87 protein-coding genes and 2 pseudogenes (1 of these 89 only partly in view) are annotated in these 87,985 nt (G+C 67.3%); 57 read left to right on the top strand and 32 right to left on the bottom strand.

Annotated features, from left to right (window positions below; translation table 11 throughout):
- From rplB to VFB33_09865, 29 genes and pseudogenes are all read left to right on the top strand, one after another.
- Positions 1-678 carry the 3' portion of a 50S ribosomal protein L2 gene (rplB, locus tag VFB33_09725; protein ID HZO81958.1) on the top strand. The gene continues 153 nt to the left of window position 1, outside the view, so only the last 678 of its 831 coding nucleotides appear in the window; its start codon lies beyond the left edge, outside the window; it ends in the stop codon at positions 676-678.
- A 12-nt stretch (positions 679-690) separates the two neighbouring features.
- Positions 691-966, top strand: a pseudogene (gene rpsS / locus VFB33_09730) (30S ribosomal protein S19).
- An 86-nt stretch (positions 967-1,052) separates the two neighbouring features.
- The gene (gene rplV, locus VFB33_09735) at positions 1,053-1,391 is read left to right on the top strand and encodes a 50S ribosomal protein L22 (protein ID HZO81959.1); all 339 of its coding nucleotides are present in this window, start codon (positions 1,053-1,055) and stop codon (positions 1,389-1,391) included.
- Between the two features lie 15 nt (positions 1,392-1,406).
- On the top strand, positions 1,407-2,087 hold the full coding sequence (gene rpsC, locus VFB33_09740) for a 30S ribosomal protein S3 (GenBank protein HZO81960.1): 681 nt from the start codon (positions 1,407-1,409) through the stop codon (positions 2,085-2,087).
- 27 nt (positions 2,088-2,114) lie between these two features.
- Positions 2,115-2,540, top strand: coding sequence for a 50S ribosomal protein L16 (rplP, locus tag VFB33_09745; protein HZO81961.1), 426 nt, complete (start codon positions 2,115-2,117; stop codon positions 2,538-2,540).
- A complete protein-coding gene (rpmC, locus tag VFB33_09750) occupies positions 2,530-2,760 on the top strand; it encodes a 50S ribosomal protein L29 (protein HZO81962.1) in 231 nt (76 codons plus the stop codon). Before rplP ends, rpmC begins: the two co-directional genes overlap by 11 nt.
- A complete protein-coding gene (gene rpsQ, locus VFB33_09755) occupies positions 2,744-2,998 on the top strand; it encodes a 30S ribosomal protein S17 (GenBank protein HZO81963.1) in 255 nt (84 codons plus the stop codon). Before rpmC ends, rpsQ begins: the two co-directional genes overlap by 17 nt.
- Before the next feature lie 17 nt (positions 2,999-3,015).
- Positions 3,016-3,384 (top strand): 50S ribosomal protein L14, encoded by a 369-nt coding sequence (gene rplN, locus VFB33_09760; protein HZO81964.1) that lies wholly within the window; start codon positions 3,016-3,018, stop codon positions 3,382-3,384.
- Entirely contained in the window at positions 3,384-3,728 is a 345-nt protein-coding gene (gene rplX, locus VFB33_09765; protein ID HZO81965.1) for a 50S ribosomal protein L24, read from the top strand. Before rplN ends, rplX begins: the two co-directional genes overlap by 1 nt.
- Before the next feature lie 92 nt (positions 3,729-3,820).
- Positions 3,821-4,435 (top strand): 50S ribosomal protein L5, encoded by a 615-nt coding sequence (gene rplE / locus VFB33_09770; protein HZO81966.1) that lies wholly within the window; start codon positions 3,821-3,823, stop codon positions 4,433-4,435.
- Positions 4,436-4,445: 10 nt separating this feature from the next.
- Entirely contained in the window at positions 4,446-4,631 is a 186-nt protein-coding gene (locus VFB33_09775; protein HZO81967.1) for a type Z 30S ribosomal protein S14, read from the top strand.
- Positions 4,632-4,646: 15 nt separating this feature from the next.
- Positions 4,647-5,045, top strand: a complete 399-nt coding sequence (rpsH, locus tag VFB33_09780) for a 30S ribosomal protein S8 (GenBank protein ID HZO81968.1) — start codon at positions 4,647-4,649, stop codon at positions 5,043-5,045.
- An 11-nt stretch (positions 5,046-5,056) separates the two neighbouring features.
- Positions 5,057-5,608, top strand: a complete 552-nt coding sequence (rplF, locus tag VFB33_09785; protein ID HZO81969.1) for a 50S ribosomal protein L6 — start codon at positions 5,057-5,059, stop codon at positions 5,606-5,608.
- 18 nt (positions 5,609-5,626) lie between these two features.
- On the top strand, positions 5,627-5,989 hold the full coding sequence (gene rplR, locus VFB33_09790; protein ID HZO81970.1) for a 50S ribosomal protein L18: 363 nt from the start codon (positions 5,627-5,629) through the stop codon (positions 5,987-5,989).
- A gap of 28 nt (positions 5,990-6,017) precedes the next feature.
- Positions 6,018-6,524, top strand: coding sequence for a 30S ribosomal protein S5 (gene rpsE / locus VFB33_09795; protein ID HZO81971.1), 507 nt, complete (start codon positions 6,018-6,020; stop codon positions 6,522-6,524).
- A gap of 16 nt (positions 6,525-6,540) precedes the next feature.
- Positions 6,541-6,723 (top strand): 50S ribosomal protein L30, encoded by a 183-nt coding sequence (rpmD, locus tag VFB33_09800; protein HZO81972.1) that lies wholly within the window; start codon positions 6,541-6,543, stop codon positions 6,721-6,723.
- Positions 6,724-6,728: 5 nt separating this feature from the next.
- Positions 6,729-7,202 (top strand): 50S ribosomal protein L15, encoded by a 474-nt coding sequence (gene rplO / locus VFB33_09805; GenBank protein HZO81973.1) that lies wholly within the window; start codon positions 6,729-6,731, stop codon positions 7,200-7,202.
- A complete protein-coding gene (gene secY, locus VFB33_09810; protein ID HZO81974.1) occupies positions 7,195-8,502 on the top strand; it encodes a preprotein translocase subunit SecY in 1,308 nt (435 codons plus the stop codon). The genes rplO and secY overlap by 8 nt, the downstream gene beginning before the upstream one ends.
- Before the next feature lie 5 nt (positions 8,503-8,507).
- A complete protein-coding gene (locus tag VFB33_09815) occupies positions 8,508-9,170 on the top strand; it encodes an adenylate kinase (GenBank protein ID HZO81975.1) in 663 nt (220 codons plus the stop codon).
- Between the two features lie 5 nt (positions 9,171-9,175).
- Positions 9,176-9,946, top strand: coding sequence for a type I methionyl aminopeptidase (gene map, locus VFB33_09820; protein ID HZO81976.1), 771 nt, complete (start codon positions 9,176-9,178; stop codon positions 9,944-9,946).
- A complete protein-coding gene (gene infA / locus VFB33_09825) occupies positions 9,939-10,157 on the top strand; it encodes a translation initiation factor IF-1 (GenBank protein ID HZO81977.1) in 219 nt (72 codons plus the stop codon). Before map ends, infA begins: the two co-directional genes overlap by 8 nt.
- 29 nt (positions 10,158-10,186) lie before the next feature.
- Positions 10,187-10,300, top strand: a complete 114-nt coding sequence (gene rpmJ, locus VFB33_09830; GenBank protein ID HZO81978.1) for a 50S ribosomal protein L36 — start codon at positions 10,187-10,189, stop codon at positions 10,298-10,300.
- 14 nt (positions 10,301-10,314) lie between these two features.
- The gene (rpsM, locus tag VFB33_09835; GenBank protein HZO81979.1) at positions 10,315-10,698 is read left to right on the top strand and encodes a 30S ribosomal protein S13; all 384 of its coding nucleotides are present in this window, start codon (positions 10,315-10,317) and stop codon (positions 10,696-10,698) included.
- Positions 10,699-10,745: 47 nt separating this feature from the next.
- Positions 10,746-11,234, top strand: coding sequence for a 30S ribosomal protein S11 (gene rpsK / locus VFB33_09840; GenBank protein ID HZO81980.1), 489 nt, complete (start codon positions 10,746-10,748; stop codon positions 11,232-11,234).
- A 15-nt stretch (positions 11,235-11,249) separates the two neighbouring features.
- Positions 11,250-11,876 (top strand): 30S ribosomal protein S4, encoded by a 627-nt coding sequence (gene rpsD / locus VFB33_09845; protein ID HZO81981.1) that lies wholly within the window; start codon positions 11,250-11,252, stop codon positions 11,874-11,876.
- 63 nt (positions 11,877-11,939) lie between these two features.
- The gene (locus VFB33_09850; protein ID HZO81982.1) at positions 11,940-12,968 is read left to right on the top strand and encodes a DNA-directed RNA polymerase subunit alpha; all 1,029 of its coding nucleotides are present in this window, start codon (positions 11,940-11,942) and stop codon (positions 12,966-12,968) included.
- A gap of 42 nt (positions 12,969-13,010) precedes the next feature.
- On the top strand, positions 13,011-13,451 hold the full coding sequence (gene rplQ, locus VFB33_09855) for a 50S ribosomal protein L17 (GenBank protein ID HZO81983.1): 441 nt from the start codon (positions 13,011-13,013) through the stop codon (positions 13,449-13,451).
- 161 nt (positions 13,452-13,612) lie between these two features.
- Positions 13,613-15,061: a metalloprotease TldD gene (tldD, locus tag VFB33_09860; GenBank protein HZO81984.1), complete on the top strand. Its 1,449-nt coding sequence runs from the start codon at positions 13,613-13,615 to the stop codon at positions 15,059-15,061.
- 39 nt (positions 15,062-15,100) lie between these two features.
- Positions 15,101-16,459, top strand: a complete 1,359-nt coding sequence (locus tag VFB33_09865) for a metallopeptidase TldD-related protein (protein HZO81985.1) — start codon at positions 15,101-15,103, stop codon at positions 16,457-16,459.
- A 15-nt stretch (positions 16,460-16,474) separates the two neighbouring features.
- Here VFB33_09865 and VFB33_09870 read toward each other — a convergent pair whose 3' ends face one another.
- The 4 genes from VFB33_09870 to VFB33_09885 all read right to left on the bottom strand — a co-directional run bounded on the left by VFB33_09870 (position 16,475) and on the right by VFB33_09885 (position 20,813).
- Positions 16,475-17,005 (bottom strand): carbon monoxide dehydrogenase subunit G, encoded by a 531-nt coding sequence (locus tag VFB33_09870; protein HZO81986.1) that lies wholly within the window; start codon positions 17,003-17,005, stop codon positions 16,475-16,477.
- Between the two features lie 39 nt (positions 17,006-17,044).
- On the bottom strand, positions 17,045-17,914 hold the full coding sequence (locus tag VFB33_09875; GenBank protein ID HZO81987.1) for a xanthine dehydrogenase family protein subunit M: 870 nt from the start codon (positions 17,912-17,914) through the stop codon (positions 17,045-17,047).
- Between the two features lie 4 nt (positions 17,915-17,918).
- The gene (locus VFB33_09880; GenBank protein ID HZO81988.1) at positions 17,919-20,252 is read right to left on the bottom strand and encodes a xanthine dehydrogenase family protein molybdopterin-binding subunit; all 2,334 of its coding nucleotides are present in this window, start codon (positions 20,250-20,252) and stop codon (positions 17,919-17,921) included.
- A gap of 84 nt (positions 20,253-20,336) precedes the next feature.
- Complete coding sequence (locus tag VFB33_09885) at positions 20,337-20,813, bottom strand: (2Fe-2S)-binding protein (protein HZO81989.1); 477 nt, start codon at positions 20,811-20,813, stop codon at positions 20,337-20,339.
- Between the two features lie 165 nt (positions 20,814-20,978).
- On the opposite strand from VFB33_09885, the gene clpB reads away from it, so the two are divergent.
- The gene (gene clpB / locus VFB33_09890; GenBank protein HZO81990.1) at positions 20,979-23,585 is read left to right on the top strand and encodes an ATP-dependent chaperone ClpB; all 2,607 of its coding nucleotides are present in this window, start codon (positions 20,979-20,981) and stop codon (positions 23,583-23,585) included.
- Positions 23,586-23,665: 80 nt separating this feature from the next.
- On the opposite strand, the gene VFB33_09895 is transcribed toward clpB, so the two are convergent.
- The 4 genes from VFB33_09895 to leuS form a co-directional block, all read right to left on the bottom strand.
- Positions 23,666-23,818 carry a hypothetical protein gene (locus tag VFB33_09895; protein HZO81991.1) on the bottom strand — a complete coding sequence of 51 codons (153 nt, stop codon included), beginning with the start codon at positions 23,816-23,818 and terminating at the stop codon, positions 23,666-23,668.
- Between the two features lie 80 nt (positions 23,819-23,898).
- Entirely contained in the window at positions 23,899-24,282 is a 384-nt protein-coding gene (locus VFB33_09900) for a hypothetical protein (GenBank protein HZO81992.1), read from the bottom strand.
- Between the two features lie 92 nt (positions 24,283-24,374).
- Positions 24,375-24,578: a hypothetical protein gene (locus VFB33_09905; protein HZO81993.1), complete on the bottom strand. Its 204-nt coding sequence runs from the start codon at positions 24,576-24,578 to the stop codon at positions 24,375-24,377.
- Positions 24,579-24,842: 264 nt separating this feature from the next.
- The gene (leuS, locus tag VFB33_09910) at positions 24,843-27,296 is read right to left on the bottom strand and encodes a leucine--tRNA ligase (GenBank protein ID HZO81994.1); all 2,454 of its coding nucleotides are present in this window, start codon (positions 27,294-27,296) and stop codon (positions 24,843-24,845) included.
- Positions 27,297-27,443: 147 nt separating this feature from the next.
- Between leuS and VFB33_09915 the strand changes: the two genes are divergently transcribed.
- The gene (locus VFB33_09915; protein ID HZO81995.1) at positions 27,444-27,830 is read left to right on the top strand and encodes a hypothetical protein; all 387 of its coding nucleotides are present in this window, start codon (positions 27,444-27,446) and stop codon (positions 27,828-27,830) included.
- A gap of 92 nt (positions 27,831-27,922) precedes the next feature.
- On the opposite strand, the gene VFB33_09920 is transcribed toward VFB33_09915, so the two are convergent.
- The 7 genes from VFB33_09920 to VFB33_09950 form a co-directional block, all read right to left on the bottom strand.
- A complete protein-coding gene (locus tag VFB33_09920; GenBank protein ID HZO81996.1) occupies positions 27,923-29,023 on the bottom strand; it encodes an aminopeptidase in 1,101 nt (366 codons plus the stop codon).
- 139 nt (positions 29,024-29,162) lie between these two features.
- The gene (locus VFB33_09925) at positions 29,163-30,998 is read right to left on the bottom strand and encodes an ABC transporter ATP-binding protein (protein HZO81997.1); all 1,836 of its coding nucleotides are present in this window, start codon (positions 30,996-30,998) and stop codon (positions 29,163-29,165) included.
- A gap of 5 nt (positions 30,999-31,003) precedes the next feature.
- Positions 31,004-32,836, bottom strand: coding sequence for an ABC transporter ATP-binding protein (locus VFB33_09930; protein ID HZO81998.1), 1,833 nt, complete (start codon positions 32,834-32,836; stop codon positions 31,004-31,006).
- Positions 32,837-32,897: 61 nt separating this feature from the next.
- Entirely contained in the window at positions 32,898-33,650 is a 753-nt protein-coding gene (locus VFB33_09935; GenBank protein HZO81999.1) for a class I SAM-dependent methyltransferase, read from the bottom strand.
- Between the two features lie 178 nt (positions 33,651-33,828).
- The gene (locus VFB33_09940; GenBank protein HZO82000.1) at positions 33,829-34,605 is read right to left on the bottom strand and encodes a glycosyltransferase family 2 protein; all 777 of its coding nucleotides are present in this window, start codon (positions 34,603-34,605) and stop codon (positions 33,829-33,831) included.
- Positions 34,598-35,386 carry a 3'-5' exonuclease gene (locus VFB33_09945; protein ID HZO82001.1) on the bottom strand — a complete coding sequence of 263 codons (789 nt, stop codon included), beginning with the start codon at positions 35,384-35,386 and terminating at the stop codon, positions 34,598-34,600. The genes VFB33_09940 and VFB33_09945 overlap by 8 nt, the downstream gene beginning before the upstream one ends.
- A gap of 84 nt (positions 35,387-35,470) precedes the next feature.
- Positions 35,471-36,520 (bottom strand): P-loop NTPase, encoded by a 1,050-nt coding sequence (locus VFB33_09950; protein ID HZO82002.1) that lies wholly within the window; start codon positions 36,518-36,520, stop codon positions 35,471-35,473.
- Positions 36,521-36,624: 104 nt separating this feature from the next.
- Between VFB33_09950 and VFB33_09955 the strand changes: the two genes are divergently transcribed.
- The 4 genes from VFB33_09955 to VFB33_09970 all read left to right on the top strand — a co-directional run bounded on the left by VFB33_09955 (position 36,625) and on the right by VFB33_09970 (position 43,641).
- Positions 36,625-38,568, top strand: a complete 1,944-nt coding sequence (locus VFB33_09955) for a DUF4838 domain-containing protein (protein HZO82003.1) — start codon at positions 36,625-36,627, stop codon at positions 38,566-38,568.
- Positions 38,569-38,613: 45 nt separating this feature from the next.
- Complete coding sequence (locus VFB33_09960; GenBank protein HZO82004.1) at positions 38,614-39,780, top strand: acyl-CoA dehydrogenase family protein; 1,167 nt, start codon at positions 38,614-38,616, stop codon at positions 39,778-39,780.
- 29 nt (positions 39,781-39,809) lie between these two features.
- Positions 39,810-40,997, top strand: a complete 1,188-nt coding sequence (locus VFB33_09965; protein ID HZO82005.1) for a CoA transferase — start codon at positions 39,810-39,812, stop codon at positions 40,995-40,997.
- Positions 40,998-41,229: 232 nt separating this feature from the next.
- Complete coding sequence (locus VFB33_09970; GenBank protein HZO82006.1) at positions 41,230-43,641, top strand: hypothetical protein; 2,412 nt, start codon at positions 41,230-41,232, stop codon at positions 43,639-43,641.
- 11 nt (positions 43,642-43,652) lie between these two features.
- Here VFB33_09970 and VFB33_09975 read toward each other — a convergent pair whose 3' ends face one another.
- Positions 43,653-43,916 carry a hypothetical protein gene (locus VFB33_09975; GenBank protein HZO82007.1) on the bottom strand — a complete coding sequence of 88 codons (264 nt, stop codon included), beginning with the start codon at positions 43,914-43,916 and terminating at the stop codon, positions 43,653-43,655.
- Positions 43,917-43,980: 64 nt separating this feature from the next.
- A complete protein-coding gene (locus VFB33_09980; GenBank protein ID HZO82008.1) occupies positions 43,981-44,757 on the bottom strand; it encodes a family 16 glycoside hydrolase in 777 nt (258 codons plus the stop codon).
- 238 nt (positions 44,758-44,995) lie between these two features.
- Between VFB33_09980 and VFB33_09985 the strand changes: the two genes are divergently transcribed.
- The 14 genes from VFB33_09985 (at position 44,996) to ftsZ (ending at position 60,944) form a co-directional block, all read left to right on the top strand.
- On the top strand, positions 44,996-45,448 hold the full coding sequence (locus VFB33_09985) for a division/cell wall cluster transcriptional repressor MraZ (GenBank protein HZO82009.1): 453 nt from the start codon (positions 44,996-44,998) through the stop codon (positions 45,446-45,448).
- 7 nt (positions 45,449-45,455) lie between these two features.
- The gene (gene rsmH / locus VFB33_09990) at positions 45,456-46,376 is read left to right on the top strand and encodes a 16S rRNA (cytosine(1402)-N(4))-methyltransferase RsmH (protein ID HZO82010.1); all 921 of its coding nucleotides are present in this window, start codon (positions 45,456-45,458) and stop codon (positions 46,374-46,376) included.
- The gene (locus VFB33_09995) at positions 46,373-46,663 is read left to right on the top strand and encodes a hypothetical protein (protein HZO82011.1); all 291 of its coding nucleotides are present in this window, start codon (positions 46,373-46,375) and stop codon (positions 46,661-46,663) included. Before rsmH ends, VFB33_09995 begins: the two co-directional genes overlap by 4 nt.
- The gene (locus VFB33_10000; GenBank protein HZO82012.1) at positions 46,660-48,786 is read left to right on the top strand and encodes a penicillin-binding protein; all 2,127 of its coding nucleotides are present in this window, start codon (positions 46,660-46,662) and stop codon (positions 48,784-48,786) included. Before VFB33_09995 ends, VFB33_10000 begins: the two co-directional genes overlap by 4 nt.
- On the top strand, positions 48,786-50,315 hold the full coding sequence (locus VFB33_10005; GenBank protein ID HZO82013.1) for a UDP-N-acetylmuramoyl-L-alanyl-D-glutamate--2,6-diaminopimelate ligase: 1,530 nt from the start codon (positions 48,786-48,788) through the stop codon (positions 50,313-50,315). The genes VFB33_10000 and VFB33_10005 overlap by 1 nt, the downstream gene beginning before the upstream one ends.
- 305 nt (positions 50,316-50,620) lie before the next feature.
- A complete protein-coding gene (gene mraY / locus VFB33_10010) occupies positions 50,621-51,700 on the top strand; it encodes a phospho-N-acetylmuramoyl-pentapeptide-transferase (GenBank protein ID HZO82014.1) in 1,080 nt (359 codons plus the stop codon).
- A gap of 34 nt (positions 51,701-51,734) precedes the next feature.
- Entirely contained in the window at positions 51,735-53,060 is a 1,326-nt protein-coding gene (gene murD, locus VFB33_10015; GenBank protein ID HZO82015.1) for a UDP-N-acetylmuramoyl-L-alanine--D-glutamate ligase, read from the top strand.
- Positions 53,014-54,162: a putative lipid II flippase FtsW gene (ftsW, locus tag VFB33_10020; GenBank protein HZO82016.1), complete on the top strand. Its 1,149-nt coding sequence runs from the start codon at positions 53,014-53,016 to the stop codon at positions 54,160-54,162. The genes murD and ftsW overlap by 47 nt, the downstream gene beginning before the upstream one ends.
- On the top strand, positions 54,159-55,244 hold the full coding sequence (gene murG, locus VFB33_10025; GenBank protein ID HZO82017.1) for an undecaprenyldiphospho-muramoylpentapeptide beta-N-acetylglucosaminyltransferase: 1,086 nt from the start codon (positions 54,159-54,161) through the stop codon (positions 55,242-55,244). Before ftsW ends, murG begins: the two co-directional genes overlap by 4 nt.
- Positions 55,241-56,665 (top strand): UDP-N-acetylmuramate--L-alanine ligase, encoded by a 1,425-nt coding sequence (murC, locus tag VFB33_10030; protein HZO82018.1) that lies wholly within the window; start codon positions 55,241-55,243, stop codon positions 56,663-56,665. The genes murG and murC overlap by 4 nt, the downstream gene beginning before the upstream one ends.
- Positions 56,652-57,554 (top strand): UDP-N-acetylmuramate dehydrogenase, encoded by a 903-nt coding sequence (gene murB / locus VFB33_10035; protein ID HZO82019.1) that lies wholly within the window; start codon positions 56,652-56,654, stop codon positions 57,552-57,554. Before murC ends, murB begins: the two co-directional genes overlap by 14 nt.
- 20 nt (positions 57,555-57,574) lie before the next feature.
- Complete coding sequence (locus VFB33_10040; protein HZO82020.1) at positions 57,575-58,363, top strand: hypothetical protein; 789 nt, start codon at positions 57,575-57,577, stop codon at positions 58,361-58,363.
- Complete coding sequence (gene ftsA, locus VFB33_10045) at positions 58,363-59,583, top strand: cell division protein FtsA (protein HZO82021.1); 1,221 nt, start codon at positions 58,363-58,365, stop codon at positions 59,581-59,583. Before VFB33_10040 ends, ftsA begins: the two co-directional genes overlap by 1 nt.
- Before the next feature lie 77 nt (positions 59,584-59,660).
- Positions 59,661-60,944: a cell division protein FtsZ gene (ftsZ, locus tag VFB33_10050; GenBank protein ID HZO82022.1), complete on the top strand. Its 1,284-nt coding sequence runs from the start codon at positions 59,661-59,663 to the stop codon at positions 60,942-60,944.
- A 262-nt stretch (positions 60,945-61,206) separates the two neighbouring features.
- Here the strand turns inward: ftsZ and VFB33_10055 are convergent, their stop codons facing one another.
- The gene (locus VFB33_10055; protein ID HZO82023.1) at positions 61,207-62,412 is read right to left on the bottom strand and encodes an MFS transporter; all 1,206 of its coding nucleotides are present in this window, start codon (positions 62,410-62,412) and stop codon (positions 61,207-61,209) included.
- Positions 62,413-62,496: 84 nt separating this feature from the next.
- Positions 62,497-63,648, bottom strand: coding sequence for a M20/M25/M40 family metallo-hydrolase (locus tag VFB33_10060; GenBank protein ID HZO82024.1), 1,152 nt, complete (start codon positions 63,646-63,648; stop codon positions 62,497-62,499).
- Between the two features lie 208 nt (positions 63,649-63,856).
- On the opposite strand from VFB33_10060, the gene VFB33_10065 reads away from it, so the two are divergent.
- Positions 63,857-64,096, top strand: a complete 240-nt coding sequence (locus VFB33_10065) for a helix-turn-helix domain-containing protein (protein HZO82025.1) — start codon at positions 63,857-63,859, stop codon at positions 64,094-64,096.
- A 161-nt stretch (positions 64,097-64,257) separates the two neighbouring features.
- On the opposite strand, the gene VFB33_10070 is transcribed toward VFB33_10065, so the two are convergent.
- From VFB33_10070 to VFB33_10105, 8 genes are all read right to left on the bottom strand, one after another.
- Positions 64,258-65,247 (bottom strand): GNA1162 family protein, encoded by a 990-nt coding sequence (locus tag VFB33_10070; GenBank protein HZO82026.1) that lies wholly within the window; start codon positions 65,245-65,247, stop codon positions 64,258-64,260.
- A gap of 252 nt (positions 65,248-65,499) precedes the next feature.
- On the bottom strand, positions 65,500-65,877 hold the full coding sequence (locus tag VFB33_10075) for a response regulator (protein ID HZO82027.1): 378 nt from the start codon (positions 65,875-65,877) through the stop codon (positions 65,500-65,502).
- Positions 65,878-65,915: 38 nt separating this feature from the next.
- Entirely contained in the window at positions 65,916-66,989 is a 1,074-nt protein-coding gene (locus tag VFB33_10080) for an ATP-binding protein (protein HZO82028.1), read from the bottom strand.
- Positions 66,990-67,120: 131 nt separating this feature from the next.
- A complete protein-coding gene (locus VFB33_10085) occupies positions 67,121-70,222 on the bottom strand; it encodes a CusA/CzcA family heavy metal efflux RND transporter (GenBank protein ID HZO82029.1) in 3,102 nt (1,033 codons plus the stop codon).
- An 18-nt stretch (positions 70,223-70,240) separates the two neighbouring features.
- A complete protein-coding gene (locus VFB33_10090) occupies positions 70,241-71,377 on the bottom strand; it encodes an efflux RND transporter periplasmic adaptor subunit (GenBank protein ID HZO82030.1) in 1,137 nt (378 codons plus the stop codon).
- Complete coding sequence (locus VFB33_10095) at positions 71,374-72,600, bottom strand: TolC family protein (GenBank protein HZO82031.1); 1,227 nt, start codon at positions 72,598-72,600, stop codon at positions 71,374-71,376. Before VFB33_10095 ends, VFB33_10090 begins: the two co-directional genes overlap by 4 nt.
- Before the next feature lie 410 nt (positions 72,601-73,010).
- Complete coding sequence (locus VFB33_10100) at positions 73,011-73,538, bottom strand: hypothetical protein (GenBank protein ID HZO82032.1); 528 nt, start codon at positions 73,536-73,538, stop codon at positions 73,011-73,013.
- A gap of 75 nt (positions 73,539-73,613) precedes the next feature.
- On the bottom strand, positions 73,614-74,063 hold the full coding sequence (locus tag VFB33_10105) for a pilus assembly protein TadG-related protein (protein ID HZO82033.1): 450 nt from the start codon (positions 74,061-74,063) through the stop codon (positions 73,614-73,616).
- A 261-nt stretch (positions 74,064-74,324) separates the two neighbouring features.
- On the opposite strand from VFB33_10105, the gene VFB33_10110 reads away from it, so the two are divergent.
- From VFB33_10110 to VFB33_10120, 3 genes are all read left to right on the top strand, one after another.
- Positions 74,325-75,839, top strand: coding sequence for an amidase (locus tag VFB33_10110; GenBank protein HZO82034.1), 1,515 nt, complete (start codon positions 74,325-74,327; stop codon positions 75,837-75,839).
- Between the two features lie 206 nt (positions 75,840-76,045).
- The gene (locus VFB33_10115) at positions 76,046-76,675 is read left to right on the top strand and encodes a TraR/DksA family transcriptional regulator (GenBank protein ID HZO82035.1); all 630 of its coding nucleotides are present in this window, start codon (positions 76,046-76,048) and stop codon (positions 76,673-76,675) included.
- 463 nt (positions 76,676-77,138) lie between these two features.
- Positions 77,139-78,818, top strand: coding sequence for a hypothetical protein (locus tag VFB33_10120; protein HZO82036.1), 1,680 nt, complete (start codon positions 77,139-77,141; stop codon positions 78,816-78,818).
- Between the two features lie 20 nt (positions 78,819-78,838).
- Here VFB33_10120 and VFB33_10125 read toward each other — a convergent pair whose 3' ends face one another.
- Positions 78,839-80,272 (bottom strand): carotenoid oxygenase family protein, encoded by a 1,434-nt coding sequence (locus tag VFB33_10125; protein HZO82037.1) that lies wholly within the window; start codon positions 80,270-80,272, stop codon positions 78,839-78,841.
- A 309-nt stretch (positions 80,273-80,581) separates the two neighbouring features.
- Here VFB33_10125 and VFB33_10130 point away from each other — a divergent pair, with 309 nt between their 5' ends.
- Together VFB33_10130 and VFB33_10135 are read left to right on the top strand one after the other, a co-directional pair.
- Positions 80,582-81,748, top strand: a complete 1,167-nt coding sequence (locus VFB33_10130; GenBank protein HZO82038.1) for a cobalamin-independent methionine synthase II family protein — start codon at positions 80,582-80,584, stop codon at positions 81,746-81,748.
- 179 nt (positions 81,749-81,927) lie between these two features.
- A complete protein-coding gene (locus VFB33_10135; GenBank protein ID HZO82039.1) occupies positions 81,928-82,566 on the top strand; it encodes a hypothetical protein in 639 nt (212 codons plus the stop codon).
- Positions 82,567-83,011: 445 nt separating this feature from the next.
- Here VFB33_10135 and VFB33_10140 read toward each other — a convergent pair whose 3' ends face one another.
- The 3 genes from VFB33_10140 to VFB33_10150 all read right to left on the bottom strand — a co-directional run bounded on the left by VFB33_10140 (position 83,012) and on the right by VFB33_10150 (position 85,229).
- A complete protein-coding gene (locus VFB33_10140) occupies positions 83,012-83,680 on the bottom strand; it encodes a trimeric intracellular cation channel family protein (protein ID HZO82040.1) in 669 nt (222 codons plus the stop codon).
- Between the two features lie 173 nt (positions 83,681-83,853).
- Complete coding sequence (locus VFB33_10145; GenBank protein HZO82041.1) at positions 83,854-84,171, bottom strand: hypothetical protein; 318 nt, start codon at positions 84,169-84,171, stop codon at positions 83,854-83,856.
- Positions 84,168-85,229: an amidohydrolase gene (locus VFB33_10150; protein HZO82042.1), complete on the bottom strand. Its 1,062-nt coding sequence runs from the start codon at positions 85,227-85,229 to the stop codon at positions 84,168-84,170. Before VFB33_10150 ends, VFB33_10145 begins: the two co-directional genes overlap by 4 nt.
- On the opposite strand from VFB33_10150, the pseudogene VFB33_10155 reads away from it, so the two are divergent.
- Positions 85,137-86,264 (top strand): annotated as a pseudogene (locus VFB33_10155) (IS3 family transposase). The gene VFB33_10150 and the pseudogene VFB33_10155 overlap by 93 nt on opposite strands.
- A gap of 111 nt (positions 86,265-86,375) precedes the next feature.
- On the opposite strand, the gene VFB33_10160 reads toward VFB33_10155, so the two are convergent.
- Entirely contained in the window at positions 86,376-87,080 is a 705-nt protein-coding gene (locus VFB33_10160; GenBank protein HZO82043.1) for a UPF0149 family protein, read from the bottom strand.
- Between the two features lie 499 nt (positions 87,081-87,579).
- Here VFB33_10160 and VFB33_10165 point away from each other — a divergent pair, with 499 nt between their 5' ends.
- Positions 87,580-87,789, top strand: coding sequence for a hypothetical protein (locus VFB33_10165; GenBank protein ID HZO82044.1), 210 nt, complete (start codon positions 87,580-87,582; stop codon positions 87,787-87,789).
- Positions 87,790-87,985 lie beyond the last annotated feature (196 nt).

Below are 87,985 nucleotides of genomic sequence, written 5' to 3' on the forward strand. Positions count from 1 at the left end.
CGCCATCGCGGCGGCGGGCATAAACGCCGCCTGCGCGTGATCGATTTTCGCCGCAACCACGACGGCGTGCCGGCCAAAGTCGCAGCGCTCGAGTACGACCCTAACCGCTCGGCCAATGTCGCGCTTCTGTACTACGCCGACGGCGCCAAGAGCTACATTCTGGCGCCCGAGGGGCTGCGCGTCGGCGATCGGGTGGAATCCGGACCGCAGGCCGACATCAAACCCGGCAACGCGCTTCCGTTGCGGGCGATCCCGCTCGGGACCGTGGTCCACGCGATCGAGCTCAAGCCTGGAGCGGGTGCGCAGCTCGCGCGCGGCGCGGGCGCGGCGGCGCAGTTGATGGCCAAGGAAGGGATGTACGCGCTGCTCAAACTGCCCTCGGGGGAACAGCGGATGGTGCAGGCGGAGTGCCGCGCGACGGTCGGGCAGGTGGGCAACCTTGAACACGAAAACATTTCGATCGGCAAGGCCGGCCGCAGCCGCCACCTGGGCAAGCGCTCGCATGTGCGCGGGATCGCGATGAATCCGGTGGACCATCCGCACGGCGGTGGCGAGGGCCGATCCAAGGGCAACCATCCGCAGTCGCCGTGGGGGATGCCGACCAAGGGTTACAAAACGCGCGGCAAGAAGGCCTCCGACCGCTACATCGTGAGCCGCAGGCCGCGCGGCAAGCGCTAGGCATAGCTGACAATGGCGAGATCGCTTAAAAAAGGACCGTTCATCGACGGCCATCTTGAAAGGAAGGTCCAGGCCGCGCTCGCCTCGGGCGACAAGCGGATCATCCGGACCTGGTCGCGCCGTTCGATGATTGTGCCCGACATGGTCGGTTTAACCTTTGCCGTGCACAACGGTCACAAGTTCATCCCGGTGTATTGCACCGAGAACATGGTCGGCCACAAGCTGGGCGAGTTCTCGCCGACTCGCACCTTCCACGGCCACGCCGGCGAGCGCAAGGGCGAGGTCAAGGGAGCGGCGGCGCCGGCGGCGCCCCCGACCGGAGCGCCCGCAGCGGCGGTGTCGAAGCCGGCCGCTAGCTGAGCGGAGCCAGGGCGATGGAAGCGGTGGCAAGGAACAGGTTCATCCGGATCTCGCCGCGCAAGCTGCGGCTGGTGTGCGATTTGATCGTGGGCAAGAAGATCGATCAGGCGCTGGCGGTCCTGGAGTTTACGCCCAAGCGCGGGGCCAAGTTGGTTTCCAAGACGCTGCTCTCGGCGGTAGCCAACGCGCGCGACCAGCAGAGCGTGGACGAGGACCGGCTCTATGTCAAACGCGCGACCGCCGACACTGGTTCGACTTGGAAGCGGTCGATTACCCGCGCGCACATGCACGCGACGCCGATTCACAAACGCACCAGCCATCTGACGGTGGTGGTGGACGAGCGCGCCTCGTAAGGAGCAGCCGACGCCATGGGACAGAAGACGCATCCGCGAGGGCTTCGGCTCGGCATCATCGAGGGTTGGGACTCCAAGTGGTTCGCCGCGCCGCACGGTTACGCGGGCCTGCTCCACGAGGACCTCAAGCTGCGCGATTTCATCAAGCGCCGGCTCTATCACGCCGGGATTTCGCGGATCGAGATCGAACGGATGGCCAACAAGGCCAAGATCAACATCCACACGGCGCGGCCCGGGATTGTGATCGGCAAGAAGGGCGCCGAGATCGACAAGCTCAAGGGCGATATCCAGAAGCTGATGAGCGGCAAGGAGGCCTTCATCAATATCCATGAGGTCCGCCGCCCCGACCTCGATCCCCAGTTGGTCGCCGAAAACATCGCGCTCCAGCTCGAGCGCCGGGTGGCGTTTCGCCGCGCGATGAAGGAAGCGGTGGTGCGGGCGATGCGAATGGGCGCGCAAGGGGTCAAGGTCCACGTGGCCGGACGCTTGGGTGGCGCCGAGATCGCGCGCGCGGAATGGTACCGCGAGGGGCGCGTGCCGCTGCAGACCCTGCGCGCCGACGTCGCCTTCGGTTTCGCTGAGGCGCGCACGACCTACGGGGTGATCGGGGTCAAGGTATGGATCTTCCGCGGCGAGGTGCTGACCCGGCGCGAAGAAGACGTGCGGCGGGCCGGGATGGGAGCTGCGCAGCAGTAGCGCGCCTAGCCGAAACGGAATTGCACAATGCTCGCGCCGAAGAAGGTTAAATATCGCAAGATTCAGAAGGGCCGGGTGCGCGGTGCCGAGTCGCGCGGGCTGGAGCTCGCCTTCGGCGACTTCGGGCTCAAGAGCGTCGAGACCGCGCGCGTCGATACCCGCGCGCTGGAGGCCGCCCGTATCGCGCTGACCCGCCACATCAAGCGCGGCGGACGCGTTTGGATCCGGGTCTTCCCCGACAAGCCCTTCACCAAGAAGCCGGCCGAGACCCGGATGGGCAAGGGTAAGGGTGGCCCCGAGGGATGGACCGCGGTGGTGCGCCCGGGGCGGATACTGTTCGAGATGGAAGGCGTCGACCGGGCGACCGCGCACGAGGCGATGCGGCTGGCGGCGCACAAGCTGCCGGTCAAGACCATCGTGGTCGAGCGGGAGGGCGAGAGCGTTGGAGCTTGACGAACTCAGGCAGATGAACGCGGGCGACCTGCGGGTCAAGGAACGCGAGGCGCGCGAGGAGATCTTTCGCTTGCGGCTCAAGCTGCGCACGAACCAGCTCGACAACCCGGCGAACTACCGGCGCGCGCGCAGGGAACTGGCGCGGATCATGACCCTGCTGCGGCAGAAGACCGCGGCGGGCGCCGCGCAGAGCAAGGCGCAAGATGCGGCAGCGAGTTAAGCAGCGCGAGGGCACGGTGGTCTCGGCCCAGGCGGCCAAGACCGTGGTGGTGCAGGTGGAACGCCTCGTCCAGCATCCGCTCTACGGCAAGCGGGTCCATCAGCGCCGCCGTTTCATGGCTCACGACGAGCGCGGCGAGTGTCGCGAGGGCGACAAGGTGCTGATCATCGAATCGCCGCCGCTGTCGCGACGCAAGCGCTGGCGAGTGAGCAAGGTGCTGGCGCGGGCGGCCGGCTAGGGGGAGCGCGGGCGTAAATGGTGCAGATGCGAACAGTGCTCGACGTGGCCGACAACTCGGGCGCGCGCAAGGTGATGTGCATCAAGGTGCTGGGCGGGTCGCGCCGGCGCTACGCCACCGTGGGCGACGTGATCGTGGTGGCAGTGCGCGAGGCGATCCCCAACGCCAAGGTCAAAAAGGGCGACGTCGCGCGCGCGGTGATCGTGCGCACGAGCAAGGAAATCAGCCGCCACGACGGCAGCTATATCCGCTTCGACGACAACTCGGCGGTGCTGGTCGACAACCAGCACGAGCCGATCGGCACCCGTATCTTCGGCCCGGTGGCGCGCGAGCTGCGCGCCAAGCGCTTCCTGAAGATCATCTCGCTTGCCCCGGAGGTGCTGTGATGGCCGCCGCGAGTAAAACCGCCAAGTACCCGGTCAAGAAGAACGACATGGTGATGGTGATAGCCGGGCGCGAGCGCGGCAAGACCGGCAAGGTGCTGCGCGTCCTGCCGGTCGAGGCGCGTGTGATCGTCGAACGGCTCAACGTGGTCAAGCGCCACTCCAAGCCGCGCGGCGCGGCGAGTCCGGGCGGAATCGTCGAGAAAGAGGCGCCGCTTCACATCTCCAACGTGATGGTGTTCTGCGAACGCTGCAATGCGCCGGTGCGCGTAGGCGTCAAGCGCGGCGCCGACGGCGCGCGCTCGCGTATCTGCCGGCGCTGCGGCGAGGCGCTGGGTAACGAGTGATGGCGGACGAAAGCGAAAAGCCCAAAAAGCAGCCCCGCTCCGAAGGCAAGCCCGAGCGCAAGGCCAAAAAGGGTGCCGGCGAGGCAGCCGCTGTGGCGGCGGAGGCCCGGCCGCGCGAGCCCGAGCCCAAGGTTCCGGCGCGTCTTAAGGTGCGCTACGAGCAGGAGCTGCGGCCGGCGTTGATGCGCGAGCTCAAGATCGACAATCCGATGCGCGCGCCGCGGCTGGAAAAGATCGTCATCAACATGGCGCTCGGCGAGGCGCGCGACAACGTCAAGATCCTCGACGCCGCGGTCGAGGAGCTCAAGACGATCACCGGCCAGAAGCCGGTCATCACGCGCGCGCGCAAGGCGATCTCCAACTTCAAGCTGCGCCAGGGGATGCCGATCGGAGTGATGGTCACGCTCAGGCGCGAGCGGATGTATGAGTTCTTCGACCGCCTGGTCAACGTCGCGCTGCCGCGCGTGCGCGACTTCCGCGGGATCAGCGACAAGGCCTTCGACGGGCGCGGCAACTATTCGCTCGGCCTGCGCGAGCATACGATTTTCCCCGAGCTCAATCTCGACAAGGTCGAGCGGATCAAGGGGCTGACGGTGACGATCAACACGACCGCGCGCAGCGACTTCGAGGGCTACACGCTGTTGCGCGCGCTGGGGATGCCGTTCCGCGGCGCGCTGGAGCGCGAAGGCGCCGCGCGCGCGGCCTAGGATAATCGAGATGGCGAAGACCTGTCTGCGGGTGAAGGCGCAGCGCAAGCCCAAATTCAAGACCCGCCAGCATAACCGCTGCCCCCTGTGCGGGCGCCCGCGCGCCTATTACCGGCGCTTCAAGATGTGCCGTCTGTGCCTGCGCAAGAATGCGCTGCGCGGCGCGTTGCCCGGCGTGGTCAAGGCCAGCTGGTAGAGGACCGGAGAGCGGATGTCGCAGACCGACCCCATCGCAGAGTTGCTTACCCGGATTCGCAACGCGATGCACGCGCGTTACGACCAGGTCGAGGTCCCGCACTCGCGCCTGCGCGAGGCGATTTGCCGCACGCTTGCCGCCGAGGGCTTCCTGGGCGGCATCGAGGTCGGCGGCGAGATTCCCAGGAAGAAGCTGATCATCGGGCTGCGCTACTCGGGCGCGCGCGAGCCGGTTATCCGCGGCATCGAGCGGGTCAGCCGGCCGAGCCTGCGCCGCTATGCCGGCGCGACCTCGATGCCGCGTGTCGCGCACGGGATGGGCGTACAGGTGCTGACCACGCCGCTGGGCGTGATGACCGACCGCGATGCGCGGCGCAGGAAGGTCGGCGGCGAGATCCTGCTGAGAGTCTGGTAGAGGAACGGTCGATGTCGCGCATAGGCAGATTGCCGGTCAACCTGGACAAGGGCGTCAAGGCCCAGCTGGCAGGCGACACGCTCGAGGTCGAGGGGCCCAAGGGCAAGCTGGCCTTGAAGGTGCCGCCGCGCTTCGCGGTGGAGATCAAGGATTCGCAGATCCAGGTCAAGCGGCCGGGCGACTCCCAGGACGAGCGCGCACGCCATGGGCTGGTGCGCAAGCTCATCGCCAACATGGCCGAGGGCGTGAGCAAGGGCTTCACCCGCGTGCTGGAGATAAACGGCGTCGGCTACCGAGCCGAGATTCGCGGCACCAATATCCATCTTAGCCTTGGCTACTCGCACCCGATCGTTTATCAGTTGCCGCCCGGTGTTACAGCCAAGGTCGACCGACAGGTGATCATCACCTTGGAGAGTGCCGATCGCCAGTTGCTCGGTTCGGTGGCGGCAGAGATCCGAGAGCTGCGGCCGCCGGAGCCGTACAAGGGCAAAGGAATCAAGTACGCAACCGAAACCATCCGCCGCAAGGCCGGCAAGGCGGCGGCCGGCGCGGCGGCGGGCTAAGGCGCCGAACGAGGCAAGATGTCTGCGGAGAGGTTTGAAAAGCGGATGGTGCGCCGGCGGCGCGTGCGCCGCCGGATAAGGGGCAGCGACGCGCTTCCACGCCTGTCGATTTACCGTTCGCTCAACCATATCTACGCGCAGGTGATCTCGGACGAGTCCGGGTCCACGCTGGCCGCGGTGTCCACGCTCAGCCCCGAGCTGCGCGAGGCGCTCAAGAGCCGGCGCAACCTGGAGGCGGCCAAGACGGTCGGCAGGACGATCGCCGAGCGATGCCTGAGCAAGGGAATCGCCCAGGTGGTGTTCGATCGCAACGGGTTTCTCTATCACGGCCGTCTGCGTGCGCTGGCCGATGCCGCGCGCGAGGCGGGCCTGAAGTTCTAGCGCCGAGGATTCGGCGGACGGGAGTATCGTGGCACAGCGCATCGAAACCCAGGGGCTCGACATCAAGGAGAAGGTCGTCCATATCAACCGCGTGGCCAAGGTGGTCAAGGGCGGCCGGCGCTTCAGTTTCAGCGCGCTCGTGGTGGCGGGCGATCAGAACGGCCTCGTCGGCTTTGGCCTCGGCAAAGCCAACGAGGTGCCCGAGGCGATTCGAAAGGGCGTCGAGCGCGCCAAGAAGAGTCTGATGCGGGTGCCGCTGCGCGAGGGCACGATCCCGCACGAGGTCGTCGGCCGCTTCGGCGCCGGCAAGGTGATCCTCAAGCCCGCGGCCGAAGGTACCGGCGTTATCGCGGCGGGCGGCGTGCGCGCGGTGGTCGAGCTGGCTGGAATCCGCAACATCCTGACCAAGCGGCTGGGCTCGTCGAATCCGCACAACCTGGTCAAGGCCACGCTCGAGGCGCTCAGGGAGCTGCGCAGTCCCGAGGAGATCGCCCGCGTGCGCCAGCATGAGCCGGTGCGCCCGGCGGCGGCGTAGGGAGAGGGCGTGCGCGATGGCGGAGACGATTAAAGTCAGGCTGGTGCGCAGCCCGATCGGAACCAAGGAGCGCGTGCGGCAGACGGTCAGAGGACTCGGGCTTGGCCGGGTCGGCAGCGAGCGCGAGCTCAAACGCACTCCCGAGGTCGAGGGGATGTTGCGTCGCGTTTCGCATCTCGTGGTTGAAGTGAAAAGCTGATGGCTCTGGATTTAAGCACATTGAGGCCGGCGCCGGGCTCCAAGCGGCGGCGCGTACGGGTCGGGCGCGGTATCGGCTCCGGCAGCGGCAAGACTGCGGGCCGCGGCCATAAGGGCAAGGGCTCGCGTTCGGGCGGCAACACGCCGCCGGGCTACGAAGGCGGGCAGATGCCGCTCAAGCGGCGAGTGCCCAAGCGCGGATTCCGGCGCTTACAGAAGACGCAGGCGCGACGCGAGGAGTTCGCCGTGGTCAATCTTAAGCGGCTGGCGGCGCTGGGCCTCGACACGATCGATCCGGCGGTGCTGGCCGAGCGCGGAGTGATCGGCGCGGGAGACAAACTGAAGGTGCTGGGCGACGGCGAGCTCGGCGCGCGGCTGACCGTGCGCGCGCATGCGTTTTCGGCGAGCGCCAGGGAGAAGATTGCGGCGGCGGGAGGAATCGCGGAATTAATCGAGGCCGCCCCGAAGCTTAATGCTTGAAGGGTTCTCAAACGCCTCGCGCATCCCGGAGTTGCGCCGCAGGCTGTGGTTCACAGCCTGGATGCTGGTTGTGTATCGCATCGGCGTGGCCGTGCCCACTCCCGGGATCGACGGCCAGGCATTGGCGGCTTTTTTTGATGCCGCCGCGAGCACGCTGTTCGGCTGGGTCAACCTGTTCTCGGGCGGCGCGCTCGAGCGCTTTTCGGTCTTCGCGCTCGGCATCATGCCCTACATCTCGGTCGCGATCATCCTCGACCTGCTCAAGGTCGCGTGGCCCTACCTCGACGAACTTTACAAGGAGGGCGAAGCGGGACGCCGCAAGATCAGCCAGTACACGCGCTACGGGACGGTGGCGTTGTCGATCGTGCAGGGCTTCATGATCGCCTACTCGCTCGAGCACATCCAGGCGCCCGGCGGCGGCTCGGTGGTCTATGCGCCGGGCTGGGGCTTCCGCATCATGACCGTGTTGACGGTCACCGCGGGCGCGATGTTCGTCATGTGGATCGGCGAGCAGATTACTGAGCGCGGCGTCGGCAACGGTATCTCGCTCGTGATCATGGCGGGTATTGTGGCGCGCCTGCCGAGCGCATTGTCGACCACTTTCCAGTTCGTGCGCGAGGGCGAAATGAGCCTGTTCGTGCTGATTCTGGTGCTCGCGATCGCGATAGCGGTGACCGCCCTCATCGTGTGGGTCGAGACCGGCCAGCGGCGGATTCCGGTCCAGTATGCGCGCCGGGTGGTCGGGCGGCGGGTCTATGGCGGGCAAAGCTCGCACCTGCCGCTGAAGGTCAACACGTCGGGGGTTATTCCGCCGATCTTCGCCTCTTCGATCCTGGTCTTCCCGGCAACGGTGGCGACCTTCATCCCGTCGGCGAAGAACTGGTCGTCGTACCTGACGCCGGGCGGATGGGTTTACAACGTGGTGTACGTCGCGCTCATCGTCTTCTTCTGCTACTTCTACACCGCGGTGACGTTCAACCCAGTCGACGTTGCCGACAATCTCAAGAAGTATGGCGGATTTATCCCGGGCATCCGTCCCGGACGCTTTACCGCCGAGTACATCGACCGGATTCTTTCGCGAATAACCTTGGGCGGCGCGATCTACGTCAGCGCGGTGTGTATCCTGCCGACCCTCCTGATCCAGCGCTTCAACGTGCCATTCTACTTCGGCGGCACCGCCTTGCTGATCGTGGTCGGTGTGGCGCTCGACACGGTCGCCCAGATGGAAACCCACCTGCTGACCCGCAACTACGAGGGCTTCATGCGGCGCGGACGCGTGAAGTCGCGCAGGGGAGGTTAGGCGCAGTGCGGCTTGTTCTTCTCGGCCCGCCCGGCGCGGGCAAGGGCACACAGGCTAGGATGCTCGAGAAGCGTCTCGGTGTGCCGCAGGTGGCCAGCGGCGACCTGCTGCGCGCGGCGGTTCGCAATCGCACCGCGCTTGGCCAGGAGGCCAAGCGCTACATGGACAAGGGCGCGCTGGTGCCCGACGAGCTGGTGTTCAAGCTGATTGGGGAGCGTCTGGGCCAGCCCGACGCGGCGGGGGGGGTTATCCTCGACGGCTTCCCGCGCACGGTGGCGCAGGCCGAGACGCTGGCCGCGATGCTCCAGGGCAAGGGTGGGCAGCGCCTGGACAAAGTAGTTGCTATAATGGTACCCGACGACGAGATCGTAAAGCGTATCTCGGGGCGGCGCACCTGCAAGAACTGCGGTGCGATGTACCACCTGATCTACGATCCGCCGCGCAACCAGAATCTGTGCAACGATTGCAACGGCGAGCTCTACCAGCGCGACGACGACGCCGAGGACACGGTGCGGATGCGGCTTGAGGTATATGCCGCGTCCACCCGCCCGCTGCTCGATCATTATGCGCGCTTGGGACTGCTCGCCCGAGTCGACGGGATCGGCAGCCCGGAGGAGATCCAGCGCCGGATCCTGAGCGCGCTCGACGGCGCCGCAGGCAAGAGTTAAAGCGAGTGATCCTGCTCAAGAGCCCCGAAGAAATTGCGCTCATCCGCAAGGCGAGCATGATCGTGGCCGAGATTCTCGAGGAACTGGCGGCGGCGGTTAAGCCCGGAGTTACGACCGAGGAACTGGATCGGATGGCCGGGGAACTGACCCGCCGCAAGGGCGCGCGGCCGGCGTTCAAGGGCTACAAGCCGCACGACGTGCCGTACCCCAAGACCCTGTGCGTCTCGGTCAATGACGAGATCGTGCACGGGATTCCGTCGCGCCGGCGGCTTAAGGAGGGCGATATCGTAGGTCTCGACTTCGGCGTCATTTACCAGGGCTACTACGGCGACGCTGCGCGCACGGTGCCGGTGGGCAGGATCACCGCGCGCGCTGAGGAGCTGCTGCGCACGACGCGCCAAGCGCTCTACGCGGGTATCGAGCAGGCCCGCGTCGGCAATCGCATCAGCGATATCGCGCGCGCCGTGCAGCGGACCGCCGAGAGCGCGGGCTTCTCGGTGGTGACCGACTTCGCCGGCCACGGTATCGGGCGCAGCCTGCACGAAGATCCGCAGGTGCCCAACTACGTGCGGCGCGGGATGCCCGACCCGCGCTTGCAGGAGGGGATGGCGCTGGCGATCGAACCGATGATCAACGAGGGGGTGGCGGAACTACGCATCCTCGATGACGGTTGGACGGCGGTGACGGCCGACGGCAAGCTCTCGGCCCACTTCGAGCACTCGATTGCGATTACCGCCCGCGGGCCGGAGATCCTGAGCGAAATGGCACATGTCTAAGGGAGACGCCATAGAAGTAACGGGTACCGTGCTTGAAGCGCTGCCCAATGCGATGTTCCGCGTCTCGCTGGAAAACGGGCATCGGGTGCTCGCGCATATTTCGGGCAAGATGCGGATGCACTACATCAAGATACTGCCCGGCGACCGGGTCACGGTGGAGCTCTCGCCGTACGATCTCAGCCGCGGGCGGATTACCTACCGGATGCGCTGAGGCGGCCGGGCGGTGAAGTCGGGTACACGATGAAGGTTCGAGCGTCGGTCAAGAAGATCTGCAAGAATTGCAAGGTTGTGCGCCGCCAGGGCGTGGTGCGTATCCTGTGCTCCAATCCGCGCCACAAGCAGCGCCAGGGTTAGGAGGATTTCGCCCGATGGCCCGTATTGCCGGAGTTGAACTGCCCCATCACAAGCGGATGGAAATCGCGCTGACCTACATTTACGGCATCGGCCGCTCGGCTGCGCAATCGATCCTCGCCGAGGCCAACGTCGACCCGGCGCGCAACAGCGACGACCTCAGCGCTGAGGAGCAGGTCCGCATCCGCAATGTCATCGACCAGAAGTACAAAGTCGAGGGCGACCTGCGGCGCGACCTTCAGCAGTCGATCAAGCGCCTGATGGACCTCGGGTGCTACCGCGGCATCCGTCATCGCCGCGGTTTGCCCGTGCGCGGCCAGCGTACTCATACCAACGCGCGCACACGCAAAGGGCCACGCAAGGTCGTGGCGGGCAAGAAGGCACCGCCGTCCAAGGGCTAACACCCAATCCAGCGGTCAACTTCAACTCGGAAGAGAGCTAAAGCCTGATGGCTGACGAGAACAAGGAAACCAGGCCTGCGCCAGGCAAGGAGCAGGCGGCCCAGGGCGGCGAACGCCCCGCGGCGGCGGTCGGCGCTCCCGCCGCAGCCGGTGCGGCGCCCGCACCGCGCCGCCGGCGCGCCAAGCGCGCCGTGACCGAGGGCGTCGCCCATGTCCACGCGACGTTCAACAACACGATCGTTACGATCACCGACCAGCAGGGACTGGTGCTCGCGTGGGCGAGCGCCGGTTCGGTTGGCTTCAAGGGCTCGCGCAAGGGCACGCCGTTCGCCGCCCAGATGGCGGCCGAGGCGGCGGCGCGCAAGGTGAGCGACGTCGGGATGCGCTCGGTGGTGGTTTACGTCAAGGGCCCGGGCGGCGGCCGCGAGTCGGCGGTGCGCGCGCTGCAGGCGGCGGGGCTCGCGGTGACCTCGATCAAGGACGTGACGCCGATCCCGCACAACGGATGCCGGCCGCCCAAGCGGCGCCGCGTTTAGGGGAGCAACGACAAGGTGGCAAGGTATCTCGGACCGGTATGCCGGCTGTGCCGGCGTGAAGGGCTCAAGCTCTTCCTCAAGGGCGAGCGCTGCTTCACCGACAAGTGCGCGATCGAGCGGCGCAACTACCCGCCCGGCGCCCACGGCCAGGCACGCACGCGCTTTTCCGAGTTTTCGATCCGGCTGCGTGAGAAGCAGAAGGTCAGGCGCATCTACGGCCTGATGGAGACTCAGTTCAAGCGCTACTTCGAGCTGGCCGAGCGAATGCCCGGGATCACGGGCGAAAACCTGCTCGTCCTGCTCGAGCGCCGGCTCGACAGCGTGGTTTACCGGCTCGGCTTCGCGAGCTCGCTCGCCCAGGCGCGCCAGCTCGTGCGCCACGGCCATATCGAGGTTGACGGCAGAGCGGTCACGATTCCGTCCTACCTGCTCGACGTGGGCGAGATCGTCAGCATCGCGCCCAAGAGCCGGAGCAAGAAAGTGATCGTCGAGGCGATCGAGATGTCGCAGCGGCGCGGGGTGCCGGGATGGATCGCGCTGGAGCGCGACCAGTTCCGCGGCTCGATGCGCGCGCTGCCGGCGCGTGCGGACCTGACCATGCCGGTCAGCGAGAAGCTGATCGTCGAGCATTACTCGCGCTAGCGCGCGCGGGACTGCATCAGCGGCGGAGAGGCGGAAAAAATCTTCGGAGAAGAGCGATCGGATATGCAGAATGATTGGCGCGATTTAATCAAGCCGAAGGCCGTCGAGTTCGACGAGAAGGAACTGACCGCGACCTACGGCAGGTTCTTCGCCGAACCGCTCGAGCGCGGCTACGGCATCACCGTCGGCAACGCCCTGCGCCGTATTTTGCTGTCCTCGCTGCCCGGCTTTGCGATCACGGCGGTGCGGATCAAGGGCGTGCTCCATGAGTTCTCCACGATCCCCGGGGTCAAGGAGGACGTGACGGACATCGTCCTCAACCTCAAGGAGGTGCGCCTACGCCTGCACGAGGGCGAGCATCTCACCGCCGCGCTCAAGGCGCGCGGCGAAACGGTCGTGCGCGCACGCGACATCACCGGCGGCCCCGCGCTCGAAGTGCTCACGCCCGAGCAGCATATCGCGACGCTGGAGAAAGGCGCCGAGCTCGACATGGAGCTGGTGATCCGCCGCGGGCGCGGCTACGCGCCGGCCGAGCGCAGCGCCGACGAGGAGGAGCCGATCGGCACCATCCGCCTCGACGCGGTGTATTCGCCGATCAAGAAGGTGAACTTCACGGTCACCAACGCGCGCGTCGGCCAGCGCACCGACTACGACCGCCTGGTGCTCGAAATCTGGACCGACGGCTCGATCTCCCCGCGCGACGCGCTGACCTACGCCGCGCGCGTGGCCCGCGACCAGATGACCATCTTCGCCGGCGTCGAGGAGGAAGCCGAGCTTCCCGCCGCGGCCGAGGGCGCCGAGGCGCGTCCGCTGCTCAACGAATACCTCTATCGTCCGGTCGAGGGGCTGCCGATCTCGGTACGCGCCTTCAACGGCCTCCAGAACGCCGACATCAAGTACATCGGCGAACTGGTCCAGCGCACCGAGCAGGACATGCTCAAGATCAAGAATTTCGGCCGCAAATCGCTCAATGAGATCAAAGAGGTCCTGACCGACATGGGGCTCTCGCTCGGGATGCGGCTGACAGAGCTGCCGCCGCGCAGCGAGCTCGACCGGATGTGGGCCGAGCAGGAGCGGCGCGAGTCGGCCTAGCGCGGCGCCCCAAACTTCGCACCTGTTCCGGAGCGTTAATCGATGCGTCACCTCAATTCGGGCCGCAAGCTCAACCGCACCTCGGCCCATCGCAAGGCCTTGATGCGCAACCTGGTCCTGAGCCTCATTCGCCACGAGCGCATCCGCACCACCGATGCCAAGGCCAAGGAGCTCAGGCGCTGGGCCGAGCGGATGGTCACGCTGGGCAAGCGCGCCGACCTCGCCGCGCGCCGGCGCGCCTACGCGTTTATCGGCTCGCACACGGCGGTCAAAAAGCTCTTCGACGAGATCGCGCCGCGCTTCAAGGAGCGCAACGGAGGCTATACCCGCATCGTCAAGTACGGTGTCCGCCGCGGTGACGCGGCCCCGCTGTCGATCATCGAGTTCACCGGCGCCTCTGAGAGCGCCGCGCCGCGCAAGAAGAAACGCAAGCCCGAGCCCAAGCAGCAGATGCGCGGCGAGCGCCGCGCCGCCGCCGGCTAATCATCGGTCGTCTTCGTTTCTTCTGACCCTCCGCCCGCGTCTAGTAGAGACAAAACGGTGCGGGTTCTTTGAGGCGCCCAGGCTCCAGCCTGTGGCCAATTGTGGTTCGGCGTGCGTCCGCACCTCTGGTAGACTCAGTTGTGGAGACGACGGAGGGCGCGATGGCCAATGAATTGACCCCGCCGGACAAGTTTTTTCTCAGCCGCTTCGGCATGACCGAGGGCACTCTGGAGCGCGTCCTGGGCGCCGCGCTCGAGCGCAAGGCCGACTACGCCGACCTCTACTTCGAGTACCGCAGCGCCGAAGGGCTCAGCCTCGAGGATTCGATCGTCAACCGCACCAGCAAGAGCATCAGCCACGGCGTCGGCGTGCGCGTGTGCGCCGAGGATCGCACGGGCTACGCGTATTCGGACGAGGTCACCGTGGACCGGATGCGCCTGGCGGCGGAAGCCGCGCGCGCGATCGCCCACGGCGGCGGCGCGGCGCCGGCGGTCCACGTCGGTCAGCCGGTCGCGCGCCACGCGCTCTACGAGCTCGAGAGCACGCCGCTGGAGGTCCCACTCGAAGAGCGCGCAAAGCTGCTCAACGAGATCGACCGCGTCGCGCGTGAGTTCGACCCGCGGGTGAAAAACGTGATGGCGTCGTTCGCGGCCGAACGCAAGGTCGTGATGGTCGTCAACAGCGAAGGTCGGATCGCCGCCGACGTCCAGCCGCTCTGTCGCCTGAGCGTCACCGTGATCGCCGAGGACGGCAAGGGCGGGCGCCAGGTCGGCAGCTCGGGCGGCGGCGGCCGAGTCGAGTGGAAGTTTTTCTTCGAGGGCGAACGCTGGCGCGAGCATACGCTTAAGGCGGTGCGCCAGGCGATCGTCAACCTCGATGCGGTGGACGCGCCGGCAGGCGAGATGATGGTCGTGCTGGGGCCCGGATGGCCGGGTATCCTGCTCCACGAGGCAATCGGCCACGGGCTGGAGGGCGACTTCAACCGCAAGGGGGTCTCCGCCTTCTCCGGCCGTGTCGGCCAGCGGGTGGCGAGCGAGCTGTGCACGGTGGTCGATGACGGCACGATCCCCAACCGCCGCGGCAGCCTCAATTTCGACGACGAGGGCACGCCGACCTCGCGCACGGTGCTGATCGAAAAGGGGATCCTGCGCGGCTATCTCCAGGACCGACTCAACGCACGCCTGATGAAGATGAGCCCGACCGGCAACGGCCGGCGCGAAAGCTTCGCGCATCCCCCGATGCCGCGCATGACCAACACCTTCATGCTCGCCGGCGACGCCTCCCCCGAGGAGATCATCCGCTCCGTGCGCTACGGCCTGTACGCCGTGAGCTTCGGCGGCGGCCAGGTCGATATCACCAACGGCAAGTTCGTCTTCTCCGCCTCCGAGGCCTACCTGATCGAGGACGGCCAGGTGACCCGCCCGGTCAAGGGCGCGACCCTTATCGGCAACGGCCCCGACGTACTCACGCGGGTTTCGATGGTGGGCAACGACCTCGAGCTCGATCCGGGCGTCGGCACCTGCGGCAAGGACGGCCAGTCGGTGCCGGTGGGCGTGGGCCTGCCGACGATCCGGATCGACGGGATCACGGTCGGCGGCACGCGCGCCTAGGCGCGGCGCGGGGGTACCCGGCCGAAAGAGATGTTGCAGATGGAATCGCGGTTGGAAGCGGGCATCGATCTCGCCCAGTGGGGGCTGGAGCGCGCGCGTGCCGCCGGCGCGGATGCCGCCGAAGTCCTGATCGTCAGCGCCGAGTCGCTTGGCGCCGGCGTGCGGATGGGTGAGGTCGAGAAGCTCAAGAGCTCGCGTGAGCGGCGGCTCGGCGTGCGCGTGTTCGTCGGACAATCATCGGCGACGGCGGCGACCGCCGAGATGGAGCACGGCGCGCTCGGCGAGTTCATCGCCGACACCGTGCGCATGGCGCGGCTGACCGCGCCGGATCAGTGGTCCGGCCTGCCCGACCCGGCACTCCATCCGAAGGTCCTGCCCGAACTGGAGCTGGCCGATCCGAAAAGCGGAATTATCGAGGCCGACCGCGCGCTCGAAATCGCGCGCACGGCCGAGCGCGCCGCGCTCGACGCCGATCCGCGGATCAAGAATTCCGAAGGGGCCGAGTTCGACTCCGGCCGGTACCGCGTGGTGTTTGCCAACAGCCAGGGCTTCGCCGGCGAGTACGAGGGCACGACCTACAGCCTCGCCGTCGCGCCGATCGCGGAGGAAAACGGAGCGATGCAGCCCGGCCATTGGTACACCCACAGCCGGCGCTTCGCAGGCCTCGACGATGCGGCCTCGGTCGGCCTGACCGCGGCGCGCCGCGCGCTGCGGCGCCTGGGTGCGCGCAAGATCAAGACCACCCGCGCGCCGGTTGTCTTCGATCCCGACATGGCGGCGAGCCTGATGCGCTCGCTGGCGGCCGCAGCCTCGGGCCCGTCGCTCTATCGCAATGCCTCGTTCCTGGTTGGCAAGCTCGGCCAGCGAATCGCGAGCGCCAACGTCAGCGTGATCGACGACGGCACGATCCGCGGCGGGCTGGGCTCCAAGCCGTTCGACGGCGAGGGACTGCCGGTGACGCGCAAGAACGTCGTCGAGCGCGGTGTGCTCCAGACCTACCTGCTCGACAGCTACTCCGCACGCCGCCTCGGCCTCAAACCGACCGGCAACGCCGCGCGCTCGACCGGCGAGGCCCCTTCTGTCAGCCCGACCAACCTATACCTGCAACCCGGACCGTACTCGCCCGAGGAGATAATCCGCACGGTCAAGAGCGGGCTGTACCTGACCGAGCTCATCGGTTTCGGCGTCAACGCGGTGACCGGCGACTACTCGCGCGGCGCGAGTGGGCTCTGGATCGAGGACGGCGAACTCGCCTACCCGGTGCAGGAGATCACGATCGCCGGCAATCTCAAGGAGATGTTCATGTCAATCGAGATGATCGGCAACGATCTCGTATGGCGCTCGTCGATCGTCGCGCCAACGCTCAAGATCGCCGAGATGATGATCGCCGGCGAATGAGCCGTCGCAACGTCTTCAGCCGCGCGCGAAGAGCGAGCGGACCAGCCGGACCAGGTAGCGCCAGAAATTGAGGAAGAAGCCCTGGCGGGCGACCTTGCCCGCCGCTTCCGCCTTGAGCTCGGCCTCGGCCGCGGCGAAAAACTGCCCGATCATCATTTTGGCCGCGCTGTCGATCATCCGCTGACCAACCTGCACCAGCGGGCCGCCAATCTGGACGTCGCCCGCGTAGGTCACCACCGTCGTATTGCTGTCCTTGGCGACGAGGTCGAGCGTGCCCGAGCCGCGCATGAAGCCCTGCTTGCCCTTGCCGTCAACCACCATTTTGTAATGCTCGGGCGGGCGTACCTCTTCGAGTTTGAGCTTGCCGCTATAGACGCCCTTGACCGCCGCGATGCCGACGTTGAGGGTGCCGGCGTACTCGGTGGGGCTGATAACGTCGAGCTTTTCGCATCCGGGAATCAGCCGCGAGAGGCGGTTGGGATCGTTGAACAGGTCCCACACCTTCTGCCGCGGCGCCGACAGCGTCTGTTCGCCTGCGATTTTCATCTCGAATCAGCGATCGATGGTATTCGCTCCAGGAGCCCTTCAGCGCCGCGCGCGCGCCGCCGCGGTCTCCAGCGCGCGCCGCGTATAGACGCGCGCCAGCTCGGCGCGAAACTCGGCCGAGGCGTGGATGTCCGCGAGGGCGTCGATGCCGTCGGCGGCGTGTGCTGCGGCGTCCGCGAGCGCTTTTGCATCGGGCGCCTTGCCGCTGAGCACGCTCTCGACTGCTTTGGCGCGAAACGCCTTGGGCCCCAGGCCGGTTATTCCGACACGGACGTTCTGGCACTTGCCGCTTTTGTCGAGCGTCAGACACGCCGTCACCCCTACCATCGCGAAGCCCGAGGCAGGCTGGCGATGCTTGAGGTAGGCGAACCCGGCGCCTGCGGGAAGCGGCGCAAAGCTGACCGCGCTTATCAGCTCACCGGGCTGGACCGCCGTGGTCATCAGATCGACGAAGAAGTCCGCCGCCGTGACCATCCGCGCCCCCGCGCCGCTCTCCAGGCGTATTTCGCCTTCGAGCGCCAGCACTGCAGCGGGATAATCGGCGGCCGGGTCCGCATGGGCGAGGCTGCCGCCAATCGTGCCGCGGTTGCGCACCTGCACGTCGCCGATATGGCCCGCGCACTCCGCGAGCAACCCGAGTTTGTCACGCACCAGCGGCGAAGTCGCGACCTGGACGTGGCGCACGGCGGCGCCGACGCTGATTTTCCCGCCCTGCTCGGCGATCCGGCCGAGCTCGGGGATGCGCGTCAGGTCAACCAGATGGCGCGGCTGGGCGAGGCGCAGCTTGAGGATCGGCAGCAGGCTGTGGCCGCCGGACAGCAGCTTGGCCTCGTCTCCGTACTGTGCGAGCAGTGAGAGCGCCTCCTTTACAGAGGCCGCGCGATGGTAGTCGAAGGTTGCGGGGAACATGGCGTTAGCCCTTCCTTGCCGCACGGACCGCGCGCCAGATCTTCTCCGGCGTAAGCGGCATGTCGAGATGGGTGATGCCGAACGGGCGCAGCGCGTCGAGCACCGCGTTGACCATGCACGGCGTCGAGCCGATGGTGCCCGCCTCGCCGACGCCCTTGGCGCCGAGCGGATTGAGCGGCGACGGCGTTACCGTCGAGGACAGTTCGTAGTGCGGCAGCATGTCGGCCTTGGGCACCGCGTAATCCATCAGGGTCGCGGTGAGCAGCTGGCCGCTTTCGTCGTACACCACCTGCTCGTAGAGCGCTTGCGCGATGCCTTGCGCGATGCCGCCGTGGACCTGGCCCTCCACCAGCAGCGGGCTTATCACCTTGCCGCAGTCGTCAACCGCCACGTAGCGCAGGAACTTGACCACGCCGGTTTCCGGATCGACCTCGACCACCGCAACGTGGGTGCCGAAGGGGAAGGTGCATCCGGTGGGCTCGAAAAACGCGTTTGCGTCGAGCCCGGGTTCGAGTCCCGGGATCGCCTGTTTCCAATCGTAGGCGGCGGTCACCACCTGCTGGAGCGGGATCGATTTGCCGGGGTCGCTGGCGAGGGCGACCGTGCGGTTGGCAAAAATGAGCTGGTCGGGTGGCGCCTCCATCATGGTCGAGGCGATTTTCTTCATCTTGTCCTGCACCTTGCCCACCGCCATCATCAGCGCGGTGCCGCCGACTGACAGACCGCGGCTGCCGAAGGTACCCACGCCATACTGCACGATCGCGGTGTCGCCGTGGACGACGTTGACGCCGTCGAGGTCGACCCCAAAGGCGTCGGCCACGAGTTGAGCGAAGGTGGTCTCCTGGCCCTGGCCGTGGGGCGAAATCCCGGTCAGCACCGTGACCTTGCAGTCAGGCTCGACCCGCACGGTCGCGCTCTCCCATCCCTGGAACTTGGGCGGGAGCATCGCCGAGGGTCCGATTCCGCAGATCTCGACGTAGGACGAGATGCCGATTCCGATATAGCGGCCCTGCTTGCGCGCGGCTTCCTGCTCGGCGCGCAGCTTCTTGTAATCGACGATCTCCAGCGCCTTGTCGAGCGCCTGCCGGTAATCGCCCGAGTCGTACACGAGACCGGCGGCGGTGGTGGCGGGGAAGGCTTCCTTGGGGATGAAATTTTTGCGCCGCACTTCGGCCGGATCGAGCTTGAGCTCGGCGGCGACCATGTCCATCGTGCGTTCGGCGATGTAGCAGGCCTCGGGACGGCCCGCGCCGCGATAGGCGTCGGTCGCCATCTTGTTGGTGAACACCATAAGCTGTTCGAAGCCAAGCGCCGGAATCTTGTAGCATCCCGTCATCATCAGCGCCGAGAAGCCAGGGATGGCGGGCGTCAGCAGCTGGAGGTAAGCGCCCATGTCGCAGATGAAGCGCCCCTTGATCCCCAGCACGGTGCCGTCGTTCTTGACCGGCACTTCGAGGTAGGTGATCTGATCGCGGCCATGGGTGGTGCCGGCGAGGTTCTCGCGCCGGCGCTCGATCCACTTGACTGGTCGCTCGAGCTGCATCGACAGGTAAGCCGCCAGCGCCTCCTCGCCGTAGAAATTGAGCTTGCAGCCGAAGCCGCCGCCGACCTCGGGCGCGATCACGCGAATCCGATGCTCGCCGAGCTTGAGCGTCTCGGCCAGGCGCGAGCGCACCATATGCGGGATCTGGGTCGAGGTCCACAGGGTCAGGTAGCGCTGGCCGGCGTTCCACTGCGCGACCACGCCGCGCGGCTCCATCGGGATCGGCGCCAGGCGCTGGTTGACGATGCGGAAGCGGATGACCTTGTCCGCGTTGCGCATCGCGTCGTCTATCGCGGGTGACGGCACCTCCATCCTGAGCGAGACGTTGGTGCCGAACTCCTCGTGGAGGATCGGCGCGCCGTCGGCGATCGCCTTTTCGGGATCGACCACCGCGTCGAGCGGGTCGTAGTCGACCTCGATCAGATCGACCGCATCCTGCGCGCGATAGGCGTCGGTCGCGACCACCACCGCGACCGGCTCGCCGACGTAGCGCACCTTGCCGATTGCGAGCGCGGGGTGGAACGGGATGCGTTCGGCGGGTGCGACGCAGGGCAGGGGCCCGATCTTGTCCTTGATGTCGTCGCCGGCGAGCGCGCAGACCACGCCGGGAGCGCTGCGCGCGGCCTTGAGATCGATCGCATTGATCTTCGCGTGCGCGTGCGGGCTGCGCAGGATCACCGCCGTCAGCATTCCGGGCAGCCGCACGTCGTCGACGTAGGTGCCGAGGCCCTGGATGAGCCGCGGATCCTCGCGCCGCTTGATCCGTTCGCCCACGAATTTCGGGATGACCGCCATCGCCGTCTCCTTGATCGCTTTCGTCGTTGCGGTTTCAGGTCGCGCAGGCTCGCGATGCGCGCCGGTGCGCAAGTTCGCGCGGCCTCAGGCCGCCTTGCCCGCGCGCATCTTGTTGGCCGCGTACTGCACCGCCTTGATGATGTGCTGGTAGCCGGTGCATCGGCAGAGATTCCCCTCGAGCGCGTGGCGAATCTCAGCCTCGCTCGGGTTGGGGTTGCGGCTGAGTAGATCGACCGAGGCCATAATCATCCCGGGCGTGCAGTAGCCGCATTGCAGGCCGTGTTCCTCCCAGAAGCCCTCCTGCACCGGATGAAGCTTTCCGTCCCTGGCCAACCCCTCGACTGTGGTGACTTCGGCGCCGTCAGCCTGGACCGCGAGCACCGTGCACGACTTGACCGCGTTGCCGTCGAGCAGCACGGTGCAGGCGCCGCACAGCGTGCTCTCGCATCCGACGTGGGTGCCGGTCAGGCCCGCGACGTCGCGCAGGTAGTGGACCAGCAGCATCCGCGGTTCGACCTCGTCCTCGCGCCGTTGTCCGTTCACCGTCAGCGTCAAGCGCATCGTGCGTCTCCCGAGGGGTTTTGCTTTCTGTGCTTAGCAAATCGGACAAGACAGGGCCAAGCTGAGGAGCCGCAGGCCCCGGGCCGCCGCCAGTATGCCGCGCTTGCCGGTGTCAAGAAAGTGGTTAGCTTCAATAGTGAGGCCGAAAAAGGGCCCATTTCATTGATGAACCCAGGTCGTTTCACAGAGAAACTCCAGGAGGCGCTGGGCCGCGCGCAGAATGCGGCGCTCAGTGCCCACAACCAGGCCGTTGACGTCGAGCATCTGCTCGCCGCGCTGCTCGAGGACGAACAGGGGCTGGTCTCCTCCGTGCTCAAGCTCGCCGGCGCGGACCGCGCCGCGGTGCAGCGCAAGCTCGCCGACGAACTGGCTAAAATCCCGCAGGTCACCGGCGGCGGCGCCGGCCAGGTTTACGTCACCCAGCGCCTGGGCCGCGTGCTGGCGCGCGCTGAGCAGGAGGCGGGCAAGCTCAAGGACGACTACATCTCGGTCGAGCACGTGCTGATCGCGATGCTCGACGAGCCGGGCGCCTCCGCGCGCATCCTGCGCGAGGCCGGGCTCACGCGCGACAAGTTAATGGAGACGCTGGTCAAGGTCCGCGGCCATCAGCGCGTCAGTTCGCCCAATCCCGAGGCCACCTACCAGGCGCTCGAGCGTTACGCGCGCGATCTCACCAAGATGGCGGCGGCGGGCAAGGTCGATCCCGTCATCGGGCGCGACGAGGAGATCCGACGCGTCATCCAGGTGCTCTCGCGGCGTACCAAGAACAATCCGGTGCTGATCGGCGAGCCGGGCGTGGGCAAGACGGCGATCGTCGAAGGCCTCGCCCAGCGCATCGTCGCCGGTGACGTTCCCGAGGGGCTCAAGAATCATCGCCTGGTCGCGCTCGACATGGGCGCGCTGGTGGCGGGCGCCAAGTTCCGCGGCGAGTTCGAGGAACGGCTCAAGGCCGTGCTCAAGGAAGTCCAGGAGTCGGCCGGCGAGATCATCCTGTTCATCGACGAGCTGCACACTGTGGTCGGCGCGGGCGCGGCCGAGGGCGCGATGGACGCCTCCAATCTGCTCAAGCCGGCGCTGGCGCGCGGCGAACTGCACTGCATCGGTGCGACCACACTGGACGAGTACCGCAAGCACATCGAGAAGGACGCCGCGCTCGAGCGCCGCTTCCAGCCCGTGATGGTGGAGGAGCCGAGCGTCGAGGACACGATTTCGATCCTGCGCGGGCTCAAGGAGCGCTACGAGGTCCATCACGGCATCCGCATCAAGGACGCCGCGCTGGTCACCGCGGCGATCCTCTCCAAGCGCTACATCACCGACCGCTTCCTGCCCGACAAGGCGATCGACCTGGTGGACGAAGCGGCAGCCAAGCTACGCACCGAGAAGGAGTCGATGCCGGCCGAGCTCGACGAGGTCAATCGGCGGGTGATGCAGCTCGAGATCGAGCGCGAGGCGCTGAAGCGCGAAACCGACGCCGCCTCGCGCGAGCGGCTCGAGCGCCTGGAGCAGGAGCTGGCCGAAGTGCGCGGCAAGCGCGACGCACTCCAGGCCCAATGGCAGAGCGAGAAGGGCGGGGTCGAGAAGCTCGCCGCGATTAAGGCGCAGATCGAGCAGACCCGGCTCGAGATCGAAAAGGCCAAGCGCGAGTACGACCTCAACAAGGTCGCCGAGCTCCAATACGGCAGGCTCGCGGCGCTCGAGAAGCAGCTTGGCGAGGCCGAGGCGCGCATCGCGACCCCCGGCGCCTCGCGGCTCATCAAGGAGGAGGTTGACGAGGAAGACATCGCCGAGGTCGTCGCGCGTTGGACCGGGATTCCGGTCTCGCGCCTGATGGAGGGCGAGGTCCAGAAGCTCAGCCACCTCGAGGAGCACTTGCACAAGCGCGTCATCGGCCAGGACGAGGCCGTGCAGGCGGTGGCCGACGCGGTGGTGCGCGCGCGCGCAGGGCTGAAGGATCCCAATCGCCCGATCGGCTCGTTCATCTTTCTCGGTCCCACCGGCGTGGGCAAGACCGAGCTGGCGCGGGCACTGGCCGAGTTCCTGTTCGACGACGAGGCCGCGATGGTGCGCATCGACATGTCCGAGTACATGGAGAAGCACACGGTGGCGCGGCTCATTGGTGCGCCGCCGGGCTACGTCGGCTTCGAGGAGGGCGGCCAGCTCACCGAGGCGGTCCGCCGGCGACCCTACTCGGTGATCCTGTTCGACGAGATCGAGAAGGCGCATCACGACGTCTTCAACGTGCTCCTGCAACTGCTCGACGACGGGCGGTTGACCGACGGCCACGGCCGCACGGTGGACTTCCGCAACACCGTCGTGATCATGACCTCGAACATCGCCAGCCAGCTCATCCTCTCCTTCAAGGGCAAGGACTACGAGAAGATGAAGGAACAGGCGCTCGACGTCCTGCGCCAGAGCTTCCGCCCCGAGTTTCTCAACCGGGTGGACGAGATCGTGGTCTTCCATCAGCTGACCAGGGAGGAGCTGCGGCAGATCGTCGATATCCAGATCGAGCGGCTGCGCAAGCGGCTGGAAGAGCGCAAGATCGAGCTCGTGCTCACCGATAAGGCGCGCGACTACTTCGCCGAGCACGGCTACGATCCAATGTTCGGCGCACGCCCGCTCAAGCGCCTGGTGCAGCACGACCTCGAGACGGCGCTCGCGCGCAGGATCCTCGCAGGCGAGGTGCGCGACGGCGCGCGGGTGACCGTCAGCGCCGGGCCGCGCGGGTTGACCTTCGAGGCCGAAGCGCCGGCCAAGGCGGCCGCGGCGTAGGCGCGCGGCTGCGCAGTGGGGCGGGCCTTCGCGCCCGCCCTTTTTGTGCCCGCGCCGCTAAGCCAGCTCGCGCCAGCAGGCTAGGCCATGCCTGTGGTCGAGGCGGAGCGTGCCTCTGGGGTCACGAACGCGCGATAAATTCCCTGGGTGAATAGCCAGCCCATTTCGGTCGCGCGCGCGACGCGCGCCAGGCCCTCGGCGCACAGCTCGGGCGTCATCGCGTACTTGTCCACGAGCTGGTAGGCGCGCTCGGAGTAGCTTTGCTAAAGCAATTACACCGGGCGGGCTGTGTGTTACGGCCAGGCCTGTCGGTTCAAAATCCGAAGCCGATGCCGGGGCCGAAGCCGAAGGGAGGCATCATCATGTTTTCGCTGGCCTCCATGTTTTCTTCGGCCGCTTCCTCTTCTTCCCGAACCATCCTGTTCTGAAGACGAATGCCCGCGTAGCGCTGATACGCCTCCCGGTCTCCGAGGTACAGGCATTGACACCCGTAGGGGTCGGCAAGCCAATAACGCAGCGCGCCATCCTTGCCGGTGTAGTGCTTGACCGATAGCGCTGGCAGGTTTTTGAGCGTCTGTATCTTCTCCGGGGTGTCGGCCGGATACTCCTTGAAGCCGGCGGCCACCAGCATCGGATCGAGCTCGTGCGCGCGCTGCTGCGGAGAAGGTTGCAGCAGCGCGCAGGAGCCGATCAGCATGGCCGCGGCCACGGTTGCGATAAGGAGGAATAGCCTGTACACGGGCGATCGCTCTCGAGGGATCGAGGCTCCGGCAAAGCGCTTAACCTATATCACGGAACTCGCGGATTGTTCACGTTCTCGAAGGGGAACTCGCGCATGTCAACCCAGACGTTATCGAGCTGCGCATTTGCGAGCCGGTAATTCTCGTGTTGCGCGGCATCTACGGCGAACCTGTACTCGGCATCCGCTCCCGGATTGTCAAAGGAGGACCTACGCATCTCGTTCAGAAGCGACTTCGCGACCTTCAATCCCATCCGTACTTCCGCGGGGGTCGCGAACGTTGGCGCGTGACGCATCTGCTCGCGCTCGCTCGGGATAGGCGCCGCGTAAACGTTCGCGGCCAACAGCAGCGTCAACAAGCCCGCTGCCGTAGAGGTAACCTTCTTTGAAACAAGCATGTCGTCACGAACCTCCTTGGCTGTCACATATTTGGTCGGACGAGCGCCGCCAGCACTTTGTTCAACACAAATTATTGATGTGAGTGCGCCGCCGACCGGAGTCTGCGCCGTGGCGTGAGTTCAGGTGACGATGCTCACGAGTTTGTCGGGGACGTAGATGACTTTCTTCGGAGGCTTGCCGCCGAGATGGCGCGCGACGGCTGCGCTCTTAAGCGCCATCCCGCGCACCTCGTCCTCGGACGTGCCCACACCAACGGTCAGACGGTCGCGTACCTTGCCGTTGACCTGCACCACCACCGTGACCGTCTCGTCGCGCGCGAGCTCGTCGGAGAATTTTGGCCACGGTTCGAGATGGACGGAGGTCGTGTGGCCGAGCGCGCGCCACAGTTCCTCGGCGATATGCGGCGCCATCGGCGCCAACATCACGACGTACGTCTCGAAGGCGAAGCGCCCGGCCTCTTCGGGCGCGAGCTTGGCCAGGTAGTTGAGCTGATCCATCAGCGTGGCGAGCGCGGTGTTGAAGCGCAGCCGCTCGATATGGTCGGTGACGATGCGGATCGTCTTGTGCGCGCGGCGCATCGTCTCCACCTGCGGATTACCCTGGGGGCATCCGGCCTCAACGAACCGGCGCATCGTGTTCCACACCCGCGCGAGGTAGCGCGCGGTGCCGACCACGCCCTCCTCATTCCAGTTGGTCGGCTCCTCGAACGGCCCCATGAAAAGTTCCCATAGCCGGAGCGCGTCGGCGCCGTACTTCTCTACCATCGCGTCGGGCGTGACCACGTTGCCCTTGCTCTTGGACATCTTCTGCCCGTCGGCGGCCCAGACCATTCCCTGGTTGCGCAAGACCTTAAACGGTTCGTTGAAGTTTATCAGCCCCGCGTCATACATCACCTTGGTCCACATCCGCGCGTACAGCAGATGCATCACTGCGTGCTCGGCGCCGCCGACGTAGAGGTCCACCGGCAGCCAGTAGTCGGCCATCGCGCGCTCGAACGGCGCGCGGTCGTAATGCGGCGAGACGAAACGCAGGTAGTACCACGACGAGCAGGCGAAGCCGTCGAGGGTGTCGGTCTCGCGCTCGGCCGGCCCGCCGCACTTTGGACAAGTCGTGTTTACGAATTCGGGCACGTTGGCCAGCGGCGAGCGGCCGGTGCCGGAGGGCTGGTAGTTCTTCATATCTGGCAGAACCACCGGCAGCTGTTCTTCGGGGACCGGCACGACTCCGTCGCGGGCGCAATAAACGATCGGGATCGGGCATCCCCAGTAGCGCTGGCGCGAGATCAGCCAGTCGCGCATCCGGTAGCTGACCGTCGGGCGACCGATCCCGTGTTCCTCGGCGTACTTGCACACGGCGCGGATCGCGTCGGCCGTCTTCATCCCGTTGAGGTCGAGCTCGGCGTTGGCCGAGTTGATGTTGACCCCATGTTCGCTGAAAGCGCGATCGGCGGGCGCGGCACTGCCGTCGGCGGGCGCGGTGACCACCGGAATTTCGAGCCCGTACTTCTTGGCGAATTCAAAGTCGCGCTGGTCCTCGCCGGGCGCCGCCATGATCGCGCCCGTCCCGTACCCCATCAGGACGTAATCGGCGATCCAGATCGGGATCTCCTTGCCGCTGAACAGGTTGCGTGCGTACGCCCCGGTGAAGACGCCGGTCTTCTCTTTGACCGTCGAGAGCCGCTCGATCTCGCTCTGGCGGCGCGCCTGCGCGACGTACTCCTCCACCGTCGCGCGCTGCGCAGGCGTGGTGATCTCGGCGACCAGCGGATGCTCGGGCGCGAGCACCATGAACGATACGCCGAAGACCGTGTCGGGGCGGGTGGTGAAGAAGCGCACCTCCTTGCCCGGATGGCCTGCGACGGGAAAGGCGAGTTCGGCGCCCTCCGAGCGCCCCACCCAGTTGCGCTGCATCAGCTTGATCGGCTCGGGCCAGTCGATCTGGTCGAGGTCGGCGAGCAGGCGATCGGCGTAGGCGGTGATTTTGAAGAACCACTGTTCGAGGTCTTTCTTGGTGACCGGGGTGTCGGTATGCCGCCAGCAGCATCCGTTGACCACCTGCTCGTTGGCCAGGATGGTGCGGCATTTCTCGCACCACCATTGCGAGCCGGTGGCGCGGTAGGCCAGCCCGCGCTTGTAGAACAGCAGAAAAAACCATTGGGTCCAGCGGTAGTACTCGGGAGTGGAAGAGTTAATCTCCCGCTTCCAGTCGTAGGCGCATCCGACTAACTTCAACTGACGCTTGAAGTTCGCCGCGTAGCGCGGAACCGTCTGTTTGGGATGGAGCCCCTTGAGCAAGGCGTCATTCTCGGCCGGCAGCCCGAAGGCGTCCCATCCCATCGCATGCAGGACGTTATAACCCGCCATCCGTTTGTAGCGCCCGATCAGATCACACGGGACATAGTTGTGCAGATGGCCGACTGACAGTCCGTCGCCCGACGGATAGGGGAACATCTCGAGCACGTAGAACTTGGGCCGGCTGCGGTCCTCGCGCGTGTCGTAGAGGTCGGCGCGGTCCCATTCGGCCTGCCAGTAGGGCTCGATCTTCTTCGGGTCGTAGCGTTCGTCCATCGCCATCGGCAATTCCACTCCGGTGGGGCTAACTCTAGCGCGCAACCCGCGGCTTTTCACCAATCCGGATTGCGCCTTGGCGCCGACTCTTGTCAGAGGGGCGCGCCGGCGCGACAATGGCGTTACGGTCGACAGCGGAGGGGCGCGCCGGAGATGCAATCGCGCAAGGTGAATCAGGAAAGCCGCGGCAAGTGGCTCTCGCCGTGGAACTTCGTGGTGTTCGCGCTCGGCGCGGCGGTTGGCGCGACCCTCAGCCCCTTCTACGGACCCGCCTACGCGGTCTCGGGCATCATCGTTACCTGCTGGCTCGCCGCCCTGCTGCTCGTCGCCTTCGATCGCAGGATCGTCGTGCCGCATGCCGGCTCGCTGAGACGGCGCGGCGGGCGCGCAATTTCGGGACTCGGTGGCAACGCGATAAGCGCGGCGGCGCATGAGCGGCGCTCCGCCGGTCGGGGCGCACCCTCAACCATCGAAGCGCGCCGCGCTCGTCTGCGGCCGATCATCGGCGGTAAGAGCGAACCCCCCTCGCGTGCATCGTAGCGCCGGTTCTTTCTTTTCGCTCCACGCGAGCCTGCTGCGTGTCGCGGCGATCCTGCTTGCGGACAAGGCAAGAAGCGGTCGTCGGCCTCCCGCTATGGAAGCGGCGTCGGGGCGGTGGCGGAAAGCGGGATACTGCCCGGCGAGGTGGCGGCGCGCTGCGGACCGACGCGTGTGGCCAACCAAATAGCGTAGAAGGGATTCACCCGGTCGGACTCGGCGAGTGCGATTATCGCCCTTACCGTCGCATTTAAGTCGCCGCGGTAGATCCGGTCCAGGGCGGCGAAGTTGTCGAGGTCGTGAAAATAGATCAGATAATTGATCAGCACCGCGTTGTTGATCGCCACCTTGTCGAGATCGAAGCGCTCGAGCCCCGACAGTTGCGGCTTGAGCCGCGCGTAGTCGGCGTTGATTTCCGCAAAAATCGGCGCCCGGCGCTTGAGGATCTCCGCCTGCGGCAGCCCGCCCTCGTACAGCTTGCGCAGCCGCTCTGATTCGCGTGCAAGGAACCGGGCGAACTTCAGGTCGCTTTCGAGCACGCCGCGCGCCGCCTCGGCGTCGGCCGAATTCGCCCCCTCGGTCGCCTCGAAGAACTTCACCGCGCCCGCGCTGCCGACGTAGGTCGCCGCCGACTCGTCGAACCTCACGTCGCCGGCGAGGAAGTAGGTGCGATGGAACAACTCGTGGATTATCACGCCCGCGAGCTCGACCCGGTCCAGGCGCAGTAGGTTGGAGAGCAGCGGATCGTTGAAGAAGCCGAGGCTGGAGAAGGCGACCGCCGGACGCACCAGCGTATCGTACCCGCGCGCCTCCATTGCCGAGGCCTCGGCCTCGGCGTCGGCCTTGTCGAAGTAGCCGCGGTAGGGCACCTCGCCGACGATCGGGAACCACCAGGTGTAGGGTTGGAGCGAGTCGCGCGGCGCCGCCATCACGACCCATACGATTGCCCCCTTATCGACCTCCGAGATCGTTGCGTAAGCGCCGCCGACGTTGAGCCCCAGCCGCTGGCGCGCGAATTCGCGCACCGCCACCACCGTCTTGAGCCGCTCGCGCACGTCGGAGGAGAGATCGGCGCGGCTGAGCACGGCGTCGATGGGCTGGCGCCGCCACAGGATACGCACCTCCTCCCATGCCGCCCGCGCGACGTAGCCCGCGCCGCCGCATCCGCTCAGCCCCGCGGCGCCCACCGTCAGCATCGCGGCCAATGCGATCGCACGCATGAGGTTCGGGGCGCGCCCTCGTGCCGAACCAGCGCGCGGCGGCGAAACCTCTGCCGGCGGCGATCGACGAGGAGGGGGGGCGGGGCGCATCGGAGGGCGGGTCGGCGCCGGCGGCTCAGTCCACGGCCTCGCCGGCGCTCTCGGCCGCCGCGTACTGCAACTCGAAGAGGCGATGGTACAGGCCGCGGCGCGCGAGCAGTTCCTCGTGCGTGCCGCTCTCGCGCAGCACGCCCTGGCTCAGGACCAGGATGCGGTCGGTGCGCTCGATGGTGGACAGGCGGTGCGCGATGATCAGGGCCGTGCGCTCCTTCAGCAACTCGTCGAGTGCGAGCTGGATCAGGGCTTCGGTGCCGCTGTCCACGCTGGAGGTCGCCTCGTCCATCACCAGCACCCGCGGGTCGTAGACGAGCGCGCGTGCGAACGAGAGCAGTTGGCGCTGGCCGGCGGAGAGGTTGGCGCCGCGCTCGCGGATCTCCTCGCGCAGCCCGCCCGGCAGGCGCTCGACGAACTCCAGCGCCTGCGCGCGGCGCAGCGCCTGGCGCACGCGCGTCTCGTCGAGGTCGGTGCGCGCGAGGCGAACGTTGTCGAACACGTCGCCGGCGAACAGGAAGACGTCCTGCTGGACCAGCCCGATCGCGCGGCGCAGCGCAGTGAGGTCCCACTCGCGCACGTCCACACCGTCCACCAAAATGCGCCCGGCGGTCACGTCGTAAAGTCGCGTGAGCAGCTTGATAATCGTCGTCTTGCCCGAGCCGGTGGCGCCGACGATCGCGACCTTGCGCCCGGGCTCGACGACAAAGCTCAGGTTGCGCAGCACCGGCTCGCCCGGCCGGTAGGCGAACTCGACGTGGTCGAAGACGATCTCGCCGCGAACCGAGCTGGGGCGACGCGCCGCGGGCGGGCTTGAAATCGCGGCCGGCGTCGCCATCAGCGCCTCGATCCGCTCGGCGGCGGCGAGCGCCGATTGCAGGGTGGTGTACTTGCTCGAGATGTCGCGCAGGGGAAGGAAGAATTTCTGCGCGTAATCGATGAAGGCGACCAGGGTGCCGATCGTTACCAGCCGGCGCACGACGTCGCCGCCGCCCGCCCACAGGATGATCGCGATGGTCACCGAACTCAGCGCCTCGACCGCCGAGAACACGCCGGCCTCGTAAATGTTGGCGCGCATCTGGGCGTCGCGGCTGCGCAGGTTGAGCGCGTCGAACTCGGCGCGGCTCACCCGCTCGCGGGTGAAGAGCTGGATCACCGCCATTCCCGCCAGCGCCTCGGCCAGATAGGCGTTGAGCGCGGCCAGCCGCTCGCGGATCTCGCGATAGACCACGCGCGCGCGGGTGCTGAAGAAGTTCAGGATCAGCAGCAGCGGCGGCACTGCGCACATCGTCCACAGCGCAAGCTTCGCGTTGAAGGCGAACATGATCGCGACGATCCCCGACATCGTGAGCACGTCGATGAACATCGTCAGCGAGCCCGCGCTGAACATCTCGTTGATCGCGTCGATGTCGGTGGTCATCCGGCTGACCATCCGCCCGGTCGGCGTGCGGTCGAAAAACGCCATCGGCAGCCGCTCGACGTGCTTGAACAACGCCATCCGCAGGTCGGAGAGGCTGTACTGCGCCACCATCATCGTCAGATAGAACTGCCCGTAGAAGCTGGAGAACTCGCCCGCCACCAGCAACAGGTAGATGCAACCCATCGCGAGCAGCCCGTGCACGCCGAAAGCGTGGAGCACCGGGCGCAGCCATCCGGGCGGCGCGCCCGTCCGCCGGGTCAGGAACAGATCGATCGTGAGCTTCCAGATGTAAGGCTGAGCGAGCGCGAACAGCGAGTTGAGCGGCATCAGGACGAGGGAGAGCAAGAACAGGCCGCGGTAGGGGCGCACGAAGCTCCACACCCAGCGCAGCAGGCGCAGGTCGTAAACCCGGCTCAGTTGTTCTTCCGCCGCAACTTCCATCGCGCTCAGTAGCGGGCGAGCTCCTCCTCCAGCAGCTGGCGGCGGAACAACTCGGCGTAGATTCCGCGGCGCGCCATCAGCTCCTCGTGCGTGCCCTGCTCGGCGATCGCGCCCTCGTCGAGCACGATGATGTGGTCGGCGTCGCGCACGGTCGATGCGCGATGGCTCACCACCACGATGGTGCGCCCGCCCACGCTCTCGACCAGGCTGTGAAGCACCGCGCGCTCGGTCTCGGTATCGACGCTGGAGAGCGCGTCGTCGAGCACGACCACGGCGGGATCGTACACGAGCAGCCGCGCGATGGTGACGCGCTGCTTCTGCCCGCCCGAGAGCGACATCCCGCGCTCGCCGACAACGGTCTCCAGCCCGTGCGGCAGCGCCGCGATCTCGACCTCCAGCCCTGCGATGCGCGCGGCGCGCGCGATATCCGCCGCCGCCGCGTCCGTGCGGCCGAATGCGATATTGCGCGCGAGCGTGTCCGAGAACAGCGTCGGCTCCTGCGGCACCACGCCGACCGCGCGGCGCAGCGCGCCGAGCGGAAGTTCGCGAATGTCGCGGCCGTCGAGCAGGACGCGGCCCGCGGTCGGCTCCATCAGCCGCGCCATCAGCTTGACCATCGTCGATTTCCCGCAGCCCGTGCGGCCGACGATCGCAAGCTTCTCACCCGGCGCGACCTTCACCGAGATGTCGCGCAGCGCATAGTATGCTCGGGCAGGGTCGGGTGCCGCGGCACCCCCGTCGTGCACACCGTCGCGCGGCGCCGGCGCGCGGCCGCCGTCGCCGTCGCCGTCGCCGTCGAGAGCGCGCCGCTCGCGCGCGAAGTAGCTGAACCACACGCGGTCCCATTCGATCGCGCCCGCCACGCTCAGGCGCGCCTCGCCGTCGCCGAGCGAGGCCGGCGCGCGGGCGAGAAAGATGTCGTCGAGGCGCTTCATCGCGGCGCGCCCGCGCTGGTAAATCGAGATCATCCAGCCCAGCGCGGTGGTCGGCCACATCAGCTGCGCCAGGTAGCCCATGAAGGCGACTAACGCGCCGATCGACATCGCGCCGCGTGTGACCAGGTAGCTCCCGTACACCAGCACCACCATCAACGCCGTCGCGTAGGCGCCGCGGATGAGCGGGATGAGCGCGCCGCGCAGCCGCGCGAGCGCAAGCCCGTGCTCATTGTAGCGCTCGTTGAGCGCGCGGAACTGCATCGCCTCGCGCTCGTGCAGCGTGTAGGCCTTGACGACGTGGATGCCGGCCAGGCTCTCCTGCACCTTGGCGCCGATCGCGCCCAGCTCCTCCTGCACGCGCAGGCTGCGCTCCATCAGGCTGTGGGTGAGCCGCCGGATGCCGACGAAGAGGATCGCGAACGGCGCCAGCGAGGCAAGCGTCAGCCGCCACTGCGAGTTGACCATGAAGCTCAGCGCGTAGACGTAGGTCAGCGGCGTGTTGGCCAGCGTAAGCGCCCCCATCCCGACCATCATCCGCACCGCGCCGAGGTCGTTGATCATGCGCGACATCAGGTCGCCCGTCTTCAGCCGTTCGTAGAACGAGGGGTCGAGCAGGGTGAGGCGATCGAAGAGGTCGTTGCGCAGGTTGTACTCGATGTCGCGCCCGCAGTTGAAGAACACGAAGCGCGAGAACCATCGCGCCACGCCCATCACCAGCGCGGCGGCGCAGATCGCGCCCGCCAGCCACGCCACACGGTCCAGCCGGACAGCGTCGATCGCGTTGATCGCCCGTCCACTCAGGTACGGGATGACCATCTGGAGCGTTACCGTGGCGAGCGTGCACAAGCTGGCGAACGCGTAGCGCGCCCGGTAGCGGCGGACGTAGCCGAGCAGCCGTTTCATCTCGCCCGCCTAACTTATCAAGCCCGCGCGCGGGCGCCAAAGCGCCGCCCGCCGCCGCCCTTCATCGCGCCGCCGCCGCGTGCGGGGAGGATTTGCGCGCGCGCACGATCAAGTTGTCCTCGACCAGCACGCGCCGCTCGAGCATCCAGCGCATCAGCTCGCGGTTAAGCTCGCGCGCCTCGGCGCCGCGCTCGCGCGCGAGCAGACGGTAGCGCGTGTTGGCCGCGACCAGCGGATAGAGCAGCGCGTACAGCGCCCAGCTAAGCGGCTTGACCTTGCCGTGGCCGAGGCGCTCGACGCCGAGGCCGTTGATCCGCAGCAGGTAGTAGAGCAGCGGAAACGCGATCGGATAGTTGTGGTAGCGATGCGCCTCGGCAAGCGGCGTGTCGAGCGGCATCGCCCGCCGCTTGGCCTTGTGCATTCCGGAGAGCAAAAAGCCCAACCGCGAGTCGAGCCGCATGATGTTCGGCGTGGTCAGCACCAGCCGGCCGCCCGGGCGCAGCACGCGCGCGAGCTCGCAGATTGCCGCGCGATGGTTCTCCAGGTGCTCGATCACCTCGGTCAGCAGGACGAGGTCGAAGCTGGCGTCGGGGTAGGGCAGACCGCGCGTCAGATCGACGCCTTCGTCGATCGGGATGCCCTCGATCGGCGCGAGGCCGCGCTCGAAGCGCGTGCCGCGCACCTCGAAGCCGCGCCGCGCCAGCTCGGCCAGCACTTCGCCGTTGCGGCAACTCACGTCGAGCGCACGCGTCCCGCGCGCGGGCAGGTCGTCCAGCAGGCCGAGGACGCCGTCGATAATCTCGCGCGCGGGCATCAGGCGGCCTTGCCGCGGAGCCGCGCGCCCGCCGCACCGGCCCGGATGTGGAAGCGGTTCATCTCAGGCTGCGTACGTTAGCAGTTACGACGAGGTGGAAAACAGGCTGCAGCGGCAGTCGCAGCCGTTCGCTCGGATCGCATGGTCGCCGCTTGCGCGCCTTTCGGGCGGGACCGATTCACAGCCGGCGCCGCGTGCGCAGCCGGCGCTCGTAGAGCTTGGCGTACTTCAGAAAGACGTAGAACGCCGCGCTCATCGCCGCGTATAGCCCGCGCCCGCCCTCGCGAAAGCCTCCGCGCAGGACGTAGAAGTTGAAGAAGCGCCAGGCCGGATTGGCGAACATTTTGACCGCCGTGAATGGCCCCGGCTCGCCCTCGCTCGCGGCCTGCGTGCTCAGGCGGTCGATGGTCGCGATATGGTCGGCGACGTCGCGATAGCTGAAGTGCAGAATCGGCGAGTGGAGCGAAGCGACGCGGCCGTCGAGTCGCACGCTGGCGTGCGGCTCGCGTCCGCCGAAGCGCGCGCGCCGGCGTCGGAACAGCCGCAGATGGCGGTCCGGGTAAAGCCCGCGCGTGTAGTAGTGGCCGAGATGATAAAGGATACGACGGACGCGATAGCCGTCGGCCGGCGCGGCGGCGCCAAGCGCCGCCTTGATCTCGCGCCCGAGCTCCCAGGTCGCCTGCTCGTCAGCGTCGAGCGAGAAGACCCACTCGCCCGTCGCCTGCTCGAGCGCGAACTGCTTCTGCGCGACGTAGCCCTCGAAGGGGCGTTGGAAAACGCGCGCGCCCAGCGCGCGCGCAATCTCGACCGTGCTGTCGGTCGAGAACGAATCGACCACGATCAGCTCGTCGCAGAACGTCGCCGCGCTCTTGAGGCACTGCCCGATCAGTTCCTCCTCGTTGCGAGTGATGACGACGAGCGAGATCTTCGGCGCCGCCTGTGCCTGCTCAGCCATCGCCGCTCGTTCCCGTCGTCTTGCCCAGCGCCGGCGCTTCGCTGCAGGCCGCCGGCGCCCTGAGTTCGTCGAGGAAGTGCGCCGAGACCTCACACGCGGCGCGATAGCCGGCCTCGTCGATCCGCCCGCGCATCAGCTCGACGCGCAGGAACAAAAAGTAGGTCTGGATTACGTCGCTGCGGCAGTAGCGATGAATCTCGTCGAGCCGGCCTGCGTCGTAAAGGTCCTGCACCTGGGTGCCGTCGATCCCAATCTTGCCCGGCAGCCCGATCATCTTGAGCAGCAGATCCATCCCGCCCCGCAGCGGCCCGGCCGCGCCGAAGTTGGTCAGGTAGTCGCAGAGATCGAGATGACGCTCGGTCGCGTAGCGCGAGCGCGCGTTGCCCGGGGCGTCGGCGAAATGGTTGGGCGCGGCGATACCGTAACGCAGCGCGGCGAGCTCGAGCACGGGCAGATCGAAACGCCGCCCGTTGAACGTCACCAGGCATCCGCCGAAGCGCTCGGCGCGCGCCCAGAACTCGCGCACCAGCGCCTCCTCGGAGTATCCGTCCAGTGCGAGGCTCTGCACCGAGCGCAGGACGTGATCCGCGCCGACGTCGCCGATCGCAATCGAGATCGGCAGATGCAGGGTGAGCGGAAAAAAGTCGCTGCCGCGCCGCGCGCGCAGCTGTTCGCGCATGTGCTGATAGGCTTCCTCGTCGCTCAGCCCCTCGCCCGCGCACAGCGCCCGGTTGAGCAGCCGCTTGTCCACGCGGGTCTCGATGTCAAATACGGCGAACATCGCTTGCGCCTCTTCGGCCGCGTTCGGTTGCGAGGGAAACCGAGGATGGGGGTTCTGATTGCCAGGCTAATCGGTCTTGCCCGTTCAATTCGTCTTCTGCTCCAGCTCCGCGATGATCTCGCGCGCGATCGAGTCGAAGACGGCGCTCACCGGATGGTCCGGACGCACGGCGACCAGCGGACGCGCGTAGTCGCCGCCTTCGCGCAGCTCGCGCACGAGCGGAAGCTCGCCCAAAAACGGCACCCCGAGCTCGCGCGCCAGCCGCGCGCCGCCGCCGTGGGCGAAGATCTCGTGGCGCGCCCCGCACTTGCCGCACAGGTGATAGCTCATGTTTTCGATCACGCCCAGCACCGGCACGTCCACCTGCTGGAACATCGCGACTCCGCGCCGCACGTCGAGCAGCGCGATGTCCTGCGGCGTGGTGACGACGATCCCGCCCGCGAGCGCGACGCGCTGCGTGATGGTGAGCTGGGCGTCGCCGGTCCCCGGCGGCAGGTCGAGCACCAGGCAGTCGAGCTCGCCCCACTCCACGTTGAACAGGAACTCGCTCTCCAGCTTGGTGATCATCGGGCCGCGCCAGATGACCGCGGCCTCGTCCTCCACGAACAGCGCCATCGAGATGTAACGGATGCCGTAGCGTTCGAGCGGCACGATGCGCCGCTCGGGAGTGAGCCGAACCTGGCGCTCCGCCCCGACCATCATCGCCACGCTCGGCCCGTACACGTCGGCGTCCATCAGTCCAACGCGCCATCCCGCCGCCGCCATCGCCAGCGCCAGGTTGACCGCGACCGTCGATTTGCCGACGCCGCCCTTGCCGCTCGCCACCGCGACGACGTGGCGCACGCCAGGCACGAGCCGGCGGCTCGACCCCGGGGCCATCCGCGGCGTTGCTGGCGCCTGCTCCATCCGGACCTCAACCGCAGGCACTCCGGGAATGGCGGCAACCGTACGGCGGACGTCTTCGACGATTTGCGCGGCGACCTCGGGCTTGGTGCTGGGCGCGCTGAGCGACACGGTCACGCCCTTGTGCGCGATCTCGATATCCTTGACCATGCCGAAGGAGACGATATCGCGGGTGAAGCCGGGGTATTTGACCCTCTTGAGTTGGACCAGAATTTCGTTGGGCGTGGGCATCGACGAGCCGCTGCTGAGTAAGCGTGAATTGGGCGCGCCGCCGCGCGGCGCGAACCGATGTTATCATTCCGGCGGGAGGGGAAAAACGCGGGCGGAGAGCGCCCATGGGGAGCAGGATGGCCACGTGGGCCGATAGTGCGCGCGAGGGCGCGCGGGTGTGCCACGCGCACGGCGGCGACCCGCTCGTGCGCCGTGCAGCGTGCGCGCTGGCGGCGGGGCTGTCTGCAATGTTGGGTCGGAGCGTTGGGGTCGAGGCCGCGCGCGGCCTCGACCCCAACGCCCTGCTGCTGGCGCCGGAGCGCGCGGCGCGCTCCGGCGCCGGGGCAGGCCAGGGCGGCGGCGCCCCGCCGGCGCCGGCGGCGGGCGCCGCCGCCCTGGCTGGGGAGTCGTCGCTGGGGAGCGCGGCGCCCGGCGCCGCGCTCCCCAGCGACGGCTTTGCGCTGACGCGCCGCGGCGGCGCGCTGATGCTCAGCGCCGCCTCCGCGCGCGGCGCGCTTCACGCCGCCTGGGATCTGCTCGAGCGCCTCGGCGCGCGCTTCGCGCTCGGCCAGGCGCCCGAGTTTCCGCGAAGCGACGCGGCGCGCCTCGAGGCGGTTGAGCCATACAGCGTTGCGCCGGCGTTCGCGCGCCGCGCCTTCGCCTCCGACATCATGACCTGGCACTACGGCGACGCGGCGCGTTTGCAGACGCATCTCGAACACGACCGCGAGTTCGTCGCGTGGATGGCGTGGCGCGGGCTCAACGCGTTTTTCTACATCCGGCACGCGCAGGACACGCGGTTGGTGATCCATGAAGCCGCCCCGATCCTCGCCGAAGGCGGAATCGCGGTCGAGTGCGGCGGCCACGTTCTGCCGCTGTTGATGCCTCGCGAGCGGTTGGAGACCTCGCCCAAGTATTTTCCGATCGACGAGCACGGGCGGCGTAACCCGCGAGGCAATCTGTGCGCGTCAAACCCCGCGGCGCTTGAGCTCGTGGCTAAGCGCGCGCTCGGCTACCTGCGCGAGCATCCCGAGATGGCAGCGCTACACGTATGGGGTGCGGACGTTCATCGCGGAGCATGGTGCCGATGCACGGGGTGCGCCGCGCTCTCGCCGCAGCTTCAGTACATGAAGGTCGCCAACGAAATCGCGGAGGCGTTCGGGCGCGAATTGGGCGCCGCCGCGCCGCCCGTTACCTATCTCGCCTACCACGACACGCTGGAGCCCGATCCGGTGCTGCGCCCGCAGGCCAATGTTTGGTTCGAATGGGCGCCGCGCGAGCGATGCTACGCGCACGCGATCGACGATCCCGGCTGCGACGTCAATCCGCGCTACTTCGATTCGCTGCGGCGCTACGTCGATCTGTTCGACGGGCGCGGCCAAATCTTCGAATACTACGCCGACGCGATCCTGTTCGGCGGCGTGGGCTTTGCGACCCCGTCGGTCATCGTGCGCGATCTGCGCGCGTACCATCGGATGGGCCTGCGGAGCGTTTCGTGCTTGACCTTCGGCGCATTCAGCGCGCTCGCCTACCCCGTCAATCTCGAGACGTTCGCGCGCGCGGCGCGCTCGCTCGATCTCGACGGCGACGCGATGGCGGAGCGGACAGCCGGGCTGCGTCACCCGCGATGCGCTGGCGCGATGGGCCAAGCGTATCGTGCGGTGGCGCGCGCTTCGGCGATGGCGCTCCGGCACGGCGAAGTTCTGCGTCCGCCGGCTGACGCCGCCGGAGCGCCGGCGCGCCGTGCCCGCCTGCTTGGGGCGGCCGCCGCGATGCGCGAGGCGGTCGCCGCGGCTGAGACGGCGATGCGGCCGGAGGTTGGCGCGGAGCGCGATTTATGGAAATACAGCGCTGAGGCCCTCGAGGGCGCGGCCCTGTGGCTCGAGGCGCGGACGTTCGGCGCGCCGGAGCGCCGTGCCGCCGGCGAGCGCGCGATCGCGAAGATTGACGGCGCGATTCGCCACCTCCGCGACATCGATCCGCGCCTGAGAGGAAGCTGGGGCGTGTACGACCTCGAACGGATCCGCGAGATTTGGCTCGGCACGCTGCGCCGGCGGCTCGAAGCATAATCCTGTCGCGGCGGCGGCCGGACATCCACCGGAGGCGAGCGCAAAATGGAGAACGGCGAGCGCGGGTTTGAACTGTCAGAGGAGCTGAAGACGCTGCGCCAACAGGTGCGGCGCATCATCCGCGACGAGATCATCCCGATCGAGAATCGGCTCGATCCCGACGCGGCCGAAATTCCCGAGCACGACTACTGGGCGATCGCGCGCAAGACCCAGGCCGCCGGCCTGTGGTGCATGGGCGTGGCGCAGAAGTACGGGGGCGCCGGGCTCGGCACCTTCGCGATGTGTGTGCTGTACGAGGAGATGGCGCAGCATCGCATGGGTCTGTACAACCCGGGCGCGGGCGTCTTCGGCCGCACCCCGCCACCGGTCATTTGGGCCGGCACCGAGGAGCAGATCCAGACCTACGCGGTCCCGGCGATCAAGAACGCCTGGTACACCTTCTTCGGCATCACCGAGCCGGCCGGCGGCTCCGACCCGGCTGGCGCGATCCAGTGCCGCGCCGCGCGCGACGGCGACAGCTACGTGCTCAACGGCACCAAGATCTTTACCTCGCACGCGCACGAGGCCGAATGGGGCGTGGTCTTCACGCGTACCGATCCCACCGCCGGCCGCGCCGGCATCACCGCGTTCATTATCAAAAAGAACACGCCCGGGTTCACGCCGCGCCCGTTCAAGGTCCTGCGTACGGCGGCGCTGCCGTGCGAGGTCCAGTTCGAGGATTGCCGCGTGCCGCTCGCGCAGCGGCTCGGCCCCGAGGGCGGCGGGCTCTCGCTCTGCCTCGACCTGCTCACGCGCCTGCGCTTTCCGTACTCGGCCTGCAACATCGGCGTCGGCGTCGCCGCACTGGAGATGGCGGTCAAGCATGCCAAGCAGCGCAAAACGTTCGGCGAGCTGCTGGCACGCCGCCAGGCGATCCAGTGGATGCTCGCCGACTCGGAGGTCGAGCTGCGCGCGGCGCGCTGGCTGACGTGGGACGGCGCGTGGAAAGCCGACCGCGGCGAGGACGCGCGGATGGAGGCGTCGATCGCCAAGCTCTACTCGAGCGAGGTGCTCGGCCGCGTGGTCGATCGCGCCGTGCAGATCCACGGCGGCTACGGCGTGAGCAAGGAGTTTCCGCTCGAGCGATGGTACCGCGAGGCGCGCATCCGCCGCATCGGCGAGGGCCCCTCCGAAGTCCATCGGATGGTGATCGCGCGCAACCTTTTGCGTTGAGCGCGGCTTGGGACGAGGGAGAGCGCCGGATGGGACTGCCGCTTGCGGGAATTCACGTCATCGACTTCGGCCAGATCTTTGCCGCGCCCTACTGCACCTTGCAGCTTGCCCTGATGGGCGCGGAGGTTGTCAAGATCGAACCGCCCGGCGCGGGCGAGAACCTGCGCCGGCCCGACTCCTCGCCCGGCGGCGTCAACTACTCCTTCCTGATGCTCAACGCCAACAAGCGTTCGGTCACGCTCAACCTCAAGCATCCGCGCGGGCGCGAGATCGCGCTGCGGCTCGTCGCGCGCGCCGACGTGCTGGTCGAGAACTACACGAGCGGCGTGATGGAGTCCTTCGGCCTCGGCTACGACGATCTGCGCAATCGCTTCCCGCGCCTGGTCTACGCGAGCGCCAAGGGCTACGGCAGCGACGGCCCGTGGGCGAAGCTGGGCGCGATGGACAGCACGGTGCAGGCGAGCTCGGGCTTCATGAACGTGACCGGCTACCCCGACCGCAGCGGCGTCAAGACGCCCGCAACCTTCATCGACATGGGCACCGGCAGCCACCTCGCAAGCGGCATCCTCGCCGCGCTCTACCATCGCGAGCGCAGCGGGCGCGGGCAGAAGGTCGAGGTCGCGATGCTCGACGTGTGCGTCCCGGCGCTGACCGGGCTAATCGCCGACCATTTGCAGGGACGTGCGCTCGAGCGCCTGGGCAATCGCCATCGCAACGCCTGCCCCTCCGACGTCTATCCCGCGGCCGACGGCGAGGTACTGATCTTCTGCCTCAACGAGACGCACTGGCGCACGATCGCGCGGCTGATGGGGCGTGCGGAACTGATCGACGCGCCGCGCTTCAAGGACCATGCGACGCGGCTCGCCAACGTCGGCGAGGTCGACACGTTGGTCACCCAGTGGACACGCACGCATCGGCGCGACGAGCTCATCGCGACGCTCATCGAGCAGGGCGTTCCCTGCGCGCCGGTGCGCTCGATCCCAGAGGTCGTCGCCGACCCGGAGCTCGCGCGGCGCGGGATGCTGATGGAGAGCGAATTTCCCACCCGCGGCGCGATCAAGGTCGCGGGCTCGCCGGTCAAGCTCTCCGATGCCACGCCGCCCGCGCGTCCGACGCGCCGCCCGCCGGTGCTCGGCGAGCACACCGCCGAGGTCCTGGCGGCGATCGGAATCGGGGCCGAGGAGCTCGAGCGGCTGCGCGCCGACGGCGTGGTCTGAGCCGGCGCGCGGCAATGTTTCACGTGAATCCACATGTTTCGCATCATTCTCCACAGGAGTTTTCGGAACGGTTATTGACGCGCCGACGAAAATCGCGCGCCGATGATTGTGCGGTCAAAACGATCGGCGCGGCGAGCGGCGGCGCGTGAGTTTTCACCGCTATTAAACCGACAGCGGGAAAACCCGTCAGCCTTTCGTAGCGCGGCCGGCCCGCGTGCGCTAAGAGGGCTTTATGAGCGCGCATAAGGGCGCCTCGCGATCGGCGGAGCGTCCGCTGTTCGAGCTCGGGCCGCCGATCGTCGAGCGAGCTTCGCTGGAGCCCGCCCCCAGTGCGGACGCGGTCGAGTTCTACTTTCTTACCGCGGCCGCGCAGCGCGCGTGGGCAGCGATAAGCGCGGCGCGCGCGCGCGGCGCCCGTGCGCTCTTCTGGATCGGCGGGCCTCCGGGCTCGGGCAAGACGCACTTCCTCAATTACGTCCTCGCGCTTGAGGAACGGGCGGGCGCGGAGGCCGGGCGGCGCGCGGTTATTCGTGTCGATGCCGGCGGATGCGCGTGGACGGAGGGCGTCGAGCAGCGGTTGCTCGGCGAGTTCGAGCGGGTGCTCGGCGTCGCCGGCGGCCAGAGCGCGCTGTGGCGCAGGATGCGCGGCGCGCAAGCGCTCGAGGTCGCGCTTGCGCACGCCCGCCGCATCGGGGTGCGCGCGCTCCATCTGGCGCTCGACTTGGGCGGCGCGCCGCTCGCCGGCGCGCGCGACTGCATCGCTGAGCTTGCGCGGACGAGCGCGCCGCGCGAAATCCAGATCGCCGTGTTCGTCGCCGCGCGCGGGGACCAACCGCCTGCAGACGCGCTCGCGCTCGACGTCGCTCCGAACGGCGAGCGGGAGCTGATGCTGGCGGCGCTGGCGCGCGCGCGCCGAGTGCTCGACACGGAGGCGGCGGCCGCGCTTTATCGGGCGGTTGACACGGACGGCTTCGAGCCGCGCTCGATCTTCCCGTTCCATCCGCTGGCCCTGCGCGCGCTGCTCGCCACCGCCGGTGATCCGCCAGCGATTCCCGCGCTGGCCGGCCTGATCGCCGAAGTACTCGACCATTGGGGGCCGTCGGCAGGCTGCTACAGCCGACCGCTTATGGACGTTGACCTGTTGCGGGTTGCCGCCGTCGCGCGCCGCGTCGCCGAACGGCTGGGCGAAAGCGGGCGCGCGGCGCTCGCAACCGCTTACCGCGCCGCCGACGCGCATGAAGATCGGGCGGCCGCCCGCGTGGCGGTCGAAACGCTGATGCTCGAGGCGCTGGCCGGCGCGCCTGCGCTGTCGGTCCGCGGGTTGCGCACGCGCGCGCTCGCCGTGTCCGGGGGCGTCGCGGCCGATCGCGTGGCGGGCGGCCGCAACGCGACGGAGCGGATGCTCGCTGCGCTCGCAACGCGCAGCGCCGGCGTGATCATCTTCGACGGCCGCGCGGCGCGCTTCGACGCGCGTGCCGCGGACGCGGCGCAGCTTGCGCGGTTCAACGCCGCGCTCGCGCTGGCCCGACGCTTCGACGCGACGCTGGCCGAGGCGCGCGAGCCGGCCGAGGTGCCCGAGCGGCTCCGCCGGCTGGACGACGCGATGCGCGCGGCGGCAGAAGAGGCGCGCCGCGTGGGCGTCGCATTCGAGGCCGCCGCGCGAGAGACGCGCGGGACGCGGGCGCCGCTAACCGCCGAGCATCGGCGGGCGTTGGAGGAGTTCGTCGCGCTCGCCGAAGGCGGGGCGCACGCGCTGATTCGGATTGGCGCCGACGCCGCGCGTTGCGAGCACGCGATGCGCACGGTTGCCGGCTACGAGGACCTTGCAATAGCGGCCGCGGCGGCGGCGCGGATGCGCGCGATGGGCGAGTTTCTGCGCGACACCGGGCTCAGGCCCGACCTCGCGGGCGACGATTGTGCGGGCGAGGGCGCGGGCGCGCCGTTGGTGGTCGAATGTCAGCTTCTGCTCGCGGCACTGGAGGCGGGCGTGATGCCCGACGCGCGGCGGCGCTTCGAGGCGCTCGAGGCGCGCTTCGAGAAATTCCGATGGACGTATCTGGCGGTTTACCGCGCGGCGCATGAGCGATGGCGGCGCGAGGGCGAGCGCCTCGGCGCGCAACTGCGCGACCTGCGCGAGCATCTCGCCGCGTTCGCCCGCCTCGACTCGATCGCGGCGCTGGGGCCGCCCGAAGGCGCGGAATTCGGCGTGCGCGCCGAGCATCTGGCGCGCCGGATCGCGCGATGCGATGAGGACGAGTCGGCGGGGCCGCAGGCGGCGCGATGCGCGCGATGCAGATTCGTACTCGGCACGGCGCTGCCCGCGCGTGAACTCGACGAGCTGTTCGAGCAGGTAAGACGCGCGCTCGGGCGCCGGCTGGCGGCGCTCTCGCACGGCGCGATCGCGCGCCTTATCCGGCTGCACGACCGGGGCCATCGGCTCGACGGCTTTCTCAAGATCATCCAGGCCGCGCATACCGAGGCGCTCGTGCGTGTGCTCGACGACGAGCTTGCAGCCTACCTTGCGCGGCTGCTCGAAGAGGCACAGGACGAGACGCGATCAGCGTCCGGGGCGCGCGCCGCCGCCGAAACCGACGCGGAGGCGGCGGGAATCAAGCGTATCGGCCGGGCGCGGCCGACGGACTGAAGGGGCGGCGATCAGCCGGCGCCGGGAGCTGCCTCGGGCGGGCGCTTGCTCGCACGGCTGGGCGGAAAGGCGCTTACGTTTCTACGCCGGCGCGGCTTGACGTTGAGCCGATCGAGCAGAGCGAAAAAGGCGTCGCGCACGATCTCCATCAGCCACAACAGCGCGAGTCCCAATGCCACACCGACGCCGTTGAACACCTCGCCAATGTATTCGCCGCGCGACATCCGCTCGGGCTCGAACGGCTCCTGAAAATCAGCAGACGGTTCCTGGCTCACGCTCTCAACCTATGGGCGCACGCGCGAAGGCGCAAGCGCGGCTCCCGCTTCGGCCTTCGCGATCTCAGGCGCCGGGCGCGCTTTCCGCCGTGACCTTGACGTTGTCGAAGCTCACGCGCGAGTCATTCTGCGACCACACGCCGATGCGCCCCTTGGCCAGCCCGCTGTCCTGCGCCTCGAAAAGCTGCTTGCCGTTGAGGTAGGCGCTGAAATGATCTCCGCGCGCGTCAAGCCGCAGCGCGTACCAGCGGCCGCGTTCGAGCTCCGCCGGCGCCTCTTTGATCAAGGTGAGACGGCCGCCGCTCATCCGATACAACGCGACGTAGTCTTTCGGGCATGCGGCGGCGAGCACATAGTAGTCCTGAGGATCGGTGTAGCGCACAACAAGGCCGGCGTAGCTGCCCCAGGCGCCGCCCCACGGTTTGATGTCAGCCTGGAGTGAGAGATCGGAATACTCGGTCGAGTCCTTGGGGATCGCCAGCAGATAGGTGTCGCTGAAAAACGAATCGATCCAGAGCATCACCGCCTTGGTGCGCGGCAGGCCGTAACCCGGCAGGCTGAGCGTGTTGGGCAGGCTGGGCGCGTGCATGTCGAGCAGCACCTTCCAGTTGCCCGACACCGCGGTCCAGTCGCCCGGCATCAGGTAGCCGCGGTCGTGGTCGAAGCTCCAGCTCTTCGAGGCGCCGGGCGCGCCGCTGTCGGTGGTTGTCGCCGCCTTCACGATCGCGGTCGAGCCGCGGGTCTCACCGGCGACGCTGGTCGTGTCGCCGGCCGTGATCGCCAACACAAACGTCAGAACCGCAAGCAACAGGGTACGGCCCAACGCACTTCGATTACTCATCTCCGCCACCTGCACAGGTCCGAATCTGTGATGTTCCGGAAATAGGGACTGCGCCAGAACGTCGGGAGCATATTTTGTGATTGTGGCGCGTGCTGTCAAGGACGCAGCTCAATCTTCGCTTTTTATTCGACTAGTCACAACCAAATATAATTTCGCGTGCTGACAGGCTGCCGAACACGGATTCACTTGACTCTAGTGGGAGCGAGTGGGATGTTGTGGTGGTCTAGGGAGTCATGCGGTGTTCGGGGGACGATTCGACCATACAATCGACGATAAGGGTCGTGTCAGCATCCCGGCGCAGGTGCGCGAGGCGCTCGCCCGTGACAACCAGGAGACGGTTTTCGTCACCAACTGGGTTGCCGAACACCAGCGCTGCCTTGCGGTCTTTCCGCCCGCCAACTGGACGAAGCTGGTAGGCAAGGCCAGCCAGCGCGCCAGCCTGGAGTCGAGCATGCAGGCCTTCCAGATGTTCTTCATCGGCGGCGCCCACGAAGTGCAGGTCGATCGTCAAGGCAGAATACTGATTCCGCCACGGCTGCGCGAGTATGCCCATCTTGGACGCGACGTAACCTTCAGCGCGATGCTCGACCATTTTCAGCTCTGGGACAAAAGCGTGCTGACGGAGGTGCTGGGAAAGGTCGAGCGGCAGTTCCTGGAGGACTCGGAGCTGATCGGGAAGCTCAACCTGTAGGGTGGTGATGGGGCTGGCTGCGGAATCTCACCCGGGGACCGACCGGCTGCATGTGCCGGTGATGCTGTCCGAGGTGCGGGCGCTGCTCTGCGACCGTCCGCGCCAGCTCGTGGTTGACGCCACTGTCGGCACTGGCGGACATGCCGAGGCGCTGCTGGAGGCGGGGGCAGGCGGCACGCTGATCGGGATGGATCGGGACCCGCGCGCGCTGGAGGTGGCCGGCACGCGGCTCGGGCGCTTCGGCGCGCGCGTGATCCTGCGCCAGGCCGACTTCGCCGAGGTCGAGCGCGTGCTCGGCGAGGCCGGCTTCGCCGCCGCCGACGCGATCTTCGCCGACCTTGGGATGAGTTCGTATGCGCTCGACGATCCGGCGCGCGGCTTCAGCTTTCGTTTCGAGGGTCCGCTCGACATGCGGATGGACCCGCGGGGCGAGCTGCGCGCCTACGACCTGGTCAACGAGGAAGGGGAGGACGAGCTCGCGCGCATCATCCGCGAGTTCGGCGAGGAGCGCGCGGCGCGGCGGATCGCGCGCGCGATCGTCGAGGCGCGCCGGCGCCGGCCGCTGGAAACCACGACCGAGTTGCGTGCGCTGATCGAGCGCGCTGCCGGCGGCCGCCGCCATCGCGCGATTCATCCGGCGACGCGCACCTTCCAGGCCCTGCGTATCGCGGTCAACCACGAACTCGAAAGCCTCCGCGTGTTTCTCGACCGCGCGCCCGGATGCCTTGCGCCGGGCGGACGGCTGGCGATCATCGCCTATCACTCGCTGGAGGACCGCCCGGTCAAACATCACTTCCGCGCCCTCGCCCACGAGGGCGGCTTCGTCGCACTGACGCCCCGGGCGCTGCGTCCGCAGGCTTCGGAATGCGCGCACAATCCGCGCGCCCGCAGTGCGCGGCTGCGCGCGATCGAACGGAGCGCGCCATGAGCCGCGCGCGGGTCAGACCCACCCGGCCGCCCTCGCGCCTGGCGCCGGCGCTGCTCGCCGCGCTGGTCGTCGCGCTTGGCTTCGCCACGCTGATGGTGCGCCTGGAGGTGACGCAGGAGGGTTACCGGCTCTCCGCGGTGCGCGCCGCCAATCTCAAGCTCGAGGACGAAAACCGCCAGCTCGGAGTGCGCGCGGCTGAACTTGGTTCGAACGAGCGGCTGCGCGCGCTGGCGCCACGCTTCGGGCTCGAGCCGCCTGCGAGCGGGCAGGTGGTGACACTGCCATGAACGCGCCGTTCAAAAAGCGCCGCGTGCGGATCGGCGCGCTCACGATCACGCTTGGTGCGCTGTTCGTGCTGGTCGCGCTGAGGCTCGCGCTGCTGGTCGCGTTCGACGGGCCGCGCCTCACCTCGCTCGCCCGCCTCGAGCACACCGGCGAGGTCGAGCTGACGGCCCCGCGCGGTCCGATTGTCGATCGCAACGGCGAGGCGCTTGCGCTTTCGGCCGAGACCCGCTCGGTTTACGCGCGCCCGGCGCAATTGCTGGCCGCGAGTACGGCGGCGGATCGCGCGCGGCTTGCCGCCGCGCTCGGGATGACGCCGGCCGAGCTGGCGGAAAGGCTTCATCGCAAGGCGCCGTTCGTCTGGCTCAGACGCCATCTGGCGCCCGAGCGGGCGCAGGCCGCCGAGGCGCTCGGGCTCGACGGCGTGGGCGCGCTGAGTGAGTACAAACGCTTCTATCCGGAGGGTCCCCTGGCCGCGCCGGTGGTGGGGTTGGCGGGGATGGATGGCCAGGGGCTCTCCGGTCTTGAATTGGCCGACGACCGGCTCATCCGCGGCGAGCCGGTCGCGCTGCGCTTCTACCATGACGCGCTCGGCCATCCGATTTTCGACAGCCCGCTTGCGCTGCGCACGCCGCAGCCGGGGGCGCGCCTGGTGCTGACGCTCGACGCGCGCATCCAGGCGCTCGCCGAGAGCCAGCTCGCCGACGAGGTGCGCCAGAGCGGGGCGCGGCGCGGCGCCGCGGTGGTGCTCGATCCGTTCAGCGGTGAGGTGCTCGCGCTGGCCAGCGTCGCCGCCGACGGCGCCAGCGTGGGCGAGCGACTGCACAACACCGCAGTGCAGGACGCCTTCGAGCCGGGCTCGACGATGAAAGGGCTGCTCGCCTCGATCGCGCTGACCGACGGGGTAATTGCGCCGCATCAGCAGATCTACTGCGAGGACGGCGCCTACACCATCGGCAGGCGCACGATCCACGACGACAGTCGTCACGGATGGCTCGACCTGGGAGGAATAATCGAGGTCTCCTCGAATATCGGAGCCGCCAAGATCGCGCTCAAACTGGGCGCCGAGCGCTTCTATCACGGCCTGCGCGCCTTCGGACTCGGCGAACGCACCGGCATCGACCTGCCCGGCGAGGCCTCCGGCATCCTGCGCAAGCCCGCGAGCTGGCGCGAGATCGATCTCGCCAACCATGGCTTCGGCCAGGGCGTCGCGGTGACGCCGATCCAGCTGGCGGCCGCTTACGCCGCGATCGCCAACGGCGGCTACCTGGTGCGCCCCTTCGTGGTGAAGGCCGCCTACGACGCTGCGGGCGATCCGATCCTGACCCGCACTCCCGAGGTGCGCCGGCGCGTGATCACGCCCGAGGTCGCACACAGGATGAATCGCCTGCTGCGCGGCGTGGTCAACGGCCCCGACGGCACCGGGCGGCTGGCGCGGGTCGGCGATTTCATCGTCGCCGGCAAGACCGGCACCGCGCAGATGGTCAATCCAGCGACCGGGGCCTACTACCAGAGCCGACTGGTCGCCTCGTTCGTCGGATTTGTCCCGGCCGACGATCCGCGCCTGGTGATCCTGGTGGTGCTCTATGACGTCGCCCACGGTCACTTCGGCGGCCTGGTCGCGGCGCCGGTGTTCAGCCAGATCGCCGCGGGCGCGCTGCGCGACCTCAACGTGGCGTCGCCCGCGCAGCCTTATGAAAGTGCGAGCCTGCTGCCGGCGAAGCTGACCTCCTCGCCGCGCGCGGCGACCGACGACACGCCGGCGGCCGCAATCGCAGACCACGACGCCACGGCGGCGGCGCTGGTCTCGCCCGACGCGACGCCTGACTTTTCCGCAATGAGCCTCAGGCAGGCGATCGCGCTCGCCCATCGCCGCCACCTCGATCTGACGGTCGAAGGCGACGGCTACGTGATCGCGCAGAATCCCGCGCCGGGCGCGCCGCTGGGCACGCGGCCGATCTCGTTGCGGCTGGCGCCGGTAATAGCGGACGCGACGGGCGAGGCGGCGCCGCGCGGCGCGAAGGCGACCTCTTCGATATCAGCCCGGGCGCGCGCTTGGTCAGGTTCTAAGCAGAGACGCTCAGATGCAAAGCCGGCGCGTGGGCGCGCTCACCCAAGGAGCGGGTGATGCGGCTTGGCGAATTGTGTGCGGGCGAGCCCGGCGTCCGGATCGAGGGCGACGCCGCGATGGAAATCGCGGGGCTCAGCTACGACTCGCGAAGGGTCAGCCCGGGTGATTTGTTTTTTTCACTTGCGCGGGATCCGGCACAGGCCCGCGCCAATCTCGAGGATGCGATGGCCCGCGGGGCGCGCGCGGTGGTGGTGAAGGCGGGGGACGGTGTGGACGCGCGCTCCGCGGTGACCGTTGTTCGATGCGAGCGGCCGCGCCGGCTGATGGGCGCGGCCGCCGCGCGCTGGTTCGACGCGCCCAGCCGACGGCTCGATCTTATCGGCGTCAGCGGCACCAGCGGCAAGACCACGACGACCTACCTGCTTGCGTCGATCTTCGAGGCGGCGGGGGCGCCCGCCGGAATTATCGGCACGGTCGGGATCTTCGTCGGCTCGCGCAAGATTTACAGCGGGCTGACCACGCCCGAGTCGCTCGACTTCGAGGCGGCGCTGGCCGAGATGGAGCGCGCGGGGGTGCGGCGGGTGGCGGCGGAAATCTCGTCGATCGGGCTGGCTGAACATCGAGTGGACGCGCTCGACTTTCGCGCCTGCGTGTTTACCAACCTGGGCCGCGACCATCTCGACTATCACGGTACCCAGGAGGAGTACTTCGCGGCCAAGCTCAGGCTCTTCACCGAGCTGCTGCCGCAAAGCTCGCGCCGCGACGCCTTGGCGGTCGTCAACGGCGACGATCCCTATGGCCGGCGCGTGCTCGCGGCGGTCAAGGGGCGCGCCGTAAGCTTCGGCCTCGGACGCGAGCTCGACGTCCATCCCCTGAGCTACAGCGCCGGCACCGACGGCATCCGCGCCTCGGTCGCCGCGCTCGACAAGCGCGTGGAAGTGCGCTCGCCGCTGCTCGGCGAGATCAACCTGCTCAACATTCTCGGCGCCTCCGCTGTGTCGGTGGCCCTGGGCATCGAAACGGATGTGGTCGCGGAAGGGTTGCGGCGATGCCCAGGGGCCCCCGGCAGACTGGAGGCGGTGCCAGGACCGCCCGGCGTGACGGTGCTGGTGGACTACGCGCACAAGCCCGACGCGCTCGAGGCGGTGCTGCGCGCGCTGCGCGCGCTTGGGCCGCGCCGGCTGCTGTGCGTGTTCGGATGCGGCGGCGATCGCGATCGCGGCAAGCGACCGCTGATGGGCGGGATCGCGGGGCGGATGGCCGACCTCGCGCTGGTCACCTCGGACAATCCACGCAGCGAGGATCCGCTGGCGATTATCGCGGAGATCGAGGCCGGGCTCGCCGCCGCGGGACTGCGCCGGATCGCGCCACAGGCCGTCGGGCGCGAGCCGGGTTACGTGGTGGAGCCCGACCGGCGCGCCGCCATCGCGCGCGCGCTGGAACTCGCGGCGCCCGGCGACATCGTGGTGATCGCCGGCAAGGGGCACGAAGACTACCAGCTCGTCGCCGGGCGGCGGCTGGATTTTGACGATCGCGCGGTGGTGCGCGAACTCGTAGCGGCGCGCGGGCGCGACGCCGACGCGTAGCGCCGCGCAGGGCGGGGGTTGCGGACGGTGTTCAGAGGGAGGCCTTCGGTCGGAGGAGATTGTGCGGTGGTGGGGTGGCCGATCGAAGGCTTGCCTCGGGCCTCCAGTTTGCGAGAACCGGCGCGCCGCGGCCGCGCTGAGTGAGCGCTGGCCGGCGGCGCGTTGGCCTGCCGCCGCCGTCATCACGCCGATGAACGCGGACATGCAGCTCGGCCGCGAGTGCGAGGAGAGGGGCGCAGGCCGCGCGTGCCGACGCCTTGCGTCGTACCGGCCGCGACCAGCACACTCGAAGGCGAGTTCAGCCGATGCTGTACATCCTTCTGTTTCCGCTCCATGCGCACTACGCGGGGTTCAACGTCCTGCGCTACGAGACCTTCCGTTCGGTGGTGGCCGGGCTGGCCGCGCTCGCGCTGGCGCTGGCCGAAGGGCCGAAACTGATCGAGCGCTTCCGCGCGGCGCGTATCGGACAGACCATCCGCGAGGAGGTTCCGCAGAGCCATCAGAAGAAGGCCGGCACGCCGACGATGGGCGGCCTGCTGATCCTGAGCAGCGCGCTTATCGCGACCGTGCTGTTCGCCAACCCAGCCAACCCCTACGTGTGGCTGGCGATCCTTGTGACGCTTGGCTTCGGCGCGATCGGCTTTACCGACGATTTGCTCAAGCTGCGCCGGGGCAAGGGGCGCGGGCTGAGCGGTCCGCAAAAGCTTTTCTGGCAGTTCCTGTGCGCCTTCGTCGCCGCGGTTGTGCTGTTCGCTGTGATGGGTTTCGACACCACCCTCAACGTGCCCTTCTTCAAAAATATCCATCCCGCGCTGCCGCGATGGCTGTACGTGCTGTTCGCGATGTTCGTGCTGGTTGCGTGCTCCAACGCGGTCAACGTCACCGACGGGCTCGACGGGCTGGCGATCGGCCCGGTGATGACGGTCGCGTTCTGCTACTGGACATTCACCTACGTCGCCGGCAACCTGAAGTTCTCCAGCTACCTCGACATCCCGCACGTGGTCGGCGCGGGCGAACTGGCGATCTTCTGCGCCGCACTGATCGCGTCCTCGCTCGGCTTCCTGTGGTACAACGCCTATCCGGCGTCGATGATGATGGGCGACGTCGGCGCGCTCGGGCTCGGCGCGGCGCTGGGAATTGTCGCCGTGCTCTCCAAGCAGGAGCTGGTGCTGCCGATTGCGGGCGGCGTGTTCGTGGTCGAGGCCGGCTCGGTGATCATCCAGCGCTACTACTACAAGGCGACCCATCGGCGGATCTTCCGGATGGCGCCGCTGCATCATCACTTCGAGCTCGGCGGATGGCCGGAGACCCAGGTCGTGGTGCGGTTCTGGATTGTTTCAATCGTCTGCGGGCTGGTGGCGCTGAGCACGCTCAAGCTGCGCTGAGGGCGGGAGCGGCGCGCGCCGCAGTTGCAACGCGATGGAACTCAGGGGCAAACGCGTGATGGTGGTCGGGCTTGGCGTAAGCGGAGCGGCCGCGGCACATTTTCTCCACGCGCGCGGCGCAAGCCTCGTGCTGAGCGATGTGCGCCGTGCCATGGAGACCGCCGCGCTGCCGCCGGGCGAGCTTCGTCTCGGCGGCGAAGACCCGGCCTGGCTCGGCGGAGTCGAGCTGGTAGTCGCCAGCCCCGGCGTTCCGCCCGCCTCGGCGCTGCTCGCGGAGGCCGACCGCCGCGGCATTCCGGTGATTGGCGAGCTGGAGCTGGGCGGCCGCTTTGTGCGCGCGCCGATCGTCGCGGTAACCGGCACCAACGGCAAGAGCACGGTGACCACGCTCGTGGCCGAGATACTCAAGGCCGCAGGACGGCGCGTGTTTGTCGGCGGCAATCTTGGCACGCCGCTGGTCGAGGCCGCCGGGCTCGAGCTCGACGCGGTGGTGGTCGAGGTTTCGAGCTTCCAGCTCGAACGCATCGCGAGCTTCAAGCCGCACGTCGCGGTCCATCTCAATCTCGCCGAGGATCATCTCGACCGCTACCGCGACTTCGCGGATTACGCTCGCACCAAGGCGCGGCTGTTTCTCAACCAGGACCGCGCCGACTGGGCGGTTCTGAACCGCGACGATCCGATGGTGTGGCGGCTGCGCTCGGCGCTCGCGGCGCGCGTGATGAGCTTCGGCCTGGGCCCGGCGGCCTCGGCGGCGGCGATCGGCTACGACGGCCGCGATCTGATTTTCGACGATGGCGGCCGGCGCGCCGGGCGCATCTCGCTCGCGCAGTTCCGGCTGGCGGGGCGGCACAACGTCGCCAACGCGATGGCGGCGGCGGGTGCGGCGCTCGCGATGGGCGTCGAGCCGGCCGCGATCGAAGCCGCGCTGGCCACCTTCCGTGCGCTGCCGCATCGGATGGAGTTCGTTGATGAGCGCGCCGGTGTGGCGTGGATCGACGATTCCAAGGGCACCAACGTGGCCTCGGTGGTCGAGGCGCTGGCAGCGACGCGCGCGCCGGTGATCCTGATCGCGGGCGGGATGGACAAGGGCGGTGACTACGCGCCCTTGCGCGCGCCGCTTAAGGAGAAGGTGCGGCTGCTGATTTTGATCGGCGCGGCGCGCGACAAGATGCGCGCGGCGCTTGAGGGAGCAACCCAAATCGAACTCAGGCAGACGCTCGACGAGGCGGTGCGATGCGCGGCGGCGGCCGCGCGCGGCGGTGACACCGTGCTGCTCTCGCCGGCCTGCTCGAGTTTCGATCAGTTCAGGAGCTATGCGGAGCGCGGGCGCATATTTCAGGAGCTGGTTCGGGCGCTTTGAGGCGGTCGGCCGGCCCCAGCTCGACCCGTGGCTGTACCTCCCGGCCGCGGCGCTGGTCGTGCTCGGCCTTCTGATGGTGCTCAACACGACTTATTTCCTGGGGCTGGAGAAGAGCGGCGACGCCTTCCATTTCTTCAAGGCGCAGCTCGCCCATATCGCGGTCGGACTCGTGGCGCTGGCGCTGCTCTCGCAGCTTTCCCTGCGCGGACTGCACCGTTTGGTGATGCCGCTGATGGTGGCCGCGCTCGCGATGCTGATCGCGCTGTGGATTCCGGGACTCGGCGTGGTGCGCGGCGGTGCGCGCCGATGGCTCAGGATGGGGCCGCTGCTCGCCGAGCCCTCCGAGCTGGCCAAGTTCGCGTTGGTTTTTTTTCTCGCCGATTTTCTCAGCCGGCGTCAGGAGCGGATGGGCTTCTTTGCGAGCGGACCGCTGCCCGCCTTCGTCGCCACCGGCCCGCTCGCCTTGCTCATCCTCAAGCAGCCCGATTTCGGCAACACGGTGATGGTGGTGATGCTGCTGTTCGCGATGCTGTTTGCGGCGGGCGCGCGGCTCAAGCATCTCGGCGCCGCCGGCGGCTGCGCGCTCGCCGTGCTGGCGATCCAGGCGGTGGCGAAGCCTTACCGAATGCGCCGGCTGAGCGCGTTTCTCGATCCGTGGCAGGCGGCCAAGGGCGCCGGCTTTCAGCTCATCCAGTCCTTCATCGCGCTCGGCGCGGGCGGCAGCCTCGGTGTGGGCCTGGGTGCCGGGCAGCAGAAGATGTTCTACCTGCCGCAGGCGCATACCGATTTCGTCTTCGCCGTGGTGGGCGAGGAGTTCGGACTGTGCGGTGCGCTTGCCGTGCTCGGGCTGTTCGGCGCGATCCTGCTGCGCGGGATGCGGGTAGCGCACGAGGAGCCGGACCCGTTCGCGAGCTTGCTCGCGGTCGGGCTGACCGCGCTGCTCACCTTGCAGGCCCTGATCAACATGGCGGTCGTGATCGGCCTGGTGCCGACCAAGGGGCTGCCGCTGCCGTTTCTGAGCTATGGCGGAACGGCGATGGTGATGGCGATGGCCGAGCTCGGCGCGCTGCTCGCGCTGGCGCGTCGGCCGGCGGTGCGATGAGAGTGATAATCGCAGGCGGCGGCACCGGTGGGCATCTCTTCCCCGCGGTTGCGGTGGGCGAGGCGATGATGCGCGAGCGCCCGGAGGTCGAAGTATTGTTCGTCGGCACCACGGCAGGGCTGGAGGCGCGCTGGATGCCGCGCAGCGGCCTGCGCTACGAACTGTTCGACGTGCACGGCCTGCGCGGACATACGCTGGGCGAGCGGGTGCGAGCGATGGTCGAATTCGCCGCCGCCCTGCGCCGGGCGCGCGCGCTGCTGCGCTCCTTTGGTGCCGACCTGGTGGTAGGCGCGGGCGGCTACGCGTCGGCGCCGATGGCGATGGCGGCGATCTGGAGCCGGGTGCCGTTCGTGCTGATGGAACAGAACACGCGGCCGGGATTGTCGAACCGGATGCTGTGGCGGTTCGCCAAGAAGGTCTGCGTCGGGTTTGACGAAGCTTCCGTATTCTTTGACCCCTCGAAGGTGGTCGTGACCGGCAATCCGGTTCGATTTGTGTTAGAGCCGTCTCCTTACCGGCCCCGCCGACCGATCCAAATCCTTGTTTTAGGTGGATCGAGCGGTGCCCATCGTCTCAATAAAGGCGTTATTAATGCCTTGAAAAAATCGCGAGAAATCGTTATAAAAATAGCGGTCACCCACCAAACCGGGGAGGCGGATGTGGGGCTGGTGAAGGAGGGCTACGCGGCGCTCGGCTGCCCGGCGCATGTGACCCCGTTTATCGACGACATGGCCGCGGCGCTTGCCGCCGCAGACCTCGTCGTCGCCCGCGCCGGTGCGATGACGGTTTCCGAGCTGGCGCTAGCAGGCCGACCCGCGGTCTTCGTCCCTTACCCCTTCCATCGCGACCGCCAGCAAGAGCTCAACGCGCGCGTGCTCGAGCGCCGCGGCGCGGCGATAATCGTCCCCGACGACGAGTATCTCGGCGACAACCTTGCCGCCGCGCTGGCAAAGTTGATCGACGACCATCCGCGGCTTGCGCAGATGGCCGAGGCCGCGCGCGGCGCCGCCAGGCCCGACGCGGCGCGCGCGGTCGCACGGGTTTGTTTTGAACTCTGCCCACAGGAGCGGGCCGCCGCATGAGTGGACCGCTCGCCAGGGGATTGCTCAGCCGCCAGCGCCGCCTGCATTTCATCGGCGTCGGTGGTGCCGGGATGAGCGGGCTTGCGGAGCTGAGCCTGCGCCTGGGCTTCGCGGTCAGCGGATGCGATCTGCGCCTGGGCCGGGTGACCGATCGCCTGGCCGCGCTCGGCGCGCGCATCTCGCACGGCCATCATCCCGACCATCTCGAACCCGGCCTCGATGCAGTGGTGATCTCGTCGGCGGTGAAGTTTTCCAACCCCGAGGTGGCGCGCGCGCGTGCGCTGCAAATTCCGGTGATCGCGCGCGCGGAGATGCTGGGCGAACTCTTGCGGATGGCGCGGCTGGGAGTCGCGGTCGCCGGCACCCACGGCAAGACCACCACCACTTCGCTCATCGGACTGATCCTCGAAGAGGCGCGCCTCGACCCCACGGTTGCGATCGGCGGCAACCTGCGCTCGCGCGGCAGCAACGTGCGGCTCGGTGGCGGCGATTACATGGTGGCCGAGGCCGACGAGAGCGACTCCTCGTTCCTGCTCCTGCTGCCCACGATCGCGATCGTCACCAATATCGACCCCGAGCATCTCGACCATTACGGCACGATGGAGCGCGTGCGCGAGGCCTACCTCAATTTCATCAACCGCGTGCCGTTCTACGGACTGGCCGTGCTCGGGATCGACAGCGTCAATGTGCGCGCGCTCGTCGGCGCCGCGCGCAAGCCGATTCTGACTTACGGCGTCGCGCCCGATGCCGAGCTGCGTGCGGCGGATATCGTGATCGACGGCCTCTCGACGCACTTCACCGCGATGCGCGCCGGCCGCGAGCTCGGCCGGGTGACAGTGCCTACGCCGGGCCGCCACGTCGCGCTCAACGCGCTCGCCGCGCTCGGCGCGGCGCTTGCGATCGGAATCGACTTCGCGACCGCCGCGCGCGCGCTCGCCGCGTTTTCCGGCATCAGCCGCCGCTTCGAGATCAAGGGCGAGGCCGGCGGGCGAATCGTGCTCGACGACTACGCGCATCACCCCGAGGAGATTCGCGCGACACTGGCGGCCGCGCGCGCGGCCTTCAAGCGGCGCGTGGTGGCGGTCTTCCAGCCCCATCGCTACACCCGCCTGCGCGACCTGTTCGACGATTTTCTCACCGCCTTCGACGACGCCGACATGCTCTACCTGTGCGAGGTTTACGCGGCGGGCGAGGAGCCACTGGCCGAGGTTTCCGCTCAGCGCCTTTACGAGGCGCTGCGCGCGCGCGGCCATCTGGAGGTGCGCTATCTCGGCGGCGAGGCCGATCCGGCGGCGCGGCTGGCCGCCGACACGCTGCCGGGCGACCTGCTGGTGACGCTCGGCGCGGGCGACGTATATCAACTCGGCGAGGCGGTTCTGCAAACCCTGGGCTACGCGATCAAGACCCATGAACCGGCTTGAACAGGAATTGCGCGCGCGCTTCGGCGCCCGGCTCCGCCGCGGCGCGCCGCTCGCCGAACTGACCTCGTTTCATATCGGCGGGCCCGCCGACCTGCTGCTTACGGTCGAGAGCGAGGACGAGCTGCGCGCGGCGATGGCGGCGGCGTGGTGCGCGCGCGTGCCCGCCTTCTGCCTCGGCTCGGGAACCAATCTGCTGGTGAGCGATCGCGGCGTGCGCGGCCTGGTCGTGCGGCTGGGCGAGGGTTTCACGCGGCTGGAGTTCGCCGGCGCGCGCGTGCGCGCGGGCGCCGCCGCGCGCTTCGGCGAGCTGGTCGCAGAGGCGGTCGAGCGCGGCCTTGCGGGCCTCGAGTTCGGCGAAGGAATCCCGGGCAGCGTCGGTGGGGGGCTGGTGATGAATGCGGGCGCCTTCGGCGGCGAGATCGCGCGCGTGGTCAGGTTCGTCCACGGCGTGAGCGAGCAGGGCGAATCGCTGACGCTCACCGCGGCCGAGCTCAAGTTCTCCTATCGCCGCACCGAGCTTCCGCCGCGCTTCGTGATCACCCGGGTCGATTTCGAACTTGAGCCGGGCGAGCGTGAGGCGCTGCGCGCGCGCGTGGCGGAGATCCACGGCAGGCGCGCGGCGCGCCAACCGCGGGGGCTGCCCAACGCGGGGTCGATTTTCAAGAATCCGCCGGGCAATTTCGCCGGCCGCCTGCTCGAGAGCGCCGGGCTCAAGGGCGCGCGGCTGGGCGGCGCGGCGTTTTCGGCCGAGCATGCAAACTTCATCGTCAACCTGGGCGGCGCACGTGCCGAGGACGTGCGCGCGCTGATCGAGCTCGCGCAGGCGCGGGTCAAGGAGCGCAGCGGAATCTCGCTCGAGCCCGAGGTGCGGCTGGTCGGCGAGTGGTAAGGCGGAGCGGGGCGGCGGTAGTGGCGAAACGGGCGGCAGCGAAAAAGGCCTCGGCCAGAGGCGCCGGCGCGGACTGGACGCGCAAGGCGCTGGGCCTGGTCCTGTGCGCATTCTTCGCCCTCGGCGTGGCGACCGGGTTGAGCGAGCCCGGCCGCGCCTTCGCCGCGCGCGTGCGGCTGACCGTGGATTCCTACTGGGCGGCGTTCACGCAGACCCTGATGCTGTGGCGGGTACGTCCGGCACAGGGCGCACTGATCGCACCGGTCGCCGCCGTCTCGCCGGGCAACGCGGTCGCCCTCGTCGAACGCGCCGACGGCTTCTACGCGCTCTATGCGCGGGGCGAGCTGCGCGGGCCGGTCGAGCCGGCGGCCGAGGGCGACCTGCCGATCCTCAGCGGCTCCGGCCTCGAGCGCGCGGATGCACGCGATCTTGTGCGCTACGCCGCCACGCTGGTGCGCGCCGAGGCCGAACTCGCGGGTCTGATCTCCGAGATGCGGATCGACGGTGACGGTACAGCGGCGATCTTCTTCGAACGCTCGCACACGGAGCTGCGCCTTGACCTCGATCGCGCGCCGGTCGAGCTCAAGCGCGCGAGCGAAGTGCTCGGCCGCTGGCGTGGACACGAGACGCTGATCGCCTCGCTCGACCTGACAACGCCGGGGCAGGCGGTGATGCGTCTGCGCGGCGCGGCGCCCGCGGTGCCGGCGCGCACGGCGCGCGGCGCGCGGCAGGGCGGCAGGCTCAGGAAGATCGCTGAGCGGGGCGCGGCGGGCGCGCTGCCGGCCGCCGCGGACGGGAGCGCGCGCTGATGAAAAACGTGCTTGCGGCGTTGGATGTCGGCACGAGCAAGGTCTGTGCGCTGATCGCCGAGGCGCTGCCCGAGGGCGGCGGCGCGACCGTGATCGGCCACGGCATCGCCCCCTGCACCGGTTTGCGCAAGGGCGTGGTGGTGAATATCGAAGCCACGGTCGAGGCGATCCGCGCCGCGGTGGGTGAGGCCGAACGCAGCGCCGGCGTGCGCGCGGGCGCGGTGGTGGTGGGCGAGGCCGGCGCGCATATCCGCGGCCTCAACAGCCACGGAATCGTCGCGGTGCGCGGCGGCGAGGTCAGTCCGCGCGATGTCGAGCGCGTGATCGACGCGGCGCGCGCGGTCGCGATCCCGCTCGATCGCCAGGTGCTGCACATCCTGCCTCAGCAGTTCGCGGTGGACGACCAGGAAGGCGTGCGCGATCCGGTGGGAATGGCGGGGGTGCGCCTGGAGGCGCGCATCCATATCGTCACCGCCGCCCAGAGCTACGGCCAGAACCTGGCCAAATGCTGCGAGCGTGCCGGCGTCACTCCGCTCGAGATCGTCTTCGAACCGCTCGCCGCGGCCGACGCCGCGCTGTTTCCCGAAGAGCGTGAGCTGGGTGTCGCCCTGATCGACATTGGCGGCGGTACCACCGACATCGTGGTCTTTCACGGCGGTGCGGTAATGCATACGGCGGTGCTGCCGCTCGGCGGCAACCATCTGACCAGCGACGTCGCCGCCGGCCTACGCACGCCGGGCAGCGAAGCCGAGCGGCTCAAGATCAATTACGGCGTGGCGACCAACTCGGTGGTCGGCCGCGATCAGACGGTGCAGGTGCCCGGGGTCGGCGGGCGCGAGCCGCGGGTGATCGCGCGGCGCATCCTGGGCGAGATCATCGAGCCGCGGATGGAGGAGATTTTCGCGATGGCCCAGCGCGAGATGATGCGTTCGGGCGTCGCCGACAGCCTCGCCTCGGGGCTGGTGCTGGTGGGCGGAACCTCGCTGCTCGAAGGCACCCAGGAGCTCGCCGAGCGGATCTTCGGACTGCCGGTGCGCCGCGGGCTGCCGATCAATCTCAAGGGGATGCCCGAGGAGCTGATGAAGCCCGCGTATTCGACCGCGGCGGGGCTGCTGCTGCATGCCGCGGGCGCGCGCGGGGCGGTCAACGGGATGGTGCGGGGAGGGCGGCTGGGCCGGCTGCGCTCGCTCGTTTCGGATTGGATGCGGGATTTCTTCTAGGCGGTGGGACGGCGAGCGCGCTTGCAGCTGGCCGCTGGGGGCGCCGCGCAACGGTGGAGGAAGAGGAGAAGCGAGACATGATCGAGTTGGTGGACACCCCGGATCCGGGGGCGCGGATCAAGGTCATCGGCGCCGGCGGCTGCGGCGGCAACGCGGTCAACCACATGATCCAAGCCGGCTTGCAGAGCGTTGACTTCATCGCGGTCAACACCGACAGCCAGGCGCTGGGCAACAACCGTGCGCCGATGCGCCTGCAGATCGGCCAGATGCTGACGCGCGGGCGCGGCACCGGCGGCAATCCCGAGATCGGCCGCAAGGCCGCGCTGGAGGACGAGGAGCGGTTGCGCGAACTGCTCAAGGACGCCGAGATGGTGTTTGTCACTGCCGGGATGGGCGGTGGCACAGGGACCGGCTCGGCGCCGGTGATCGCGCGCCTGGCGCGCGAGGGCGGCGCGCTGACGGTCGGGGTCGTCACCAAGCCGTTCCAGTTCGAGGGCAGCCGGCGGATGAACCAGGCCGACGAGGGGCTGCGCGAGCTGAAGAACGCGGTCGATACGCTGATTACGATTCCCAACCAGCGCCTGCTCTCCATCGCCAGCCGCACGACCTCCCTGCGCGAGGCCTTTCAGAAGGCCGACGACGTTCTGCTCCAGGCCGTGCGCGGGATCTCCGAGCTGGTGACCGTGCATGGGCTAATCAACCTCGACTTCGCCGACGTGCGCTCAATCATGGCCGAGATGGGGCTTGCGATGATGGGCGCGGCGAGCGCGACCGGCGAGAACCGCGCGGTCGAGGCAGCGCAGCGCGCGATCTCGAGCCCGCTTCTGGAGGACGTCTCAATCAAGGGCGCCCGCGGCCTGCTGATCAACGTCACCGGCGGCCCAGACATGTCGCTCTACGAAGTCACCGAGGCGGCCAGCCTGATCCAGGAGGAGGCGCACGAGGATGCCAACATCATCTTTGGCGCCGTGATCGACGAAAAACTCGCCGACGAGATCCGAATCACGGTTATCGCGACCGGCTTCGGCGATCTCGCCACTCGCTACAACCCGCGCTACTCGTCGGCGGGCGCGCCGATAACGACGCCGATCCAGGCCGCCGCCACGCGCCCCGTCGATCCAGCGGCGGTGCAGCCGACCGCGCCCACGCCGCCCCCGCCTCCGCCGCCCGCGCAGGCCCGGATCTTCGGCGGCAAGCCGGTGCGCCGGATGGGTATGATCGTGGACGACGGGCTGGATATTCCGGCCTTCAAGCGGCGCGGCGCCGACCCGGGGGCGATAGAGCGCGCCGAGCCGAGCGAGCTGGGTGAGGGCGACGACAAGCTCGACATCCCGACCTTCCTGCGCAAGCATCTGGAGTAGGTCGGGATGGTGCTCTGTCCCTGTCCAGGGGCAGGGCAGAGAGAGACGAAGCGCTTGCGATGAGCGCTTCACGAACCAGGAACCGGCAGCGGCTTCGCTGACGCGAGGCTGTGCGTCGCTTCGTTCAGGATGGCAAACAGGAGAAGTCGGAAAGCCGCGGTCGCCGCGGCGGCGCCGGCCTTCGACCTCGTCGATCTGAGCGCAGCCAGGAATCAACGCGAAGCGATCGGGCCTGCCCGACGGCTTCGTCGAGCGGCGATGTTCAGTCCGCCTCGGCGGCGCGCGGCGCGAGCGCGGGCTCGGCGTGCCGCAGCGGAACGATGACGAGGTAGCCGACCACCGAGGCAAGCCCGGCGAAGACCGCCGCCCATACGTAGCTCCCGCTGCGATCGATCACCAGCCCCGCCAGCGGTGGGCCGACCAGCGCGCTTATCGACGAGCTGGTGTAGAGCGTGCCCAGCACCGCGCCCATCCCCTGCACGCCGAACAGCTCGGCGACCACCGCCGGTGCCAGCGCGACCATCCCGCCGTACGCTGCTCCCATCACCAGCGCAAAGATCACCAGCCATGCGTACGCGCCGGTCACCATCCACACGGCGTAACTCAGTCCGAGCGCGAGCGTGCAGGCCTTGTACAGTGCGATTATTCCGGTGCGGTCAGCGATCGTGCCCAGGCCCAGCCGTCCGGCCACGCTCGCTCCACCGATCACCGCGACCAGCGCGGCAGCCGCGACCGGGCTCGCGCCGTGGTCGTGCGCGAACTCGGGCAGATAGACATAGGGCACGTAAATCGCGATCGAGGACAGGATCGACGAAACGTAGAGCATTGCGAAACTCGGCGAGCGCAGCGCGTCGCCAAGCCGTGCGCGCGTGGCGCGGATGTGGACCGGCGGGCGGACGCTCAGGAGCGCGCAGACGCTCAGCAACAGCGCGCTTGCCACGCCCAGCACGACGTAGGTGTGGCGCCATCCGTAACGTTCGATCAACGCCGCCGCTGCCGGCGCCACCAGCGCACCGCATCCGACGCCCGCCACCGCGATTCCCAGCGCCGTGTTGCGCCGGCGCGCGAACCATCCGCTGACCATCGCGAGCATTGGCACGTAGCAGCATGCCACCCCCACGCCCACGCCGATCCCGTAGGTCAGGTAGCCCAGCCACAGGCGGTCGATGAACGAGGTCAGCACCAGCCCGACGCCCATGAACAGCGCCCCCGCCATCACCACCGGGCGCGGGCCCCAGCGGTCGCTCAGATGGCCGGCGGGTGCGCCGAGCAGATTGTAGATTGCGGCGGTGAGCGAGAAGACGGCCGAGGTCGGGACGCGGGTTGCGCCAAACTCTGCGCCCATCGGTTTGAAGAACGCGCCGAAGGTGTAAGCGACGCCGAAGAGCGTGAAGCAGGCGGTGAACGCGGTGGCCGCGGTCACCCATGCGCGCGGGGAATCGACTCCCGGAGGATGCGACTGCTCCATGACCGGACGGTCGAGGCACTATAGTCGCTCGACGGCGCGGAGCAAATCGCGCGGCGCGTCGCGCGTCGGCGTGTCGCGGAGGATTCAGGCGCCCGCGTGCAGCGTCACCATTTCGAGTGTGACTTCGGCGGCGGTGACCAGCTCGCGCACGTCGAGCCATTCGCGCAAAGTGTGGATGTCGTGCATGCCGGTGCCGAAGTTGGCCACGGTCAGGCCGCGCCGGTTGAGCACGTTGGCGTCGCATCCGCCGCCCGTCGAGTGCGGCACGACTTCGCGGCCGAGGCGGCGCGCCGCCTCCACAACCTTGCGCACGATCGGCGCGTCCTCCGCCACACTCATCGCCTCGTACGACGGCACCGACCGATATTCCAGCTCGGCCTGCACGCGTTTGCCGTCGAGCGTAATCGCCGCGCGCGCGGTCGCGGCGCGAAAGCATTCGAGCATGTGCTCGACCTGCGCTGCGAGCTTGCGCGCGTCGAGCGAGCGCGCCTCGCCGCGCACGACGACTTCGTCGGGCACGATATTGCCGGCGCGGCCGCCCTGGATAGTGCCGAGGTTGGCGGTGGTATCGGCGTCGATCCGTCCCAGGCGCATTGCGGCGATCGCCTCGGCGGCGACCTTGATCGCCGAAATTCCGCGCTCGGGCGCGACTCCCGCGTGCGCTTCGACTCCATGCACGGTGAAGCGCACGCCCTGCGCTGCCGGCGCCCGCACAATCAGATGGCCGGGCGAGTCGCTGTCGAAGACCAGCCCCTCGCGCGCGCGCACCAGGCCGAGGTCGAGGTGGCGCGCGCCGAGCAGGCCGATTTCCTCGCCAATCGTGAACACGGCGTCGATCGGCCCGTGCGGCAGATCGCGTTCGCGCAGCTGATGCAGCACCTCGCAGATGAGCGCGCAGCCGGATTTGTCGTCGCCGCCGAGGATGGTCCTGCCGTCGCTTCGGATCGTGTCGCCGTCAAGCACGGGCCGGATACCCTCGCCAGGTACGACGGTGTCCATGTGCGCGCAAAGCAACAGCGGCGCGACGCCGTGGCGGTTGCCGGGCAGATGGGCGATCAGGTTGCCGACGTCGCCGCGGATGGCGTCGCCGGCGCGGTCGAACTCGCAGCTCGCGCCGAGGTTCTCCAGCTCGCGTCTTAGACGGGTCGCCACCTCGCGCTCGCGGCGCGAGAGCGAATCGATCCTGACGATTTCGAGGAAAAATTGGACCAGCCGTTCGCGGTTAACCTCGGCCATGAGCGAGGTTCTAGCGCGATTCACCGCGCGCTTTCCAGCCGATGGATTACACTGGCTCTGACTTGTGCAGACCTCGCCAATAGTCAGCAATTGCGGCCCTGCGCATGTCATGGATGGCACGGATGATGCGTATGCTCTGACGCAACAGCTCTGTCGCCTTTGATGATAACCGCTTCGCCTCAATTTCGCACTTCGAGGATTAGCAACGATGAAAAAGCAATCCGCGCAGATGCCGGCTAGCCTGCCGACACCAGTAATGACGGTGAAGGAACTCTCGGATTACCTGCGCGTTCACCCCTCCACCATCTACAGGTTGCTCAAGCGCAGGCAGATCCCCGCCTTCCGCATCGACGGCGACTGGCGCTTCCATCTTTCGGCGATCGAGAAGTGGCGCTCGCAGATGGAAATTGGCCGCCGCCACAGCCGCGAGCACAATCAGGCTTCCTGATCGGACATTGGCGCGCGCGGCCCGACCCGAGAGCTGCAGCCTTTTGTCCGGTGCGTCAGTGTTATGCGGTCCGAGGGCGCCGTCGGGGATCGTTAGAATCTTGAGTGTGGACGGGGAAATCCCGCCCCACCATCGCCGCCACGCTGTCCCAATCTCGCCGCTTAGCGGCGGCTGCCCCGAACTTGAGTTAAATCCGCCGCAGGCTGGGAGGCCGCGGCTGGCGTGTCCACGGCACCCTCCTCCGGGGTTTCCACGGTCTCCGGAACGAGCGGGGATACAGGGCTTCCGTTTTCCAGATCCAGATTGCGCACTCCGAGCAACGCCTGCCTACGCAGCGCCATGATGTTGCGCCGTGCTGTGGGCAGACGCAGGAGGATTTCGCGCCCGACTTCGTCCTCGGCGCGGGCCAAGGTTACATCGCGCAACTGGAGCAGGGCGAGCGCCGAGTTAATTCCGAAGTCCACCGGGTCGAGCACCGGATGGGTATCGACGGCATAGCGGCGATCGACGGCGGAGAAGATTTCGTGCCCATCATGCGTCGAAACCATCCGCACCCTGGCGCCTACGCGCCACATCGCCACCAGCAGGGCGTAGTAGGCTTCGTAATCGACGACCTCGCCGTACACCACGGCGTCGGCGCCGAGCCATCGGTCGAACTGCGCGACCGGGACCGCGCGGAGCTTTTCGGCATCGGTGATGCCGCGGTCGGCAAGCGCGGCGTCCACCATCGGCAGTGGGACGAGCACGAATTCGCGCTGCGCTAGGTAGCCATCCACAGTGCGGCGCAGGCGGTTGGCGTACGTCCACGCCCATTTCTGACGCTCTTCGGTGCTGCGTCGGACCACCGGAACACCGTCAATCAAATACTGGCCGCCGTTACGGTCGGCAAAAGGCAAAACCGCAATCCTCAGGGGCGGATTCTGCTGATAGTCCTTTGCCACCACGCAGTCGGCCTGGCCCGGATCGGTTTCGACCAGATGATCGAACCAGCTCTTGCGGCCATGAACATCGAGCCCTTGCTCGGGTTGGAAGAACGGTTGCCGTTCGCTTTGTTGATTCGCGCATCCGGTGAAGATCAAAACCAGGCACAGGAGCAAGCAAAACCGGCACATGGCGGCGAAGCTCTCGACAGAACGAGGAGCATGGAGCATGCCGGCTGAGTGCCGCGGGCAGACCAAAACCGCGATGCGCACTACCCGGTTGAATAAGTGGCCAAATCAGATAAGCGCAGAGCTAAGCTTGGCGTCTTTGACGGTCTCTGGCTCTCTCGATTGGCTCCGCAGGAACCAGACGCTGTTGCCGATCGAATCGCACGCAGATGCTCGGTCGAGACATCGGCGCCTCGTTATCGAGTCGGTGGTCGCAAATGCACGTTGGTGATGTGCGGTCGGAGGGGGCCGCCGCTAGGCCATGCGCGCGAGCGCAAAATCGATCGCTCTGCGCAGATCTGCAAGCGAGAACGGCTTGGGTAGATACGCACTGGCGCCGGCCCCGAAGGCTGCCTCGGCCGTGGTCGGGCGGTTGTAGGCGGTGATCAGGATGACCGGAGTTCGAGGCAAGGCCTCGCGCACGCGGCGGGTGACCTCCAAGCCATCATGCTCGGGCAGTTGCAGATCGGTGACCACGAGGTCGGGCGACTGCTGCGCGGCCAGCTCGATTGCGCGGGCGCCGTCGTAGGCGCTCAGGCAACTATGGCCGAGCCGTTCGAGGAAGCGGGCGCAGGTTGCGACGAGCTCGGGCTCGTCGTCCACGAGCAAAATCTTAAGGCTGCGACTCCCCATCTTTCGCCCGCCCACGTTGGCCGATTTGCGCCAGGCGGTCAAGCCTCGGCGGCATTTTCGACTCCGGGCAGCAGCAGCGAGAACACCGCCCCTTTGCCCGGTTCTGATTGGACTTCGATTTTGCCCTTGTGCTCCTGGACGATACGCCGGCTCAGCCATAGCCCCAGCCCGCTGCCGCCCGCCTTAGTGGTGTAAAGCAGGTCGAAAATTCTGTCGAGCGCGTGGGGTTGGATACCGGGTCCATTGTCAGCCACGCTCAGTCGCAGCCATCCTGGGCGGCTATCCCTCGCGCTCGCAATCCTGACCTCGCCCCCGCGCGGCATCGCGTCGCACGCGTTGCTCAGCAGGTTGATTAGCACCCGCTCGAGTGACACCGCATCCCCCATCACCGGCGGCAGACCACTCTGGAGCGCCACGTTGACGGCGATCCCCGCCTTGCGCATCTGCTCACCCATCAGCAGCAGTGCCTTATCCACCAGGTCGCTAAGCTGTAGCGGCGCCGTCGCCTTGGGGCCGTGGCGCGAAAGCTCGAGAAACTCGGAGACGATGCGGCTGGCGCGCTCGGCCTGGCGATGGATGACCTCCAAGTCCTCGCGCAACATCTGCGGCGAGAGCGCGTCTTCCGGGGTCCCGAGCAGCAGCTCTGCGCGGGAGAGAACGACGCTGAGCGGGTTATTCAGGTCGTGCGCGATGCCCGCGGCGGCGCTGCCCAGGGAGGTTAGCGTTTCAGCACGCCGGGCGTCGCGCTCAAGAGCCAGCCGCTCGGTGATGTCGATCACAGAGGCGACGATCAGGTCGCCGCGCTTGGTCCCGGGAGCGTAGGTCAGGCTGACTTCGACCGGAAACTCGGTGCCGTCCTTGCGCCGCGCGGCCAGACTCATCCCGATCCCCATCGGGCGGCTGCGCGGCGATACCATGAACGCCTCGCGATGCTTGCGATGCTGCTCACGGAGGCGTTCAGGGACGAGAACTTCGATTGGCTGGCCGACCAGCTCGCCCTTGGCGTAGCCGAAGATCTGCCAGGTTTTGGGATTTGCTTCGACAATACAGCCGTTGCCGTCGACAATGATGAGGCTCTCGCTGGCCGCCCTGAAGTACGCTTCGTAGGGCATAACAACGCCACCATTAGTAGGGTAACAGGGCGCACGGCAAGCCTCTAGGGCTGGCGGTCACGCAAGTTGTGCACAGGCTGGCGCGCAAAAAGCGAAAGTGCGCGGGAACGGATGCTTGCCAGTCTAGGCTCCTAATCGACCACCGCGGATGCCGGGTTGTCGGACTGGGTGCGCGTCGCACTGTCCCCGGCAAGCCAGCGGTAGAGCACGGGCAGGACGTAGAGTGTGAAGGGCATCGACGTGATCAGCCCGCCGATCACGACGGTCGCCAGCGGGCGCTGCACCTCGGCGCCCGCACCGTGCGAAATCGCCATCGGGATGAACCCGAACAGCGCGACCAACGAGGCCATCAGGATCGGCCGCAGCTTCTCGCGGGTGCCGGTTTCCAAGGCGTCGTCGGTGGCGGCGCCCACCTCGCGCAGGCGGTTGATCTCGGAAACCAGCACCACGCCGTTGAGCACCGAGACGCCGAAGAGCGTGATGAAGCCGACGCCGGCGGTGATCGAGAAGGTCAGCCCGCGTGCCATCAGGGCGATCACGCCGCCCGCCGCCGCGAACAGCACGTTGCCGAAGATGAGCAGCGCCATCCGCATCGAGGTGAACGTGTTGTACAGCAGCACTAAGATGAGCAGCAGCGAGGCGGGCACCAGCACCATCAGCCGGCGCGAGGCGCGCTGGAGATTTTCGTATTGCCCGCCCCATTCCAGCCACCATCCATGCGGCAGCTCGACTTGGCTGTAAACGGCCGCCTTGGCCCGTGCGACGAAGGTGCCGAGGTCGATGCCGCGCACGTTGGCGGCGATGGTGATGCGGCGATGAAGGTTCTGGCGCCAGATCGCGACCGGGCCTTCGCCGCGGTGGAAGTGGGCGAGCTGCTTAAGCGGGATGAGCGCGCCGTCGGGCGCGGCGACCTGGATGTCGCCGAGCTGATCGATGTGCTCGCGGGCGGCCGGCGCGATCCGCACCTGGAGAAAAAAGCGCGCCTCGCCTTCGACCACCTGGCCCACGATCCGCCCGCCTATCGCCTCGACTGCGTCGAGCACGTCGGCGACGTTTATCCCGTAGCGCGCGCAAGCCGCGCGGTCGACCTCGATGGTCAGCGAGGGCAACCCGGTGCGCGGGATGATCTTGAGGTCGGCCGCACCGGGCAGGCCGCCGATGATCTCCAGGATGCGATGGGCGTACTGATTCATCTGGGCGAGGTCGTCGCCGTAGAGATGGATAGCGACGTCGCCCTTGACTCCGGCGATCATGTCGTTGATGCGCGACTCGATCGGCTGGGAGAAGCCGAACTGGGCCTCGGGCACGCGCTGATGGAGCTTCTCTTCGAGCTTCTCGATCAGCTCCTCCTTGCTGTGCACGCGCCATTGATCGTGCGGTTTGAGGAAGACGTAGACGTGGCTTTCGTCGGGGCCGATTACGTCGGTGGCGATCTCGGGCCGGCCGATGCGCGAGACCACCCGCGCGACCTCGGGCAGTTCGAGCGCCGCCCGCTCCATCCGCGTTGCCCCCTTCACCGCGTCCTCCAGCGAGATGCTCGGCACCTGCATCACGTCGAGGTTGATCGCGCCTTCGTCCAGCGTGGGGACGAACTCGCTGCCCAGAAACGGCGCCAGCCCGAGCCCGAGCACCAGCAGCGCCGCCGCGCCCGCGAGCAGGCCGCGGCGATGCCCGCGCGTCCACCGCGCCACCCGCTCGTGCACCCGCTCACTCATGCGCGCCAGCCACGGCTCGCGTGCGGGGGCGCGCCTGAGCAGGAGCGACGCCATCACCGGTACGAAGGTCAGCGCGCACAGCAGCGAGCCGCTGAGCGCGAAGATCACCGTCAGCGCCATCGGTCGGAACATCTTGCCCTCGACTTCCTGGAAGCTGAGGATCGGCAGATAGACCACGATGATGATCAGGATGGCGAAGACGATCGGGCGCAGCACCTCGCGCCCGGCCTCGAACACCAGGTGGGCGGTCGAGACGCCGGTGCGCCGGGCGGAGGCAAGCCGGTGGAAGATGTTTTCCACCAGCACCACCGAGCCATCCACGATAAGCCCGAAGTCGATCGCGCCCAGGCTCATCAGGTTGCCCGACACTCCCATCCAGTTCATCCCGAGGAACGCGACCAGCATCGAGAGCGGGATCACTGCCGACACGATCAGCGCCGCGCGCAAGTCGCCGAGGAACAGGAAGAGCACGGCCGAAACCAGCAGCGCGCCCTCGGCCAGATTGTGCGCCACCGTGGCGATCGTGCGCCGGACCAGGTCGGAGCGATCATAGTAGGGCACGATGCTTACGCCCGGCGGCAGATTGTGGCGCACCTCGACCAGCTTCTGCTTGACCCGGTCGACCACCGTGCGCGAGTTCTGCCCGATCAACATCATCACCACGCCGGCCACGGTTTCGCCCTTACCGTCGCGGGTTACCGCGCCCTGGCGCACGCGCGGCGCGAAGGCGACCTTGCCGAGGTTGCGCACGTACACCGGCACGCCGTCGTGACTGCCGACCACGATGTTCTCGACGTCGGCCAGGCTGCCGATCAGGCCCGCGCCGCGGATGATCTCCTGCTCGCCGCTGTGAATCAGGTAGCCGCCGCCGGCGCTCGCGTTGTTGCGCTCGAGCGCGCGGAAGACGTCGTGGAGCCCGAGCCTGTAGGCGACCAGCGCGCTCGGCCGGAGCTGGACCTCGTAGGTCTTCAGCTCGCCGCCGTAGCTGTTGACCTCGACCACGCCGGGCACCGACTTGAGCGCGGGCGCGATCTGCCAGTCGAGGATCGAGCGCAGCTCCATCAACGAGCGCTTCGGATCGACCACCTCGAACTGGTAAATCTCGCCCAAGGTGGTCGAGACCGGAGTCATCTCGGGTGTGCCGAAGCCCTTGGGAATCAGCTCGCGCGCGGCCGGCAGCCGTTCCATCACCAGCCGCCGCGCAAAGTAGATATCGAGCTTCTCGTCGAAATAGACCGAGACCGAGGACAGGCCGAAGCGCGAGATCGAGCGGATCTCTTTGATCCCGGGCAGCCCGCGCATCGCGACCTCGACCGGAAACGTGATCAGCTTCTCGACCTCGACCGGGCCCAGCCCGGGCGCGTCGGTGACGATCTGGACCACGTTGGGCGTGACGTCGGGCGCGGCGTCGATCGGCAGCAGGACCATCGCGCGCAGGCCGAGCGCGACCAGCACCACCGCCAGCAGTAGAGTCATCAGGCGGTTTTCAAGCGCCGCCTCGAACAGCCATCGCGCCATCGCCGCCGCCTCTCCCTGTTACTTCGCCGCGCCCTTGAGCAGCAGCGCCTTGAGCGTCACGCCGCCGCGGACGACCACGCGGTCGCCCTCGCTGAGGCCCGAGGTGATTTCCACTTCGCCGCCGCCCGCGCTGCCCACGGCGACGTCGCGGACGCCGAAGCGGCCGGGCTCGACCTCGACGAACGCCACCTTGCGCCCGCCGACCTCGTAGATCGCCGATTCGGGCACGGCCAGCACGTCGCGGCCGCCGCGCGCGCTCTCGATCGCCGCCCGCGCGAACATCCCGGGCTTGAGCAGATGGCCCGGGTTGCGGACCTCGATGCGCGCCTTGACCGTGCGGGTCTCGCGATCGACGGTGTCGGCAATATAGCGCACTGCGCCCGCAAAGTGCTGATCGGGATAAGCCTCGACGCTCACCCGCGCAGGCGCGCCGAGCCTGACCCCGGCAAGGTCGTGCTCGAAGATGTTGGCGATCACCCATACGTAGTCGAGGTCGATCACCGTAAGCGGAGTGCTGTCGGCGTCGATCAGCGCGCCGATCGTAAGGTCGCGCTTGACCAGGGTGCCGGCGATGGGTGAGCTGAGCGTGAACTCGGAGAGCGGATGGCCGTTGCCCGACCATGTGAGGTGTTCCAGCTCCTGGGGCGGTATCAGCAGACTGAGGGTCTCGCGCGAGGCCTGGAGCTGCGCGAGCGCGGTGTCGTGCGCGGCGCGCGCCTCGAGCACGTCCTTGTGCGCGGCGATCTTCTCTTCGTAAAGCGTCTGCTCGCGCCGCAGATGCTGGTCGGCGATGCTCTCCAGCGAGCGGGCCTTGAGATAATCAGTCTTCGCTTTGCCCAGCTCGACGCTGTTGAGCACCACCAGCGGCTGCCCGGCGGAGACTTGGGCGCCCGGATCGACCAGCAACTTGACCACGCGCGCCGGGATACGGCTGGTGATGTGGGCGACGCGGTTGGCGTCCGCCTCGACCGTGGCGGTGGCGTTGATCGTGCCCCCGAGCTGGCGACGCTCGACCTTCGCAACTTCCACTGACGCAGCCGCGCCGCGGTCGAGCGTCAGCACCCTATCCGCGGTGGCCGCCGCGCGCGCATGCCCAACGTCGAGCGCCGCAAACAGCGCCGCCGCGCACAAAATCGTCAATTTCGGCCGTCTCACATCCCCCCTCCAGTGGCCAGTTCGAGCGCGACTTCGGCCGCGCGCACGCTGAACCAGGTGTCGAGGTAGGAGGCGCGCGCGTCGTAAGCCTGGCGCTCGGCGACCGAGACGCTGAGAAGATCGATCTTGCCCGCCTGGAAGGCGCGCTCGAGCAGGCTGAAGCTCTCGCGCGCGGGTGCCAGCACCTCGTCCTGGTAGATCGCGAGCGCGCGGCTGGCGGTGGTGTAGGCGATGTAAGCGTCGCGCACTTCCTTGTCGATGTCGAGCTTGTTGGCGGCCAGCCGATAATCGGCCTGGCGCCGGCGGGCGTCGATTATCGCGACTTCGGCCTGCCGACGGTTGAACAGCGGAAGCGGAAAGCTCAAGCTCACGCCGAACGGATGTTCGGCGTTCAGTTCGTGGCCCCCGAAGGCGCCGATGCGCGGGTTGGGCAGAACCAGGCGGCGGTTCAATGCGGCCTCGGCGTCGAGCCGCGCCAGCTCGATCTCGCGCGCGCGCAGGTCGGGGCGGTTGCGATGCGCGGCGGCGAGCAGCGACTCGACGTCGAAGCCGGAGAGCTTGAGGTCGAAGTCGCCGGCCGGCTCAGGCTGCGGCCCGGCGGCGCCCCCCAGCAGACGGCCCAGGCTGGTGCACTGCAGCTGGTAGCGCTGGCGCGCTTCGAGCAGGGCGCGCGCACTCTGTCCGTGGCGCACCTCGGCGAGGTTGTAATCGATGTAGCCAATCTCGCCCGCTTTAAGCCGCGCGCGCGCCGCCGTCAGCAGGCGCGAGTCGAGCCGTTCCAGCTCGCCCACCAGCGCAAGCTGCTGCTTGGCGCGCAGCGCCTCCAGAAAGGTCATCCTGACCGCTGCGGTCAGCAGGCGGCGCCGATCGCGCACCAGCGCGGCCGTCTCCGCGTAGCCGAGGTTGGCTGACTTCATGCGCAGCGCGCGCTGCCCGAAGATTTCGAGCTCCTGGCTGAGCCCGACGCGCCAGTCTTGCGAGTTGGAGCGGTGATCGCGCGGCCGATAATCGAATTCGGAGTCGAGTTGAGGGTTGAACTGGCTCAGATAGCCCGCGCGAATCTGCTCGCCGGCCGCGACTCGCAGCTCCTGCGCGGTGGCGGCGAGATCGGGATTATGCGCCAGCGCGAGCGGAATCGCCTCGGCCAGCGTGACGCCGGCGGCCGCGGCCGATCCTGTTGAATGCGCGGCGACAAAGGCGAGCGCCAGCACAAGCACTCGCACGCGCCATCCCTTGCCATGGGTCGAACGGGTAAGTGTTGGGCGAGATGCGATAGGCCAATCGCCCCTCCCGAATTGCTCCATCGCTTCCTTCCGAAAAGAAAGATCAGCAAGAGGCGTACCGCCGCGAACGGGGTGAATCAAATCCTGCCGCCGGGTTACGATGATGGCTGTTGCTAAAAAGGTCTCAGGCTGTCTCCATCGGCTACAGTTCGCAGCTCTTCGGGTTCCCTGCCTTGCCACGAGTTGGCAGTACATGGTGGCGAAATTCCATCTTAATGCGGAATTTGGCCACAATTTCGCTCCGCCTGATAGAGAGGCGAGGCGATACCTATTTATAAGCGGAAGCTGCCGACAGTTGCGCCTCCAGCTAATCGCAACAATAGTCCCGCCGGCCGTGCTTCAGTCAGCGTTCAGGTGGCCGGCCACCACGCTATCGCCGCGCATCCATTATCGGGACATAGAACCGCCTTGAGCGGCGCGTGGCCGAACTGGGAAGCGTCGTTTATCGGGAGGCCGCACCCGGCGACCGGCGCGATTGGCACAGCCGTGATCGTGGCGTCGTTTCCAGTCACGCCGGTGATGAAGAGCGTCATGAAGTCGAGAATCTTGACAGTGGTCTTGCCGCCTTTTGGCGCCGCGCTCCAATCAACCAGCGGCACCATCGCGACCTGGGGATTCTCTGACGATATACTCATCGATGCCTGCTGCGTGGCGCTCGTCGGCGCCTGGTAGTAGGGCTGGCCATTCATCCGGTCGACCATGGCCTGGCGTGTCGGTCCCACGACGTTTCCGGTTTCGCTGCTGACCAGTTCGCCGACCGTCAGCAATTGCGGGTAGCCCTGAGCGACTAAAGTCCTGTAATCGGCTCCTCCGCTAGCGTCGAGCGCCAGCGGCGCCCAGTTGCCGGACTGCGCGACCTGGAGATTTTTCAGCGTCACGGCCTTGTAGCTCGGCTGACCCAGCGCATCGGTGTAGCCCTCCTTGCAGGTGAAAGAGCCCGAGCCAATCCGGGCCTAGTCGGTGCACTGCACGCCGAACGGCAGTACGCCGCACGCGGCGGTGGTGGGAAAAACTCCGGCCACCGCTTTGACCGCAACCTTGGCCCGGGTGAGGCCGATCATTTTGAAGAAGTAGTAGGGAACGTCGCGCATCACGACCACCGTCACCGAGCGCGCATCGGCGGCGGGCGCGATTTCCACGATTTCGCTCTGCGCGATCCCGTTGCGTTGGACGTACTCGGTCGCGTGAGCGACGACCATCTGAGTGTTCGTGGTCGCCGGATTTCCAGTCAGATATCCGGCGCCGGCGAGCGCGCCGGCGTCAGCAGCCTTCTGGAGCCGGCCCCATTCGAGATAGAGCACCGCCATATCGGTGCACATGCCCATTGCGCCCAACAGAACCAGCACGATGAGGGTAAACATGACGGCGAACTGGGCTTTGGAAAACCGGTGTAATTTGCTCATTGCTCTCGCTTTTCCTTGCACTCGCACCCAAGCGAAGCACCTGGCATGCCAATTAGCTCAAACCTGTGATTAGGTTGTGAACTTTCGCCCGGCCCGTATCCGATGGACACATTTCCGCTGCCATATGGCCGTTTGCCAATTCGGCTATCGCCAAGGCCGGGACGGGCGCGCATAGCTATGGGGCAAAGCCTCCCCGTTTGGACGCTGCACGACAAACAGCCTATAAGGACAGCCATAAGTCTCGCTCAAGGAGGAATCGCGATGGCGGTCCAGATGCCCAGCCTCGAACAATTGCGCGCGGTCGCGCGTCAGTGCGGCCTGTCGCTGGACGATTCCGACCTCGAATCGTTCCGCGCCCTGCTTGCCCCCTACATCCGCTCCTACAAGATCGTCGCCGCGATGCCGGACGAGGTGCCGCAGGTCAAATATCCGCGCACCCCGGGCTATCGGCCGGGTCCGGAGGAGAATCCGCATAACGCCTGGTATGTCAGAACCTCGGTCAAGGGCGCACCCGAGGGCAGGCTCAAGGGCAGAACGGTTGCGCTGAAGGACAACGTCATGCTCGCCGGCGTGCCGATGATGAACGGGGCGGCGACGCTGGAGGGCTACGTGCCTGACTTCGATGCCACCATTGTCACGCGGATCCTCGATGCTGGCGGCGAAATCGCGGGCAAGGCTCACTGCGAATACTTCTGCCTTTCCGGCGGCAGCCATACCAACGCCACCGGCCCCGTGCACAACCCCCATCGCAAAGGCTATTCGGCGGGCGGCTCGTCGTCAGGTAGCGCCGTGTTGGTGGCGGCGGGCGAAGTTGATATGGCGATTGGCGGTGACCAAGGCGGCTCGATCCGGATGCCATCGTCGTTCTGCGGCATCTACGGGATGAAGCCGACGTGGGGGCTGGTGCCGTACACGGGAATAATGCCGATCGAGATCTTCGTCGATCATACAGGCCCGATGACGCGCAGCGTGGCCGACAACGCACTGCTGCTTGAAGTGATCGCCGGCGACGACGGCTACGACCCGCGGATCAAGGCGCCCGTACTCCATCCGTACTCGCGGATGCTGGAAGGCGGAGTCAAAAACCTCAGGATCGCGATCGTCAAGGAGGGCTTCGGCCATCCCAACTCCGAGGCGGCGGTGGACGAAAAGGTGCGCGCCGGCGCGCAGCGTTTCGCGGCGCTCGGCGCGCGCGTCGACGAGGTGTCGATTCCGATGCATCTGGAGGCGGGGGCGATCTGGACGCCGATCGGAACCGAGGGCCTCACGCAGACCATGATGTACGGCGACGGCTACGGGGTGAGCCGGGACGATCTCTATTCGACCTCGCTAATGGATTTCCATCGCGGATGGCGCCAGCGCGCGGGCGAGCTGTCGGAAACCACCAAGTTGTTTCTGATGCTCGGCACCTACGTGCGCGAGAATTACGGCTCGCGCTACTACGGCAAGGCGATCAACATCGTGCGCCGCCTGCGCGCAGCCTACGACGCGGTGCTCGCGCGCTACGACCTGTTGCTGATGCCGACGACGCCGATGAAGGCAACCCCGATCCCGGCTGCCGACGCCAGCCGCGAGGAATACGTCGCCCGCGCGCTCGAGATGATCGCCAACACCGCGCCCTTCGACCTCACGCATCATCCGGCGATGTCGCTGCCGTGCGGAATGGTGGACGGACTGCCGGCAGGGCTGATGCTGGTCGGACGCCACTTCGACGAGCCAACCATCTATCGCGCGGCTTTCGCCTTCGAGCAGGCGAAGGACTGGAAGACGATGTAGCGCAAGTCGGGAAAATCCCGGGCCGGTCGGGAAAATGGCCACAGCCGGTGTCCCCTCCGGCGGCGACGGCCCTGGCGTCTGTCGCGCGCATCCTTGCGCCTGCGCACGCATCGCTCGCCTTTTGCGCCTAGTCCGATGGCCAAAAGCCCGTGGCATGAACTTCGCTTTGCAGGTCTGGTCTGTAACGCGAGAGGAGGAAGGAAGCCATGCCACAGAATCAAACATCGACCCACGACCGCGATTCGTCGCTCCAGCAGATTCTCTCGCACGAAAGAAACATCACCCTGGCGCGCGTGCGTGAATATCGCGCTGCCCAGGAGCAGGAAGCGCCGGCCACGCCCGGCGACGAGCTCGATGCCGCGCGCGCCCTCTCCGACGTCGAGACTCATGCGAGCCTGATCGAGCGCGCCGAGGAGCGCCTGCGCAGCATCGACCTCTGTTTCAACTTGCTCGAACGCGGGCGCTACGGGCTCTGTGCCAAGTGCGGCGAGGAGATCCCGCTCGAACGCCTGAAGGTCGTCCCCTTCGCGACCTTCTGCATCGACTGCCAGCAGAGCCGCGACCGCGCACGCCATCTCGGCGAAGGCAGACTCGGCGAACCCTTCGCGCGCAACTGGGACCTGCCGGAGGAGATGGCGGAGCCGACCGAAGGTTCGCACGACGAATTCGTCGCGCTCCCGCAGGAAGGCCCCGAGGAAGAAGCGCCCGCCTTCGGCGAGTTGGAACTCGGCGAGGGCGCGGGCAGCGCGCGCAAAGGCCGACGTCCGCGCGCCGCTGGCCGGCCGCGCGCGGCGGTCAAGCCGCGCGCTGCGCGCAAGTCCAAACGCTCCGCCTGACACGCGCGCGGGCGCCGCTTGTATTGCCGAGAGCGGCGCCCGCCATCGCGTACACGCCGGCGGTCCGAAGCAAAGCCCGGCGAGGCCTTCGCATCGATCCACTGAGCAAGGAACGCCCGCGACCGCGGGCGGAGAATCCACGCGCCGCAAGTTCTCCGCGAAACCGGCGTGATATATCACGCCGCCCGCAATCCGATTTGATACGCATACCGAGGACGGGTCTCCGATGAGAGCCTGATAACCGGCGTCTGATCGTTCGAGTTTGTCACAACCGCTATAGTCAGTGCCATTGGGAAGGTGACCAAGCCCCATGGCTGAAATTGACTATTCAATACGCCGCGTTCATCGGTTCACGACTGAGCATTCCACCTTAGCCGCAATATCCGTCGCGTTCGCCGCGTTTGCCGCCGTTGCCCTGCTGCGACCGGCCACAACGCGGGCGCAAACGCCACAGGCGACTATCGTGCTGAACAGCGCATCGGCGATGACCTTTCAGCACGACGATACCCGCTGGCAGCTCGATAACAGCGGCGGCCTCGACTGGACGGTCACCGTCACCAAGGCTGCGGTCAACGGCCCTACGATCGACGTGGACGGCTTTATTGCGGTCACCAATAGCGGCAAGGGCGGAGCCACGATCGACAACGTCGTGGTCAATCTCCAGAGCCAGTGCCGGGGCGGATGGGCGTCGGCTGCCGCCGACATCGCCGACATCATGCACGGCGTGCACGCCGCCTACGCCAATATCGTCGCGGCCGCCTCCAGCGAGGACCCCGCGCTCAACGCGCAGTGCCGTTCGGTTGCAAACTACAAGGTGACCCCGCTTACCGGCCAGAGCGCGCTCGAAGGCACCTTCTTTACCTCCGCAGCGTCGGGTCCGCTGCGGGTCAAGGCGAGGGGCAACAGCATTTTTGCGCAACGGCCGCGATTCAAAGTCCAGCCGACACAGACCGCGCGGCTGTTCTTTACCGCCGGCTTCGATAACACGATCCTCGGCTTTCCCGTCGGTACGCCGCTGCGCGCCGAAATTATCGTGAGCTTCAACAACGCCGGCGGCTCCGGCGGCAGTGGCTTCCTCGCCTTCGGCATCGACACCGACGGCGACGAGGGCCCGGCCACCGGCGTGATCACCACCGACCAGAGCGACGACGACCTGTGGGCGCGCAGCATCGGGTTCCGCCGCCGGGCGCTGCTGGCGGCGCCGATCCACGCCAACGCGCGGGTCACTCTGGCAGACCCCGAAGGCAGGCTCAGGATTGTCAGCGGCGGCGGCGCCCTGTCGAATTTCAGCACCGAGATTGGCGGCGGCACCGGCAGCGAGCTAATTCGCGGCGGCACGCTTGGCGTCGGCGGGGAAGTCGTGCGCGCGGCGAGTGTGACGCTGACTCCGGCGCCCGACGGAGCCACGCTCGGCAACTGCGCCTCGCTCCGCGGCGTGCCGCGAACGGTCGCGCTGGCAATCACCGATCCCCTCACCGGTCTGCCGCTGACCCATCAGTTCCCCGTGGGCATCCCGGCCTCGCTTGCGGCGTGCAACCTGGCCTCGGTGATGGGCAACGCGCCGCGGTTCGCGCCGGGCTCCTTCTGCACGTACACGCAGCGCGAATGGGCCGAGCCGCCTGTCGGCGGCAACGCCGGCAGCGTGCTCGCCAATCATTTCGCGGCGCAATTTCCCGACGGCGTCCACGTCGGCGTGAGCGCGGCCACCTGCGCGGCGGGCGCCTTCGACAACAAGTTCACTTCGCCGGTCCGGATCGGCGATTACCTGGCCCGCAGGGGTACACCGGCGCCGCTTACGGCCTGCCAGACCAACGCGACTGACGATACCGCGGGCGCGCTCGGCGGCGAGGTGTTGGCGCTCGCGCTCAACGTCGATTTCAACGACGGCGGATTCATCCTCGGCACCGACGGCACTTCCTTCGGCGACCTGTTGGTATGCGGCACCGGCACCCGCTTCGACGGCAAGAGCGTCGCCCAGGCGCTCAAAATCGCAAATCGGGTGCTGGCCGGCGGCGCGCTGCCCGCGGGCGCGACGGTGGCGACGGTCAGAGGAGTGGCAGCGGCGCTCAACGGCGCGTTCGACAGTTGCGCCGCACCTTCGTCATGGGCGGAGCTGCACCTGGCTAAGGGCGGCTGCCCGTGATTCGTGATAGCCGCCTGCGCCTATGCGCGAAGGAAAACTTGTTCGGTGAAGCAGCCATGGAAGCCGAAGGGCACGTGATGCCTGAGCTGGACGACGGCGAGCGGCTTCGCCGCGACGTCGCGCGCGTCGAGGATCACGACCTTGGTGCGCCGGGTGCTCGAGTCGAAGACCAGCGTGACCAGGTATCCTTCGTCCTCTGCGCGGCCCTCGGGCGCAGGGATAAAGACCGGCTCTCCCACGTATCCGTCGGGCGAGAAGTCATGCGCGTGTGATTTTCCGGTTTCGAGATCGATTTTCGTTACGAGCTGCTGAAGCCCCGACGCCCTCTTCGGACTCGTTACGACATAGGCATAGCGGTAGTGCGAGCCGACACGGCGCGGGCTCATCCGGGGAAACTCGACCTTGTCTCCGACGTCGATATCTCTGCTTTCAACTTTGCCCGAGCCGGGATCAATAGCCAGTCGAGTGAAAGTCGACATCCCTTCGCTCGGCCAGTCGGTGCGCCAGAAGTTCCGCAGCGCATCGCCGATCGCGCCGTAGTCCGGGTAGCGGGCGACGTCGACGAGGATCAAACCTTCGTCCTCGTAGGCGTTGGCAAAATGGAACTGAAAGAACGGCGCGGTTTCGATCCATACCGGCGCGGCGCCGCGGTCCCGGCGCACGATCAGGATCCGCGTCGGCTGGCTGCCGTCCCACGCGAGCGCGCCGTCGTAGCTGTCGAAGCCTAGAATCATCCGGTACAGATGCAGCCTGATCGGTCCGATGCAGAAGACCATGAAACGGTCGGTGATCACGAAATCGTGATTCATCACCGGGTAGGGCAGATCGATCGCTGGATACGCGTCGAGTGCGCCCGCCGGATCGATCCGATACGGCCGCAACACACTCACGCGGCCATAGTCGATTCCGAAATTGAACAGTTCGCCGCTGCGCGGGTCGATTTTGGGATGAGCGGAGAAGGTGCCGACGCGGCCGCCAAAATCGGCGAGCCCGACCGTGCCCAGATCGGCCGGCGAGAGCTCGGTCGGCGCTCCTCCCTCCCATAGCGCGAGCAGTTTGCGGTGATGGTAGACGACCGAGGTGTTCGCGACGTTTTGCGGCGCGCGCAGGGCGTTGGCGATAACGCCGCCGGCGCGCATTTTGCCGAAGCCGCGGTAGAGCACGCGGCCGGCGGCGGTTTCATCGACGTAGTTGCGCGTGCGGACGTAGCGGTTACGGAAATGGATCCGCCCCTCGCGGAACGTGATCGCCGAAATCATCCCGTCGCCGTCGAACCAGTGCGGAAACCAGTGGCCGGCAAGGTCGTTGCGCGCCGGCCCATTGCGCAACAGCGTCCCGCTAAGCCCAGGCGGAACGGTTCCTTCGACCTCTTCGACCCAGTAGTCGTTCTCTGACTGGGCAGCCGCGAAACCGGCGCTCCACGGATGGCCGCCCTCGGGTGCGGGACGAGGCATCTCGGGCTTTTCTGCCGTCACGGTCGAGCACCCGGTGCCATACAGCGCCCCCGGAAGGGCGATCGCTCCGGCGGCGCCGGCGACAACGAATTCGCGGCGGGTGAGAGGCGCAGACACATCGACAGGCTACAGATTCGAGTAATTTGATGTCAAGAAGCGATTTGACATGACTATGAGCGTCCAGGCGCGCTGAAACTGGAAATATCTCCGCTCGAGCCGCCGCTGGCCTCGCGTGCGGTCCGGCGCTAAAAGCTTGGAAGAATTCGCCGCCGCGTCCCGTGCGGCGCGCCGTGATCGGGAGATCCGTCGATGCTTAACGCGACCAAGGACCTGAAGCTGGCGACCGCGATGGTGGGTTCGTTTCCGCGCCCGTCGTGGTTCACCGAGAGCCTGCGCGGGCGGCCGTTCAAGGTCGCGATGGGCGATTCGCTCTACCGCGAGCAGTATCTCGACACCGTCGCCTGCTACATCAACGAGCAGGAGCGCGCCGGGCTCGACATTCTGACCGACGGCGACGCCCGCTTCGACCTCGAAGTCGGCGGCCGTTCGTGGTTCTTCTACGTCATCGAGCGCCTCGGCGGAGTCTCCGGCTTCCGCGACAGCTCGCACTTCCTGGAGTACGCCGACATCCGTCCCGGCCACATCCTCTACGAGGTCCAGGAGGCGTACCATCCGCCGGCGGTGACGGGAAAGATCACGCGCGGGCCGCTGCATTACGCGGCGATCTGGAAGAGCGCGCAGAAGATGACGCGCAAGCCGGTCAAGTTCGGCGGCATCAGCGCCACCTGCCTGCCGATGATGCTGTGGAACGAGTTCTACCGCGACGATCACGAAATGGTGATGGATCTGGCGGCGGCGCTCAACGAGGAGCTGCGCGAGCTGGCGGCCGCCGGATGCCCGCTAATCCAGATCGAAGAGCCGCCGCATCATTTCGCCTGCTGCACCACGCCGCCGGCGAGCGACAAGGAGCTCGAGTTTTTCACCCGCGCCTTCAACCGCGAAGTCGAGGGCGTCAACACCGAGGTCTGGGCGCATACCTGCTGGGGCAATCCCAACCAGCAGAGCTTCTACTGGGAGCGGCCGAGCTACGAGCGCTCGCTGCCCCACCTGCTCGCGCTCGACGCCGACGTGCTGACGCTGGAGTGCGCGAGCAACCAGGGACGCGACCTGCCGCTGCTGAAGCATCATCGGACCAGCAAGAAAATCGCGATCGGCGTGATCAACCATACGGTCACGACGGTCGAGCCGCCGCAGATGATCGCGGACCTTATCCGCAAGGCGTTGGAATACGTGCCGCCGGAGCGCCTGATCGTCACCGCCGACTGCGGCTTCGGACGCGAAGGGCTCTCGCGGCGGATTGCGTTCTACAAGTGCGTGGCGCTGGTACAGGGGACGAACATCGTGCGGCGCGAGCTCGGCCTGCCCGAGGCCGAAATCCGCGCCGCCGACCCGCGGTTTGCGTTCCGCCAGGCGTAGCGTGGCGCGCGCGTGAGAATCCGCACCGCGCGCACCATTAGCCATCCGCGCGTGATGCGCACGGTTGCGGGCGCCTGAGCGCCCGGCGCGTCGGCGCGGCGGACCGGCCGACTGTGCCGGCCGGCAAGATTGTTCAGGCGCGCGGAATAACTCGCTGAGTAGTCCGCTGAATCCGATTTATGGAAAGGATTTTCCTCGATAGGCGATATCGACGGAAGCGGCGTCCACACAAACGTGCGATTAGGTGGTGTAAAGATCATCTGCGCGCGCTTGCTATCACCGGCGGATTCCTGGTCGCCCTCGTTGCTTGTCTCCGGTACTTCGCCAGCGGAGCCGTTCTTTCCATGGGGGTCGTAAGCTTCGCCGGCATTGCCGGGTCTGTCCCGAAAAAACAAGTGGCCGTGGCGTTCCAAATAGAGAACAGCGGCCGCAGTCCGGCCCTTATCTCGGAGATGAACGCATCGATCAAGCTGCTGTGGTACGGCGATTTGCCGAACAAGCCCGAGTACGCGGTTGAGCCTGAAACCACGGAGCGCCCGCGCTACCGGCCGGTCATGGCGGGGGAGAGCCGCCGCGTGGTTCTTCTTCTGACCTTCGCCGGCGGAATGGGCGTCATCGACGAGCAACTGATCAAGCTCCTCAAAGGCGGCGTGGCGCGGCTGTACGTTTACGGCTTCGTCGTTTACCGCAACGGTCTGTTGCTCGCACCGTTGACCTACGTGACCGGCTTCTGCGCTCGCTATAATCCGCAGACGGACATCTTCGACGACTGCGAAAACCCCGCCTACGAGTACAGGTACGCCACGGCAAGTAAATGAGACTCGATTCCCCGGTGGACAAGGTCCGCGGCGCTGCCGCGCTCGTCGCTGCCGCGCTGACGTCCCGGTGGCGTCTGCGCATTGTCGGATCGTCGACGACGCCGGGATTCTGATGGTGAGCCGTCCCGGACACTACAAGAGGTATACGACAGCTAGAGTCGCGGGCCCGACCTGCTCGCGCAGCACCCCGATGATCTTCTCCCCGCTGAAGCGGCTCCCTTTCATCGCCCGTCTCCTTATTCAGGCGACGGACTCTACCTCAAATCGGCAGTTTTCGGGGAGCACGCCACCTCAAGATTCCTATCGCCGACCGGAGTCGATCGGAGAACTTCGATGCCTCATCAAGGGGCCAATTACGGTTAAAGACTAGGGTGCATTAAGACAGGTGCGCTCAATCGGTACCCGATCATCGGTGCAATATTGATCTGATCGTCATCGCGACGGGTCAGGACCTCCAAAATTTCTCCTCTTGGCTTTCGTTAGCCTTCGGAGCTGCACGCTTTTGCGCGAAACGGGCGACAGGGAGATGCCAGCCACGCAGCATCGCCATCAGGCGTAGCGCGAAGCAGGCCGCCGCACCTGCGAGCATCATAGGAGCAGGCGGTAGATGCAGAGCGTAACCCACGACGACCGTTGCGGCGCCGGCAAGCGCCGCGACTGCATAAATATCTTCCCGCAAAACCACAGGAATTCGCATTGCGAGCACGTCTCGCATCATGCCGCCGCCGATCCCAGTCAGCATTCCGAGCAACGCGGCCATCACCGGGTTGAGCCGGTAGGTTACGGCTTTTTGGGTACCGGTCACGGCAAAAAGTGCGAGACCCGCCGCGTCGAAGACGAGCACCGGGCTACGCATGCGATCGACGAGCGGATACCAAAAAAACGTTATTAACCCGGCAAGTGCGGAGACTCCGAGATAACGCCAATCCGCTATCGCCGCCGGCGGCAGCGAGCCGATCATCAGGTCGCGAGTGATGCCGCCGGCGTTGCCCGTCGCGAATGACAGGACCAATACGCCGAAGAGGTCCATTTCGCCCTGCACTCCAACTGCCGCGCCACTTATCGCGAAGACGAACGTGCCAACAAGATCGAGCACCAGCAGGAGCACACGCATCGCGACACCTCTCGGTTTAAGTGTAACGAGGGCGAGCTCTAGATAATCGCTGAAGCTATCGAATGTCTGGTGTTCCCGCCCTGCTAACACCAACTGCTGCCTTCCTCCGATTTGCTCTTTGCAGATACCGTAAGAGGATACATCCATTTTCTTAATAGGAGACCAATACTTCATTAAGGCGCGAGCCATGCAAGGGCCGCAACGGCGAATGCCATCACGCCCATCTCCAGTGTGGGATGGAGCACCGGCGCGAATTGTGGATTATGGTTCGTTGGGAGGTCATTGAGTCTACCCGCCTGCTCGGCTTGCCTGTAGGTGTCGGCGTCAGTGCCACCAACAAACCAAAATACCGAGGGCACGTGCCACTCCGCTCCAAAACATCCGAAGTCCTCGCTTGCCGTCGTCGGTTTCGTTTCGCGCACGCGATCATCAGAAAACTGCCGACGAAACGCACTTACCACGCGCTTGGTCGCTTCCGGATCATTCTTCACGAGAGAGTAGCGGTCCAGTAGCGTAATCTCCGGAGACTTGAGGGCGCCGGACGCCGCCGCTTCGGCCTTGACAATGCGTTCAATCGCCGCGAGTACGTGTTGACGGACACCTCGTCATAGGAGCGCACGTTCAACTTGATAATCGCGCCATCGGGAATGACGTTTTCCTTCTCACCAGCCTGGAGCGAACCAATTGTGAGAACCGCGGCTTCGGTTGGCGCGACCTCGCGGGAAACGATGGTTTGCAGGCGCAGAACTGTTGCCGCCGCCATAACGACCGGATCGATGCTGGCCTGCGGCATGGAGCCATGCGCACCGCGGCCGAACATCCGGATTTGCAGGCTATCGGCGGCCGAGGTGATTATGCCTGCGCGGGTGCTGAGTGTACCAGCCGGCTCGGCCATGACATGCTGACCCAGAACGACGTCGGGTTTCGAAAAGCGAGCGAACAGCCCGTCATCTATCATTGCCTGAGCGCCCTGCGCCACCTCCTCTCCTGGTTGGAAGACCGCCATCAGTGTTCCCTGCCACTTACCGCGGTCTTTAGCCAGGAGCGCGCTGGCGCCAGCCAACCAAGCCACATGCATATCATGACCGCAGGCATGCGCCACGGGCACGGTCTCGCCCGCGCTGTCGATGGCGGTAACCGTGCTTGCGTAAGCCAGTCCAGTCGCCTCCTTGACTGGTAAGGCATCCATATCGGCGCGCAGCATTACCGTCGGTCCAGGGCCATTGCGCAACAGGCCAACGACGCCTGTTTTGCCGATTCCCGCGGTCACGTCATATCCGGCGGCGCGCAGTCGGTCCGCCGCCAGCCGGGCGGTTCGCGTCTCCTGCATTGACAGTTCCGGACGCGCGTGCAAATCGGTGTAAAATTTTTCCAGCTCCGGGAGAAGCTCATGGCCTGCCCCCCGAAAACTCCGCCAAATTGAGGTAGAGTCCGTCGCCTGAAAAGGAGACGGGCCATGAAGGGAACTCGCTTCAGCGAGGAGCAGATCATCGGGGTGCTGCGCGAGCAGGAGGCCGGCGCGAAGACTGAGGAGGTGTGCCGGCGCCACGGCATCTCGACCGCCACTTTTTACAAGTGGAAGTCGAAGTACGGCGGCCTGGAGGTCTCGGACGCGAAGCGGCTCAGGGCGCTGGAGGATGAGAACCGGCGACTAAAGCGGCTGCTGGCCGATTCGCTGCTCGACAACGCGGCACTCAAGGACCTGCTCGGAAAAAACGTCTGAAGCCTGCGGCGCGGCGAGAAGCAGTGATCCGGGTGATGGAGCGTCACGGGCTGAGTCAACGGCGGGCGTGCGAGCTGGTCGGAGTGGATCGTTCGACCATGCGCTACCGATGCAAACGGCAGGAAGACACGGCAATAAGGGAACGACTGCGCGAGCTGGCTGCGGAACGCCGGAGGTTTGGGTATCGGCGCTTAGGCTGGATGCTCGCCCGCGAAGGTCACACCATCAATCGCAAGAAGCTGTACCGGATCTATCGCGAGGAGCGGCTCATGGTGCCGGCGGCGAGGGCGCAAGAGGGCATTAGGGACATGAACACCGATGATGTTGCCGAACAGGATCAACCAGCGGTGGTCGTTGGACTTCGTCTCGGACACGCTCAGCGACGGCCGGCGCTTCCGCATCCTGTGCGTCGTCGACGACTACAGTCGCGAATGCCTGGCCACGGTAGTCGACACCTCACTGGGCGGCGTGCGCGTGGTGCGTGAGCTGGAGCGCCTGGTGGACGAGCGAGCGCTACCGGAGACGGTGGTCAGCGACAACGGAACGAAACTGACTAGTGGTGCGGTGCTGCGCTGGGCGACCAGGCGGGTGGCGTGGCACTACATCGAACCGGGCAAGCCGGTGCAGAACGCCTTCATCGAATCGTTCAACGGCAAGCTGCGCGACGAGTGCCTGAACGAGCACGTGTTCTCGGCCTTGGCGGAAGCGCGGACGATCATCGAGGCCTGGCGACAGGACTACAACCAACTGCGGCCACACTCGAGTCTCGGCGCGATGACGCCGAGCGAGTTCGCGGCGCTTAAACGGGAGCAACCGATACCGCCCGAGCAGGGCGGATTAACCGGCGGACTCTACTTATGAATGGCGGGAAAATGGGGGGCAGGCCATCGTCAGCATCAACGGCGAGAGCTTCCGCCTCAAGGACAAACGCAGGGCGGGAGTGCTCGGGAAGGGCGCGAAGCACTGCGGGAATCAGGCCCCGGCGCTCGCGCAGCAGCGCTTGTACTTGCGCCCGCTCCCGCAGGGACACGGATCATTGCGCCCCACGCGCAGCGAGCGCGGGCGGATCGAGGCCTGCCGCAAGGCTGCGCTCCGCTCGCGCCACTGCTCGCGCCAGTACCTGCTGATCGCGATCACCGAAGGCTCCAGAGCATCCAGCGCGGCCCGCTCGGCGGCGTCCGGATCGATGTCCGCCTCGAGCAGTTTCCAGCCGTCTTCGGTGCCGAGGGTTGCGATCGGCCGCAGCATCGCGCGGTTCTCGGTATCGGTGAGAAGCGGCTGCCATGCCTCGGACGCAAGGCTCACGCCCGCCATGAAGCCCCAGCACCAGTCCTCGGCGATCGGATAGGTCGTGCCCTCCACCTTGCGCTCCCACAGAATCGGTGCGAACTCGGGCGGCTCCTCGAACAGGAAACTCAGCGTGTTGAAACGGCGCATGATCAGGCTGATCACGCGTTGCGCCTGCGCTGACGACTCGAACCGCGGCTCGCCCTCGCCGCCCCAGATCGTCTGGAGCCACACGCTTGGCGGGACCACCTCTGGACCGATCACCAGCGAGGTCAGAAACCCGTCCAGCGTCACGATGTCCAGGCTCTCCTCGGGGGTGGCGTCGGACATCAGGAACTCATCGAGTTCCGCAATCTCCTGATCGGAAAGCGGTTCGTTCAGCTCAATCATCGACACCGATCCTCGCTCCCAAAAAGACTCGCCGCTTCACTGCCGTCCCGCAAGCCATCGGATCTTCGCCCGTCCACAATAACCGCAGCATTCAACGGAGCGGCGAGGGGGAAGGTCCCCCTCGCGCTCCCCCTGTTCAGAGCGCACTGAGATGGGTCAGTTTTACTTCGGCGATTCCGCGCAAAGGCGGGTCAGAATTAAACCGGCGTTGACACCCCCAAGCGCGCCCATCCGCCGGCCCGGCCTGACCTACCCGCTTTCTCCCTTTCGCCACCGCTCTAAATGGTGGCGTGTGCTCCGCTAGCACGCCGCGCCAGCCCTGACCGGACGCTTCGCTCTGGCACGTCCTGCCGCCCGCTCCGCCCACGCATCTGAGGAATCTGCGCACGGGCCTCCAATTCGAGTGCGAGAGGCCCGCGCGGAAAAAGTTGTGCGGGGACGAAGCAGACAGCGCCCTGCCGCTTACGCGGAAGCGGGCGAAGCCAGAGGAGGACCAACGATGCGACGTAGGTTCAAATGCGACCCCAAATGGATCACCGTCCGGTATCCGGCCACATGCGCCAAGCCCGGCTGTGAAATTCCGATAACTCGGGGCGAACGCGCGTTCTACTATTCCGAAGATCGAACCCTTTACGGCTCCCGATGCGGGCACGGCGAGGAAGCGGCCCGCGACTTCGCCGCCCATCGGATCGACGAAGACGGCTACTGAGCGAGGAGGCATGGGACGATGGACGTTTACGCAATCGTGACGGAGAAGATCATCGATCTGCTGGAAAGCGGCGTGGTGCCGTGGCGCCGGCCGTGGACCTCGACGGGGTTGCCCCGCAATCTGATCACCAAGAAGCCGTATCTAGGCATCAACCACTTTTTGCTTTCGGCGTCGAAATTCGTATCGCCCTTCTGGC

The sequence above is a fragment of the Candidatus Binataceae bacterium genome (assembly GCA_035650475.1).
GTDB lineage: Bacteria > Desulfobacterota > Binatia > Binatales > Binataceae > JAKAVN01.

Bases quoted from the DNA above. Each gene is read 5' to 3' on its own strand.
- rplV (HZO81959.1), top strand. From the start codon at position 1,053: ATGGAAGCGGTGGCAAGGAACAGGTTCATCCGGATCTCGCCGCGCAAG.
- rpsC (HZO81960.1), top strand. From the start codon at position 1,407: ATGGGACAGAAGACGCATCCGCGAGGGCTTCGGCTCGGCATCATCGAG.
- rplP (HZO81961.1), top strand. From the start codon at position 2,115: ATGCTCGCGCCGAAGAAGGTTAAATATCGCAAGATTCAGAAGGGCCGG.
- rpsQ (HZO81963.1), top strand. From the start codon at position 2,744: ATGCGGCAGCGAGTTAAGCAGCGCGAGGGCACGGTGGTCTCGGCCCAG.
- rplN (HZO81964.1), top strand. From the start codon at position 3,016: ATGGTGCAGATGCGAACAGTGCTCGACGTGGCCGACAACTCGGGCGCG.
- rplX (HZO81965.1), top strand. From the start codon at position 3,384: ATGGCCGCCGCGAGTAAAACCGCCAAGTACCCGGTCAAGAAGAACGAC.
- VFB33_09775 (HZO81967.1), top strand. From the start codon at position 4,446: ATGGCGAAGACCTGTCTGCGGGTGAAGGCGCAGCGCAAGCCCAAATTC.
- rpsH (HZO81968.1), top strand. From the start codon at position 4,647: ATGTCGCAGACCGACCCCATCGCAGAGTTGCTTACCCGGATTCGCAAC.
- rplF (HZO81969.1), top strand. From the start codon at position 5,057: ATGTCGCGCATAGGCAGATTGCCGGTCAACCTGGACAAGGGCGTCAAG.
- rplR (HZO81970.1), top strand. From the start codon at position 5,627: ATGTCTGCGGAGAGGTTTGAAAAGCGGATGGTGCGCCGGCGGCGCGTG.
- rpmD (HZO81972.1), top strand. From the start codon at position 6,541: ATGGCGGAGACGATTAAAGTCAGGCTGGTGCGCAGCCCGATCGGAACC.
- secY (HZO81974.1), top strand. From the start codon at position 7,195: ATGCTTGAAGGGTTCTCAAACGCCTCGCGCATCCCGGAGTTGCGCCGC.
- infA (HZO81977.1), top strand. From the start codon at position 9,939: ATGTCTAAGGGAGACGCCATAGAAGTAACGGGTACCGTGCTTGAAGCG.
- rpmJ (HZO81978.1), top strand. From the start codon at position 10,187: ATGAAGGTTCGAGCGTCGGTCAAGAAGATCTGCAAGAATTGCAAGGTT.
- rpsM (HZO81979.1), top strand. From the start codon at position 10,315: ATGGCCCGTATTGCCGGAGTTGAACTGCCCCATCACAAGCGGATGGAA.
- rpsK (HZO81980.1), top strand. From the start codon at position 10,746: ATGGCTGACGAGAACAAGGAAACCAGGCCTGCGCCAGGCAAGGAGCAG.
- VFB33_09850 (HZO81982.1), top strand. From the start codon at position 11,940: ATGCAGAATGATTGGCGCGATTTAATCAAGCCGAAGGCCGTCGAGTTC.
- rplQ (HZO81983.1), top strand. From the start codon at position 13,011: ATGCGTCACCTCAATTCGGGCCGCAAGCTCAACCGCACCTCGGCCCAT.
- tldD (HZO81984.1), top strand. From the start codon at position 13,613: ATGGCCAATGAATTGACCCCGCCGGACAAGTTTTTTCTCAGCCGCTTC.
- VFB33_09865 (HZO81985.1), top strand. From the start codon at position 15,101: ATGGAATCGCGGTTGGAAGCGGGCATCGATCTCGCCCAGTGGGGGCTG.
- VFB33_09870 (HZO81986.1), bottom strand. From the start codon at position 17,005: ATGAAAATCGCAGGCGAACAGACGCTGTCGGCGCCGCGGCAGAAGGTG.
- VFB33_09875 (HZO81987.1), bottom strand. From the start codon at position 17,914: ATGTTCCCCGCAACCTTCGACTACCATCGCGCGGCCTCTGTAAAGGAG.
- VFB33_09880 (HZO81988.1), bottom strand. From the start codon at position 20,252: ATGGCGGTCATCCCGAAATTCGTGGGCGAACGGATCAAGCGGCGCGAG.
- VFB33_09885 (HZO81989.1), bottom strand. From the start codon at position 20,813: ATGCGCTTGACGCTGACGGTGAACGGACAACGGCGCGAGGACGAGGTC.
- clpB (HZO81990.1), top strand. From the start codon at position 20,979: ATGAACCCAGGTCGTTTCACAGAGAAACTCCAGGAGGCGCTGGGCCGC.
- VFB33_09900 (HZO81992.1), bottom strand. From the start codon at position 24,282: ATGCTGATCGGCTCCTGCGCGCTGCTGCAACCTTCTCCGCAGCAGCGC.
- VFB33_09905 (HZO81993.1), bottom strand. From the start codon at position 24,578: ATGGGATTGAAGGTCGCGAAGTCGCTTCTGAACGAGATGCGTAGGTCC.
- leuS (HZO81994.1), bottom strand. From the start codon at position 27,296: ATGGCGATGGACGAACGCTACGACCCGAAGAAGATCGAGCCCTACTGG.
- VFB33_09915 (HZO81995.1), top strand. From the start codon at position 27,444: ATGCAATCGCGCAAGGTGAATCAGGAAAGCCGCGGCAAGTGGCTCTCG.
- VFB33_09920 (HZO81996.1), bottom strand. From the start codon at position 29,023: ATGCTGACGGTGGGCGCCGCGGGGCTGAGCGGATGCGGCGGCGCGGGC.
- VFB33_09925 (HZO81997.1), bottom strand. From the start codon at position 30,998: ATGGAAGTTGCGGCGGAAGAACAACTGAGCCGGGTTTACGACCTGCGC.
- VFB33_09930 (HZO81998.1), bottom strand. From the start codon at position 32,836: ATGAAACGGCTGCTCGGCTACGTCCGCCGCTACCGGGCGCGCTACGCG.
- VFB33_09935 (HZO81999.1), bottom strand. From the start codon at position 33,650: ATGCCCGCGCGCGAGATTATCGACGGCGTCCTCGGCCTGCTGGACGAC.
- VFB33_09940 (HZO82000.1), bottom strand. From the start codon at position 34,605: ATGGCTGAGCAGGCACAGGCGGCGCCGAAGATCTCGCTCGTCGTCATC.
- VFB33_09945 (HZO82001.1), bottom strand. From the start codon at position 35,386: ATGTTCGCCGTATTTGACATCGAGACCCGCGTGGACAAGCGGCTGCTC.
- VFB33_09950 (HZO82002.1), bottom strand. From the start codon at position 36,520: ATGCCCACGCCCAACGAAATTCTGGTCCAACTCAAGAGGGTCAAATAC.
- VFB33_09955 (HZO82003.1), top strand. From the start codon at position 36,625: ATGGGGAGCAGGATGGCCACGTGGGCCGATAGTGCGCGCGAGGGCGCG.
- VFB33_09960 (HZO82004.1), top strand. From the start codon at position 38,614: ATGGAGAACGGCGAGCGCGGGTTTGAACTGTCAGAGGAGCTGAAGACG.
- VFB33_09965 (HZO82005.1), top strand. From the start codon at position 39,810: ATGGGACTGCCGCTTGCGGGAATTCACGTCATCGACTTCGGCCAGATC.
- VFB33_09970 (HZO82006.1), top strand. From the start codon at position 41,230: ATGAGCGCGCATAAGGGCGCCTCGCGATCGGCGGAGCGTCCGCTGTTC.
- VFB33_09980 (HZO82008.1), bottom strand. From the start codon at position 44,757: ATGAGTAATCGAAGTGCGTTGGGCCGTACCCTGTTGCTTGCGGTTCTG.
- rsmH (HZO82010.1), top strand. From the start codon at position 45,456: ATGGGGCTGGCTGCGGAATCTCACCCGGGGACCGACCGGCTGCATGTG.
- VFB33_09995 (HZO82011.1), top strand. From the start codon at position 46,373: ATGAGCCGCGCGCGGGTCAGACCCACCCGGCCGCCCTCGCGCCTGGCG.
- VFB33_10000 (HZO82012.1), top strand. From the start codon at position 46,660: ATGAACGCGCCGTTCAAAAAGCGCCGCGTGCGGATCGGCGCGCTCACG.
- VFB33_10005 (HZO82013.1), top strand. From the start codon at position 48,786: ATGCGGCTTGGCGAATTGTGTGCGGGCGAGCCCGGCGTCCGGATCGAG.
- mraY (HZO82014.1), top strand. From the start codon at position 50,621: ATGCTGTACATCCTTCTGTTTCCGCTCCATGCGCACTACGCGGGGTTC.
- murD (HZO82015.1), top strand. From the start codon at position 51,735: ATGGAACTCAGGGGCAAACGCGTGATGGTGGTCGGGCTTGGCGTAAGC.
- ftsW (HZO82016.1), top strand. From the start codon at position 53,014: ATGCGGAGCGCGGGCGCATATTTCAGGAGCTGGTTCGGGCGCTTTGAG.
- murG (HZO82017.1), top strand. From the start codon at position 54,159: ATGAGAGTGATAATCGCAGGCGGCGGCACCGGTGGGCATCTCTTCCCC.
- murC (HZO82018.1), top strand. From the start codon at position 55,241: ATGAGTGGACCGCTCGCCAGGGGATTGCTCAGCCGCCAGCGCCGCCTG.
- murB (HZO82019.1), top strand. From the start codon at position 56,652: ATGAACCGGCTTGAACAGGAATTGCGCGCGCGCTTCGGCGCCCGGCTC.
- ftsA (HZO82021.1), top strand. From the start codon at position 58,363: ATGAAAAACGTGCTTGCGGCGTTGGATGTCGGCACGAGCAAGGTCTGT.
- ftsZ (HZO82022.1), top strand. From the start codon at position 59,661: ATGATCGAGTTGGTGGACACCCCGGATCCGGGGGCGCGGATCAAGGTC.
- VFB33_10055 (HZO82023.1), bottom strand. From the start codon at position 62,412: ATGGAGCAGTCGCATCCTCCGGGAGTCGATTCCCCGCGCGCATGGGTG.
- VFB33_10060 (HZO82024.1), bottom strand. From the start codon at position 63,648: ATGGCCGAGGTTAACCGCGAACGGCTGGTCCAATTTTTCCTCGAAATC.
- VFB33_10065 (HZO82025.1), top strand. From the start codon at position 63,857: ATGAAAAAGCAATCCGCGCAGATGCCGGCTAGCCTGCCGACACCAGTA.
- VFB33_10070 (HZO82026.1), bottom strand. From the start codon at position 65,247: ATGCTCCATGCTCCTCGTTCTGTCGAGAGCTTCGCCGCCATGTGCCGG.
- VFB33_10075 (HZO82027.1), bottom strand. From the start codon at position 65,877: ATGGGGAGTCGCAGCCTTAAGATTTTGCTCGTGGACGACGAGCCCGAG.
- VFB33_10080 (HZO82028.1), bottom strand. From the start codon at position 66,989: ATGCCCTACGAAGCGTACTTCAGGGCGGCCAGCGAGAGCCTCATCATT.
- VFB33_10085 (HZO82029.1), bottom strand. From the start codon at position 70,222: ATGGCGCGATGGCTGTTCGAGGCGGCGCTTGAAAACCGCCTGATGACT.
- VFB33_10105 (HZO82033.1), bottom strand. From the start codon at position 74,063: ATGAGCAAATTACACCGGTTTTCCAAAGCCCAGTTCGCCGTCATGTTT.
- VFB33_10110 (HZO82034.1), top strand. From the start codon at position 74,325: ATGGCGGTCCAGATGCCCAGCCTCGAACAATTGCGCGCGGTCGCGCGT.
- VFB33_10115 (HZO82035.1), top strand. From the start codon at position 76,046: ATGCCACAGAATCAAACATCGACCCACGACCGCGATTCGTCGCTCCAG.
- VFB33_10125 (HZO82037.1), bottom strand. From the start codon at position 80,272: ATGCCTCGTCCCGCACCCGAGGGCGGCCATCCGTGGAGCGCCGGTTTC.
- VFB33_10130 (HZO82038.1), top strand. From the start codon at position 80,582: ATGCTTAACGCGACCAAGGACCTGAAGCTGGCGACCGCGATGGTGGGT.
- VFB33_10135 (HZO82039.1), top strand. From the start codon at position 81,928: ATGGAAAGGATTTTCCTCGATAGGCGATATCGACGGAAGCGGCGTCCA.
- VFB33_10140 (HZO82040.1), bottom strand. From the start codon at position 83,680: ATGCGTGTGCTCCTGCTGGTGCTCGATCTTGTTGGCACGTTCGTCTTC.
- VFB33_10160 (HZO82043.1), bottom strand. From the start codon at position 87,080: ATGATTGAGCTGAACGAACCGCTTTCCGATCAGGAGATTGCGGAACTC.
- VFB33_10165 (HZO82044.1), top strand. From the start codon at position 87,580: ATGCGACGTAGGTTCAAATGCGACCCCAAATGGATCACCGTCCGGTAT.